The sequence below is a fragment of the Kitasatospora sp. NPDC059408 genome (assembly GCF_042751525.1).
GTDB lineage: Bacteria > Actinomycetota > Actinomycetes > Streptomycetales > Streptomycetaceae > Kitasatospora.
On the sequence record NZ_JBHYWI010000009.1, the window covers coordinates 1 to 92100 of the forward strand.

Annotated in this window: 88 protein-coding genes and 2 pseudogenes; 52 read left to right on the forward strand and 38 right to left on the reverse strand. The window is 74.5% G+C overall.

All coding sequences use genetic code 11. From position 1 onward, the window contains the following. Window positions 1–131 precede the first annotated feature (131 nt). A complete protein-coding gene (locus tag ACFXDE_RS08650) occupies window positions 132–407 on the forward strand; it encodes a hypothetical protein (protein ID WP_380447912.1) in 276 nt (91 codons plus the stop codon). Here ACFXDE_RS08650 and ACFXDE_RS08655 read toward each other — a convergent pair. Beyond that, on the reverse strand, window positions 404–1105 hold the full coding sequence (locus ACFXDE_RS08655; protein WP_380492189.1) for an ABC transporter ATP-binding protein: 702 nt from the start codon (window positions 1103–1105) through the stop codon (window positions 404–406). The two genes, ACFXDE_RS08650 and ACFXDE_RS08655, sit on opposite strands and share 4 nt — an antisense overlap. 242 nt (window positions 1106–1347) lie before the next feature. Between ACFXDE_RS08655 and ACFXDE_RS08660 the strand changes: the two genes are divergently transcribed. From ACFXDE_RS08660 to ACFXDE_RS08670, 3 genes are read left to right on the forward strand one after another with little or no spacing between them, the layout of a single operon-like run. After that, entirely contained in the window at window positions 1348–4599 is a 3252-nt protein-coding gene (locus tag ACFXDE_RS08660; protein WP_380492191.1) for an FtsX-like permease family protein, read from the forward strand. After that, window positions 4596–7388 (forward strand): hypothetical protein, encoded by a 2793-nt coding sequence (locus ACFXDE_RS08665; RefSeq protein WP_380492193.1) that lies wholly within the window; start codon window positions 4596–4598, stop codon window positions 7386–7388. Before ACFXDE_RS08660 ends, ACFXDE_RS08665 begins: the two co-directional genes overlap by 4 nt. A gap of 55 nt (window positions 7389–7443) precedes the next feature. Then, window positions 7444–8430, forward strand: coding sequence for an ABC transporter ATP-binding protein (locus tag ACFXDE_RS08670; protein WP_380492195.1), 987 nt, complete (start codon window positions 7444–7446; stop codon window positions 8428–8430). A gap of 20 nt (window positions 8431–8450) precedes the next feature. Here ACFXDE_RS08670 and ACFXDE_RS08675 read toward each other — a convergent pair whose 3' ends face one another. Then, the gene (locus ACFXDE_RS08675) at window positions 8451–8630 is read right to left on the reverse strand and encodes a hypothetical protein (RefSeq protein WP_380447904.1); all 180 of its coding nucleotides are present in this window, start codon (window positions 8628–8630) and stop codon (window positions 8451–8453) included. A 151-nt stretch (window positions 8631–8781) separates the two neighbouring features. Then, window positions 8782–10317, reverse strand: coding sequence for an AMP-binding protein (locus ACFXDE_RS08680; protein WP_380492198.1), 1536 nt, complete (start codon window positions 10315–10317; stop codon window positions 8782–8784). 152 nt (window positions 10318–10469) lie between these two features. On the opposite strand from ACFXDE_RS08680, the gene ACFXDE_RS08685 reads away from it, so the two are divergent. Both ACFXDE_RS08685 and ACFXDE_RS08690 read left to right on the forward strand, forming a co-directional pair. Further along, window positions 10470–11084, forward strand: a complete 615-nt coding sequence (locus tag ACFXDE_RS08685) for an AAA family ATPase (protein ID WP_380492200.1) — start codon at window positions 10470–10472, stop codon at window positions 11082–11084. Between the two features lie 161 nt (window positions 11085–11245). Next, window positions 11246–12469, forward strand: a complete 1224-nt coding sequence (locus ACFXDE_RS08690; protein ID WP_380492202.1) for a glycosyltransferase — start codon at window positions 11246–11248, stop codon at window positions 12467–12469. A 359-nt stretch (window positions 12470–12828) separates the two neighbouring features. On the opposite strand, the gene ACFXDE_RS08695 is transcribed toward ACFXDE_RS08690, so the two are convergent. After that, window positions 12829–13041: a hypothetical protein gene (locus ACFXDE_RS08695; protein WP_380492204.1), complete on the reverse strand. Its 213-nt coding sequence runs from the start codon at window positions 13039–13041 to the stop codon at window positions 12829–12831. Between the two features lie 338 nt (window positions 13042–13379). Here ACFXDE_RS08695 and ACFXDE_RS08700 point away from each other — a divergent pair, with 338 nt between their 5' ends. The 8 genes from ACFXDE_RS08700 (at window position 13380) to ACFXDE_RS08735 (ending at window position 21436) form a co-directional block, all read left to right on the forward strand. After that, window positions 13380–13916, forward strand: a complete 537-nt coding sequence (locus ACFXDE_RS08700) for a GNAT family N-acetyltransferase (RefSeq protein ID WP_380492206.1) — start codon at window positions 13380–13382, stop codon at window positions 13914–13916. Between the two features lie 128 nt (window positions 13917–14044). Then, window positions 14045–15280 carry a serpin family protein gene (locus ACFXDE_RS08705; protein WP_380492208.1) on the forward strand — a complete coding sequence of 412 codons (1236 nt, stop codon included), beginning with the start codon at window positions 14045–14047 and terminating at the stop codon, window positions 15278–15280. A gap of 74 nt (window positions 15281–15354) precedes the next feature. After that, window positions 15355–16125 (forward strand): thioesterase II family protein, encoded by a 771-nt coding sequence (locus ACFXDE_RS08710; RefSeq protein WP_380437149.1) that lies wholly within the window; start codon window positions 15355–15357, stop codon window positions 16123–16125. Window positions 16126–16193: 68 nt separating this feature from the next. After that, window positions 16194–17438 carry a styrene monooxygenase/indole monooxygenase family protein gene (locus ACFXDE_RS08715; RefSeq protein WP_380492211.1) on the forward strand — a complete coding sequence of 415 codons (1245 nt, stop codon included), beginning with the start codon at window positions 16194–16196 and terminating at the stop codon, window positions 17436–17438. A gap of 137 nt (window positions 17439–17575) precedes the next feature. Beyond that, window positions 17576–18013 (forward strand): archease, encoded by a 438-nt coding sequence (locus ACFXDE_RS08720; protein WP_380492214.1) that lies wholly within the window; start codon window positions 17576–17578, stop codon window positions 18011–18013. Window positions 18014–18025: 12 nt separating this feature from the next. Next, window positions 18026–19453 (forward strand): RtcB family protein, encoded by a 1428-nt coding sequence (locus tag ACFXDE_RS08725; protein WP_380492216.1) that lies wholly within the window; start codon window positions 18026–18028, stop codon window positions 19451–19453. 166 nt (window positions 19454–19619) lie between these two features. After that, on the forward strand, window positions 19620–20606 hold the full coding sequence (locus ACFXDE_RS08730; protein WP_380492219.1) for an ABC transporter ATP-binding protein: 987 nt from the start codon (window positions 19620–19622) through the stop codon (window positions 20604–20606). Further along, a complete protein-coding gene (locus tag ACFXDE_RS08735; RefSeq protein WP_380492221.1) occupies window positions 20603–21436 on the forward strand; it encodes an ABC transporter permease in 834 nt (277 codons plus the stop codon). Before ACFXDE_RS08730 ends, ACFXDE_RS08735 begins: the two co-directional genes overlap by 4 nt. Window positions 21437–21446: 10 nt before the next feature. Here the strand turns inward: ACFXDE_RS08735 and ACFXDE_RS08740 are convergent, their stop codons facing one another. Together ACFXDE_RS08740 and ACFXDE_RS08745 are read right to left on the reverse strand one after the other, a co-directional pair. Beyond that, window positions 21447–21869, reverse strand: coding sequence for a hypothetical protein (locus ACFXDE_RS08740; RefSeq protein ID WP_380492223.1), 423 nt, complete (start codon window positions 21867–21869; stop codon window positions 21447–21449). A 237-nt stretch (window positions 21870–22106) separates the two neighbouring features. Then, window positions 22107–23015 (reverse strand): LysR family transcriptional regulator, encoded by a 909-nt coding sequence (locus ACFXDE_RS08745; RefSeq protein ID WP_380492226.1) that lies wholly within the window; start codon window positions 23013–23015, stop codon window positions 22107–22109. 175 nt (window positions 23016–23190) lie between these two features. Here ACFXDE_RS08745 and ACFXDE_RS08750 point away from each other — a divergent pair, with 175 nt between their 5' ends. Further along, window positions 23191–23859 (forward strand): type 1 glutamine amidotransferase domain-containing protein, encoded by a 669-nt coding sequence (locus tag ACFXDE_RS08750; protein WP_380492228.1) that lies wholly within the window; start codon window positions 23191–23193, stop codon window positions 23857–23859. A gap of 148 nt (window positions 23860–24007) precedes the next feature. On the opposite strand, the gene ACFXDE_RS08755 is transcribed toward ACFXDE_RS08750, so the two are convergent. Then, window positions 24008–25192 (reverse strand): erythromycin esterase family protein, encoded by a 1185-nt coding sequence (locus ACFXDE_RS08755; protein WP_380492231.1) that lies wholly within the window; start codon window positions 25190–25192, stop codon window positions 24008–24010. A gap of 78 nt (window positions 25193–25270) precedes the next feature. On the opposite strand from ACFXDE_RS08755, the gene ACFXDE_RS08760 reads away from it, so the two are divergent. Beyond that, a complete protein-coding gene (locus ACFXDE_RS08760) occupies window positions 25271–26023 on the forward strand; it encodes a MerR family transcriptional regulator (RefSeq protein ID WP_380492233.1) in 753 nt (250 codons plus the stop codon). A 149-nt stretch (window positions 26024–26172) separates the two neighbouring features. Continuing rightward, a complete protein-coding gene (locus ACFXDE_RS08765; protein ID WP_380492235.1) occupies window positions 26173–27222 on the forward strand; it encodes a TIGR03617 family F420-dependent LLM class oxidoreductase in 1050 nt (349 codons plus the stop codon). Window positions 27223–27252: 30 nt separating this feature from the next. On the opposite strand, the gene ACFXDE_RS08770 is transcribed toward ACFXDE_RS08765, so the two are convergent. Then, window positions 27253–28935 (reverse strand): serine/threonine-protein kinase, encoded by a 1683-nt coding sequence (locus ACFXDE_RS08770; protein ID WP_380492237.1) that lies wholly within the window; start codon window positions 28933–28935, stop codon window positions 27253–27255. Between the two features lie 130 nt (window positions 28936–29065). Here ACFXDE_RS08770 and ACFXDE_RS08775 point away from each other — a divergent pair, with 130 nt between their 5' ends. Further along, the gene (locus tag ACFXDE_RS08775; RefSeq protein WP_380492240.1) at window positions 29066–29782 is read left to right on the forward strand and encodes a hypothetical protein; all 717 of its coding nucleotides are present in this window, start codon (window positions 29066–29068) and stop codon (window positions 29780–29782) included. Between the two features lies 1 nt (window position 29783). Here the strand turns inward: ACFXDE_RS08775 and ACFXDE_RS08780 are convergent, their stop codons facing one another. From ACFXDE_RS08780 to ACFXDE_RS08790, 3 genes are all read right to left on the reverse strand, one after another. Beyond that, complete coding sequence (locus tag ACFXDE_RS08780) at window positions 29784–31487, reverse strand: urease subunit alpha (protein ID WP_380492243.1); 1704 nt, start codon at window positions 31485–31487, stop codon at window positions 29784–29786. Continuing rightward, the gene (ureA, locus tag ACFXDE_RS08785; RefSeq protein ID WP_380492245.1) at window positions 31484–32197 is read right to left on the reverse strand and encodes an urease subunit gamma; all 714 of its coding nucleotides are present in this window, start codon (window positions 32195–32197) and stop codon (window positions 31484–31486) included. Before ureA ends, ACFXDE_RS08780 begins: the two co-directional genes overlap by 4 nt. A 71-nt stretch (window positions 32198–32268) precedes the next feature. Next, on the reverse strand, window positions 32269–33465 hold the full coding sequence (locus ACFXDE_RS08790; RefSeq protein ID WP_380492247.1) for an agmatine/peptidylarginine deiminase: 1197 nt from the start codon (window positions 33463–33465) through the stop codon (window positions 32269–32271). 288 nt (window positions 33466–33753) lie between these two features. Between ACFXDE_RS08790 and gcvH the strand changes: the two genes are divergently transcribed. Continuing rightward, a complete protein-coding gene (gene gcvH / locus ACFXDE_RS08795; RefSeq protein ID WP_380492249.1) occupies window positions 33754–34134 on the forward strand; it encodes a glycine cleavage system protein GcvH in 381 nt (126 codons plus the stop codon). 59 nt (window positions 34135–34193) lie between these two features. Here the strand turns inward: gcvH and ACFXDE_RS08800 are convergent, their stop codons facing one another. Beyond that, window positions 34194–35912 (reverse strand): protein kinase, encoded by a 1719-nt coding sequence (locus tag ACFXDE_RS08800; protein ID WP_380492251.1) that lies wholly within the window; start codon window positions 35910–35912, stop codon window positions 34194–34196. A 128-nt stretch (window positions 35913–36040) separates the two neighbouring features. Next, complete coding sequence (locus tag ACFXDE_RS08805) at window positions 36041–36631, reverse strand: TetR/AcrR family transcriptional regulator (RefSeq protein WP_380437111.1); 591 nt, start codon at window positions 36629–36631, stop codon at window positions 36041–36043. Window positions 36632–36791: 160 nt separating this feature from the next. Between ACFXDE_RS08805 and ACFXDE_RS08810 the strand changes: the two genes are divergently transcribed. The 9 genes from ACFXDE_RS08810 to ACFXDE_RS08850 all read left to right on the forward strand — a co-directional run bounded on the left by ACFXDE_RS08810 (window position 36792) and on the right by ACFXDE_RS08850 (window position 46790). Continuing rightward, window positions 36792–37988, forward strand: coding sequence for an agmatine deiminase family protein (locus tag ACFXDE_RS08810; RefSeq protein WP_380492254.1), 1197 nt, complete (start codon window positions 36792–36794; stop codon window positions 37986–37988). A 123-nt stretch (window positions 37989–38111) separates the two neighbouring features. Continuing rightward, a complete protein-coding gene (locus ACFXDE_RS08815; RefSeq protein WP_380492256.1) occupies window positions 38112–39116 on the forward strand; it encodes an agmatine/peptidylarginine deiminase in 1005 nt (334 codons plus the stop codon). A gap of 103 nt (window positions 39117–39219) precedes the next feature. Next, window positions 39220–40878 carry an ABC transporter substrate-binding protein gene (locus tag ACFXDE_RS08820; protein ID WP_380492259.1) on the forward strand — a complete coding sequence of 553 codons (1659 nt, stop codon included), beginning with the start codon at window positions 39220–39222 and terminating at the stop codon, window positions 40876–40878. Further along, window positions 40875–41888: an ABC transporter permease gene (locus ACFXDE_RS08825; protein ID WP_380492262.1), complete on the forward strand. Its 1014-nt coding sequence runs from the start codon at window positions 40875–40877 to the stop codon at window positions 41886–41888. The genes ACFXDE_RS08820 and ACFXDE_RS08825 overlap by 4 nt, the downstream gene beginning before the upstream one ends. Next, entirely contained in the window at window positions 41885–42757 is an 873-nt protein-coding gene (locus tag ACFXDE_RS08830; RefSeq protein ID WP_380492263.1) for an ABC transporter permease, read from the forward strand. The genes ACFXDE_RS08825 and ACFXDE_RS08830 overlap by 4 nt, the downstream gene beginning before the upstream one ends. After that, window positions 42754–43710 carry an ABC transporter ATP-binding protein gene (locus ACFXDE_RS08835; protein ID WP_380492265.1) on the forward strand — a complete coding sequence of 319 codons (957 nt, stop codon included), beginning with the start codon at window positions 42754–42756 and terminating at the stop codon, window positions 43708–43710. Before ACFXDE_RS08830 ends, ACFXDE_RS08835 begins: the two co-directional genes overlap by 4 nt. Beyond that, the gene (locus tag ACFXDE_RS08840) at window positions 43703–44500 is read left to right on the forward strand and encodes an ABC transporter ATP-binding protein (RefSeq protein ID WP_380492268.1); all 798 of its coding nucleotides are present in this window, start codon (window positions 43703–43705) and stop codon (window positions 44498–44500) included. The genes ACFXDE_RS08835 and ACFXDE_RS08840 overlap by 8 nt, the downstream gene beginning before the upstream one ends. A gap of 203 nt (window positions 44501–44703) precedes the next feature. Next, on the forward strand, window positions 44704–45903 hold the full coding sequence (locus ACFXDE_RS08845) for an agmatine deiminase family protein (RefSeq protein ID WP_380492271.1): 1200 nt from the start codon (window positions 44704–44706) through the stop codon (window positions 45901–45903). After that, window positions 45900–46790, forward strand: a complete 891-nt coding sequence (locus ACFXDE_RS08850; protein WP_380492273.1) for a DUF4436 family protein — start codon at window positions 45900–45902, stop codon at window positions 46788–46790. Before ACFXDE_RS08845 ends, ACFXDE_RS08850 begins: the two co-directional genes overlap by 4 nt. Window positions 46791–46823: 33 nt before the next feature. Here ACFXDE_RS08850 and ACFXDE_RS08855 read toward each other — a convergent pair whose 3' ends face one another. The 5 genes from ACFXDE_RS08855 to ACFXDE_RS08875 form a co-directional block, all read right to left on the reverse strand. Next, complete coding sequence (locus tag ACFXDE_RS08855; RefSeq protein WP_380492276.1) at window positions 46824–47297, reverse strand: hypothetical protein; 474 nt, start codon at window positions 47295–47297, stop codon at window positions 46824–46826. A gap of 8 nt (window positions 47298–47305) precedes the next feature. After that, window positions 47306–48508, reverse strand: a complete 1203-nt coding sequence (locus ACFXDE_RS08860; RefSeq protein WP_380492277.1) for an agmatine/peptidylarginine deiminase — start codon at window positions 48506–48508, stop codon at window positions 47306–47308. A 63-nt stretch (window positions 48509–48571) separates the two neighbouring features. Beyond that, window positions 48572–49609: an agmatine/peptidylarginine deiminase gene (locus ACFXDE_RS08865; protein WP_380492279.1), complete on the reverse strand. Its 1038-nt coding sequence runs from the start codon at window positions 49607–49609 to the stop codon at window positions 48572–48574. Window positions 49610–49853: 244 nt separating this feature from the next. Then, window positions 49854–50408 carry a TetR/AcrR family transcriptional regulator gene (locus ACFXDE_RS08870; protein ID WP_380437087.1) on the reverse strand — a complete coding sequence of 185 codons (555 nt, stop codon included), beginning with the start codon at window positions 50406–50408 and terminating at the stop codon, window positions 49854–49856. 79 nt (window positions 50409–50487) lie between these two features. Next, window positions 50488–50784, reverse strand: coding sequence for a hypothetical protein (locus ACFXDE_RS08875; RefSeq protein ID WP_380492282.1), 297 nt, complete (start codon window positions 50782–50784; stop codon window positions 50488–50490). 189 nt (window positions 50785–50973) lie between these two features. Here ACFXDE_RS08875 and ACFXDE_RS08880 point away from each other — a divergent pair, with 189 nt between their 5' ends. Both ACFXDE_RS08880 and ACFXDE_RS08885 read left to right on the forward strand, forming a co-directional pair. Then, window positions 50974–51432, forward strand: coding sequence for a DUF5709 domain-containing protein (locus ACFXDE_RS08880; RefSeq protein WP_380437083.1), 459 nt, complete (start codon window positions 50974–50976; stop codon window positions 51430–51432). A 129-nt stretch (window positions 51433–51561) separates the two neighbouring features. Beyond that, the gene (locus ACFXDE_RS08885) at window positions 51562–53262 is read left to right on the forward strand and encodes a DUF885 domain-containing protein (protein ID WP_380492285.1); all 1701 of its coding nucleotides are present in this window, start codon (window positions 51562–51564) and stop codon (window positions 53260–53262) included. A gap of 218 nt (window positions 53263–53480) precedes the next feature. On the opposite strand, the gene ACFXDE_RS08890 is transcribed toward ACFXDE_RS08885, so the two are convergent. After that, the gene (locus ACFXDE_RS08890) at window positions 53481–54449 is read right to left on the reverse strand and encodes an MBL fold metallo-hydrolase (protein ID WP_380492287.1); all 969 of its coding nucleotides are present in this window, start codon (window positions 54447–54449) and stop codon (window positions 53481–53483) included. 38 nt (window positions 54450–54487) lie between these two features. Continuing rightward, window positions 54488–55450 carry a class A beta-lactamase gene (gene bla / locus ACFXDE_RS08895; protein WP_380492290.1) on the reverse strand — a complete coding sequence of 321 codons (963 nt, stop codon included), beginning with the start codon at window positions 55448–55450 and terminating at the stop codon, window positions 54488–54490. Window positions 55451–55572: 122 nt separating this feature from the next. Between bla and ACFXDE_RS08900 the strand changes: the two genes are divergently transcribed. Continuing rightward, window positions 55573–56520, forward strand: a complete 948-nt coding sequence (locus ACFXDE_RS08900; RefSeq protein WP_380492292.1) for a LysR family transcriptional regulator — start codon at window positions 55573–55575, stop codon at window positions 56518–56520. Window positions 56521–56621: 101 nt separating this feature from the next. Then, window positions 56622–57479 carry a serine hydrolase gene (locus tag ACFXDE_RS08905; protein ID WP_380492442.1) on the forward strand — a complete coding sequence of 286 codons (858 nt, stop codon included), beginning with the start codon at window positions 56622–56624 and terminating at the stop codon, window positions 57477–57479. A gap of 10 nt (window positions 57480–57489) precedes the next feature. Here ACFXDE_RS08905 and ACFXDE_RS08910 read toward each other — a convergent pair whose 3' ends face one another. Then, complete coding sequence (locus ACFXDE_RS08910) at window positions 57490–58365, reverse strand: winged helix-turn-helix transcriptional regulator (RefSeq protein ID WP_380492295.1); 876 nt, start codon at window positions 58363–58365, stop codon at window positions 57490–57492. Between the two features lie 199 nt (window positions 58366–58564). On the opposite strand from ACFXDE_RS08910, the gene ACFXDE_RS08915 reads away from it, so the two are divergent. Further along, on the forward strand, window positions 58565–59704 hold the full coding sequence (locus ACFXDE_RS08915) for an MFS transporter (protein WP_380492444.1): 1140 nt from the start codon (window positions 58565–58567) through the stop codon (window positions 59702–59704). 12 nt (window positions 59705–59716) lie between these two features. Here the strand turns inward: ACFXDE_RS08915 and ACFXDE_RS08920 are convergent, their stop codons facing one another. Beyond that, window positions 59717–60019 (reverse strand): hypothetical protein, encoded by a 303-nt coding sequence (locus ACFXDE_RS08920; protein ID WP_380492297.1) that lies wholly within the window; start codon window positions 60017–60019, stop codon window positions 59717–59719. Between the two features lie 285 nt (window positions 60020–60304). Between ACFXDE_RS08920 and ACFXDE_RS08925 the strand changes: the two genes are divergently transcribed. The 3 genes from ACFXDE_RS08925 to ACFXDE_RS08935 all read left to right on the forward strand — a co-directional run bounded on the left by ACFXDE_RS08925 (window position 60305) and on the right by ACFXDE_RS08935 (window position 63073). After that, complete coding sequence (locus tag ACFXDE_RS08925) at window positions 60305–61657, forward strand: erythromycin esterase family protein (protein ID WP_380492300.1); 1353 nt, start codon at window positions 60305–60307, stop codon at window positions 61655–61657. An 86-nt stretch (window positions 61658–61743) separates the two neighbouring features. Continuing rightward, complete coding sequence (locus ACFXDE_RS08930; protein ID WP_380492303.1) at window positions 61744–61875, forward strand: hypothetical protein; 132 nt, start codon at window positions 61744–61746, stop codon at window positions 61873–61875. 253 nt (window positions 61876–62128) lie between these two features. Next, the gene (locus ACFXDE_RS08935; protein ID WP_380492305.1) at window positions 62129–63073 is read left to right on the forward strand and encodes a lipase family alpha/beta hydrolase; all 945 of its coding nucleotides are present in this window, start codon (window positions 62129–62131) and stop codon (window positions 63071–63073) included. Window positions 63074–63176: 103 nt separating this feature from the next. Here the strand turns inward: ACFXDE_RS08935 and ACFXDE_RS08940 are convergent, their stop codons facing one another. Continuing rightward, complete coding sequence (locus ACFXDE_RS08940; RefSeq protein WP_380492307.1) at window positions 63177–63935, reverse strand: G1 family glutamic endopeptidase; 759 nt, start codon at window positions 63933–63935, stop codon at window positions 63177–63179. A 322-nt stretch (window positions 63936–64257) separates the two neighbouring features. Between ACFXDE_RS08940 and ACFXDE_RS08945 the strand changes: the two genes are divergently transcribed. The 3 genes from ACFXDE_RS08945 to ACFXDE_RS08955 are packed head-to-tail and all read left to right on the forward strand — an operon-like array spanning window position 64258 to window position 67279. Next, entirely contained in the window at window positions 64258–64653 is a 396-nt protein-coding gene (locus tag ACFXDE_RS08945; RefSeq protein ID WP_380437056.1) for a hypothetical protein, read from the forward strand. Beyond that, on the forward strand, window positions 64650–66440 hold the full coding sequence (locus ACFXDE_RS08950; protein ID WP_380492310.1) for a GMC family oxidoreductase: 1791 nt from the start codon (window positions 64650–64652) through the stop codon (window positions 66438–66440). Before ACFXDE_RS08945 ends, ACFXDE_RS08950 begins: the two co-directional genes overlap by 4 nt. After that, window positions 66437–67279, forward strand: coding sequence for a hypothetical protein (locus ACFXDE_RS08955; protein WP_380437052.1), 843 nt, complete (start codon window positions 66437–66439; stop codon window positions 67277–67279). The genes ACFXDE_RS08950 and ACFXDE_RS08955 overlap by 4 nt, the downstream gene beginning before the upstream one ends. Here ACFXDE_RS08955 and ACFXDE_RS08960 read toward each other — a convergent pair. After that, a pseudogene (locus ACFXDE_RS08960) lies at window positions 67267–67845 on the reverse strand (oxidoreductase); the annotation flags it as partial. The gene ACFXDE_RS08955 and the pseudogene ACFXDE_RS08960 sit on opposite strands and share 13 nt — an antisense overlap. 2 nt (window positions 67846–67847) lie before the next feature. Here ACFXDE_RS08960 and ACFXDE_RS08965 point away from each other — a divergent pair. Then, window positions 67848–68495: pseudogene (locus tag ACFXDE_RS08965) on the forward strand (LysR family substrate-binding domain-containing protein); the annotation flags it as partial. 52 nt (window positions 68496–68547) lie between these two features. Here ACFXDE_RS08965 and ACFXDE_RS08970 read toward each other — a convergent pair. From ACFXDE_RS08970 to ACFXDE_RS08990, 5 genes are all read right to left on the reverse strand, one after another. Next, window positions 68548–69564, reverse strand: coding sequence for a bile acid:sodium symporter family protein (locus tag ACFXDE_RS08970; protein ID WP_380492313.1), 1017 nt, complete (start codon window positions 69562–69564; stop codon window positions 68548–68550). Further along, window positions 69561–69902, reverse strand: coding sequence for a hypothetical protein (locus tag ACFXDE_RS08975; protein ID WP_380492315.1), 342 nt, complete (start codon window positions 69900–69902; stop codon window positions 69561–69563). The genes ACFXDE_RS08970 and ACFXDE_RS08975 overlap by 4 nt, the downstream gene beginning before the upstream one ends. Next, the gene (locus tag ACFXDE_RS08980) at window positions 69899–70783 is read right to left on the reverse strand and encodes an oxaloacetate decarboxylase (protein WP_380492317.1); all 885 of its coding nucleotides are present in this window, start codon (window positions 70781–70783) and stop codon (window positions 69899–69901) included. Before ACFXDE_RS08980 ends, ACFXDE_RS08975 begins: the two co-directional genes overlap by 4 nt. 253 nt (window positions 70784–71036) lie before the next feature. Continuing rightward, entirely contained in the window at window positions 71037–71906 is an 870-nt protein-coding gene (locus ACFXDE_RS08985) for a class I SAM-dependent methyltransferase (RefSeq protein WP_380492319.1), read from the reverse strand. A gap of 224 nt (window positions 71907–72130) precedes the next feature. Further along, on the reverse strand, window positions 72131–72787 hold the full coding sequence (locus ACFXDE_RS08990; protein WP_380492321.1) for a PadR family transcriptional regulator: 657 nt from the start codon (window positions 72785–72787) through the stop codon (window positions 72131–72133). 99 nt (window positions 72788–72886) lie between these two features. On the opposite strand from ACFXDE_RS08990, the gene ACFXDE_RS08995 reads away from it, so the two are divergent. Beyond that, a complete protein-coding gene (locus tag ACFXDE_RS08995) occupies window positions 72887–74329 on the forward strand; it encodes an MATE family efflux transporter (protein ID WP_380492324.1) in 1443 nt (480 codons plus the stop codon). Window positions 74330–74359: 30 nt separating this feature from the next. On the opposite strand, the gene ACFXDE_RS09000 is transcribed toward ACFXDE_RS08995, so the two are convergent. The 4 genes from ACFXDE_RS09000 to ACFXDE_RS09015 form a co-directional block, all read right to left on the reverse strand. Next, the gene (locus ACFXDE_RS09000) at window positions 74360–75319 is read right to left on the reverse strand and encodes an MASE1 domain-containing protein (RefSeq protein ID WP_380492326.1); all 960 of its coding nucleotides are present in this window, start codon (window positions 75317–75319) and stop codon (window positions 74360–74362) included. 125 nt (window positions 75320–75444) lie between these two features. Then, a complete protein-coding gene (locus ACFXDE_RS09005; RefSeq protein ID WP_380436986.1) occupies window positions 75445–76260 on the reverse strand; it encodes a PP2C family protein-serine/threonine phosphatase in 816 nt (271 codons plus the stop codon). Window positions 76261–76408: 148 nt separating this feature from the next. After that, window positions 76409–77770, reverse strand: coding sequence for an MFS transporter (locus tag ACFXDE_RS09010; protein ID WP_380492328.1), 1362 nt, complete (start codon window positions 77768–77770; stop codon window positions 76409–76411). Then, window positions 77767–78357 carry a TetR/AcrR family transcriptional regulator gene (locus ACFXDE_RS09015; RefSeq protein WP_380492330.1) on the reverse strand — a complete coding sequence of 197 codons (591 nt, stop codon included), beginning with the start codon at window positions 78355–78357 and terminating at the stop codon, window positions 77767–77769. Before ACFXDE_RS09015 ends, ACFXDE_RS09010 begins: the two co-directional genes overlap by 4 nt. Window positions 78358–78431: 74 nt before the next feature. Here ACFXDE_RS09015 and ACFXDE_RS09020 point away from each other — a divergent pair, with 74 nt between their 5' ends. Then, complete coding sequence (locus ACFXDE_RS09020) at window positions 78432–78578, forward strand: hypothetical protein (protein ID WP_380492337.1); 147 nt, start codon at window positions 78432–78434, stop codon at window positions 78576–78578. A gap of 58 nt (window positions 78579–78636) precedes the next feature. Here ACFXDE_RS09020 and ACFXDE_RS09025 read toward each other — a convergent pair whose 3' ends face one another. Then, on the reverse strand, window positions 78637–78813 hold the full coding sequence (locus tag ACFXDE_RS09025; protein WP_380436978.1) for an antitoxin: 177 nt from the start codon (window positions 78811–78813) through the stop codon (window positions 78637–78639). Window positions 78814–78988: 175 nt separating this feature from the next. Between ACFXDE_RS09025 and ACFXDE_RS09030 the strand changes: the two genes are divergently transcribed. The 5 genes from ACFXDE_RS09030 (at window position 78989) to ACFXDE_RS09050 (ending at window position 86644) form a co-directional block, all read left to right on the forward strand. Beyond that, the gene (locus ACFXDE_RS09030) at window positions 78989–80551 is read left to right on the forward strand and encodes a M28 family peptidase (protein WP_380492446.1); all 1563 of its coding nucleotides are present in this window, start codon (window positions 78989–78991) and stop codon (window positions 80549–80551) included. Between the two features lie 119 nt (window positions 80552–80670). Further along, entirely contained in the window at window positions 80671–81849 is a 1179-nt protein-coding gene (locus ACFXDE_RS09035; RefSeq protein WP_380492340.1) for an alkene reductase, read from the forward strand. A 228-nt stretch (window positions 81850–82077) separates the two neighbouring features. Continuing rightward, complete coding sequence (lpdA, locus tag ACFXDE_RS09040; RefSeq protein ID WP_380492342.1) at window positions 82078–83484, forward strand: dihydrolipoyl dehydrogenase; 1407 nt, start codon at window positions 82078–82080, stop codon at window positions 83482–83484. Between the two features lie 326 nt (window positions 83485–83810). Then, window positions 83811–84977, forward strand: coding sequence for an alanine--tRNA ligase-related protein (locus ACFXDE_RS09045; RefSeq protein WP_380492344.1), 1167 nt, complete (start codon window positions 83811–83813; stop codon window positions 84975–84977). A gap of 161 nt (window positions 84978–85138) precedes the next feature. Next, window positions 85139–86644 carry a flavin-containing monooxygenase gene (locus ACFXDE_RS09050; RefSeq protein ID WP_380492346.1) on the forward strand — a complete coding sequence of 502 codons (1506 nt, stop codon included), beginning with the start codon at window positions 85139–85141 and terminating at the stop codon, window positions 86642–86644. 34 nt (window positions 86645–86678) lie between these two features. On the opposite strand, the gene ACFXDE_RS09055 is transcribed toward ACFXDE_RS09050, so the two are convergent. After that, window positions 86679–87530 (reverse strand): hypothetical protein, encoded by an 852-nt coding sequence (locus tag ACFXDE_RS09055; protein WP_380492348.1) that lies wholly within the window; start codon window positions 87528–87530, stop codon window positions 86679–86681. A 73-nt stretch (window positions 87531–87603) separates the two neighbouring features. Here ACFXDE_RS09055 and ACFXDE_RS09060 point away from each other — a divergent pair, with 73 nt between their 5' ends. Beyond that, on the forward strand, window positions 87604–88134 hold the full coding sequence (locus ACFXDE_RS09060; protein WP_380492350.1) for a hypothetical protein: 531 nt from the start codon (window positions 87604–87606) through the stop codon (window positions 88132–88134). A gap of 65 nt (window positions 88135–88199) precedes the next feature. On the opposite strand, the gene ACFXDE_RS09065 is transcribed toward ACFXDE_RS09060, so the two are convergent. Next, window positions 88200–88523, reverse strand: coding sequence for a putative quinol monooxygenase (locus ACFXDE_RS09065; protein ID WP_380492352.1), 324 nt, complete (start codon window positions 88521–88523; stop codon window positions 88200–88202). Between the two features lie 100 nt (window positions 88524–88623). Here ACFXDE_RS09065 and ACFXDE_RS09070 point away from each other — a divergent pair, with 100 nt between their 5' ends. Continuing rightward, window positions 88624–88959, forward strand: coding sequence for an ArsR/SmtB family transcription factor (locus ACFXDE_RS09070; RefSeq protein ID WP_380492354.1), 336 nt, complete (start codon window positions 88624–88626; stop codon window positions 88957–88959). Between the two features lie 10 nt (window positions 88960–88969). Beyond that, complete coding sequence (locus ACFXDE_RS09075) at window positions 88970–89344, forward strand: hypothetical protein (protein ID WP_380492356.1); 375 nt, start codon at window positions 88970–88972, stop codon at window positions 89342–89344. Between the two features lie 51 nt (window positions 89345–89395). Here ACFXDE_RS09075 and ACFXDE_RS09080 read toward each other — a convergent pair whose 3' ends face one another. Next, window positions 89396–90190: an alpha/beta fold hydrolase gene (locus ACFXDE_RS09080; RefSeq protein ID WP_380492358.1), complete on the reverse strand. Its 795-nt coding sequence runs from the start codon at window positions 90188–90190 to the stop codon at window positions 89396–89398. Window positions 90191–90333: 143 nt separating this feature from the next. Here ACFXDE_RS09080 and ACFXDE_RS09085 point away from each other — a divergent pair, with 143 nt between their 5' ends. Both ACFXDE_RS09085 and ACFXDE_RS09090 read left to right on the forward strand, forming a co-directional pair. After that, the gene (locus tag ACFXDE_RS09085) at window positions 90334–90789 is read left to right on the forward strand and encodes a MarR family winged helix-turn-helix transcriptional regulator (RefSeq protein ID WP_380492360.1); all 456 of its coding nucleotides are present in this window, start codon (window positions 90334–90336) and stop codon (window positions 90787–90789) included. 117 nt (window positions 90790–90906) lie between these two features. Next, the gene (locus ACFXDE_RS09090) at window positions 90907–91527 is read left to right on the forward strand and encodes a hypothetical protein (RefSeq protein ID WP_380492362.1); all 621 of its coding nucleotides are present in this window, start codon (window positions 90907–90909) and stop codon (window positions 91525–91527) included. A 45-nt stretch (window positions 91528–91572) separates the two neighbouring features. Here ACFXDE_RS09090 and ACFXDE_RS09095 read toward each other — a convergent pair whose 3' ends face one another. After that, window positions 91573–91998, reverse strand: coding sequence for an NUDIX domain-containing protein (locus tag ACFXDE_RS09095; RefSeq protein WP_380492364.1), 426 nt, complete (start codon window positions 91996–91998; stop codon window positions 91573–91575). Between the last annotated feature and the right edge of the window lie 102 nt (window positions 91999–92100).

Genomic DNA, 92100 nt, shown 5'->3' on the forward strand with positions numbered 1-92100 from the left:
GATGCCGGTCGATTCGTGGGGGGAATGAATTCGGGGGATTATTCCGGCGCGCGCAGTCGGCTTTCGTGCGCGGGGGTGACGGTCGGGCCACTGGGGGTGCGGGCGGCGGAGGTCTGGCGCAGGGTCGACGTATGACTGGTGTTGTGGTGATGCTGGAACTCGAACCGTCCACGGAGGTCCTGGACGCGGGCGAGGTCGACCTGAGTGCCCGGGTGCGGTTCGTGCACGCGGCGGCGGCCGACCCGGACGTGCCGGAGGACCCGGGTCCCGTCACCTTCTGCGGGCTCGACACGGCAGGCCTGGAGCGCGAGCCCTACCGGCCGTCCGGGCCCGGCGAGCCGTGGTATCCGCCGTCCCAGCGGACCCGGCGGTGCCGCGAGTGCGAGGCGGCGCTCCAGGCGGGTTAGTCGAGGATCCGGCCGTCGCTCAGCTCGATCACCCGGTCGGCGAGCTCCATCAGCGTCTGGTCGTGGGTCGCGACCAGGACCGTGACGCCCTCGCTGTGGACCACGGCGCGCAGCAGCTGCATGATCGCGCGGCCGGTCTCCGAGTCGAGCTGGCCGGTGGGCTCGTCGGCGATGATCAGGCCGGGTTCGTTGGCGAGGGCCCGGGCGATCGCGACGCGCTGCTGCTGTCCGCCGGAGAGCTCGCCGGGCCGCTGGTTGGCGTGCTCGGCGAGGCCGACGAGGGCGAGCAGGGCGCGGGCGCGCTCCTCGCGCTCGGCGGGGGCCGTCTTGCGCAGCCGCATCGGCACGCCGACGTTCTCGGCGGCGGTGAGCATGGGGATCAGGCCGAAGGACTGGAAGACGAAGCCGATCCGCTCCCGGCGCAGTGCCAGCCGGCCGTCCTCGTCTAGGCCGCCGAGGTCGGTGCCGTCGAGGGCGATGGTGCCGCCGGTCGGCGCGTCCAGGCCGCCGACGAGGTTGAGCAGGGTGGTCTTGCCCGAGCCCGAGCGGCCCTTGAGGGCGGTGAGTTCGCCCCGGCGGATCTCGAACGAGACGCCGCGCAGCGCGTGGACCGTCCGCTCGCCGCTGCCGAAGCTCCGCCGGAGGTCGGTCACGGCCACCATCGGTGCGGTGGCGGTGACGTCCGGTTGCTGCGTCATGTGACGTCTCCCTTCGTTATCCGATTGTCGAACCCGCGGTCGCGGTTTGTGCGTTGAGGTCCCCGCGCGGACCGAATTCCTGAACTGTGCATGGCGTACTGACGATGTGTGGAGTCGTGGTGCAAGGAATTTGCTCACTACTCACCTGATTCGCGCAAGTCCCTTCCGTTCGTTGAACGAATCTGACAGCATCGTCCGCTATCCGGCGATCATGCGCCGTGGACGTACGGGGGAGGAACTCGATGCTCGGCTTCGTCGTGCGCCGGCTGCGCGGACGGCTGCCGCTGGCCGCCGCCGTCCTGCTCACCGTGCTGATCACGACGGCCGTGCTGACGGCGCTGGTCGCGTTCAACCGGAGCGTCGGCGATGCCGGACTGCGCCGGACGCTCCAGGGCCCCGGGCACGCCCGGACCACCGTCCTGGTGACGGTCGAACACGGCCTCGACCGGCAGGCGAAGGACGACCCCGCGCTCGACGCCTACCGCTCCGCGCTCTTCGGCTCCCTGCCCGTTCAGACCCAGGGCGTGCTCCGCAGCCGCTCCTACGGCCTGCCGGGAACCGGCGAATCCGGCGGCACGGCCAAGGCCGACCTCACCGTCCTCGCCGACCTCGACCGCGGCCGGGTGCGCCTGCTCGCCGGGGCCTGGCCGGGCGCCGCCACCGGGCCGGTCCCGCAGGCGGCCGTCCCGCAGACCACGCTGACCCGCCTCGGCCTCGCCCCCGAAGCCCTGCCCGCCGACGTCAGGCTGGACGACCGCTCCTCGGGCGCCCCGCTCACCGTCCGCATCACCGGCGTCTACCGCGCCCTCGACCGGACCGACCCGTACTGGCGCCTCGACCCGCTCGGCGGCCGGGAGGTCGCCGCCGGCGGCTTCACCACCTACGGACCGATGCTCGTCGACCACAGCGCCTTCACCACGGGCGGACTCCCGCAGGACGGCCGCGGCTGGCTGCTCGACGCCGACTTCGCGGGCGCCGACGAGGCCGGCGCGAAGGCCGTCGGCGACCGCGCCCAGGGCCTCGCGGACCGCCTGCGGGACCGCGCCGGACTCCAGGCGACCACCGAACTCCCCGACGTGATGCACGAATTGGCCTCCGGCCTGCTGGTCGCCCGGTCCACCCTGCTGATCGGCGCCCTCCAACTGAGCGTCCTCGCCGCCGCGGCCCTGCTGCTCGTCGTCCACCTGATCGCCTCCCGCCAGGAACGCGAGAACGAACTGCTCGCCGCCCGCGGTGCGTCCGGCGGCCGGATCGGCGCCTTCACCGCCGTGGAATCGCTGCTGCTCGCCCTGCCCGCCGCCGCGCTCGCGCCGCTGCTCACCCCGTTCCTCGTCCGCGCCCTCGCCGGCCGGGTGACCCTCGACACCGGGATCAGCCGGGCGCTGTGGCCGATCGCCGCCGCCTGCGCGCTCGCCTGCGTCCTGCTCGCCGCCGTGCCCGGCCTGCTGCGCGGTGCCGGCGCCGCCCTGCGCGCCCGCACCGGCCGCCGCCAGGCGCTCGTCGCCGGCGTCGCCCGCAACGGCAGCGACCTCGCCGTACTGGCCCTGGCCGCCCTCGCCTACCAGCAACTCGCCCAGTACGGCGGCGGGTTGTCCACCGACTCCAGCGGCCGCCTCGGCGTCGACCTGCTGCTCGTCGCCACCCCGACCCTGGCGCTGTGCGCGGGCACCCTCGTGGTGCTGCGCCTGCTGCCGCTCGTCGCGCGCCTCGGCGCCCGGATCGCCGCGCGCGGCCGGGGCCTCGGCCCGGCCCTGGTCGGCTGGCAGCTCGCCCGCCGGCCCGGCCGGGCCACCGGGCCGGTCCTGCTGCTCGTGATGGCGGTGTCCACCGGTGTCCTGGCGCTCGGCCAGCACGCCACCTGGTCCGCCTCCCAGCGCGACCGGGCCGCCTTCGGCACGGCCGGCGGCCTGCGCATCGCCGACTCGCAGAACTCCCCGATGGGCCAGGCCGGCCGCTACGGCGCCCTGCCCGGCGGCGACCGGCTCGTCCCGGTGCTCCGCTCCGAGCAGCCGCTGCCGCAGGGCACCGGCCAGGTCGTCGCGGTGGACGGCGCCGCCCTCGCCGAGCGCGTCCCCGTCCGTGCCGACCTGCTCGCCGGGCACTCCCGCCAGGAGCTGTTCGGTGCCCTCGGGCAGCCCGCGCCGACCGGCGCGCAGGCCGGGATCCCGTTGCCCGGCAAGCCGCTGCGGATCGACGCCGACGTGTCGGTCACGCAGCAGGACGTGGCCGGCCGCCCCGACGGGCCGCGGGCCGAGCCGGTCCGCCCCGAGGCCCGGCTGCTCCTGCGCGACCGCTTCGGGATCACCTACAAGGCCGCGCTCTCCGTGCTCCCGTTCAGCGGCGACGTCCACGCGACGGCCGACCTGAGCACGCTCGTGGACGCCCCGCTCGGCTCACCCGCCGCGCCGCTGACGCTCGTCGGCGCGATCGTGTCCTTCGGCGACCGCGCCGACGGCGAGCTGACCGTCCACCGGATCGCCGTCTCCGACACCGCCGGCGGCCCGGCCGCGCCCGTCGCCGCCCCCGCCGGGTTCGGCTGGAGCGCGACCGCGCCGAACGTCGGCAAAGAGGTGGAGAAGCCCGGCCCGGCCGCCGAGCTCGCCGCCCAACCGGCCGACCCCGCAGCGCTGTTCACCCTCCGCTACCGCTTCGCCGACGGCCGCGGCGACACCCTGCGCGCCGTCCTCACCCCGGCCGGGACCACCGCCCCCACCGGGCTCAGCGGCGTCGCCACCCGCGGCTACCTGACCGCCGCCGGGGCCGCCGTCGGCGACACCCTGCGGGTCCAGACCGCCGGGACCGTCCTCCAGGTCAAGGTCACCGCAGCCGTCGACGCACTGCCGGTCGTCGGCGACAGCGCCCTCGTCGTCGACCTCGCCACCACCTCCCGCCTGCTCGCCGCCCAGGGCCGCGAACTGCCCGGCCGCGCCGAGTGGTGGCTGCCCGCCACCGGCCCCGGCGACCGCACCCCCGCCGAGGCCGCCGCCGCGCTGCGCGCCGCCCCCGGCGTCCAGACCGTCCAGCTCTCCGACGAGACCGCCGCCGCCCTGCTCGGCGACCCGGTCGGCGCCGCCCCGCAGAGCGCCCTCATGGCCATCGCCGTCGCCACCGCGATCCTCGCCGCGATCGGCTTCGGCGCCGCCGTGGCCGCCGCCGCCCGCGAACGCTCCCGCGACTCCGCCCTGCTGCTCGCCCTCGGCACCCCGCGCAAGCACGTGACGCGCACCGCGGCCGCCGAACAGACCCTCCTGGTCGCCCTCGGCGCCGCCGTCGGGCTCGGCCTCGGCACCCTGCTCGTCCACCTGATCGTGCCGCTCGTGGTGCTCACCCCCGCCGCCCGCCGCCCGATGCCCGAGGCGCTGATCGAGCTGCCGGCCGGCCAGACCCTCCTGCTCGCCGCCGCCATCGCCCTCGTGCCCCTGCTGTCGGCCTTCCTGACCGGACGCCGCCGTCGAGACGTGGCCGCCCGGCTGCGCCACGTGGAGGAGATGTGACCACCCAGGCCGGCACCACCGTGCCCCGCCCCCGCGCCGGCCGGCGCCCCGCGCCCTGGGTGCGGACCCGGCTGCGCTCGGCGCCGCTGGCCGCGCTGCTCATGGCCGCGCTCGCCTTCGCCACCGTCCTGCTGGCGGCGGCCTTCCCCCGCGCCGTCGACCGCGGCGCGGACGGCGCGCTGCGCGAGTTCCTGCGCGAGCGCGGCACCTCGAACACCAGGTTGCAGGCCACTTCCGGCCTGACGCGGGAGGAGACCGCGGCCCGTCTCGACCCCGTGGCGCGAAAGCTGGCCGAGCGGATCGGCCGCGACGTGCCGCCGGCGCCCTCCGGGCCGGTCTACGGCACCACGGTCCGCGGCCGCGAGCTGAGGAACCCGGGCCTGGTCCACCTCACGGAGTCCAACCCCGGGCTCGACCTGATGTACCTCCACGGCGTCGCCGACCACGCGACCCTCACCGACGGCGCCTGGCCCGGGCCAGCCACCCCCGGCCAGCCGCTGCCGATCGCGATCAGCAGGGCGGGCGCCGAGACCATCGGGATCAAGCTCGGCGACGTCCTCGACAACGGCGAGGAGTTCGGCGGACCGGTCCGGACCAAGGTCGTCGGCCTCTACCGGGCCGACGAGAACGACCCGTACTGGGACGACCTGGCCTGCCAGACCCGGGCCTGCGCGCCCGGCGGCGCCTGGACGACCGGCGGCGTCGTCGACGGTTCCACCCTCGACGCCCTCCTCGCGTGGGGCGGCAACCTCAAGGACGCCCGGAACTTCTGGTCGCTCCCCCTGGACACCGCGGTCGTGCGCGCCGACCGGCTGGGCGACCTGCGCACCGCCGTCAGCGGGTACATCACCGGGCGCGGCGCCACCGACCTCGCCGCCGAGACCGGCCGCCCGGACCTGCGCGTCAACTCCTCCCTGCCCGACGTCCTCGACCGCGCCACCGCCCGGTACGAGGCCGCCGCGCCCATCGCCGCGATCGGCCCGGCCGGCGTGGCGGGCGTCGCCACCGTGGTGCTCTGCCTGGCCGCCGCCCTCGTCACCGAACGGCGCACCGCCGAACTGCGCCTGCTCCAGGCCCGCGGCGGCTCCCGCGGCGGCGTGCTGCTGCGCCTGCTCGGCGAGGGCGCGGTCACCGTCCTGCCCGCCGCCGTGCTCGCCACGACGCTCGCGCTGGTGCTGCTGCCCACCCCGCGCTGGGGCGGGTCCGTCCTCGCCGCGGGCGTGGCCACGCTGCTCGCGCTGCTGGCCTTCCCGGCCCGGGCCGCGCTGCTGTGGGCCAGACCGAAGGCCCCCGGCGGCTGGCGCCGCGTCATCGGCGAACTCGTCGTCCTGGTGCTGACCGGCGCCGCCGTCGCGGAGGTCCGCCGGCGCGGCGTCGCCCCCGTCGGCACCGGCGTCGACCCGCTGCTGATCGCGGCCCCGCTGCTGCTCGCGGTCTCCGGCGGCGTGCTGCTCGCCCGGGTCCAGCCCGTCGTGGTCGGCTGGCTGGCCGCAGCCGCCGGGCGAGGGCGAGGCCTGGTCGGCTTCCTCGGCCTCGCCCGGGCCGCCCGCGACACCACCGGGCGCCGCCGCCCCTCGGTGCTGCCGCTGCTCGCCCTGCTGATCGCCGTCACCACGGCCGGGTTCGGCGCCACCGTCCTCGGCGACGTCGACGGCGTGCGGCTGCGCGCGGCCCGGCTCACCGTCGGCGGCGACGCCTCGCTCACCCTGCCGGTCGGGCCCACCCTGCCGGAGGAGTTCACCCGGGCGGCCGCGGCCCTGCCCGGCGTCCGGGCCGGCACCGGCGTCTGGACGGACACCGAGACCTTCCTCATGGGCACCAGGGACGGCTCCGCCCAGGTCACCCTCGTGGTCGCCGAGCCCGCGGCGTACGCCGAGATCGCGCGCACCCTCCGGTCCGGCGCCTTCGACCCGGCCGCGCTCGCAGCCGGCCCCGGCGGCCCGGACACCCCGGTGCCCGCCCTGTTCAGCAGCGCCCTCGTGCCCAAGGTCGGCGGCGGCCCCGTCCGGCTGCGGCTGCCCAGCGGCAACGAACTGCTCCTGACCGACGCGGGCGGCGTCGACGCCACCCCCGCCCTGCCGGGGGCCTTCAAGCCCTTCGTCGTCGTGCCGGTAGGCCCGGCCACCGCCCGGCTGCCCGAACTCGGCCGGGTCAACGCCTGGTTCGGCGTCGGTGCCATCGACGACGGGCAGTTCACCGCGCTGGTCCGCGACAAGGGGATCACCGCCGCCACCGGCCTCGTCAAGGTGGTCCGGGACACGGCCGAGGCCGCCGGACGCGACCCGCACGCCCTGCCCGGGGGCTACACCGTGCACACCAGCGCCGAGGTGGCCGCCCGGCTGGCCGCCGACCCGCTCCAGCGCTCGGCGCAGCGGCTCTTCTGGGCCGCCGTCGCCGCGGCCGCCGGCTTCGCCCTGCTCGCCGTCCTGCTCACGCTCCTCCGGGCCGCCCCCGAGCGCGGCGCGATGCTCGCCCGGCTGCGCACCCTGGGCCTGCGGCCGCGCCAGGGGCTCGCGCTGATCCTCGCCGAGGCCCTGCCCCAGACCCTGGTGGCGGCCCTCGGGGGCGCGCTCGTCGCGCTGGCGGCGGTCGGCCTGCTCGGGCCCGCCTTCGACCTGTCGGCCCTGGTCGGCGCGCCCGTCGGGGAGAAGCTGACGCCCGCCCTGCTGCCCGTGCTGCTGCCCACGGCCGGGCTGACGCTCGTGGTCTGCGCGGGCGTGGTGGCGGAGACCTTCGTCTCCGGGCGGCGCCAGCTCGCCGCCGAACTGCGGGCGGGGGACCAGCGTTGAACGGGCGTGCGCGTGACGTGACCGTCGAGACGACGAAGACGACAGGAGACCAGCGGTGAAGAGCACCCCCCAAGAGCGGACGGCCGTCGCGGTCCCCACCCTCCAGGAGCTCCAGCAGCGGGCCCTCGCCGCGGCCTCGCCCAAGGCGTACGGCGCGGGCGCGGCCATCGTGTGCGACCGGCTGGTCCGCATCTTCAGCGCCGAGGGGATCGAGGTCCAGGCCCTCCAGGGCCTCGAACTCACCATCGCCCAGGGCGATCTGGTGGCCCTCGTCGGCGCCTCCGGCAGCGGCAAGTCCACCCTGCTCACCATCCTGGCCGGCCTCGACGTGCCGACCGCCGGGACGGCCACCGTCGCCGGGTGCGACCTGCTGGAGATGTCCGCGCGCGAACGCCTGCGCTACCGGCGCGAGGTGGTCGGCTTCATCTGGCAGCAGACCGCCCGCAACCTGCTGCCCTTCCTCACCGCCGCCGAGAACATCGCCCTGCCGATGCAGCTGCGCGGCCGTCGCGGGGGCCGGAACTCCCGGCAACAGGCCGCCCGGGTGGCCGAGTTGATGGAGGCGCTGGAGATCGGCGACCTCGCCCACCGCCGCCCCGACGAGCTGTCCGGCGGCCAGCAGCAGCGCGTCGCCATCGCCGTCGCGATGGCCAACAACCCGCCCGTCCTGCTGGCCGACGAGCCCACCGGCGAGCTGGACTCCGAGACCGGCGCCGTCATCTTCGAGGCCTTCCGCACCGTCAACCGCGAACTCGGCGCCACCGTCGTGATCGTCACCCACGACCCGATGGTGGCCGGCGAGGTCCGCCGCACCGTCGCCATCCGCGACGGCCGGACCAGCAGCGAGGTGCTGCGCCGCACCGTCACGGACGAGCACGGCGAGGAGTCGGTCAACGAGCGCGAGTACGTGATGCTGGACCGCACCGGGCGGGTCCAGCTGCCCGTCAAGTTCCTGGAGGCGCTGGGCATGGAGCACCGGGTGGCGGTCGACCTCGCGGCCGACCACATCGAGGTCCGGCCGGACGACATCGCGGGGCACTGAGTCCTCGCGGGACGGAACAGCTAGGTCTCGCCGCCGCCCATGTGCTGGAAGAGTCCGCTCCGCTCGGCCTCCTCGCGGAGGTCGGGCGGCTCCCCGGCGCGTTCGCCCCGGGCGGCCGCGGTGCAGAGGGCGAAGACGAGCAGGGCACTGCCGGCCACGGCGAGGATGCCGAGCGCGGTCAGGACGCGGAGCCAGGTCACGGAGGTGCCTCCTGGGGACGGTGCGAGGGAACGCCGCCGGAGCTTTATCGGCACATCGGTCCGCACGGACGAGTGTCCACCTGCGGTTGTTCCCGCCGAGCACCGCGCGAGAGGTCGCCCGCGCGGGCGCTCGAAGCATCAAGGGGGCGCGTCACACCCCTTCGCGCGCCCCCAGGGCGGCGGACGCGTACCCCGGGGCGCCGTCCACCAGCGCCCGCAGCACCGCCAGGTCCGGCTTGCCCGTCCCCGTCAGCGGGATCTGCGGCAGGACCAGGATCGACGTCGGCGCGCTGAGCGGACCGCTCCGCTCCCGCACCCACCGGTGCAGCTGTTCCTTCGTCACCCGCGCGCCCGGCGCCGTCGTCACCGCCGCGTGCACGCGCTCCAGCAGGTCCGGCCCGGACGTCGCGAACATCACCGCCTCCCGGACCTCCGGGTGCGTGAGCAGCGGCCCCTCGACGTCCCGCGGGTACACGTTGTGCGCGTCCACGATCGCCATCGGCTCGCGCCGGCCGGCCACCGTCAGGTAGCCGGACGCGTCCAGGCCGCCGAGGTCCCCGGTGCGCAGCCAGCCGTCCCGCAGCACCTCGGCGGTGAGCTCCGGGTCCCGCCAGTAGCCCTCCATCACCGTCGGCGTGCGGACGTGGATCTCTCCGGTCCCGCCGGGCGGCAGCGGCGTGCCGTCCTCGTCCAGGATGCGCACCTCGGTGTCCGGGTACGGGCGGCCCGCCGTGCCGAGGAGCCGCGGGTCGAGGTGCTCGTCCGGCGTCAGCCGTGCCACCGGGCCGCACTCCGTCAGGCTGTAGGTCTGGTGCAGCACCCGCCCCAGGCGGCGCGTCGCCTCCGCGAGCCGCCGCGGGGCGGCCGGGCCGCCCGTATAGGTGACGCGGCGCAGGCTGCCGACGTCCGTCCGCGGCAGCATCGGGTGGTCCAGGACCCGGTACAGCAGGTGCGGCGGGAGGTGGACCCGGGAGACGGCGTGCTCCTCGACGGCGGCCAGGACCGCGTCCGCCGAGAAGCCGTCCTGGAGCACCACCGAACCGCCCGCCGCGAGCGCGAGGTCCGCCGACGTCCCGCCGCCGTGGCCCAGCGGCGTGCACAGCAGGAACACCGACGCGGCCGGCAGCTCGGGCCTCGGCGGGCGGGCGAACCGGCGCACCACGCCCTTCGGCCGTCCGGTCGTGCCGCTCGTGAACCGCACCGCCATGACGTCCTCCGGCCGGCCCCGGGGCGCGAGCGCGGCGGGGGACAGCGGCGCGGCGAGCTCCAGGAGGTCCGTCCCGAGGTCCGTCGGGCCGAGCGCGAACAGGCCGGCGGCGGGGAGGGCCCGGGCGATGTGCGCGGCGGCCGTCCCGAAGCGCGCCGGGTCGAACACCAGCGCGTCGGTGCCGGCGAACGCGGCCGTCGCGACCTGCTCGGCCACCGGCCGGTCCAGGTACAGCGCGGCCACCCGGCAGCCGAGCACGTTGGCGGCCAGCCGCACCAGCACCGTCTCCGGCCGGTTCCCGGCCAGCACCGTCACCCCGTCCCCGCGCCCCAGCCCGGCGCCCTCCAGCGCACGCGCCAGGCGGTGGACGGCGTCGAGGCACTCCTGCCCGGTCAGCGCGCGCTCCCCGCAGCGGATCGCCACCCGCCCCGGATCGCGCGCCAGCCCCGCCAGCACCAGCCCGGTGTACGTCGCGGTCACGTTCGGCCTTCCTGGTTGTCGACGACCAGCCGTCGACGACCAGCCGTCGATGACCGGCCGTCGATGAACTGACGCACCATCATGTCGGTAGGCGGCGCGGTGGTGGCGCGCGGGGCTGTTATGGTTCCCGGTCGAGTACGAACGGGGGCCGGATGGGCAGCACGACGGACGGGACGCGGGTGTCGCCGCTCGGGGTGGTCGACCTGCGGGGCGCGGACGGGCCGGGGTTCACGGTGCGGTACCCGGCGGGCGCGGTCGTGGTCGTCTCGGGGCTGCCCGGCGCGGGCAAGAGCACGCTGCTGCGGCGCTGGTCGGCGGCGGCTGCCGTCGCGGTGGTCGATCCGCGGGCCGTCCACGAGGCGTGCGAAGCCGTCATGCCCGCGTGGCTGCCGTACGCCGCCTACCGGCCGTGGGCCCGGTTGCGCCACGTGCTGCTCCTGCGGAGTTCCGTCCGGCGGGGCGGCCCGCTGCTCGTGCACGACTGCGGCAGCCGCGCGTGGATGCGGCGGTGGCTCGCGCGCGAAGCCGGCCGCCGGGGGCGCGAGTTGCACGTCGTCCTGCTCGACGTCGGCGCCGCCGCGGCCCTCGACGGCCAGCGTGCCCGGGGCCGGCACGCCGCCGCCCGGGTCTTCGCCCGCCACCGGGTCGGGCTGGCCCGGCTGTCGGCGGCGCTCGACCACGGCGATCCGGTGCCCGAGGCGGCGTCCGTGCTCCGGCTCGACACGGTCTCGCGCTCGCGCGCCACGGCGGTGCGGTTCGGCGGTTAGGGGCCGTTGCGGAAGTAGCCGGGTTTCACCGGGTTTTCACCGGCCGCTGGCACTGTCGTCCGGTAAATCCGGCCAGCCCTTTTCAAGACCGATGGCACCCGAAGAGCCCCAATCCTGACGGAGAGGTCGTTCAGTTGCTTCCGCGCGCCGAATCAGCCCCGATGACCGTAGCCTGGATCACCGCGAGCTTCCCGCCCGAGGTCAGCGGCATCGCGCTGGGAAACGTGGAGCGGGCCCAGTGGTTCGCCTCCCGGCAGGACGTACGTCTGTGCCTGCTGGTCCCCGGACCCACCGACGGCGGCGCCCTCGCCCTGGCGGGCACACCCGGCCTGGAGCTGTTCCCCTACGCCGCCAAGCCGTGGCTGCCCTATCCGATGCTGCGCGTCCCGCGCCGAGCCGCACTCGCGCAGATCGACGCCGCGCTGGAGAGGATCGCACCGGACCTGGTGGTCGTCATCGACCCCGAACGGTCCTTCGTCTTCGGTTCGTGGGGGATGCCGGGGTACGCGTACGCACGCCGGCACGGCGTGCCCTACGTGGCCCAGTACCAGGGCGACCACTTCAACTCCGCCCGCAGCTACCCGGTCTGGCGGCACCTGGCGACCGCGCTGTTCCCGCCCGTCATGCGGTACGTGTACCGCCACTTCGACACCGCCATCTGTGCGACCCCCCATGCCGCGGACACCCTGGGCGGCCTCAGCGACGTGCGGATCGAGCAGGTTCCCTTCGACAGCGTCGACGTCGAATCCTTCGGCGCCGACCGTGCCGACCCCGCCGTCCTCTCCAGGCTGGCGCCGCGGTACGACGGCCGCGGCAAACGCGTGCTCTACCTGGGCCGACTCGCCCGCGAGAAGCGCCTGGACCTCATCATCGAAGCCTTCCTCGGGCTGAGCGCCGTGCCCGGCAACGAGGACCTCTCGCTGTTCATCGCCGGCGACGGCCCGCGCGACATCACCGCCCGGATCACACGACTGGCCGCGGCCTCGCCCCGGATCCACCTCCTCGGTTTCGTCCGCGGCGCCGACCGCAGCGCCCTCTACGCCTCCTGCCACGCGTTCTGCACGGCCAGCCCCTACGAGACCTTCGGGTGCACCGTCGTCGAGGCGATGGCCTCCGGAATCCCCGTCGTCAACCCCTCCAGCGGAGGCATCACCGGCGTCCTCTCCCACGGCCACAACGCCTACCTCTTCCAGCCCGACAACCCGGACGCACTCCTCGACGCCCTCCGCGCGGCTCTCGACGACAACGGTCGCGTCACCGGCCAAGCACGGGCCGACGCCGCCCGGTTCACCGTGGAGAAGTACTGCACACATCTCCTGGCGGCCTACCAGCGCCTTGCGGGCAGGACCACACGCGAGCGCGAGAGGTCCGAACCGGCCGCCTGAACAGACCCTTCACGTCGGGGCGGTGCACGGGAAGTCGGCGGTGCCGACTTCCCGTGTGCGGCCGGAGGACGGCGGCCCAGCCTGCGGTGTCAGCGCTGGATCTCGGCCCGCGCCCTTTCGGCCGACGCCCTTTTGCCCGGCGTCCGCGGTGCCCACCGCGACGAATCCGCGGCTGCGGCCAACGAGGCGGCGAGGAACCTCTTGACCATCGTGTACCCACTGCTGCGTCCGTTGGTGACCATGGTGGATTCCCTTCGCGGTGACCTCGTGTGCGAACTCCCTCGACGCCATGACGTGCGAGTCGGTCGTTTCCAAGACCAATCGCGTTATCGCACCATGCTCCAGCGGGCATGATCGGCTCAGCCTTCGCTGCGCGCGCGGCGTTCGGCCTCGGCGTGCCACCACCCGGGCGGGGACGGCCCGTTGGCGGTCGCCGTCGGCTGGTCGGGGTGGAGGCCGAGCGGGCGCAGCGCGTCCGCGGGCAGGCGGACGTCGTACCAGCCGTGCCAGCGTCCGTCCGCGTCACGCCCGCAGACCAGGTTCACCAGGAAGTCCTTCGCCGGCCAGGGCATCCAGTCGACGCCCCGCTCGCGCAGTCAAGCGCGGACGGCCGCCATCGGGCGGGGGCTGCCCGGGAGGTTCTCGTAGGCGACGACGGTGATCCAGTCGGGATCGGCTGCGGTCATGTGGTCCAGGGTAGGCTCGTGGCCCTTCGCGGGGGAGGGGATTTCGTGATGGGCGACGGTGATCGACGGCGTTTGCCGGAGCGGGTGATGGCAGCGCGGCGCGGGGCTGCCGCGCACCCCGACCTGGAGGCGGCCGAAGTGCCGGCCACGCCCACGAGTTCGGTGCACCCGGCCACGCGGAAGGACGCTCGCATGGACCGGACGGACCGGAAGGAACGGACCTCATGGTGACGATCGAGACGCCCCGCCTGATCCTGCGCCGCTGGCGGGAGGAGGACGTGGCCCCGATGGCGGCCATCAACGCCGACCCCGAGGTGATGCGGTGGATCGCCGACGGCCGGCCGCTGGAGGAACCGGCCGCCCGTCGCTTCACCACGCTGGTCGAACAGCGGTGGGAGGAGGAGGGATTCGGCCTGTTCGCCGTCGAGGTGCGCGGGACCGGCGAGCTGGCGGGCTTCACCGGCCTCGCCGTCCCGCGCTTCCTGCCCGAGGTGCTCCCGGCCGTCGAGGTCGGCTGGCGCCTGGCCCGCACCTTCTGGGGCCGGGGCTTCGCCACCGAGGCGGCGCGGGAGGCCGTCCGCTTCGGCTTCGAGGACTGCGGCCTGGACCGGATCGTCAGCATCGCCCAGATCGGCAACACGGCGTCGGAGCGTGTGATGGACAAGCTGGGCATGCGCGTGGAACGCGAGACGACCACCCCGGCCACGGGCCGCCGTGTGCGCGTCCACGAGCTGACGCGGGAGCAGTACGACGCCCGCTGAGCGCGACCGCCGACCACGCCCGCTGACCACGACCGCTGACCACGCCTGCCGGGCGTGGCGAAAACCGCTCGCCGCGGGCGGCCGGGCACCCCTACGCTCCCGTGCGACGGCCGAGGACAGGGGACTTGATGAGCAGGGCCGGGATCGTACGCGGGGTCAACGAGCTGGGCGTGCGGTGGGCCGGGCACGCGCTGGCGGAGGGGCGGCAGACGCTGCTCATGCCCGCCGGCGTGTGGCCGCTGCTCGGGCTGGTGGCGCCGGCGGGCAGCCCGGCCGTCCGGCGGGACTTGGAGAACGCGCTCGGGCTGCCGGCCGACGCCGCCGCCGACCGGGCGCGCCAACTGCTCGGCCTGCTGGACGAGTTGCCGGGAATATCCGCCGCGCTGGGGCTGTGGACGGCCCAGGGGGTGCGGCCCCGGCCGGAGTGGCTTGCGGGCCTCCCGGCGGACGTGATCGGCCGCCTGACCGGGGACGGCGCGCAGGACCGCAAGGCGCTCGATGCCTGGGCGTCCCGCCGTACGGACGGGCTGATCGACGCCATGCCGGTGCAGGTCGACGACGACACCCGGTTCGTGCTGGCCGGCGCCCTGACCGTGCGGACCGAGTGGATCCGCCGCTTCGACGTCGGCGGCCGGGTGGACGGCGACGCGTGGGGCCGCGAGGTCGAGTACCTGTCGCGGTACACCTCCCTGCTCGACCGGGCGGCCGTCGCCGACACCCCGGCGGGGCCGGTCACCGAGGTGCGGGTGCTCGGCAGGAACGACATCGACGTCCACCTGCTCCTCGGAGAGGCGGACGCCCCGGCGGCCGACGTCCTCGCCGCCGGCTTCGGCATCCTGGCGCACCGCCACCCCCGGGTCACCGCCGACCGCCTGCCCACCGGCACGCCCGGCCCAGGACTCACGGTCGCCTGGCGGCGCAGCTACGAGCGCGAACCGGTCCTGGGCGTCTGCGTCCCGCAGTTCACCGTCGAGGCCGACCACGACCTGCTGGAACGCCCCGACCTCTTCGGCCTCACCACGGCGTGCCTCCCGTCCGTGACCGAGAGCCGCCTCCCGGGCCTCTCCCAGGACGACGAGCCGCTGTACGTCTCCAGCGCGCGCCAGACCGCCACCGCGTCCTTCGGTCCCCGCGGCTTCCGGGCCGCGGCCGTCACGGCGTTGGGCGTCGCGGCGGGGGGCGCTGCCGCCCTTCCGCCGTACAGCGTCCGCCACGTCCAGGCGGAATTCGGTCGTCCCTTCGGCTTCCTCGCCGTCCACCGCACGACGGGCCTCGTCCTCGCGGCGGGCTGGGTGACGGACCCCGACGCCTACAACGACCCGTGGGCCGACTTCCCGGACCCGGACGACGAGATGCCCGAGTGACCCCTGGGGTCGGCCGGGCGGTCCTGCGAGACTGGGGGTGGCAGAAGATCGTCCGCTGAGAGAGGTCGCCCCGCATGTTCGGTAGTGCTGCTGTCGAGAGTCCGTGGTTCCGGCGGTTCAGTCCGAGTGACTCGGCGCCCTCGCGCGTCGTGTTCTTCCCGCACGCGGGCGGTGCTGCGAGCTTCTTCGTCGACTACGCGACCGCGCTGGCACCGCACGCCGACGTGCTCGCGGTGCAGTACCCGGGGCGGCAGAACCGGTTCGCGGAGCCCGGGATCGACTCGGTGGCCGAGCTCGCGGAGTGCGTGTACCGGGAGCTGCGGGCCTGGGCGGACCGGCCGTTGACGTTCTTCGGGCACAGCCTGGGGTCGGCGGTGTGCTTCGAGGTCGCCCGGCGCTTCGCGCGGGACGGGGTGGCCGGGCCGGAGCACCTGTTCGTGTCGGCCGGGCGGGCGCCGTCGGAGCCGCGGGACACCGAGGTGCACCTGATGTCGGACGACGGGCTGCTCGCCGAGATCGGGCGGCTCGGCGGCACGGACCAGCGGCTGCTCGCCGATCCGGAGCTGCGCGCCCTGATCCTGCCGGCGCTGCGGGCCGACTACACCGCGATCGAGACGTACCGCTGCGCGCCGGGGGACACCGTGCCGCAGCCGATCACCGCGCTGGTCGGCGACGCCGACGACCGGGCGACGGTCGCGCAGGCGCGGCCGTGGGCCGGGCACACCACGGGCGGGTTCGACCTGCGGGTCTTCCCCGGCGGGCACTTCTACCTGACCGACCAGGCTCCGGCGGTGCTGGACCTGCTCGTCGCGCACCTGCGCGGCCGGTCCGGTTCGGGCTGGTGACGGCGCCCTACCGTTCGACTACCGTACGCATCTGACGTCCAGTCGGTCGAGCCGCCCGGGAGGCGTGCATGCGTCGGATCGCCGTCGTCGGAGCGGGCCAGGCCGGGCTGCAGCTCGCGCTCGGACTGGTCGCGGCCGGGTACGAGGTGACGCTGGTCGCCGAGCGCACGCCCGAGCAACTGGTCGGCGGGCGGGTGTTGTCCACGCAGGCGATGTTCGGCCCGGCGCGGCGCATCGAGGCCGCGGCCGGGCTGGACCTGTGGGCCGCCGACGCGCCCGCCGTCGACACGCTCACGATGGTGCTGGCCGTGCCGCCGGGCGTGCGGGCGCTGGAGATCACCGCGACGCTGGACGAGCCCGCGCAGTCCGTCGACCAGCGGCTCAAGCTGGCGCGCTGGCTGGAGCTGCTGGCCGAGCGCGGCGGCCGGGTCGAGTACCGCACGCTCGACCGGGACGGGCTGCGCGCGCTCGCCGAGCGGCACGAGCTGACGGTGGTCGCGGCCGGGCGCGGCGGCCCGGCCGGGGTCTTCGAACGCGACGCGGCCCGGTCGCCGTTCGACCGGCCGCAGCGGTCGCTGTCCTGCCTCTACGCGCACGGCGTCGGTGCCCCCGACCCGACCGTCGAGCCGCGGGCCCGGATGTACGCGCTGCCCGGCCTCGCGGACCTCTACCTCCAGCCGGCCCTGACGCTCTCCGGGCCGTGCGCGATCCTGCTGTGGGAGGCGGTGCCCGGCGGGCCGCTGGACGCGTTCACCGACGCGCCCGCGCCGGACGTCCAACTAGACCGGATCCGTGCTCTGTTGGCGGAGCACCTGCCCTGGGAGGCGGAGTTCTGGCGGCACGCGGAGCCGACGGACGCGGGGGCGGGCCTGTTCGGGGCGGTCACGCCGACGGTGCGGCGGCCGGTGGCCGCACTCGGCGGCGCGCGGGACGTGCACGTGCTCGGCATCGGCGACGCGGTCGTGGTCAACGACCCGATCACCGGCCAGGGAGCCAACAGCGCCGCCCGCGCGGCCGACGCATACCTGCGGGCGATCGTCGAGCACGGCGACGCCGCCTTCACGCCGGCCTGGATGGCGGCGACCGCCGAGGACTTCTGGCTGCAACACGCCCGGCACACCGTGGAGTTCACCGCCACCATGCTCACCGCGCCGGAGCACGTGCAGGGCGTGTTCGCGGCCGCCGCGCGGCACGAGGCGGTGGCCCGCAGGCTCGTCAACACCTACCCGGAGCCGAGCGACCACGCGGAGTGGCTGGCCACGCCGGAGCTGACGGCGGCGTACCTGGCGGCGGTGGGCGTGCACGGTCGGTGACCGCCCGGCGGCACTCGCCGCTGCCCGCCCGCCCGGCCGCACTCGCCGCTGTCTGCTCGGCGCTCTTGCCGCTCCCGCTCTTGCCGCCGCCCGCCCCACGGGTCGACGCTGGGAGGAGACGGCAGAGGAGGCAGGTCGTGGAGAGTGCCGCGAGCGGCCACCGGACCGTGCCGCACACGGCGGACCTCCAGGTGGAGGCGTGGTCGCCGACGGCCGAGGGCTGCATCGGCGAGCTGGTCCGCGGCGTCGTCGACAGCTTCGCCGACCTCACCGCCGCCGGCCCCGCCGGCGAGCGCGCCTGCACCCTCGTCGCGGCGAGCGACGCCGACCTGCTCGCGGGCGTCCTGGAGGAGGTCGTCTACCGGATGGACGCCGACGGCGAACTCCCGACGGCGCTCGCCCTCGGTGCCATCCACGACGCGGACGGCGGCCGGACCCTGGAGGTGCGCTTCGAGATGGCCGACACCGCCACGGCCGCGCTCGTCGGCGCCGTGCCGAAGGCCGTCTCACTGCACGGCCTGGACCTGCGGCCCGGCCCCGGCGGCTGGACCGGCCGGGTCACCGTCGACGTCTGAGAGGCACCGGCCGTGGAGATCACGCTCACCGAGGAGGCCCGCCACCGCTGGCGGATCGACCGGACCCCGCCGATGCGCGTGCCCGGCGTCGTGTTCGCGAGCCGCGAGCTGCTGCCGCAGGCCGCCGGGGACAAGGCCCTCGAACAGGTCGCGAACGTCGCCACGCTGCCGGGGATCGTCCGCGCCTCCTTCGCCATGCCCGACGTGCACTGGGGCTACGGCTTCCCGATCGGCGGCGTGGCGGCGACCGACGTCGAGCAGGGCGGCGTCGTCTCGCCGGGCGGGGTGGGCTTCGACATCTCGTGCGGCGTCCGGCTGCTGGCGGCCGGCGCCGGCCGGGACGAGCTCGACGCGGAGCGGCTGCGCCGGCTGATGGACCTGCTCGACCGGGCCGTCCCGCGCGGCCTCGGGCGCGGCGGCCTGTGGCGGCTGGACGGACCGCGGGAACTGGACGAGCTGCTCGTCGGCGGCGCCCGCTACGCCGTCGAGCACGGCCACGGCGTGCCGCGCGACCTGGAGCGCTGCGAGGACGGCGGGGTCCTGGCGGGCGCCGCGCCGGGCGAGGTGAGCACGCGGGCCGTCGAGCGCGGGCTGCAGCAGGTCGGCAGCCTCGGCTCGGCGAACCACTTCCTGGAGGTGCAGGCGGTGGACGCGGTGTGGGACGCGGAGACGGCGGCGGCCTTCGGGCTGCGGCCGGGGCAGGTCTGCGTCATGATCCACTGCGGGTCGCGCGGCCTCGGCCACCAGGTCTGCACCGACCACGTCCACGCCATGGAGCGCGAGCTGCACCGCTACCGGATCGACGTCCCGGACCGCCAGCTCGCCTGCACACCGGTCGACTCGCCGCGCGGCCGGGCGTACCTGGGCGCCATGATCGCCGCGGCCAACTACGGCCGGGCGAACCGGCAGCTGCTCTCCGAGGCGGCCCGCCGCGCCTTCGCGACGGCCCTCGGGGTCGGCCTGGAGCTCGTCTACGACGTCTCGCACAACCTCGCCAAGCTGGAGACGCACGACGTGGACGGCGTCGCCCGGCGGCTGTGCGTCCACCGCAAGGGCGCCACCCGCGCGCTCCCGCCCGGGGACCCGGACCTGCCCGCCGACCTCCTCCGGGCCGGCCAGCCGGTGCTCGTCCCCGGCACGATGGGCACCGCGTCGTACGTCATGGTCGGGCTGCCCGGCAACGACGCGTTCCACTCCGCCTGCCACGGGGCCGGGCGGGTGTGGAGCCGGCACCAGGCGCTGCGGACGGTGCGGGGCGAGACGCTGCACGGCGAGCTGGAGGCGCGCGGGATCGCCGTCCGGCCCGCCTCCTACCGGGCGCTCGCGGAGGAGACGCCGCAGGCGTACAAGGACGTGGACGCGGTGGCCGCCGTCACCGAGGAGGCCGGGCTGGCGCGCCGGGTGGCCCGGCTGGTGCCGCTGGGCGTCTGCAAGGGCTGAGCGCCGTTGCTGTGCGTGGCGCCGCCGGGCGTCTGCACGGGTTGAGCGCCGCGCCCGTCCGGCGGTGTTGCTCGACACCTTCCGCGGGGAAGGCTTTGATGTCCCGGGGTCGGGCCCGGGACCGGGCCCGTCGAGGGCCGCGGGGCCGCGAGCGGAGGTGCGGGCCATGCCCAGCAGCAGACCGGTGATCGAACTGCGCGAGCTCACCAAGCGGTACGGCGCCACCGTCGGCATCGACCGGCTGGACGTCGAGGTCGCCGCCGGGGAGGTCTTCGGCCTGCTCGGGCCGAACGGCGCGGGCAAGACGACCACGCTGCGCTGCCTGGTCGGGCTGCTCCAGCCCTCCGGCGGCCGGGTGCGGGTGCTCGGCCTCGACCCGGTGGCCGACCACCGCCGGCTCGCGCCGTCGATCGGCTACCTGCCCGGCGAACTGCGGCTCTACCCCGAGCTCACCGGGCAGCAGACGCTCGACCTCCTCGCCGCACTCCAGGGCGCCCCGGTGCCCCGCCGGCGCGAGCTGTGCGAGCGGCTCGCCCTCACCCGCGCCGACCTCGGGCGGGCCGTGGGGGAGTACTCGCGCGGGATGAAGCAGAAGCTGGGGCTCATCCAGGCGCTCCAGCACCGGCCCGGCGTCGTGGTGCTGGACGAACCGACCGAGGGCCTCGACCCGCTCGTCCAGGAGACGTTCTTCGAACTGCTCGCCGAGGAGACCGCCGCCGGGCGGACCGTCCTGCTCTCCAGCCACGTCCTGCCCGAGGTGCAGCGCACGTGCGAGCGGGTGGCGATCGTCCGGCGCGGGCGGCTGGTGACCGTCCGCTCGGTCGCCGAGCTGCGCCAGGCGCGGGCGCGGCGGGTGCGGCTCGTCCTCGCCGACGGGTGGGGCGCCCGGCCGCTCGGCGCCGCCGACCGGTGGTCCCCGCGGTGGGAGGGGCAGCGCGTGGAGTTGGTGGTACCACCGGACGAACTCGTCGAGACGGTCAGGGAGTTGCTCGGGGCGTTGCCGGTGGCGGACCTCACCGTCGAGGAGGCGGGACTGGACGAGGCGTTCCTCGACCTCTACCGCAACTCGGAAGAGCCGGAAGAGGAAGAGCCGGAAGAGGAAGAGTCGCAAGCGGACGAGCCGCCGGCGGAAGAGCCGGAGGAGCGGCCGTGATCGCGCGCACCGTCAACCGCCGCCTCCCGCTGGTCTGGCTCGCCCTGCACCGGCGGCGCCGGATGCTGCTCGGGCTGCTGTTCGGCATGGTCGTCTTCGAGACCCTGATCACCGTGATCACCAGCACCGTCCCGCACGGCGACCTGTTCGGCGCCCGCCGCACCCCGCCCGGCGCGTTCAAGGCCTTCAGCGGTTCCAACGGCGACGTCTCCATCGCCAGCTACCCGGGGCTGCTCGGCGCCGGACTCACCCACCCGTTCTGGATCGCGCTGCACCTGACCGTCATCGGCTCGCTCGGCGCCGCCGCCGTCGCGGCCGACGTCGAGTCCGGCACCATCGAGCTCCTGATGACCCGTCCGCTCTCGCGGCGCCGCCTGCTCGCCGAACGGGCCGGCGCCCTCGTGGCGGCGTCGGTCCTGCTCAACGCGGCGGCGACGCTGACCATCGCGCTCGGGGTCGCGTTCTCGCCGACGCTGCGCGCGGCCGTGTCCGAGGGCGGGGTGTTCGCGGCCGGACTGATGGGCTGCGCACTGGCGTTCAGCCTGACCGGTCCGGTGCTCGCGGTCTCGGCGTTCAGCCGCCGCCGCGCGTACGTGATCGGCGCGGCGGTGGCCCTCGGCGCGGTCGGCTTCGCGCTCAACTTCATCGCCCTGGCGTGGTCCCCCGCCGCGCCGCTGCGGTACCTGAGCCCGTTCCACTACTACGCGCCCGGCGACGTCCTGGCCCACGGGGGCGTGCCGTGGCACTCGTTGGGCGTCCTGGTGGGCGTCGGCGCGGTCGGGCTGCTCGCCGCGTTCCGGCTGCTGGAGCGGCGGGACCTGGCGATCTGACGCCCGGGCTTCATGCCTGTGGGATGGCGCGGGCAATGCCGGCGGTGCCGGGTGCTCCGGCGGCGCCGGGCGCACTGGCGCGGGCGGCATGCGCGGCGATGGCCTCGGCGGCGGTGAGCGGGAGACCGAGGTGCCGCGCGAGGCAGTCGGGGCCGTGGCCCTGGAGCGCGAACAGGTAGGCGGTCTGCACGCGGGCGTCGTACGCCACGTCGGGGGACGTGGTGGCGGCGAAGTCGCGGTGGTCGAGCAGGTACAGGCGCGGGGTGCCGTCCTGCAGGGTCAGCCGCAGCCTGCCGCGGACGATGGGGGCGTCGGCGGGCAGCGCGCCGAGCGGCGGCAGGTGCGGGGACGTGCGGCGCAGGCCGCGCAGCAGGCCGGTGCCGCGGGTGGGGGCGTGCGACGGGGAGAAGCGCGGGAAGGACAGGCGGGTCATGGCGAACCTCCGACGGCCGAGGGCCGGGGGGAGGGCGCGCGCGAGCGGACCGACTGGCGTCAGCGCGCGCCGGGGCGGGGTGCGGAAAGCGGGGAACAGGGCCGACTGTGGCCCGGACTACTACTGGAGTCCATTTCTCTCGCCTCCCTCCCGGTAGGTGCCGCTACGAACCACCAGTAGCGTAGCCCCCCTTTGTGAACTGACCGCCGATCTTGACGGAACCCTGGCGAAGGGGCCTCAGCAGGTGTGCGCGGCCGCGACGAGCCGCTCGCGGACCAGGGCGACGTGCGGATTGGCGGACGCGGCGGGACGCTGCACCAGGTACGCGGTGTTGATCGGCGGGTCCTCCGGCCGGTGCAGCAGGCGCAGCGCGCCCGAGGCGAGTTCGGCGCGGCACAGGTAGCTCGGCAGGACGCTCCAGCCGGCGCCCGCCGCCGTCGCGTTGACGACCGCCCGCAGGTCGGGGGCGGTGAGGGCGGCGCGGGCGTGCAGGCGCTCGCCGAACACGTGCCGCCAGTACCGGCGGGCGATCGGGAGGTCCGCGGCGTAGCTGAGCAGCGGGACTTCCGCGAGGGCGGCGGGCAGCTTCCGGCCGTCCAGGCGCTGCGCCCAGGCCGGTGCCGCGACGAGGACGAACTCCTCGTCGGCGAGCGGTTCCGCGTGCAGCGTCCGGCCGCGCGGGCGCCGGGTGGCGACGACCAGGTCGTGCCGCCCGGCGCGCAGCTCGGCGAGCAGGGGGTCGGTGAGGCCGGTGGTCACGCGCAACTGGACGCCGTCGGCGACGAGCGGTGCGAGCGCGGGGAGCAGGACGGTGCCCAGGTACTCGGCGGGCCCGGCGAGGTGCACGGGCTCGGGGGTGCCGCCCGCCCGCTCGCCGGTGGCGTCGGCGAGCCGGTCGAGGGGGTCGGCGAGGCGGGCGGCGAGGTCGTCCGCGTACGGCAGGGCGGCGACGCCGCGGGCGCCGCGCTCGAACAGCTCCCGGCCGAGCCGCTGCTCCAGCGCGCGGATCTGCGCGGTGACCGTCGACTGGGACAGTCCGAGCCGGTGGGCGGCGGCCGTGAACGAGCCGGCGCGGTGGACGGCGAGGAAGGTCCGCAGCTGGTTCAGGTCCAACGGGCCGGAGCCATGGATTTCCCGATCGCTCATGGCGCGAGCCTACGGGACGGCGATGGCCGGGGCGTGGTCCGGAGCCATCGGATTTCCAATACCGGACATCGTCCGGGCCATTGGTGGGCGATGGTGGAGCGCGTCTAGCGTCGGGCCGTGAGCACTCCGGCGGAGGACCGCCGGAGCGTCGGACCGCACCCCTGGAGACTGCACCATGGCCACCATCCTGTTCGTCGTGACCGGCGCCGACGTCTGGACGCTGAACGACGGCACCGCGCACCCGACCGGCTACTGGGCCGAGGAGGTCCTCGTGCCGTACCGCGCCTTCACCGAGGCCGGCCACCAGGTCACCGTGGCCACCCCGGGCGCCGTGGTGCCGGTCGCCGACCGGGCGAGCGTGCCCGACGAGGCGACGGCCGAGGCGATCGCCGCCGTCGCCGAGCTGCGGCGGCCGGTGAAGCTGGAGGACACCGACCCGGCCGACTACGACGCCGTGTTCTACCCGGGCGGCCACGGCCCGATGGAGGACCTGGCGGTCAGCCCCGAGTCCGGCCGGCTGCTGACCAGGGCGCTCGCCTCCGGCCGCCCGCTCGGCGTCGTGTGCCACGGCCCGGCGGCGCTGCTGGCCGCGCGGACGGAGGACGGCGGGTCGCCGTTCGCCGGCTACCGGATCACCGCCTTCACCAACGACGAGGAGCGCCAGGCGGGTCTCGCGGACAAGGCGCCGTGGCTGCTCCAGGACCGGCTGGTCGAGCTGGGCGTGGACTTCGCCGCGGGCGAGCCGTGGGCGCCGCACGTCGTCGTCGACCGCAACCTGGTGACGGGCCAGAACCCGGCGTCGTCGGCGGGGGCGGCCGAGGAGCTGCTGCGCCTGCTGGGCTGATCCGCCCGGCTGGTCGCCGGAGTTGGCCGGCGATGGGGAATCGCGGTACCGGCGGCGCCCGCCCCACAGCGGTCGGGCGCCGCCGGTCCGCTCCGGCCACCGTATCGAGCCTTCGCGGACGTCGGAGGCACCGACCCGCCGCCGGGGACTACCGGATGTCGCGGACGAAGACGATCGCGTCGGCCTGGCCGGTGGTGGCGGGATCGAGGGCGGCGTAGGTGTGGTCGGCCGGTACGCGCGGCGTCAGGTGCGGTGTGAATCGCGCGAGTTGGGCCGGTTCGAGGACGGACGTGTCGTGCGGGAGCGTCGACAGGAGCCCTTCGAGCGTGTCGGCCGGCGGGACGTCGGAGCCGCGGCTGCCGAAGGTGGTGGCCGCGTAGGCGTACCGGTCGCCGAGGCGGGTGCCGATGATCGCGCCCGCGCTCCACCACCGGGTGAGCCGGCCGGCGAAGCGCATGCTGCTCTCCTCCCGCTGGAGGTGGCCGTTGTGGGCGTAGGCGAGCGTCGGGCCGCGGTGCTCCTCGCGGCGGAGGACGGCGTCGAGGTTGTCGGCCATCATCGCGTCCCGCCGGGACAGGAGCATGGCGATGCGGGAGGGACCGGTGTCGGCCATGGCGGCGTGGTAGCGCAGGAGCCCGATGGTGGTGCGGGCGTGCAGCTCGGCGCGCCAGAAGGCGTCGGGGGAGGTCGCGGTCGTCAGGTGGGGAGCGTGTGCGGTGAGGAGTGCACTCAAGTCATCGGCGATCACGCGCAGTTCACGGGCCTGGGGGGTGCGGCCGATGGATTTGGCCGGGTCGTACATGATGGCCTCGTCCGTCCAGCGGCCGTCGTCGCCGAGGAGGGCGTCGAGGGTCGTGCGGTCGTACGGCGGGTCGAGGTGGGCGGCGACGTAGTCGTGCAGCGCGAGCAGGGACGGGCGCGGGCAGGCGGCGCCGGTGATCTCCAGCGGGCCGTCGAAGCCGTAGAAGCGGACCCGCTCGGCGTACGGGTGCTGCCGGTTGAACTCGCTGATCCAGCACAGGAGTTCACGATTGGCGGGCGAGGCGCCGAAGCCGTGGCTGAAGCCGTGGGCGACGGCGTCGTCGAGCGTGCCGACGCCGTCGGTGACGTACGCGTCGACGACGAGACCGGTGAGGCAGTCGCTCTCGATGGCGATCGAGCGGTAGCCCTCGTACTCGACGAGGTGGCGGAACAGCTCGTTGCGCAGCTCGGGAAAGGCCTCGACGCCGTGGGTGGGCTCGCCGAGGCCGAGGAGGCGGGTGGCGGGGGAGAGGAGCGCGGTGAGGGCGTGGCCAGAGAAGGGACGGGCCGCGTCCCGGATCGATGCGGTCATGGCTTCAACTGTATCGTTCAAGCTCTTGTGTAAACTTTGGTGCCATTTTGCGCGGTGAGAGGGGAGTGAAGTCTCAAAGTGACGCTGCGACCCGTCGATCTGGCGCGCGAGCACGGCCTGTCCACGCAGGCGGTGCGCAACTACGAGGAGGCGGGTTTCCTGCCGCCGGCCGGGCGCACGGCGAGCGGCTACCGCGTCTACGGCCCGCGCCACGCCGCGGCGCTCAGGGCGTTCCTGGCGCTGCTGCCCGGGCACGGCCACGCGACGGCGGGGGCCGTCATGCGGGCCGTGCACGCGGGCGAGGTCGACGAGGCGCTGCGGCTGATCGACGCCGGGCATGCGCAACTGGCCGGTGATCGCGCCACGTTGGACGCGGTGGAGGAGGCGCTGCACGACCTCGTGCCGCCAGTGGGCCCGGATCCGACACGCGCCCCCGAACCGACACCCGACCCCGAACCCGGCGGCACGTTCATCGGCCCGCTCGCGCACCGCCTCGGCCTGCGCCCGGCGACCCTGCGCACGTGGGAGCGCACGGGCCTGGTCGTGCCCCGGCGCGACGCGCGCACCGGCTACCGTGTGTACGCCCCCGCCGATGTGCGCGACGCCCTGCTGGCCCACCAGCTGCGCCGTGGTGGACACGGCCTGGAGCGCATCGCGCAGGTGCTGGAACGCGTCCGGACGGCGGGTGGGCCGGAGCCCCTCCGGGCGACGCTGGGCGAGTGGCGCGACCGTCTGACGGCGCGCGGCCTGGCCCTGCTGGCGGGCGCGGCGGCACTGCACGCCTACCTGGCCGAGTTCCCCGTGGGCGAGTTCCCCGAGGGCGGAGCCTGACCGGCGAGGTCGTACGGGTGGGCAAGCGCCCGGCCCGGCACACGGCCGACCCGGGAGCCGGGGAGCCGGGCCACCCGGCAGGTGAGGGCATGGCAGGCTGGCGGCGTACCACCGACGTACCGCCGAAGCCCGTGACCAGGAGCCCCGCCATGGACCGCCCGACCGCCGCCCTCCGCCTCGACGCCACCGCCTCCGGGCACCCGGCGGGCATCCTGGACGCCGCCGAGCAGGCCGAGCGCCGCGGCATGGACCGGCTGGTCGTCGCCGAGACCGCGTACGACCCGTTCCTCCAGCTCGCCCGCGCCGCCGACCGGACCGAGCGCATCGAGCTCGCCACCGGCATCGCGGTCGCCTTCGCCCGCACCCCGATGACGCTCGCCTACCAGGCGTGGGGCCTGCACGCGGCCTCCGGCGGACGTGCCGTCATCGGGCTGGGCTCGCAGGTCAAGACGCACATCGAGAAGCGCTTCGGGATGCCCTGGGACCGCCCCGCCACGCGCATGCGCGAGTACGTCCACGCCGTGCGCGCGATCTGGGACAGCTGGCAGACCGGCGCGCGGCTGCGCTTCCGCGGCGAGTTCTACACGCACACGACGATGACCCCGGTCTTCTCGCCGGACCCGGTGCCCGGCGGGGTGCCCCGGATCCTCCTGGCCGGCGTCGGCCCGCTCATGACCCGCACGGCCGGCGCCGTCGCGGACGGCTTCCTCGGCCACCCGTTCTCGTCCCCCGCCTACCTGGCCGAACAGGTGCTGCCCGGCCTGACCGAGGCCCGGACGGCCGCCGAGGCGGAGGGCGCCGCGTGGACGGCGCGCCCGTTCGAGATCGCCGGGAGCGTCCTCACCGCCACCGGGCGGACGGAGGAGGAACTGGCCGCCAACCGCGCCGCCGTCCGCGAGCGGCTCGCCTTCTACGCGTCGACGCCCGCCTACCGCCCGGTGCTCGCCCAGCACGGCTGGGAGGACCTCCAGGAGCGCCTGCACCCGCTCTCCGTGCGTGGGCGCTGGCAGGAGATGGCCGCCATGATCGACGACGAGGTCTTCGACGCCTTCGCGGTGTCCGGCCCGGTGGAGGACGTCGCCCGCGAGATCACCCGCCGCTACGCGGGCCTCTTCACCCGGCTGTCCGTCAGCCTCCCGGAGGACGCCGACCCGGCGCTGGGGCTGGACGTCCTGGCGGCGGTGCGGGCACAGGGGTGAGAGCGCGGGGGCGGGTGCAGGGGCCGGGGGTCAGCCGGTCTTCCGCAGCAGCGCGATCTGGGTCACGACGCCCGCCCGGCTGACTCCGTAGTGGATCGTGCCGTCCCGCTCGATGACGAGCGTGCGGCGGTCGATCGCGTCGCCGCCCGTGCACGCGCCGCCGGGCGTGCCCCGCACCAGCCGCGAGGTGTAGGTCAACGAGATCGACGAGACCTCGACGAGCGTCCACACGGCCTCGCAGCGGGTGGTTCCGTTGTCGAGGCGCGATCCCGTGCTCCGGTCGCCGATGCCGCCCGTGCCGACGGTGAGGGTGACGACGCCGGCCGGAGTGTTGTTCGAGTAGAGGGCCTGACCGCTCCAGGTCCCGAGGTAGGCGGCCGGCACGACGTTCCGTCCGGCGCCGCCGCCGGGCACCCCGGGCGCCGTCGCGCCGGTGACCGGCGCGGATCCGGAGGTGGACGTCTGCGCCTCCCGGTGCGTCAGCGCGTACCCCGCGGCGGCGATCAGCAGCACGACCAGCACGACGAGCACCAGGACCAGCCACCCGCGCCGCCGGCGCGGGGGCCGGTACCGCGGCGGGCCGTAGACCGGGATGGGCTGGGGCGGGAGGTGCCGCCAGTGTCTCGTCGGGCCAGGTCTCGTGGGGGCGGGGCGCGTCGGGGCGGTGGGGTGGCGGCGGGGCACGGTCGGGGCGGGGCCCGGTGGCGGCACCGTCGGCCTGCGCGGTGTGGGCGTCGGGCGGGGCGCCGGCTCCGGGCGGGGAGGTGCCGACGTCGGCCGGGGCGGCACGGCGTGGGTCGTCCCGGTCCCGTCCGCCTCCAGGTCGAGCAGCTGGGCGGCCGCCCGTCCGATCGCGGCGGCCACCGGCGCCGGCAGCCAGCTCCCCGTCGCCAGGTCCCTGGTGGCCTCGCGGTCGTCGTCCAGCCAGGCGCGCAGCAGCTGTGGCGACGGGCGCGCGGCCGGGTCCTTGGCGAGGCAGCCGAGGAGGTTCCGGCGCAGCGTCTCCTCCACCAGCAGGAGATCGGGCTGCTCGTACACCGCGCGGAAGAGCACCGCCGGAGCCACCCCCTCCCCGTACGGGAGCACACCCGTCGCCGCGTACGCGAGCACGGCGCCGAGCGAGAACACGTCACTCGCCGGCCCGACCTTGCTCCCCCGGGTCTGCTCCGGCGACATGAAGCCGGGCGAACCGACCGTGTAACCGGGCCTGGTGAGACTCGTGTTGGCGTCCAGGGCGCGGGTGATGCCGAAGTCGATCAGGCGCGGGCCGTCCGGGGCGAGCAGCACGTTGGACGGTTTGACGTCCCGGTGCACCAGCCCGAGCGCGTGCACGTGGGCGAGCGCCTCCGCGAGCCGGGCGCCGAGCGCCCGCACCGACGCCCCGGGCAGCGGCCCGAACTGCCGCACGGCGGCGCTCAGGGACGGTCCGGCGACGTACCCGGTGGCCACCCAGGGCCGGTCGCCCTCGGTGTCCGCGTCCAGCACCGGCGCCGTCCACTCCCCGCCGACCCGCCGGGCGGCGTCCACCTCCCGCCGGAACCGCGCCCGGAACTCCCGGTCCCCGGCCAGTTCCGGGCGCACCACCTTGACGGCCACCGTCCGCCCCCGCGCCGACCGCCCGAGGTACACCCGCCCCATCCCGCCCGCGCCGAGCCGGCCCAGCAGCCGGTACTCGCCCACCCGTCGCGGATCGTCATCCTCCAGCGACTGCATGCGCCACGCTCCCCTCGGCCCGCCCGGAGGCACACGGTACCGGTCCCAATATCCGGGTGTGGCAGGGTTGTTGTCACAGATCGGCGACCACGGCGGGTGCGCCTCCCGGACCTGCCGGTACGCTGGGCCGATGCTGCTCCCCACCGTCCCGCGCACACGCGTGCGGGCCGCCGCCAGGCCCGTCATGGACACACCCTTCGGCGCGGTGGCCTTCACGACGACGATCGGGGACACCGCACTCCCGCCGCTGCCCGACGAGCTGTTCGCCCTGCCGGGCGGGAGGACGGTCGCGCGCTGGAGGCACCACGCGGCGCGCGTCGAACTGCTGCTGACCCCGTACGACCCCGAGCTGGACCCCGAGGTGTGGGGCCCGCTGACCGACTGCCTCGCGGCGGTGTGGCGGATCGACGCCGGGTCGCCGCCGGGAAGGGTGACGTTCTCGGCGGGACTGCCCGCGCGGCTGCCGGACGGCGCCGACGCCGGCTGGGACGGCGGACAGGGCCTGGCCGCGGTCACGGTGGACGACGACACGACCCGCCTCACCCTCGGCGGCCCCGACGAGGAGGGGATCTGCCACGCCGCGGCCACGACGGCCGCGGCGCCCCGTCGCTGGGCGGGTCTGATCGGCGAGGTCTACCGGAACTCCTGCACCACGTGGGGCGTCGACTTCGCCGACCACCACGGCATGACCTGGACCCTCCCCCCGCTGGAGGCCGGCGACCACTGCGAACTGCCGGTCGTGGCCGCCTGGACCTCGGTGGAGGACGAGACGGAGAACACCTGGTACGCCGTCGGCTCGTCCTCGACCGTCCTGCTGCGTCAGGTGGTTGACTCGTGCATGCGCTGACTCAGAGGAAGTAGAGGCGGCTCAGCGGCACCTCCTCGGCCGGGTTGGAGTGGAGAGGGGTGCCGTCGAGGGTGACCAGGCCCGTGTGGGAGTGGACATCGACGGCGCCCAGGCGGGTGTTGTGGATGAGGTCGGCCGGTCCGATGCCCCGGGTGCCGCGGACTCCGACCCGGCGGCGGCGGGTGGTCATGGTGTCGTGGGGGCGGTCGAAGGTGCCGGATTCGGCGGCGGCCTGGCTGGTGAAGGCGACGGAGAGATCGGCCGGGGTGGCGCCGTGGGCGCCGAACAGGGGGCCCAGGACGAGGGGTTGGCAGGTCTCGGTGGCGGCGTTGGGGTCGCCGGTGACGCCGTAGGCGGGGAAGCCGGCCTTCAGCACCATCTGCGGCTTCGCGCCGAAGAACGCCGGCTGCCACAGCACGATGTCGGCGAGCTTGCCCACCTCGATCGAGCCGACCTCGTGCGAAAGCCCGTGCGCGATGGCCGGGTTGATGGTGAGCTTCGCGATGTAGCGCAGCACGCGGGCGTTGTCGTCGTCCGGGCCGTCGCCGGCCATCGGGCCGAGCTCGGCCTTCATCTTCCCCGCGACGGCGAAGGTGCGCCGGACGGTCTCGCCGGCCCGGCCCATGCCCTGGGCGTCGGAGGAGGTGATGCCGATGGCCCCGAGGTCGTGCAGGACGTCCTCGGCGCCCATGGTGCCGGCGCGGATGCGGTCGCGGGCCATGGCGGCGTCGCCGGGGAGGTCGGTCTTGAGGGCGTGGACGGAGACGATCATGCCGTAGTGCTCGGCGATCGCGTCCCGTCCGAAGGGGAGCGTCGGGTTGGTGGAGGAGCCGATGACGTTCGGCACGCCGGCCATCTTGAGGACGTTGGGGACGTGCCCTCCGCCGCAGCCCTCGATGTGGAAGGCGTGGATGGTGCGGCCCTCCAGCACGCTGAGGGTGTCCTCGACGGACAGGCACTCGTTCAAACCGTCGGTGTGCAGCGCCACTTGGACGTCATGGACCTCCGCGACACGCAGCGCGGTGTCGAGCGCGCGGGTGTGCGCGCCCATGTCCTCGTGCACCTTGAACCCGCACGCGCCGCCCTCGGTCAGCGCCTCCACGAGCGGTGCCGGGTGGGAGGACGAACCCCGCGCCAGGAAACCGATGTTGACCGGCCACGCGTCGAACGCGTTGAAGGCGTGCCGCAGCGCCCAGGGGGAGTTGACGCCGACGCCCCACGCCGGCCCGATCTCCTGGCCGATGATCGTGGTGACGCCCGAGGCGAGCGAAGCCTCCATGATCCGCGGGGACATGAGGTGCACATGGGTGTCGACCGCCCCGGCGGTGGCGATCAGGCCCTCGCCGGAGACGATCGTCGTGCCGGTGCCGACCACGACGTCCACGCCGTCGAGGGTGTCGGGGTTGCCGGCGCGGCCGATCGAGGCGATCCGGCCCTCCCGGATGCCGATCGAGGTCTTGCGGATGCCCTGGACCGCGTCGATGACGAGGACGTTGCTGATGACGACGTCGCAGGTGTCGCGGACGGCGGCGGCCTTGAGGTGCAGTCCGTCGCGCCCGGTCTTGCCGAAGCCGACGAGGAACTCGTCGCCCGGCCGCTGGGAGTCCGACTCCACCCGGACGACGAGGCCGCTGTCGCCGAGCCGCACCCGGTCCCCGGCGCGGGGGCCGTGCACGGCGGCGTACTCGGACGGTTCGATGCTCATCGCGCGTTCTCCTGGTCGTCCGTGGCCTCGGTGACCCCGAGGTAGCCCTGCTCGGCGGCCCGGCGCAGGGCCTCCCGCCGGACCCGGGGCGAGTCGAGCGGTCCGTCGACGAGCCCCGCGAACCCGATCGCGACGCGCTCGCCGCCGATCGGCACCAGGCCGGCCTCGACGACCGCGCCCGGGTCGAACCGGACCGACGACCCGGCCGGGACGGCCAGGTGCATGCCGTACGCGGCGGCCCGGTCGAAGTCGAGGCGCGGGTTGGCCTCGAAGAAGTGGAAGTGCGAGGTGACCGAGACCGGCACGTCGGCGGTGTTGCGCACGGAGACCGTGCACACCGGCTCGGGGTCGCCGGGGGCGTCGCCGGCGGGGAGCACGGCGCCGGGCGCGGCGTCGGCGAGGGTGGCGCCGTCGAACGGGTCGGCGACGACGGCCAGCCGGGTGCCGTCGTCGAACACCGCCTCGACGTGGATCTCGGTGACGAGGTCGGGCACGCCGGGCAGGACGTCGTCCGGGCCGAGGACGGAGCGCCCGCGCGCGACGGCCTCGGCGAGCCGCAGGCCGTCCCGGGCCGCCTCGCAGACGGTGTCGGCGATGAGCGCGGTGGCCTCGGGGACGTTGAGCCGCAGGCCGCGGGCGCGGCGGGCGCGGGCGAGCTCGGCGGCCGTGAAGATCAGCAGCCGGTCGCGTTCGGTGGGGGTCAGCCGCACGGTGGGTCGTTCTCCTCGGGCACGTGGGTGGGGGTGGGGCGCCCGGCTCCGCCGGGGGTGGGACGCCGGGCTCAGCCGGCGGGCTGGTCGTGGGTGGAGCAGTGGATGCCGCCGCCCCCGGAGGCGATGGTGTCGATCTGGAGCGGGACGATCTCGCGGCCGGGGAAGTGGTCCCGGAACACGTCCTGGGCGTGGTCGTCGGCCTTGGGGTCGCCGAAGAGCGGCAGGTAGACGCCCTTGTCGCCGATGTAGAAGTTCATGTACGACGAGACGAAGGCGTCGCCGCGCCCGGTGATCTTGTCCGGGTTGGGCTGGCTGATCTCGATGACCTTGAGCTTCTTCCCGGTGGCGTCGGTGGCGTCCGCGAGGACGGAACGCGCCTGGTCCGCCGCGCGGGACCACACGTCCGGCGGGGTGCCGGGGAAGGCCCGGTCGAGGAACACGACACCGGGTGCGGCGAAGCGGGCGAGGCAGTCGACGTGGGCGTCGGTGATGTCCTTGCCCTTGACGCCGGCCAGCCAGATCACCTTGGTGATGCCGAGGGCCTGCTTGAGCTCGGCCTCGACCTGGTCGCGGGTGCGGCCGGGGTTGCGGTTGTCGTTGACGACGGAGCTCTCGGTGATCAGCAGGGTGCCCTGGCCGTCGCTCTCGAAGGAGCCGCCCTCGGCGGTGATCGGGGTCTCGATCCGCTCGATGCCGTACCTGTCGAGCACCGCGCGGGCGAGGCGGGCGTCGTTGGTGTGCTCCTGCTTGCCGCCCCAGCCGCTGAAGTTGAAGTCGACGCCCTTGACCTTTCCGCCCTCCTCGACGAACACGGGCACGGTGTCGCGGGCCCACAGGTCGTCGACGGGGGCGGAGAGCAGTTCGACGGCCGACCCGCAGGCCTTGCGGGCGGAGGACTCCTGGCCGGGGCGCACGAGCAGGACCAGCGGCTCGCGCTCGGCGATCGCGTTGGCCACCTCGGCGATGTCCTTGCGGACGCCCCCGAGCTGCTCGCCCCACACGTTCTCGGAGGCGGGCCAGGCCATGAACGTCCGCTCGTGCTTCTCCCACTCGCCGCCGAGCCGGCGCCCGCGCGCGGCGGCCGGGGCGGTGGGCGACGGCTCGACGGGAGCCGCGCCGGTCGGCTGGTCGGCGGCCCCGGAGGACGGGGCGGCGGGCTCGTCCGGGTCACCCGTGGAGGCGCAGGCGGTGGCGCCGAGGGCGAGCAGACCCGCGCCGGCGAGGGAGCGCAGCACCGTGCGGCGCGCGAGGGGGGAGAAGGACACGGTGTACTCCGGTGGGGCTCTGGGCGGCGGATCGGCTTCGGCGGGGGAAGCGGCTCGCTGGGGCGGCTTCTCGACCTCGCCTGGCTCGAACTCTCGCACTGACTGAAAAATCAGTCAAGCCTGCTCGTAGGGCGTGCACGGGAGGCCGACGTCTGCCGGCCGAGACGTCGGCTGTGCGGGCGCGGCCGACTTTCGGGTGTGGTTTCCCCGGAAGTCGTCGCGCGCACACCGCCGACGTGGCATCCTGCCACCGGTCGATCACACTGCGTATCAGAGGAGTTGCTTGCCATGTCCAACGTCCCCGCGGAGCTCAAGTACACCGACGAGCACGAGTGGGTGCGTACGGAAGCCGACGGAACGTTGACGATCGGCATCACCGACCACGCCCAGTCGACGCTCGGGGACATCGTGTTCCTGGAGATGCCTCCGGTGGGCAAGCAGGTCAAGGCGGGTGACGCGATCGGCGTCGTGGAGTCGGTCAAGGCCGCCTCGGACTTCTACAGCCCGGTGAGCGGTGAGGTCGTCGCGGTGAACGCCGATGCCGTCGACACTCCCGAGGACGTGAACTCCGAGCCGTACGACGTCTGGCTGTTCAAGATCAAGCTGGCGAAGGGTGCCACGACGAACGGCCTCCTCGACGCCGCCGCGTACGCGAAGCTGGTCGGCTAGCGCTCCGGCACCGGCGCGGGTGACGGCCCGGCAGCGGCCTCGGCCGGTCGGGCCGTTGCTCAGCCGGTGCGGCGGTAGCGGTCGAGGGAGACGGTGACCGGGCCGTCCGGGCCCGCCGTGGACAGGACGCGGACGATGGCGAGGTCCTGGCCGTCGGCGGAGCGCAGGCAGAAGGCGCCGCGCGGGCCGAGGGCGCCGAAGGGGACGCGGGCGGCGGGGCGGCTGCCGAGGCCCTTGAGGCACTCGGCGAGGCCGAGGCCGGAGTCCCGCCCGATGTAGGAGTCGGCGGTGTCGGGGTAGAGGAACTCGCCGGCGCTGCGGGCGACGTACCAGGTCGCGCTGTCGGTCGGGACGACGGTGCCGGTGGCGAGGTCGAACTCGTAGCCGGAGTCCGCCGAGGTCAGCTCGACGCCGCGGTAGGCGGCGGTGTAGCCGGTGGGTGCGGCCGAGGTGCTGGACGCCGTGCCCGTCGGGGCCGGGGTCGGGGCGACGGAGGTCGGGGCCACCGAAGGCAGCGGCGCGGGCGGGGTGGACGGCGCGCCCGCCACCGGCGGCTCGGCCGGTGCCGCCTCCGTGTCGGGGATGTCGAGCAGGTAGAGCATCCCGGCGGCGCCGACGGCCAGGGCCACCGTGGCTGTGAGCGCCGTCCGTCCGAGCGCGCGTTTGCGGCCGCCCTTGGCCCTGGCCCTGCCCCTCGACTCGGGGGTGACGACAGGAGCGGGGGCGGGCGCGGGCGAGGGCAGGGGCATCGCGACGGCCGTGGGGTTCGGCGGTGTTGCTGGCCCCCGCACCGTTTCGGCCGCGTGCACGCCCGCGCGCGGCACCAGGGCCGTCGGCGCCTCCGCGGGCACCCGGGGCAGATCGGCGTGGCGGGTGATCTGCCCGGCGACCGGGTGCGGCAGCCAGTCCTCGCCGAAGGTGAGGTGCCCGCCCACGGCCGGGTGGCTGCGCGCGGCGGCGATCACCTCGGCGGTGGTCGGCCGGTCCTCGGGCCGTTTGGCGAGGCAGCGTCCGAGCAGCTCGCGCAGGCCCGGCGGGACGCGGCCGAGGTCGGGTTCCTCGTGGACCGTCCGGTACAGCGCGGCGAGGTCGGGCCCGTCGCCGAAGGGCGGGGTGCCGCCGGCCACGTGGACGGCGAGGGCGCCGAGGGCGTGGACGTCGGTGGCCGGGGTCGCGGTGCGGCCCATGGCCTGCTCGGGGGCCATGTAGGCGGGCGAGCCGATGCGCAGCCCGGTGCCGGTGAGGGCGCCGGCGTCGGCCGCGCGGGCGATGCCGAAGTCGATCACCCGGGGGCCGTCGGGGGCGATCAGGACGTTGCCCGGCTTGAGGTCGCGGTGGACGACGCCGCTGGCGTGGATCGCCTGGAGCGCCTCGGCGATGCCGGCCACGAGCAGCAGGACGGTCCGTTCCGGGAGCGGCCCGAAGCGCTGGACCACCTGCTGGAGCGAGGGGCCCGGCACGTACGTCGTGGCCAGCCACGGGGTGGCGGCCTCCACGCCCGCGTCGACGACCTGTGCGGTGTAGAGCCCGTGGATGCGCTGCGCGCTGGCGACCTCCTGGGCGAACCGGGCCCGGAACTCCGGGTCCTCGGCCAGCTCGGGCCGGACCACCTTGAGCGCGACGGGCCGGCCGCCCGGGGTGTACGAGAGGTAGACCCGGCCCATGCCGCCGGCGCCGAGCCGCGCGTACAGCCGGTAGCCGCCGACCTCGCGCGGGTCGTCGCCGGTCAGCTCCTGGAAGGCCGACGGCAGGGCGAAGGGGGATCGGTCAGCGGACATGCGGGCTGCCTCTCTCGGCGGACGGGGCGGACTGCGGCCCGACGGCGGCAAGGACAGCGCGGGTCGGCGCCGCAGAGTTTAGAGGTTCCCTCAGGATCGGCCGAATCCGGGTCCGCCGAAGACGCGCGCTACGGCCGGGAACGCTCCAGCTCCGCCTCGACGGCCCCCCGCAGCAGGCGCCGGGCCTGGTCGAGCGGCAGCGAGCCGCTCAGCCAGCGCACGCTGAGCCCCTCGACGAGGGCGGTGAGCCGCTCGGCGGCGGCCGCGTGGGCCGGGGCGGTGCCGAGCGGGTCGGCGCGGGCGAGGAGATCGGCGACGTCGTGCACCCAGCTGTGGGTGCTGCGTGCCAGCTCCTCGCGCAGGTCCGGCTCGAAGACCGCGGTGGCCCGCAGTTCGCCCCAGGCGATGCTGTTCTCCCGCACGTCGACGGTGTCCTGGAGCTCCAGGAGGAGGACCTGCTCCAGATCGGTGCGGGGGTCCGCGGCGCGCGGCGGTGCGTCCGGGCCACCGGCGTCGCCCGCGGTGTAGCGGTCGGCGCGGTCGCTGATGAACTCCAGCGTCTGCTGGAGGACACCGGCCCGGTCGGTGAAGTGGTAGTAGATCAGCGAGGTGGACACGCCGGCCTCGGCGGCCAGCTCGCCCATGCGCAGCCCGCGTACGCCGCGCCGGGCGATGACGCGGGTGGCGGCTTCGAGTATCCCAGTCCGGCGGTCCGACATGAGTGGTGACTCTACCCGCCCCGGGGCCCGCGTGCCGGAAATCCTGATCGTTTGTTCAGGTTCCCTGGTCCGAGTGCGCTCAGAGGGTTGACTGAATTTTCAGTGCGGTAGAGGATGCGGGGCAACCCCCACACCTCCCACCTCTTCCAGGGAGTGCTGCATGACCATCCCCACGCCCTCAAGACGCCGTCTGCTCCAGTACGGCGCGGCGGCCCTGCCCCTCGTCGCGCTCGGCGCGGCCCTACCGGCCGCGGCCCACGCGGCCGGGGCGGACTTCGATTCCGGTACCGCCCCCGACAGCACCGCCGCCGTCACCCCCAGGCTGCGGATGCCCGCGGAGACCGACCGGCACGACCGCACCTTCATGGCCTGGCCGGCCCTGTCGTCGATCTGGGGAAACCAGCTCTCGGCCGTCCGCGACAGCATCGCCCGCGTCGCCTACGCGATCTCCCGCTACGAACCGGTCGTGGTCGTCGCCCGGCCCGGTCAGGCCGCCGACGCGCGGTACTGGCTCGGCGGCGGCGCCTACTACCCCATCACCGTCCTGGAGATCGCCAACGACGACCTCTGGATCCGCGACTTCGGCCCCACCTTCGTCGTCGCGCCCGGGGCCGTCGCCGGCGTCGACACCAATTTCAACGGATGGGGCAAGACGGGCACGTCCTACTACCAGCGCTGGACGGAGGACGCCGCCGTCGCCGCCGCCCTGCTCGCCGAGTACGGCGTCGACCGCGTCCGCGCGCCCTTCGTCGGCGAGGGCGGCGCGCTGGAGACGGACGGCCAGGGCACCCTGCTGGCCACCGTCAGTTCGCTGGTCAACCTCAACCGCAACCCCGGCATGAGCCAGGACCAGGTCGAGCAGGCACTGAAGTCCTCGCTCGGACTGGACAAGGTGATCTGGCTCGCCGGCCTGGCCGGCCAGGACATCACCGACGACCACGTCGACTGCCTGGCCCGCTTCACCGCGCCCGGCCAGGTGATCCTCGACAAGCCGGGACCGGGTACGGACCGGATCTGGATCGACGTCTACCAGCAGGCCAAGCAGGTGCTGCAGAGCGCCACCGACGCCCAGGGCCGCGCGCTGACCGTCACCGAACTCCCCGGCCCTGACCGCACCCTGATCCGCGGCACCGGGAAGGACTTCCTCTCCAGCTACACCAACTTCTACACCGCCAACGGGGCCGTGTTCGTGCCCCAGTTCGGCGACTCCTACGCCGACGCGACCGCCTACGCGATCCTCCAGGCCGCGTTCCCCGGCCGCGACGTCGTGCAGCTGAACATCGACGCCATCGCCGCCGGCGGCGGCGGGATCCACTGCGCCACCCAGTCGCAGCCCACCCGGCCGCCCGCGGCCTGAGACCCCTGGCGGCCCGCCCACGACCCCACGGAGGGCGGGCCGCCAGGGCCCACCACCCGGCCATGCCGAACATGCCCGGCCATTCCCACCACCCCCAGCCATCCGACCGGAACGAGGTTCCCCGTGACGTACCGAATGCCCGCCGAGTGGACCGACCACGAGGGCTGCCTGATGGCCTGGCCCGTGCGCCTCGACCTCTGGGGCGACACGCTCGCCGAGGTGAAGCGCGAGTACGCCGAAGTCGCCCGCACCATCGCGCAGTTCGAGCCGGTGACGATGGCGGCCCCGCCCGGCCACGGCGACGAGGCGCGCGCGATGTGCGGCGAGGGCGTCACCGTCGTCGAACTGCCCATGGACGACTCGTGGTTCCGCGACTCGGCCCCGATCTTCGTCCTCGACGCCGCGGGCCGCCGCGCCGGCGTGGACTTCCGCTTCAACGCCTGGGGGCGCAAGCACCACCCCTGGGACGCGGACGACCGGGTCAGCGGCCTGCTGCTGGAGCACCTCGGCGTCCCCGCGGTCCGCTCCGAGATGATCCTCGAAGGCGGCGCGATCACCGTCGACGGCGAGGGCACGCTCATCACCACCGAGCAGTGCCTGCTGCACCCCAACCGCAACCCCGGCATGAGCCGCGAGGAGATCGAGGCGGAGCTCAAGGCGCGCCTCGGCGTCACCAAGGTGATCTGGCTGCCGTACGGCGGCCTGCTGGACACCGAGACCGACGGGCACGTGGACGGCGTCTGCGCGTTCGCCGCCCCCGGCCGGGTCGTCGTCCAGCTCCCGGCCGACCCGGAGCACCCCGACTACGCCCGGATGCGCGCCAACCGCGCCGTGCTGGAGCACTCGACCGACGCGCAGGGCCGGCCCTTCGAGATCGTCGACGTCCCGCAGGCCGCGTTCGTCGAGGTCGACGGCCGGGAGGTCGAGGTCGGCTACCTCAACTACTACCTGGCCAACGGCGCCGTCGTCGTGCCGGTCGCCGGCCACCCCGAGGACGAGGGCGCGCTCGCCGTCCTCGCCGCGGCGCACCCGGGCCGCAAGGTCGTCGGCGTCCGCTCGCGGGTGATCGCGTGGGGCGGCGGCGGCATCCACTGCATCACGCAGCAGGTGCCGGCCGCCCGCGCCTGACCGGTGCATCCCGCGCTTGACCGGTACATCCGGACACCGCGTACCCTTCCCGGATCCCACGGACCGCATCCCTCTCCCCGGACCGAACGGACGTAGAACCCTCATGACCCCCACACCCGCGAGACGAGCCGGCGCCACCCCGCGCGGCCGGCTCGCCCTCGCCGGCACCGCCCTGCTCTCGGCCGCGGCCCTCGTCGCCGCCTGCTCCGGCCCGCCCCGCGGCGGCACCTCCGACCAGGCGGGCTTCCAGCTGTCCGCCTCCACCCCGCCGGCCAAGGGCGAGATCCAGTCCTTCACCTGGGCGACCTACGCCGAGCCGCCCACGCTGGACTACGTCCAGGCCTTCGACTACCCGCAGAACACGATCCTGGCGAACGTCTGCGAGAGCCTGATGCGCTGGACGCCCCAGCTCACCCTGGCCCCCGGCCTGGCGGAGAAGGCGTCCAACCCCGACCCCACCACGTGGGTCTACGACCTGCGCTCCGGCGTGCACTTCCACGACGGCACGGTGATGACCGCCGACGACGTCGTCTACAGCCTGGGCCGCCAGACGAACCCGGACAACGCGTCGGCGTGGGCGCAGGTGTTCCAGAACGTCGACTCCGTCACGAAGACCGGGCCGCTCCAGGTCACCGTCAAGCTCAAGCAGCCGGACTCCCAGTTCCCCCAGTACATGGCCACGGCGGCGGGCGTCGTCGCGGCCAAGGCGGGCGTGGAGGCGGCGGGCAAGGACTACGGCACCACCGGCAGCCTGGACTGCACCGGCCCGTTCACGATGGGCACCTGGGCCAAGGGGCAGTCGATCGAGCTCCAGCGCTTCGACGGCTACTGGGGCACGAAGGCGAAGTCCGGGAAGGTGGTGTTCAGCTTCCTCACCGACCCCTCCGCCCGCACCAACGCGATGCTCAGCGGCGACGTCGACGGCGGCTACCTGATCCCCACCGAGAGCTACGACCGCCTGAAGAAGAGCGGCGCCGGCACGCTGTACTTCGGCGAGGGCCTGAGCACCGTCAACGTCAACGTCACGAGCATGCAGGGCGCCCTCGGCGACGTCCGCGTGCGCAAGGCGCTGTCCCTCGCGCTCGACCGCGGCGGCTTCGTCCGCACCGGCCTCGGCGGCTCCGGCAGCGTCACCGGCTCGCTCACCACCAGGGCGGCGTGGGCCACGGCCCCGGACGACGTCCGCAAGGCGGCCTTCGAGGGTCTCACGCCCACCGCCCAGGACATCGAGCAGGCCAAGTCCCTGGTCAAGGAGGCGGGTGCGAACGGCAAGACGCTCGTCATGGCCACCAGCACGATCGGCCAGGACGTCTCCCTGCTCGCCACCGCCGTCCAGGCCGCCGGCGCGCGGATCGGCCTGGACATCCAGCTGAAGACGATCGCCCCGAACGCCTTCACCGCGCTGTTCACCGACCCGAAGGCCCGCGAGGGCATCGACATGTTCCCCGAGACGTACTACGACTCGATCACCGACCCGCTCGACCTGCTCACCAACTTCAAGACCGGCGCGTACCAGAACTTCGCCGGCTACGGCGACAAGGCCTACGACGACCTGGTCGACCGCGCCACGGCCGAGTACGACCCGGCCAAGCGCGCCGCGATCGAGGCGCAGCTCCAGAAGACGGCCTCCGAGCAGCTCCTGTGGATCCCGGTCGCCGAGTGGCCGACCGCCGTCTTCCTCAACAAGCGGATCACCGGCGCCCCGACCACGATCTCGTACATGTACTACCCGTGGGCGGCCGACGTGGGGGCCGCCCAGTGAGCCCTTCCCGCTCGGAGAGCTCCTCCAGCACAGCACGACTCCCCGGTGCGGCGGCCTTCCTCAGGTTCGCCGCCCGGCGGCTGGTGGAGATGGCCCTCACCCTGCTCGGCGCCTCCTTCGTGGTCTTCGGCGCGATGTACCTGGCGCCGGGCAGCCCGGCCAGCTTCCTCCTGTCGGGCCGGTCCGCCTCGCCGGCCGCGCTCCAGGCGATCAACGAGCAGTACCACCTCGACGACCCCTTCATGGTGCGGTACTTCCGCTGGCTCGGCCAGGTGCTCCAGGGCGACTTCGGGCGCTCCATCACCTACCGCACGGACGTGTCGAAGCTGCTCGCCGACCGGCTGCCCGCGACGCTGCTGCTGGTCGCGATGGCCCTGCTGGTGGTCGCCGTCATCGGCGTGGCGCTCGGCTGGGCCGGCGCGGTGCGCGGCGGCGCGACGGACTCCGCGATCCTGGTGTCCACCACGCTCGCCGTCGGCACGCCGTCGTTCGTCGCGGCGGTCCTGCTGCAGGGCCTGTTCGCGGTGAAGCTGGGCTGGTTCCCCACCAGCGGCGCGGGGGACGGCATCGGCGACATGCTCTGGCACCTCACACTGCCCGCGATCGCCCTCGCGCTGTACCTCATCGGCATGCTCGCCCGGGTCACGCGCTCGGCGATGCTGGACGCCCTGGAGGGCGAGCACGTCAGCGTGGCCCGCAGCCGCGGCGTGCCCGAGCGCGAGGTGGTCCGCCGGCACGTGTTCCGCAACTCGCTCGGCACCGTGCTGACCACCGGCGGGCTGATCGTCTCCACCCTGCTGGTCTGCACGATCCTCGTGGAGTCCGCGTTCAGCATCGGCGGCATCGGGCAGCTCCTCGAACTGTCCACCACCACCAAGGACTTCCCGACCGTCCAGGCCATCTCGCTGATCATCGTCGCCCTGTTCATGGCCGTGAACCTGGTCGTCGACCTGCTCCACCCGCTGGTCGACCCCCGGGTCACGCTCGGTTCGAGGAGGTCCGACGCATGAGTACCGGTCTCACCCAACGGTCGGGCCTCACCCGCCGCCCCGGCCTCGGCCGGGTCAAGGCCGCCCGCGCGCCGCTGTACGCGGTGTGCCTCGGCTTCGTCGTCCTCGTGGTGCTCGCCGCGCTCCTGGCGCCCTGGCTCGCCCCGTACGACCCGAACGCCGTCGACCTGTCCGCCGCCCTCGCCGGACCCGCCCCGGACCACCTGCTCGGGGTCGACGCCGCCGGCCGCGACACCCTCGCCCGGCTCCTGCTCGGCGCCCGCACCTCGCTGCTCGGCCCGCTCGGCGTCGTGGTCTTCTCCACCGTCGCCGGCGTGGCGGTCGGCATCATCGCCGGCTGGCGCGGCGGCTGGCTCGACTCCGTCCTGTCCCGCAGCACCGAACTCGTCTTCGCCTTCCCCGGTATGCTGCTCGCGATCCTGATCGTCTCGGTCTACGGGGAGGGCCTGCTCGCCCCCGTCATCGCCCTCGCGATCGCCTACCTGCCGTACGTCTCCCGCCTCACCCGCTCACTGGTGCTGGCCGAGCGCGAACGCCCGTACGTCTCCGCGTACACGGTCCAGGGACACTCCGCGTGGCAGATCTGCCTGCGGCACGTCCTGCCCAACATCGCGCCGATCGTCCTCGCCCAGTCCACCATCAACTTCGGATACGCCCTCATGGACCTCGCCGGCCTCTCCTTCCTCGGACTCGGCGTCCCCGCCCTCACCCCCGACTGGGGCCGCATGGTCTTCGACGGCCAGACCGCGATCCAGCACGGCTACCCGCTCTCCGCGGTCCTGCCCTGCGCGTTCATCGTGCTCACCGTCGTCGCCTTCAACGTCGTCGGCGAGCGCTGGGCCGACCGGGTCGCCCGGAGGACCCCGTGAACGCCCTCGACATCCGCGGACTGCGGCTGCGACTGCCCGGCACCGCACGGCCCGTGCTCGACGGCGTCGACCTCACCGTCGGGCGCGGCGAGACCGTCGCCCTGGTCGGCGAGTCCGGCTCCGGCAAGACGCTCACCTCGCGCACCGCCCTCGGCCTGCTGCCGCCCGGCGCCGCCGCCGAGGGCGAGGTCCTCGTCGACGGCGAGGACGTCCTGACCATGGACGCCGCCCGGCTGCGCGCCCTGCGCACCGGCAAGGCCGCGATGATCTTCCAGGACCCCCGCACGGCCATCAATCCGCTGCGGCGCATCGGCGACTTCCTCACCGAGAGCGTCACCCTCACCGGCACGATGGGCCGGGCGGACGCGCGGCACCGGGCCGCCGAACTCCTCGACGCCGTCGGCCTCGGCCCCGAACTGCTGCGCCGCCACCCCGGCCAGCTCTCCGGCGGCATGCTCCAGCGCGTCATGATCGCCGCCGCCCTCATGGGCGACCCGATCCTGCTGCTCGCCGACGAGCCCACCACCGCGCTCGACGTCACCAGCCAGGCCGAGGTCATCGCCCTGCTCGGCCGGCTGCGCGAACGCTTCGGCACCGGCCTGCTGTTCGTCACCCACGACCTCGGGCTGGCCGCCGCGATCAGCGACCGGGTCTACGTCATGTACGCCGGGCGGATCGCCGAGACCGGGCCCGCCCGGGCCCTGTTCGACCACCCGCGCCACCCGTACACGGCCGCGCTCCTCGCCTCCACCCCGCGCCTGGACACCCCGCCGGGCCGCCTCGCCGCCATCGACGGCCAACCGCCGGACCTGCGGCAGGAGTTGACGGGTTGCGCGTTCGCCGCGCGCTGCCGGTACGCGACCGACGTGTGCCGGGAGCAGGTGCCCGAGGCGCACGGCGAGCAGTCCGCGGCCTGCCACCACCCGCTCGACAGGAGCCGCACCGATGCCTGAGCCCGTGCTGCACGTCACCGGCCTGTGCCGGACCTTCGGCAGCGTGAAGGCCGTCGACGACGTGTCGTTCACCCTCCCGGCCGGCGGATCGCTGGGCATCGTCGGCGAGTCCGGCTCCGGCAAGACCACCACCGCCCGCATCGTCGTCGGCCTCGAACGGGCCGACGGGGGCGAGGTGCTGGTGAACGGCCGGGCCCGGACCGGCCGCGTGCGGGGCAGGGCCGAACGGCTGGCGCGCGCCCGCGAGGTCCAGATGGTCTTCCAGGACCCGTACCTCTCCCTGGATCCCCGCACCAGCGTCGAGGCCGTCCTCCGGGAGACCCTGCGGTTGCACTTCCCGGGCACGGACCACGCGGCCCGGATCAGGGTACTGCTCGACCAGGTCGGCCTCGGCACGAGGGCGGCGGACGCGCTGCCGCGTCAGCTCTCCGGCGGCCAGCGCCAACGCGTCGCCATCGCACGGGCGCTGGCGGTCGAGCCGGCCGTCATGGTGCTGGACGAGGCGGTCGCTGCGCTGGACGTCTCGGTGCAGGCCCAGGTGCTCAACCTGCTCGCCGACATCCGCGAACGGACCGGCATCGGCTACCTGTTCATCACCCACGACCTCGGCGTGGTGCGGTGCGTCACCGACGACGTCGTCGTCATGCGGCACGGACGGATCGTCGAGGCCGGCCGCACCACCGAGGTGCTCGACGGGCCGCGGCACCCGTACACCCGGCTCCTGCTGGAGTCCGTGCCGCGGCCCGGCTGGGACCCGGACGGGATCGCCGCCGCCCGCCGGGCGCTGTAGGCCGGTCGCCGGTCGCCGGTCGCCGTGGGGCCGGGCGCCGGGCCCGCCGAAAGCGTGGCCGCTCCGGATCCCGCCGGGCCGGAGCGGCCACCGGCCGTTTCGCCCGGATGGCGGATGCCTGTCGGACCGGATCCTGACCGTTCCTTCAGTAGCGTGCTGGTCCGTACGCCAGGTACCCCAGGCACCTACCCGAACGAGGCCCCATGGCTCACCCCCGGCCGTCCCGTCGCTCGCTCCTGCGCTCGGGGGCGGCGCTCGCCGCACTGGCCCTCACCGACGCCTGCTCCTCCGGCGGCGGGGACGAACCGTCCGGCCCGGCGCCGTCCGGCGGCCCGTCGGGCGCCCCGGCCTCCGGTCCGGCGAGCGGTCCGGCGGCGTCGGGCAGCTGGGCGATGCCCGCCGAGTCGGGCCCGCACACCCGCACGTTCATGGCCTGGCCGGCCCTGGAGGAGGTGTGGGGCGACCAGCTCCCGGGCGTCCGCCAGGACATTGCCGGGCTGGCCCGGGCCATCGCGGGCTTCGAGCCGGTGGTGCTGATGGCCCGCCCCGACCAGGCCGACCAGGCCCGGCAGGCGTGCGGCTCCTCGGTCGAGGTGATCGAGCTGATGGTCGACGACCTGTGGGCGCGGGACACCGGCCCGACCTTCGTCACCGGCCCGCAGGGCCTGGCGGGGGTCGACTTCGACTTCAACGGCTGGGGGAACAAGCAGACGCACGCCAACGACGGCCAAGTCGCCCGCAACCTCCTCGCCCACTACGGCATCACCCGCGTCCAGGCCCCGATCACGGGGGAGGGCGGCGCCATCGAGGTGGACGGCGAGGGCACCCTGATGGCCACCGAGAGCTCGTGGGTCAACGACAACCGCAACCCCGGCAAGAGCCGCGACCAGATCGAGGCGAGCTTCAAGGACCTGCTCGGCGTGCAGAAGGTGCTGTGGTTCAAGGGCGTCGCGGGCCAGGACATCACCGACTGCCACGTCGACGCCCTCGCCCGCTTCGCCGAGCCCGGCACCGTCGTCCTGCACCGCCCGGCCGCCGACACCCCGCCGGACATCTGGAGCACGGCCTCCGACCAGGCCCTTCAGGTGCTCAAGTCCTCGACCGACGCCAAGGGACGGAGCCTGAAGGTGGTCGAACTCCCCGAGCCCAACTTCGACCTGATCCAGGGCGCGGGCAAGAACTTCCTCGCCACCTACATCAACTACTACGTGTGCAACGGCGGCGTGATCGTGCCGCGCTTCGGCGACCAGAGCGCCGACGACAACGCGGCCCGGATCATCGGCGAGCTCCACCCGGGGCGCAAGGTCACCCAGATCTCCATCAACCACATCGCGGGCGGCGGCGGGGGCATCCACTGCGCCACCCAGCAGCAGCCCGCCATCACCGGCGCCTCCCCGTCGTGAGGCTCCCGGCCCGGCTGCGCGGCAACCGCTTCGCCGTCGTCCTGCTGATCCTCGCCGTCCTGTGCTCGGTCGGCATCGCCCTCTACCTCAACGAGCGCAACACCCGTCAGCAGACCCACGAACTCGCCCTGCCCACCGCGGGCGACTGGGTCGAACTCGACGTCACCTCCCAGGACATCGACCCGGGCACCGGCCAACTCACCCTCTACGTCTCGCCCGTCCCGCACGGCGGCCTCGCGCAAGGACCGGAGTCGTCCGTCTTCAGCCGCCAGATCGACATCACCGTCCGCTCCACCACCAGGACCGACCTGCGGGCCACCCCCGGCGAGGAGGCGCCGCCCCAGCCCGTGCAGGCCAACCTGTACGACGGCACGGAGAGCGACTACCCGTTCGACCGGTACCACTTCTCGCTGGCCTTCTCGGCCTCGGACGGCACCGGCGCCGTGCCCGTCGGCGTCGTGTTCGTGGACGCCGACCCGTTCTTCTTCGTCCGCCCCACCAGCACCCCGTTCGGCGCCGGGGCGGCCGAGCTGGCGGGCCGGGTCAGCCGGGCGCGCAGCACCTTCATCCTCGCCTGGTTCATGATCGCCGCGATGTGGGCCCTCGCCCTGGCCGTCATGGCCGGGGCCGAGGTGCTCTACCGCGGCGGGCAGGGCCTGGTCTGGCCGTCGCTCGGCTGGATGGCGGCGACGCTCTTCGCCCTGATCGGCATGCGCAACGCCGCCCCCGGCTCCCCGCCGATCGGCTCGCTCATCGACTACGTCGCCTTCTTCTGGGCCGAGGGGATCATCGCGGCGAGCCTGACCGTCACCGTCGTCGCGGGCACCCGGGTCGAGCACCGCAAGCGCGCGGAGGCCGGGAGCACCGAGCCCGCCCCCGGGACGTGAGGGCGGGCCCGGGCGCTGTGCACGCCGACGGCGTCACCGGCGGGCCGCCGGCAGGGTGAGGACGAGGACCAGGCCGCCGGCGGGGTTGTCCTCGCAGGTGAGCCGGCCGCCGCAGGCCGGCGGCAGCCGCGAGACCAGCCGGTGCTTCGCCTCGCCGGCCACTGTCGGCCCCCGGTCCGCCACCGTCACGCGGACCGCGTCCGAGCCGCCCCGGCCGGGGACGGCGTCCGCCCGCACCAGTACGCGGGCCCCCGGCGGCGTGCGGCCGAGAGCCGTCCGCACCAGCGCCGTCAGCAGGTCGTCCAGCGGGCCCCGGGCGACGGCGACCGGCGGCAGCCGCTCGGGCAGCCGGACGGTCAGCGATCCCGCCGGAACGCCGGCCAGGGCCTGCCGGACGGCGGGGACGACGTCCGCGCGCGCGGACGTGTGCGCGGACGTGTGCGCGTACGTGTGAGAGGACGTGTGCGCGGCGCCGGCCCGCGGACGCCGATCGGTGGGGGAGGACACCGGTCGGGTCAGCCGACGGCGGGGATGTCGTGCGTGGCGCAGTGGATGCCGCCGCCGCCCGCGGCGATCGCGTCGATCTTCACGGGGACGATCTCGCGGCCGGGGAAGTACTGCTTCATGATCTGCTGGGCGCGGTCGTCGGCCCGGCCGTCGCCGAACCTGGGCAGGTAGACGCCCTTCGAGCCGACGTAGAAGTTCATGTACGAGGAGACGAAGGCGTCGCCGCGCCCGGTGATCTTGTCCGGGTCGGGCTGCTGGAGCTCCACGACGGTGAGCTTCTTCCCGGTCGCGTCGGTCGCCTGGGCGAGGACCGTGCGCGCCTGGTCGGCCGAGCGGGACCACACGTCCGGCGGGCTGCCGGGGAAGGCCTGGTCGAGCAGGACCACGCCCGGGGCGACGAACCGGGCCAGGCAGTCGACGTGGGCGTCGGTGATGTCCTTGCCCTTGACGCCGGCCAGCCAGATCACCTTCGTCACGCCGAGGACCTTCTTGAGCTCCGCCTCGACCTGGTCGCGGCTCATGCCCGGGTTGCGGTTGTCGTTGACGACCGAGCTCTCGGTGACGAGCAGCGTGCCCTGCCCGTCGGTCTCGAACGAGCCGCCCTCGGCCACCAGGCGGGTCTCGATCCGCTCGACGCCGTACTTGGCGAGGACGGTGCGGGCGACCTTGGAGTCGTTGCCGCGCTGCTGCTTGCCGCCCCAGCCGTTGAAGTTGAAGTCGACGCCCTTGACCTTGCCGCCCTCCTCGACGAACACCGGCAGGGTGTCGCGGGCCCACAGGTCGTCGACGGGGATCGGCACGACCTCGACGGCCGGGCCGCAGGCCTTCTGCGCGGCGTCCTTCTGCTCGGGGCGGGCCATCAGGACGACCGGCTCGCGGGCCGCGATCGCCTGGGCGAGACCGGCGACGTCCCGGCGGACGTCCGGGAGCTGGTCGCCCCACACGTTCTCGGACGCGGGCCAGGACATCACCGTGCGGACGTGCTTGTCCCACTCGGCGCCGAAGCGGCGGGCGCCGGTGCCGCCGCCCGGCTGCTGCGTGGGGGAGGAGCCGTCCCCGGGGTTGGCGCCGCCGCCGGTGCCACCGGAGCCACCGGAGCCACCGGTGCCGTCGGGGTCGTCGAGGTCCGAACAGGCGGTCAGGCCGAGGGCGAGGACGCCCGCACCGGCGAGGGAGCGCAGGAGGATGCGGCGGGACAGGTCGGTGGGCATGCGTGATCTCCGGCTGGGGTCGGTTCTTCCGTACGGGCGGTCGAGCGGGGCTGGGGCGGAGGGCTACGGCAGGGGCTCGTGCATGGTCGAGCAGTGGATGCCGCCGCCGCCGGTCATCAGGCGGTCGACGTCGATCTGCACCACCTCGCGGCCGGGGAACGCCGCGGCCAGCGCCTCGCGCGCGGCGGCGTCCTTGTAGGCGTCCCCGAACTGGGCGGTGATGACGCCGCCGTTGACGACGTGGAAGTTGAGGTAGGAGTCGACGAAGTTCGAGCTGCGCGAGCGGACGGTGTCCGGTCCGTGCACGGGGATCACCTGGAGGCGGCGGCCCCGGGCGTCGGTGGCCGAGGAGAGGATCGCGAACTGCTCGCGCGCGTCCTTGGCCCAGGCGTCGTTACGGTCCGCGGGCGGCAGCTGCACCATGACGACGCCGGGGCGCACGAAGCGCGAGGTGACGTCGACGTGGTCGTCGGTGATGTCCTTGCCCTTGATCCCCGGCAGCCAGATCATCGTGTCCGCGCCGTAGGCGTCCAGGACGGCGTCCTCGATCTCGTCCCGGCTCATGCCGCGGTTGCGGTTCTTGTTGACCAGGCTGCTCTCGGTCGCCATCACGGTGCCGTCGCCGTCCGTCTCCACGGCGCCGCCCTCGCCGACGAAGTCCGCGTAGGTGTGGCGCAGGCCGCGGCGCACGGCGATGCGTTCGGCGGCGAGGGCGTCGTCGTCGTGGATCTGCTTGTTGCCCCAGCCGTTGAAGTTGAGCACGACGGCGTCCAGGCCGCCGTAGCCGTCCCGGCGGAACACCGGGGCGATGTCGCGCATCCACAGGTCGTCGGTGGGGATGGCGGTGGTCACCTCGACGGCGGGGCCGCACTTCGCGCGGGCCTTGCCGGCCGTGTAGTCGTCGGGGGCGCACATGACCACGGGCTCGAACTCGGCGATCGTGCGGGCGATCAGCGCGATGTCGTCCTGCACCCCGCCCAGGCGCAGGCCCCACACGCCCCGGCGGGACGGCCAGGACATCCAGGTCCGCGCGTGCGGCACGTCGTCCGCGGGCACCCAGGGGAAGGTCCCGGTGGAACGGTCATCACGGTAGTGGCTCATGAGGGTCTCCAGATCGCGCGACGGTGCCGAGGGAGGGGGCGGGGGCCGCCGGGTCCACTCTTCGCGCCGCAACGCACCGGCGCACCGCGGAGCGGCCGGCGGCAGCACCCCTGCCTGCGGGTTCAGGCTCGCACTGACTGAAAAATCAGTCAAATCTTTGGGCAAATCCTGACGCAAAGGGACACGGTGGTGCACGCAGTGCGACGGCGGGCCCCGTCGCCGGGCCCTCGGCGCGGTCAGGACCTCAGGAACCGAGCCGGGCCACCTCGGCGTCGATCGCGTCGACCATGAGCGTGCGGGCGTGCGCCAGCGGGAGGCTCCCGCTGAGCCAGCGCACGCTCAGGCCCTCCAGCAGCGCGGTCAGCCGCTCGGCGGCGCCGGCCAGCGCCACCGCCGACGACATCGGCCGCACGGTGCCCAGCAGTTCGGCGATCTCCTGCACCCAGATCCGGGTGGCCCGCGCCAGGTCCTCGCGGAGCGTCTCGTCGAACACCGCGCTCGCCCGCAGCTCGCCCCACGCGGTGCTGTTCTCGCGCACCTCGACGGAGTCCTGGAGCTCCAGCAGCAGCGTCTGCTCCAGCTCCTCGCGCGGCGTCAGCGGCGGCGCGTCCGCGGCCCGTTCGGTCGTGTAGCGCTCGGCCCGGTCGTTGATGAACTCCAGGGTCTGGCGCAGGATCCCGGTGCGGTCCTTGAAGTGGTAGTAGATCAGCGCCGTGGACACCCCCGCCTCCGCGGCGAGCTCCTCCACGCGCAGTCCGCGCACCCCGCGCCGCGCGATCACCCGCGCGGCTGCTTCCATGATCGACGTTTTACGACTGGCCACGACCCACCACCTTACCCGGGCGCGGCCGCGCGGGACCCACCCCCTGAAAAGCGCGTCAGTCGGACCGCCTGCCGAGCGCCCGGTCCAGGATCCAGCAGCAGCGGCGCGCGACCCGGCACCACGTCCGGGCCAGGCCTCCGACGACGCGGTACCACCCGGTCCCGAAGGGGAGCGCGATGGCGAACCACGACGGCGGCGCCATCTCACCCGGCCGCCGCGCGCCCTCCCTGGCCCACGCGCGGCACCGCTCCACACCCCGGCGCGTCCAGGCGGCGCAGCGTTCGGCCCGGTCGGCCCAACGGGCGGAGGCGAGCAGGAGCCGGGCGTGCAGGTCGTCGCGGCGGCCGGTCATGCGGGCGGCTCCGGGTGCGGCTCGGGGACGTGTTCCTTGGGTGTCCTGGGGTGTCCTGGTTCCAGCCTGCCACCGCCTGGGCCGCCGTTCCCTGCGGGTCCGGCCGCCGCGTGGGACTCTGGGGGGAGTGACGACGGACGGGCGGTGACGGCTCGGCGCGGTGGTCGGTGGTCCGTGAAGGAGGACCTGATGTCGGACGAAGCGTTGATGGGCGACCAGGTGTACCAGCCCGACGGCTCGGAGGTGCAGGACGACGTCGGCCCCCTGGAGCCGGAGGACACCCTGATCGACCGCGGCCTCGAATCGGCGCTCGACGAAGGCTACGCGCCCCCCGAGCGCCCGCTCGCCGTGGAACGCCACGGCGTCACGGCGGCGGAGCAGCACACCCGCGAGAGCCTGGCGCAGCGCCTGGCGGAGGAGCTGCCGGACGTCGCCGCGCCCGACTGGGACGGCATCGGCGACGCCTACGGCATGGACGGCGAGCCGATCGACACCGAGGCGGGCGAGGTCCGCTCCGGCCGGCTGATCGCCTCCTCCGGCTCGCGCAGCGACATGATCGCCGAGGACGTGGGCATCTCCGGCGGCGCCGCGAGCGCCGAGGAGGCGGCCATGCACACCACCGACGACCCCGAGGCGCTCATCGACTGAGACGGCCGGGGGCGTCGTCCGCCGTCTCCCGCAGCGTTTCGCCGTCCTCCGCCGTGTTCCGCCGTGTTCCGCCGTCTTCGACCGAGTGCGCCGATGACAGCGCCGTGGCCCGTGCGCGAGCATGGGGCGATGCCCGAGACGTCGCACTCCCCTCGCCGGATCGCCGACGACCACGTCGCGCAGGTCGCGGCCCTCGACCCGTCCACCGCCACCCGATTGGGCCTCCACCCCGAGGACGACCGCCTGCCGGACCTCTCCCCGGAGGGCCACGAAGCGCTCGCCGAACTCTCGCGGCGGACGCTCGCCGTGCTCGACGCCGCCGAGAAGGAGGCCGCAGAGAAGGAGACGGGCGCGCAGGAGCCTGCCGACCGGGACTGCGCCCGCCTCCTGCGCGAGCGCCTGACCGCCGAACTCGCCGTGCACGACGCCGGCGACGGCTTCCTCCAACTGCGCAACGTCAACTCCCCCCTCCACCGCGTGCGGGGCGTCTTCACCCTGATGCCCACCGACACCGACGAGCACTGGGCCGCCGTCGCCGGCCGCCTGCGCAACCTGCTCGGCACGCTGGACGGTTACCGCGCCACCCTCACCGAGGGCATCACCCGCGGCCTGCTGTGCGCGCCCCGCCAGGCGCGCGCCGTCATCGGCCAGCTCGACGCCTGGACCGGCCGGTCCGACGGCGGGGCGGGCTGGTTCGCCGGCTTCGTCGCGGACGGCCCCGCCGGGCTGCGGGCCGAACTCGACACCGCCGCCGAGCGGGCGACCGCCGCCGTCGACGTCTTCCGCGACTGGCTCCGCACCACCTACCTGCCCGCCGCCGACGGCACCCCGGACGCCGTCGGCCCCGAGCGCTACCAGCGTTCCGCCCGCTGGGCCAACGGCGCCGACCTCGACCCGGCCGAGGCGTACGCGTGGGCGTGGGAGGAGTTCCACCGGACGGCCGCCGAGATGCGGGCCGAATCCGAGCGCGTCCTCCCCGGCGCGGGCGTCCGCGCCACCATGGACCACCTCAACGAACACGGCCACGCGATCGAGGGCGAGGAGAACATCCGCGCCTGGCTCCAGCAGATCATCGACGAGGCGATCGACGCGCTCGACGGCACCCACTTCGACATCCCGGGACCGATGCGGCGCGTCGAGGCCAGGATCGCGCCCCCGGGCAGCTCCGGCGCGCCCTACTACACGGGCCCGAGCCTCGACTTCACCCGCCCCGGCCGCACCTACCTGCCCACCCTCGGCCAACGGACCTTCCCCACCTGGGAGATCGTCAGCACCTGGTACCACGAGGGCGTCCCCGGCCACCACCTCCAGACGGCCCGCTGGACCGCCTCCGCCGACCGCCTGAGCACCTACCAGATCACCCTCGGCGCCGTCAGCGCCAACAAGGAGGGCTGGGCGCTCTACGCGGAGCGGCTGATGGACGAACTCGGCTTCCTCACCGACCCCGCGCGCCGCCTCGGCTACCTCGACAAGCAGATGCTCCGCATCATCCGGGTGATCGTCGACATCGGCATGCACCTCCGGCTGGCGATCCCCACCGACTCGGGCTTCAGCCCGGGGGAACGCTGGACCCCGGAACTGGCCGACGCGTTCATGGCCGCCCACCACGGCAGCGAGGCCCCGCGCCGCACCAGCGAGATCGACCGCTACCTGGGCTGGCCCGGCCAGGCCATCGGCTACAAACTCGGCGAACGCGCCTGGCTGGAAGGCCGCGAGGCCGCCCGCCACCGCCGGGGCCCCGCCTTCGACCTCCGCACCTGGCACATGCACGCCCTCTCCCAGGGCTCCCTGGGCCTGGACGACCTGACCGCCAACCTGGCCGCCCTGTAGGCGACTTCGCAGGCGACCTCGTAGGCGAGCGAGGAGTGGGAAGTCGGCAGGTCCGACTTCCCGCTCCTCCCCGGACCTCACGGCGCGTAGTCGTACCCGATGGTGAAGCGGGTCGGCAGGCAGCACTCGGTGTACTCGATGACGGTCGATCGGCGGTGATGGCGCGGTGATGGCGTTGGCGCGGTCGTCGACGAGTGCTCATCGACGACCGCGGGTACTCAGGGGGTGAACGACTCCAGGTGGTCGAGGCGGACGAACCGGGCCTCCGGGCTGGCCCGGTGGACGGCGGCTTCGAGGGCGTCGAGGCCGCCCCAGTCCACGGCGGGTTCGGTCAGGGGGTGGTCGAAGTCGTCCCAGTGCGTCGGTATGACGTACGGCGGGTGGTCGAGGACGTCGAGCAAGCGCGGCACGTAGTCCGGGACGGAGCCCCCGCCGGGCTGCATCAGCAGGACGTCCGGGGCGAGGCCGGTGAGGTGGCGGGCGTCGTAGTTGGCTCCGCCGCTGTCGAGGATGCGCAGCCGGTCGTCGCCGACGGTGATCAGGTAGGCGAGGGTGCCGCCCTCGACCAGGTCGGAGATCACGCGCGGGCGGGGCGGCGGCGAACCGGGCCGGGTGCCGGGGAAGGGCACCTTCGAGCGCGGGCCGGTCATCGAGTGCAGGGAGTCGACGACCCGGATCGTGTAGCCGTCGAACTGCAGGTACTCGCCGCCGCGCACCACCGACAGCTGGTCCTGCGGCGCGCCGAGCGCGGTCAGCAGGTTGGCGTGGCTCTCGGTGCCGAGCACGGTGGCGCCCGTGCGGGCGGCGAGGTGTGGGACGTCGGGCAGGTGGTCGTAGTGGCCGTGGGTCACCAGGATCTGGTCGGCGCGCAGTCCGAGGCGGTCGATGGCGGCGGTGTCGACGCTGAGCGGGGTGGCGGGGTCGGCGCCCTGCGGGGTGTAGGTGCCGGTGCGGAAGCGGGTGATCCACGGATCGATCAGGATCGTCGTGGGGGCGGCCGGGTCGCCGAAGGTGATCTCCCAGCCGTTGTTGCCCAGCCAGCGCAGGGTGACCCCCGAGGAACCGGGTGGTCCGGGGCGGCGGCGTCGGCGGTCGGACGGCCGGGCTTCAGCGGGGGGCGTGGCGGTGCCGAGTACGGCGGCGCTTGTCGCCGAGGCGGCCAGCAGGCGGCGGCGGGACAGGGGCATCGTCAACGGTCTCCTCTGGTCGGTGAATCGGGGGCGGGTCAGCCGAGCGTGCCGACGACCGCCTTCGTCGCCCGGGCGATCAGGGCGTCGTCGGAGGTGGCGCCGGCCTTGCCGCGGTCGGAGAGGACGACGATGACGATCGGGCTGCGACCGCCGGCCGGCCATGCGAGGGCGACGTCGTTGCGGGTGCCGTAGCCACCGTTGCCGGTCTTGTCGCCGATCTTCCAGTCGGAGGGCACGCCCGCGCGGATGTACGGCGCGCCGGTCGTGTTGCCGGCCAGCCAGTCGGTCAGGAGCCGGCGCCGGTCCTCGGTGAGGGTGTCGCCGAGTGCGTAGCGGCGCAGGTCGGCGGCGAAGGCGCGGGGCGTGCTGGTGTCGCGGGTGTCGCCGGGGGTGGCCTCGTTGAGGGTGGGCTCGGTGCGGTCGACGCTGGTGGTCGTGTCGCCGAGCTCGCGCAGGGACTGCTGGACGGCCGCCGGGCCGCCGAGTTCGGCGGTGACGAGGTTCGCCGCGGTGTTGTCGCTGTACTGGATGGCGGCGGCGGCCAGGTCCCGTACCTTCATGCCGGTGGCGACGTGCTGCGACGTGATCGGCGCCCACGCCAGCACGTCCTCCTGGCGGTACGCGACCACCTTGTCCAACTGCTCGTCGGAGGCCTTGCGCAGCAGGGCCCCGGCGGCGAGCGACTTGATCGTGGACGCGAACGCGAACCGCTCGTCGGCGCGGTAGGAGACCTCCCGGCCGCTGCCGGTGTCCAGCGCGTAGACGCCGAGGCGGGCGCCGAACTGCTGCTCAAGTCCCTTGAAGGACTCGTCGGTTGTGGCCGCGGCGGTGGCTGTGGCGGCGGCCGTCGGGGCTGCGGCGTACGCGCTGCCGCTCGTGCCGCTCGTGCCGCTCGCTGCGCTCGTGCCGCTGTGGCCGCACCCGCTCAGCAGGGCGACCGCGAGCAGGGCCACGGCGGGCAGGGCGGTGCGGGGGAGGCGTCGGATCGTCGGTGGCATGGGTGGTCTCCAGTGCGGGTGGGGCGGCGGGCCGTCGCCCTCAGCCAATCAGCCCGTCAGGTCTCCAGTCCAAGACCATGATGGTGAAGGGATCGATACGAAATTGCCTATGATTGCTGCCCATGGACCTTCTGGGGCACCTCCGCCACTTCCGCGCCGTCGCCGAGGAGCGGCACTTCGGCCGCGCCGCCGAGCGCCTGCGGATCGCCCAGCCCTCGCTCTCCCAGCGGATCCAGCGCCTCGAACGCGAACTCGGCGTGACCCTGTTCGACCGCGGTCCGCGCGGGGTCGACCTCACCCCGGCGGGCCGGCTGCTGCTCGCGGAGGCGGAGGAGGTGCTGGAGGGCTCCGCCCGTCTGCTCGCCGTCGCCGCCGACCTGCGCAGTGGCCGGGCGGGCACCCTGCGCGCGGCCGTGCCGCCCGAGCTCGGGTCGGCCGCCCTGGCCGCGCTGCTCACCGGTTTCGAGGGCGCGTCCCCGGGCACCCGGCTCGAACTGCGGGAACTGCCGGTCGCGGCCGTCGTGCGCGAACTCGCCCAGCACACGGTGGACGTCGCCGTCGTCCGTCACCCCTGCCCGGCCGACGGACTGGCCTTCGGGCCGGTCCTGCACCAGCCGCTCGGCGTCCTGCTCGCCGCCGGGAGCCCGTACGCCGACCGCCCCGAGCTGGCGGTGGCCGAACTGACCGGCCGGCGTCTGGTGCTCTTCCCCCGGGCCACGGCCCCGGCGCTGTACGACGAGGTGCTCACCACCCTGTCCCGGCACGGCTGCACCCCGGAGGCCGTCGTCGACCCGCCGGGACCGGACGTCGCCGGCGCGCTCGTGCTCACCGGCAGCGCCGTCGCCCTGGCGCCGCGCACCGCGCCGCCGGCGGGTACAGTCTGGCGTCCGCTGACCGGCACCCCACTGGCCTGGCGCACCTCCACGGCCTGGCCGGCCGGGCGCGGCGGGCCCGCCGTCCGGCTGTTCGCCGAGGCCGCCCACGCGGCGCTGACCGGACCCGGCGGCCTCCTGCCCCAGCCGCCCAACCGTCCGCTCCACCCCCGGCCCGCAATGGAGTTCACGCTGTGACCAGCGACCGCGTACCCAGCGACCGTACGAGAGCCGACCGCCCCGCCGGTGACCGCAGGGCCGACGACCGCCCCGCCGGCGCCCGTGCCGCGCGCGCCCGCATCGCCGCCGCCTTCGCCGACGCCGGCGTCAGCGGCCTGCTGCACGCGCGCGACCTCGACACCGGCGCCGAGATCGCCGTGGGCGCCGACACCGCGGTCAGCACCGCGAGCGTCCACAAGCTCTGCCTCCTGGTCACGCTGTTCCGCGAGGCCGCGGAAGGCCGGATCGACCTCACCCGCCAGGTGGACGTCCCCGCCGCCGGCCGCACCCCGGGACGGACGGGCCTCGCGGCCATGCTCGACGCCGCCCGCCTCTCCCTGCGCGACCTCGCCTACCTGACCGCCGCCGTCAGCGACAACGCCGCCGCCGACGTGCTGTGGGCCGAGGTCGGCCTGGACACCGTCAACCGCACCATGGCCGACCTGGGCCTCACCCGGACGGTGGCCGTCCACACGCTCGGCGGCATGACCGCCGCCCTCGTGGAGGACACCGGCCCCGACTCCCCGGTCGACCCGGCGGTGGTCGCCCGGCTCCGGGTCCTCGACCCCGCCTTCACCAACCACAGCACCCCGCGCGACATGACCGCCCTGCTCGCAGCCCTCTGGCACGGCGACGCCTGCCCCGGCGACCACGGCGCCGCCCTGCGCCGCCTCCTCGGCCTCCAGGTCTGGCCGCACCGCCTCGCCGCCGGCTTCCCCTTCGACGACGTCCGCGTCCACGGCAAGACCGGCACCCTCCCGACCCTGCGCCACGAGGTCGGCGTCGTCGAGTACCCCGACGGCGGCCGCTACGCCCTCGCGGTCTTCACCCGCGCCGCCGCCACCGCCATCACCCTCCCCGCCGCCGACGCCGCCATCGGCACCACGGCCCGCCTGGCCGTCGACGCCCTGCGGGCGACGGCACGCCCGGGGGAGTAACCCGGCCCGCCTACCCGAGCGCGCGGGCCGCGGCCAGGGCCGCCGTCACGCTCCCCGCGACATCGGTGACCGGGTAGAGGACCTCGCGGACGGTGCGGGTCCGGTCGACGACCAGGGTGAGGCGCTTCAGACGGGTGGTGCCGGCGGCGCGGAGGGTGGGGAGGCGGAGGGCACCGGTGAGGTCGAGGGCGAGGTCGGAGAGGAGGGGGAAGGCCAGGCCCTCGGCTTCGGCGAACGCGCGCTGCTCGTCCGGGCGTTGGGTGGAGATGCCGCGCACCGCCGCGCCGGCGGCGGTGAAGTCGGCGAGGTGGTCGCGGTAGGTGCGTGACTCCAGGGTGCAGCCGGACGCGCCCGGTACCGTCGACCAGCCGGGCGGGTAGGACTCGGCGCGGACGAAGGCGCCGGGGAAGCAGTACAGGACGGTGGTGGCGTCCGGGGCGACGGGATCGTGCGCCCGGCCGTCCGCGCCCGGGAGCAGCAGGTCGGGGATCCGGGTGCCGCGCAGCGCGTGGACGCGTTCCGCCTCCCGGGAGTGCTCGGTTGCGGTGGCCGTGGGGGTGCCGTCGCCCAGGACCCAGCTGTCGCCCCAGTCCTGGAGGGCGACCAGGACGGGCAGCAGGGCGCGCCCGCGCGGGGTGAGGCGGTACTCGTGGCGCGGCGGGCGGTCCTGGTACTGCTCGCGGGCGAGCACGCCGGAGTCGACGAGCAGGCGCAGGCGTTCGGCGAGCACCTTGCGGGAGAGGCCGAGCTCCTGCTGGAGCTGCTCGAAGCGGTGCAGCCCGCGGGCCGTGTCGCGGACTATCAGCAGGGTCCAGGTGTCCCCGACCACGTCGAGGGCCTGGGCGATCGCGCAGTTGTCGTCCGCCGGGCCGCCGCGCCGGACCATCGTGGCCTCCTTCCGGGGGTGATCACCAGCGTTGACCTTAGCCCCGTCAGCCTGACATAGTCCGTTCCGAAAAGGAACTGACTACGGGGGTGGCCGGGTGGCCGAGCGGAACGGGACCGGGGACGGCACGGGGAACAGGGGCGCGCTGCGGGCGCTGCCGAGGACCGTCTGGCTGCTGGCGGCCGGCGGCTTCGCCAACATGGTGGTGTCCTTCACCTTCGTCTACCTCTTCGTCTACCTGACCGGCCCGCGCGGGCTGAGCACGGCCGCCGCCGGCACCATCGCCGGCGCCGGCGGCCTCGGCCTGGTGGCGGGCAACTTCACCGGTGGCTGGTTCGGGGACCGCTTCGGCCACCGCCGGACGCTGCTCACCGGGTCCGCCGTCTCCGGCGCCGGACTGCTCGCCCTGCCGGTGCTGCCGACGTCCGTGCTGCTCCTGGTGCTGCCCGTCTTCCAGTACGCCGCCGGCACCGTGCGCGCCTCCAACTCGGCGCTCGTCGCGGTGGCCGTGCCGCCCGGCGACCGGCGGCAGGGCTTCGCGGTGATGCGCTTCGCGGGCAACGCGGGCTTCACCATCGGCCCGGTGCTCGGCGCGTTCATCGCGACCCACTGGTCGTACGCGTGGCTGTTCCGCATCGACGGGCTCGGGTCGCTGCTGTTCGCCGCGTACGCCGCCAAGGTGCTGACCGCCGACGGGCCGCGCAGCGGCCGGACCGTCACCCGCGGCGGCCTGTGGGCGACGCTGCGGGAGCGGCCCGCGGTGCTGGTGCTGCTGCCCGCGATCGTCGTCGTGGACACCGTCTACCGGCAGCAGTACTCGGTCCTGCCGGTGTTCCTCGCCGACCACGGCATCGGCACCGGCGTGTACGGCGCCGTGCTGGCGATCAACGGCGGCCTGATCCTCGCGCTGGAGGTGGTCGTCACCATGGCGCTGCGCGACCGGGCGCCGCTGCGCATCATCGGCACCGGCCTGCTGCTGGTCGGCGCGGGGTTCGCGGCGCTGGTCGCGGGCGCGTCGGTCGTCACCACGGTGGTGATGATGGTCGTGGTCACCGCGGGCGAGATCCTCTACAAGACCCCGGCGACGGCCTTCGTCGCGGACAGCGCACCGCCCGAGTACCAGGGCCGCTTCCAGAGCCTCTACGCCGGGGCCTCCACCAGTGGCACCGTCCTCGCACCCCCGCTCGGCGGCGCCCTCTACCAGTCCGCCCCGGGTCTGCTCTGGCCCGCCTGTGCCTGCCTGGCGGTCCTCGCCGGCCTGGCCGTCTTCGCCGCCGGCCCGCTGACCGCCCCGCGCTCGGCGAAGGGCTCACCCGTACCGGAGGCGGTCGGGGGCTGAAGGGGCCCGCTGTCACCGCCTGTTCGTCGCGGACGACGAGCGGACGGCCAGGTAGTCCTTGGCCGCCTGGGGGGCCTTGGCGTAGGAGCCGGCGTCGAACGGGGGTTGGGGGTCGTACTCGATGGCGAGTTGGAAGGCCTCGGCGGCGGTGCGGCCGGCGGTCAGTTCGGCGAGGCGCAGGGCCATGTCGATGCCCGACGAGACGCCGGCGGCGGTGAAGACGACGTCGGCTTCCGGGAGCATGCGGAGGACCTCGTACGGGCCGACGGCGTCGAGTGCGGTGAAGCCGTCGAAGATCGGGATGGCGATGCGCATGGGGTGCCTTCCGGGGAGGGGCGGTGTCGTCCCCGGTCCGGCGCCCGGCCCGGGCGAAGAGCTCGGGGAAGAGCTCGGGGAAGAGCTCGGGGGAACTGCTCACCCTTCCAGCGTGACCGGGCCCGGGTGCAGCGGCACGGACACGGATATGACGAGGTCCGTCATCGCGTGGGAGGGGGTTATCCCCAGGCGAGGTCGGAGGCCAGCCCCAGGGTGTCGCGGACGGATCGTGGGCGATCATCAACGGCAGGAGCAGGAAGCCGAGTCGGGGATGGGTGATCGTGCATGGGTGGGCTGATCGGGCGGCGTTCGTTGCTGCGGGCGGCGGCAGCGGCCGGGGCGGGGGCGCTGGCGGTGCCGGCCACGGCCACGGCCGCGCGTGCGGGGGAGGAGCAGGAGCCGGTCCGGGCCGCGCTGTTACGCGCCTCGCGGCCGCTGCGCTCCACGGTGCCGGGGGCGGACCCGTCCGACCTCCGGGCGTTCGGGGCGATGGTGGGGGACGCCCGGGTCGTCGGCCTGGGGGAGGCGACGCACGGGTCGCACGAGTTCTTCGCGATGAAGGAGCGCGTCTTCCGGTACCTCGTGGAGGAGAAGGGCTTCGGTGCCTTCGCCCTGGAGATGAGCTGGCCGGCCGGGCTGCTCGTCGACGAGTTCGTCCAGGGCGGACCCGGCGACGCGCGCCGGGTCGTGCGGGCCGCGCTGGGCGGATCGCCGTGGGAGCGTGAGGAGTTCCTGCACCTCGTCGAGTGGATGCGGGACCACAACCGGCGCAACCCCCGCCGCCGCGTCCACTTCATGGGCGACGACATCGGCGCCCCGCGCGTCGGGGACGCCTTCTTCGAACGGGTGACGGGCTACGTCCGGCGCCGGCACCCGGAGCTGCTGCCGCGCTTCACCGAGCTGTACACCGGCCTGCGCCCCCTCGACGACAGCTTCGCCTACCTGCGCCGCCCGCTCGCCGAGCGGCAGCGCCTCGCGGGCAACGCCGAAGCGGCTTTTAAACTGATGGAAAGTCAACATGGTCAGATCGGTGAGGAGTTCGAGTGGGCCGTGCAGCACGCCCGCTCCATCGCGCAGACCGCGGTGTTCCTCGGGGTCGACCTCCAGGACGAAGGCGCGCTGCGCGCCGCGATGCTCCACCGCGACCGGGTGATGGCCGACAACGTCGTCTGGTGGCACCGGCAGACCGGCCACCGCATGCTCGTGTCGGCGCACAACGGCCACGTCGCGTACGTCCCCGACGACCCCGACCAGCACCCGAAGGCGCAGGGCGGGTTCCTGCGCGAGGCGCTCGGCGGCGGGTACCTCCCGGTCGGGTTGACCTTCGGCCAGGGCTCCTTCCTCTCCCAGGATTCGCAAGCGTCGTCCGGGCTCCCCGACCGCGAGTGGACGAAGTTCACGGTGGGCCCGCCCGCGCCCGGCACCACCGAGGAGACCCTCGACCGGGTCCGCGGCGGCGACTTCTACCTCGACGTCCGCAGTGCCCCGCCCGCGGCCCGCGCCTGGCTGGACACCGCCCGACCGCTGCGCAGCATCGGCACCGGGTACCCCGTGCCGCTCAGCACCGTGCGGATCGCCGAGTCCTTCGACGTGCTCGTCCACCTCCACCGGGTCCGGGAGGCGGACAAGCTGGGCTGATCGGAACCCGGTCGGCGGCCGGGGCGTGTACGGCCGCTCCAGGGCGGCCGTCTCGTCCTCCGTCAGCCGCACGCCGAGCGCCGCTCGTGCGCGAGACCCTGGACCTCACGGCCGACGCACAGCAGTTCCTCGTGCTGCTCCCGGCCGACGCGGAGACCGCCGCGCACGTCGACCGGCTGACGCGGCCGACTCCGGGGCGGCTGCGGGTGGTCTCGTGACGTCCGGGCGCAGGGCCCGGACTCCCGTACCGGGCGTCACGGAATTTGGTGCGAGAATTCCGGAATGAAAGCCTGGAATTCCTGGGTCGCAATGCCGTCATGCCATATGAATATCTGACGAGGCTACTGATTACTCTCTGCTCGCAGCGGGAGTGCGGCCTGCCTTACTGGTGGCTTCTGACCTGCGTAATGCTTGTGCGGGTGATAGTTTTCGGTAAGTGCAGAAAGAATTCCTGACGGCAGGAAATACCTCATGAGAGCGAATCGAGGTCGGGCGCTCGTGGTCGCGGCGGTCACTGCGGGCGGCCTGCTGGCCACCGCCGTCCACCCGGCCGCAGCCGCCCCGGTGTACCCGGTCGAGTACCACTTCGCATTGGGCTTCCCGGCGGGCTTCCTCACCCCCGACGCCGCCCCGCCCGGCGCGAACGACTGGTCCTGCCGGCCCGGCGCAGCGCACCCGGAGCCGGTCGTCCTCGTGCACGGCACGGCCGAGAACATGAACGACAACTGGCGCGGCGCGGCCCCGCTGCTCGCGAACGCCGGGTACTGCGTCTACGCGTTCGACTACGGCGGCGCCCCCGGTGCGCCGATGCAGGGCCTCGGGCCGATCGAGGACTCCGCCCGGCAACTGTCCGCGTTCGTCGACCAGGTCCTCGCCGCCACCGGGGCGGCCAAGGCCGATCTCGTCGGACACTCCCAGGGCGGCGGCGTGCTGCCGCGCTACTACCTGAAGAACGACGGCGGCGCCGCGAAGGTGGCCAAGCTCGTCGGCATCACCCCCCTCAACGAGGGCACCACGTTGGACGGCCTCAGTGTGCTCGCGACCGAGTTGCACATCCTGGAGCCGGCGAACGCGGTGCTCGACACCGCGTGTCCGGCCTGCGTCGAGCAGGAGGCGGGTTCCCCGTTCATCGCCGCGCTCGACGCGGGCGGCGCGACCCTCCCGGGCGTCGAGTACACCGTCATCGCGTCGAGGTTCGACGAGGTCGTCACCCCGTACACCAACTCCTACCTGCCGGCCGGGCCGCACGTCACGAACCTGACCCTGCAGGACCAGTGCGTGGCCGACGCCGCCGACCACCTGGAGGGCCCGTACGACCCGGTCGCGCTGGCCGACGTCCGCAACGCGCTCGACCCGGCGCATCCCGTCCCCGTGCCGTGCAAGCCGGTGCTGCCCGTCCTCGGCCCACTGCTCTGAGGCCCGGCTCGTCCTGGGCCCGGCTCGTCGCAGGCATCGCCCGTCCGACGTATCGCCCGGCGCCCCGCCCGTGGTGGCGGCGCGCCGGACGACGGGCGCTACGTCAGCTGTGCTTCCACGTCACCGAGAAGGCACTGCCCCCGCTGAGCCCGGAGGTGGTGGCCTTGGTGGTGCTGCCCGAGGCCATCGTGATGCTCGACGCGCCCGCGGCGCTCAGGCTCTGGCCGTTGGCGGTCGCCCCGCTGAAGCCGACGGTGCCGAAGTTCGAGAGCGGCAGGACGCCGGTGGAGCTCGACGGCGCCTCCGCGATGACCTCGGCGGAGGCCAGGGCCGCGCTGCGCAGCGTCTTGTTGACGCTGCGCTTCCAGCCCTGGGTGGTGTCGGAGAGCGTGAGCGTGAACGACCCGGAGCCGTTGGTGGTGACGCTCGCGGTGAAGTGGTCGCCGGGCCGCACGGAGTTGGAGAAGTTCACCGGGTACGCCGGGTACATCTCGTACCAGGACGAGTACACCGGCGATCCGCCCGAGCAGTCCGCCTCGGTGCCGAGCTGCTCGACCGAGTTGCTGCCGTCCCCGTCGATCCCGACCCAGAAGCTGGACCAGGTGTCGGAGCCCGAGCAGGACACCGACGGCTGCACCCAACTGGCGCTGACGCTGGTGAACTTGCCGCCGGTCGCGGCGTACCCGGCCCAGTTGCTGCTGGTGCTGCGCAGCACGCCGCCGCCGTGGTGGCCGAGCGGGGCCTGGACGATGGCGGGGGCGGTGGCGGCGAGGGCCGGTGCCGCGCCGCCGAGGACGGTCAGCAGGGCGGCGGAGGAGGCGACGAGGGCGCGTCGAGACGTGCGTCGACGGGCTATGGACATGGCTACTCCTGTGTGAGGGGGTGGAGTTGACCAAGCGTCGACAACGGTACGGCCGGCGGTCGGCGGTGATGAGTCACCGGGCGGTAAAGAAATCCTGGGGATTCCTTGGGCGTTCCTGGACTTCCTCGTGGCGGCCGCATGGCCTACCCGGTCGCATCGTGGCCACGAGTCACGCTCGATCAGGCCACCGGCGATCAAGTTCGGCCAGTTTCAGACTGTTTCGGATATCGACGATTCGGTGGCGGGCGCAGGCGGGATGATCGCGGGCGGGTTCGGGTGTCATGGCCTGGCCACCTGCCGGTGACTGCATGGGGGTGCCCGCTTGAGCGTGGACAACGACTTCGACGACCTTGACGGGACCGAGGGCCGCCTCGACGACCTCGACGACCTCGACGACTTCGAGGAACTGGACGAGCTCGCCGACTTCGACGAGTTCCTCCGCGTCTGCGCCGGGCTGACCGGCTTCGACGAGCCGGAGCTGCGGGCCACCGGGATGGCGCACGAGCACCACCGGACCGTGCTGGCGCACCGGGTGCGGGACGAGCACGCGCTCGTCCACCTCTGGTACGTCGGGGCCTGGCCGGGGGAGTCGCCCGGGTCCGCGCGGGCCCACGACGGGGCGCTGGTGTGGCGGACGTTCCACGCCGACCCGCCCGGCGCCGCCGCACCGGGCCACGGGAGTTGGGGCGACACGCCCCGGGGAGGCGAGGAACTGTGAGCACGCGCTGGGACGCGGTCGTCGTGGGGGCGGGCATCGCCGGCTCGCTGGTCGCCCAGCGGCTGGGGGCGCAGGGCTGGCGCGTGCTGGTGCTCGAAGCCGGCCGCACCGTCCCCGGCGCGGCCGAGACCGCCGCCGCCCACCGTGCCGCCGGCGGCGGCCCGCCCACCTCGGCGTACCCGCACAACCCCGACGCGCCCTCACCCGACGTCGGCGACCTCGCCGGGCCCGGCGGCCACCTCGTCCAGCACGGCCCCCTGCCCTACGCCAGCGGCTACCTGCGCGCCAACGGCGGCACCGGGCTGCTCTGGACGGGCCTCACCCCGCGCATGCACCCCGAGGACTTCCGCACCGCCGACCTCGGGCACGGCCGCAACTGGCCGATCGGCTACGACGACCTGGAGCCCCACTACCGCGACGCCGAACGCGAACTCGGCGTCGCGGCCGACGCGGACGACCAGCGCACCGCCGTCGGACTGCCCCTCCCCGACGGCTACGAGTTCCCGATGCGCGCCATCCCGCCCTCCTACCTCGACCGCCGGCTCGCCCGCGACCTCGACGGCCGCACCGTCCGCGACCCGGCCGTGCCCGTGCCCGCCCGCCTCGCCGTCACCGCGACCCCGCACGCCCGCAACGGCCGGCCGACCCGGCCCGGCGACGCCACCGGACCGCTCTGCGTCGGCAGCGCCAGCTGCGTCCCGGCCTGCCCGACCGGTGCCAAGTACACGCCGCGGCGCACCCAGGCCCGCTGGTCCGCGAGCGTCGAGCTGCGCACCGGGGCCGTCGTCAGCCGCGTCCTCGCCGACCCGGCGACCGGCCGCGCCACCGGCGTGGAGTACCTGACGCACGGCGGCGAGGCGCACCGCGTGGACGCCGGCCTCGTCGTCCTCGCCGCGCACGCGATCGAGAACGCCCGGCTGCTGCTCCTGTCCGGTCTCGCCAACCGCAGCGACCAGGTCGGGCGCAACCTCATGGACCACCCCGCCCTACTCACCTGGGGCCTGATGCCGGGCCCGGTCGGGCCCTACCGGGGGCCGGGCTCCACCAGCGGGTTCGAGGCCTTCCGCTTCGGCGCCGGACGGGAGCGGCGGGCGCCGTTCCGCATCGAGATCGGCAACTGGGGCTGGTCCTGGGCCGGGGGAGACCCGCAGTCCGAGGCCCGGGCCGCGCTGGCGGCGGGACTGCGCGGCAAGGAGCTGCGCGAACGCCTCGGCGACCGCCTGGGCCGGCAGTTCTCGCTCCAGTTCGAGCTGGAGCAGCCCGCCGACCCGGCCAACCGCGTCACCCTCGACCCCGACCGGCGCGACCCGCTCGGCCTGCCGCGCCCGGCGATCCGCTACGACCTCACCGCGTACGTCCGCGACGGCATGGCCTCCGCCCGGGCCGTGTCCGACCAGCTGTTCGCGCTGCTCGGCGCCGAGGACCACACCGCCTACCCGGCCGGACCGGGCTGGCCGGGCCGGGTCGAGCACGGGGGAGTCGCGTACGGGTACCGGGGAGCGGGCCACGCCGGCGGCACCCACGTCATGGGCGACGCACCCGGCACGTCCGTCGTCGACCAGTGGCAGCGCAGCTGGGACCACCCCAACCTGTACGCCGTCGGCTGCGGCTCGATGCCCTCCCTCGGGACCTCCAACCCGACGCTCAGCATGGCCGCGCTCGCGCTGCGCAGTGCCGAGCGGATGCACCTCGACCTGCTGGACCTGCGCCGCCCGCTCGCGGTGGGCGCCGAACGCGCCGGACCGTCCTCCCCCCTCCTCCCCGCATCGAACCCGGAGACGCCATGACCGGCCTTCCGCTCCCGCCCGTGCCGGAGCCGTACTACCTCCCCTTCCACTACGGCGCCCTGCACAACATCGGCGTCGATTACCTGGTCGGGCCCGAGCGGGCGCGCGAGCTGCTGCGCAAGCGCCACCCCGGGCTCGTGCCCGCGCTGTTCGACGGGCGGGCCTGCGTGTCGCTCAACTACCAGCTGTACTTCGCGCAGTACCCGGGCGGCGGCGGGATCACCCAGGAGGTGGAGATCAACCTCGTCGCCCACCCGGAGTTCGCCGAGGAGCGCCTGCCCGAGCTGAACTACGGGCAGTACGCCCGGGGTTACGACCAGACCAAGCTGCTCGGCATCGCCCGGCTGCACGTGCTGTGCGACAACCCGCTCGCCATCGACGCCGGGCGCCTCCTCTACGCCGAGCCCAAGCGGGCGGGCTGGTTCGAGACGTTGATGCCCTCCCTCAACGCGCCCTCCGTGAACGAGCGTTGGTCCGTCTCCTGCCGCCGGGCCACCGTCGACGACGGCGGGCTCCAGCGTCACGAGGAGGAATTGCTGTCGCTGGAGGCGGACTTGGCCGGCCTCGCGTCCGAGCCGGTCAACAACACGCCGATCACCGGCTACGGCACCGACGACGAGGGGCGGCTGCTCGCCGGGCCGCTCAACGTCTACCAGCCGTACCGCTTCTTCGCCCTGGACGACCGCTCGGCCGACCGCGTCCGCCTCGACGTCGGCAACCCGGCCGAGGAGCCCGCCCGCGACCTCGCCCACCTCGTCGCCGACGCGCCGGCGGCGGGCGTGTGGACCTACCAGTCCGCACCGGTCGCCGCCCACAACCGGCCGTACTACATCCGCTGACCCGCCCCTGCGAGGTCGTCGGCGAGCAGCTGCTCCGAAAGGTCCCACAGCCGCCGGGCGTTGTCCGCGTCGAGGGCGTAGCGGGCGACGCCCTGCAGCGGGGCGCCGCGGCGGTCCAGGACCTCGGCCTCGTTGCAGTCGGCGAAGTAGCGGCCGCCGACGCCCTCCAGGAGGGGTGAGACGGCGAGCAGGACGGAGGTGGCGGCGCCCTGCTCGACCGTCTTCACGAGCTCGGGCGGGACGGAGCCGCTGCCGCGGCCCTCGGTGTGGCGCCGGAGGTTGGTGAAGATCGCGCCGGGCATGACGGCGTTGGCCGTGATGTTGTCGCCCGCCCAGCGGCGGTCGGCCTCCACGGAGAAGAGGACGTTCGCGGTCTTCGACTGGCCGTAGGCGAGCCAGGGGTCGTACGGACGGAAGGCGAAGTGGACGTCGTCCCACACCACCGGGGACAGCTGGTGCCCGCTGGAGCTGACGGTGACGACGCGCGCGGCGCCGTCGGCGGCGAGTGCGCCGTGCAGGCCGGTGGTGAGGGCGTAGTGGCCGAGGTGGTTGGTGGCGAACTGCCACCGGCACCGTGCGGCTCGGGTGGGTCGCCACCGCCGGGACGACGCTGGTGCCGCAGGCGCTGGCCGCCCTGCGGCGCGGCGACCCGGGGGTGCACGTCGTCAGTCGTGAGGGCGGCACCCCGGCACTGGTCCGGGCGCTGTGGGCGGGCAGCATCGACCTCGCGCTGCTGTCGTCGGCGCCGCCGTTCCGCGCGCCGGACGCGGAGTCGCCGGCGCTGGTGGTGCAGACGCTCACGGAACGCCCGCTCTGCTTGGCCGTGCCGGCGAACCACCCGCTGGCGCGCGGTGCGTACGTCGACGCGGCCGACCTGCGCGGGCAGCGGTGGATCGCCGGATCGGCCTCCGGTGCGGACCGGCTCATGGGGGTGTGGCCGGGCCTGGACGAACGACCGGAGATCGTGCACACCGCCCGCGACTGGCTGGCGAAGCTGCACCTCGTGGCCGCGGGCTGCGGCCTGACCACCGTGTCCCCCGCGATGGCCGCCGCCGCGCCGCCGGGGGTGCGCGTCCTGCCCGTTCGCGGCGGGCCGCAGGAACTGCGGCGCCTCCTGCTGGCCCGCCTCCCCGGCCGCCCGAGCGAGCCCCTCGTTCGCCTGGCCGCCGCCCTGCGGTCGGCCGCACTGGGCACCGGCGCCGTCCCGGAGCCGTGAGCGCGGGCAGGCCCGGCCACCGGAGCGGTACCACGCGGTGCCGCCCCGGCGCTCAGCCCCGCGCCGCCGACGTGGTCGGCTCCGGGGCACGGGGTGCCGGTGCCCGCTCCGGGGCGCGGGACCACCGGCCCGCCAGGATCGTGCCGACCACCAACTGGAGCTGGTGGTAGAGCATCAGCGGCAGCACCATCAGCCCGGCCTCGGAGCCGAACAGCACCGTGGCCATCGGGAGGCCGTTGGCCAGGCTCTTCTGCGAGCCGCACAGCACGGCCGCGACGACGGCCGGGCGGCCGAGCCCCAGGGCGCGGGCGCCGAGCCGGGCGGCGGCCAGCGAGGCGGCGAGCAGGGCGAGCAGCACCGCGGCCAGGCCGAGCAGGGCGCCGGGCGTGGCGAGGTGCCAGATGCCCTGGGCCGTCGCCGCGCTGAAGGCCGTGTAGACGACGAGCAGGATCGAGCCGCGGTCGACCGGCGCCAGCACCCGTTTGTGCCGCCCGAGGAACCCGCCGATCCGCGGCCGCAGCACCTGCCCGAGCACGAAGGGCGCGAGCAACTGGGCCGCGATGCGCAGCAGTCCTTCGGCCGAGAGCTCGGCGTGCGAGCCCAGTAGCCAGGCGGCGAGCAGCGGTGTCAGCACCAACCCGGCCAGGCTGGAGTACGTGCCCGCGCAGATCGCCGCCGGGACGTCGCCCCGCGCCGCGCCGGTCAGCGCGACCGAGGACTGAACCGTCGACGGCACCAGGCACAGGAACAGCACGCCGGTGCGCAGTTGGTCGGTGAGCGGGACGGGCGTCAGCACGGCCGTGGCCAGCCCGAGCAGCGGGAACAGGACGAAGGTGCAGGCGAGCACCAGCCCGTGCAGCCGCACGTGGCGCAGCCCGGCCAGGGTCTCGCGGGTGGACAGCCGCGCGCCGTACAGGAAGAAGAGCAGCGCCACCGCGACGTCACAGGCCACCGCGGCCGAGCGGGCCGCGGTGCCCGTCGCCGGGAACAGGGCGGCGAGCCCGACGGTGCCGGCCAGCGCCGCCATGTAGGGATCCACGCCGCGCCGCCGCAGCCACTGCGGGCTCATCCATCACCTTCCTTCGTTCCGGGCCCCACCAGCGCGCCCACTCCGTCGACCACCGACCCGCCTCCCAGTGCCCCGCCGACCACCGACCCGCCGACCACCGACCCGGCACCGTCGTGGTCGCTGCCGGCCGAGCCGCCGCCCTGCTGGACGTTGGCCGTGCGGTCGACCTCCACCCAGGAGTCGGCGTGCGAGTTGTCGATGACGGTGATCAGCCCGCCCGCCGCCGCGGGCGGCGCACCGCCCGCGAGCAGCGCGCACGCCCCGGCGAGTCCGGCGGCGCCGGCCCGCCACCGGGCGGATGCCCGATGGCGGACCGGACCGGGTGACCCCGACGTCACGCCGTGACCTCCACGAGCCCCCGGGCGCGGGCGATGTTCCGCTCCAGCAGCTCGGTGGACTCCTGCACGCCCACCGGCCGGCTGTTCGCCGGGGCGGCCGGGAGCCGCCCGTCGTCGACCTTCAGCCCCGCGAGCGCCTCGTCCATCGCCCGGTGCGCGGCGAAGAGGCACGGCGTGCTGTAGATCGCGACGTCCACCCCGAGGTCGCCGAGCTCCGACAGCGACAGCCGGGGCGACTTGCCGCCCGCGATCTGGTTGAACAGCAGCGGCTTGTCGCCGACCACGCGGCGGATCCGCCGGATCCAGTCCTCGCTGCGCACCCCGTCGACGAGGACGACGTCGGCGTCCGTCTCGGCCAGGGCGCGGGCGCGGCGCAGGATGTCCTGCTCCTCCGTGGCGTCGGTGCGGGCGACGACCACGAGGTCGGTGCGGTTCTCCAGGACGAGGTTCAGCTTCTCCAGGTACTCGTCGAGCGGCAGGACGAGCTTGCCGTCCGCGTGGCCGCAGCGGCGCGGGCGCTTCTGGTCCTCCAGGATCACGCCGGAGGCGCCGGTGCGTTCGAGCCGGCGCACGACGTGGCAGGCGACCTCGGGATCGACGTAGCCGTCGTCGATGTCGACCAGGAGGTGGTGCTGCGGGAAGGCGCCGCGCAGCCGTTCGACGAAGGAGAGCATGTCCGGCCAGGCGATGAAGCCGATGTCGGGCAGGCCGTAGTAGGAGGCGGCGAACCCGAATCCGGAGACGAACATTCCGTCGTAGTGTTCGGCCGCGATCGACGCCGAGTACATGTCGTACACCCCGATGAGCGGCGTGGTGCCCGTCCGCGCGATGTCCTCGCGCAGGCGCTGACCGTATCCAGCCGCCGTGATTCCGTGGAACAAGGCCTTCTCCTTACTCACGATTCACTCACGATTCACCCAAGATTTTGCCTGGACTTGGCTACCCCTAGACCAAATCGAGGCGCCCTCACTATGTGCTCTTTAACGTTCCTTGGGCAAACCTTTTAAGGTGATTCACTCGTGTGGGTGATGCAGAATCAGCCAATACGAAAATATGACCACGTAAGGTGGCGCACGCGAACGGGGCCGGACGCCGCTGCGTCCGGCCCCGTGGGGGCGCTTTCCCGTCCGGCCGTCAGACGGCGCGCACCGGCTGGACGGCGCGGCGCTCGCGCAGCGTCCGGAGCACGCGCCGGGTCGCGCGGGTGGCGACCGGGGGCAGGAGGTCCAGGGCGAGCCGGCGCGGCGTGGAGCGCTGGACCGGCGCCTTGACCTGGTAGTTGAGCCGCAGGACGCGCGACCCGCCGATGGTGTCCTCGTCCACCGTGTAGCCCTCGGCCCGCCAGTCACGGCCGAGCAGGACCTCTCGCGCGGCCGCCGCGTCGCCCCACGTCCCGTAGAACTTCATCGGGGTCAGCAGCACCGGCCGGAGCCCGCCCGTGAACACCGCCTCCCAGACCGCCGCGGAGACGCCGGGGGTGTGCTCGGAGCGGTAGTCGTCGAGGGCGACGAGGCCGTCGGCGGCGAGCGCCGCGCGGGCGACGGCGATGTCCCCGGCGACGTGCTCGTACAGGTGCGAGGCGTCGACGTGGACGAACCGGCAGCTGTCCGCCGGGATCCGGCCGTCGGCCAGCGCGGACGTGGGGGCCTGGACGATCTCCGGCAGGGCGTCGTGGAAGGCGAGGTAGTTGGCCTCGAACGCGCTGCGGGTGAGGGTCCTGCGGTAGGACATCGCCATCTCGGCGGCGTTGTCGGCGTCGCCCGCGTCGGAGTCGAACAGGTCGCAGACGGTGAGCCGTTCGCCGGGCCGGAGGTGGTCGCCGAGCAGGACGGCGCTGCGGCCGAGGTAGCTGCCGAGTTCGAGGATGTCGCCGGCGACCCCGGCCGCGCTCTGGGTGGCGAGCAGGTGCCCGAAGGCCGCCCGGTCGAGACTGAAGAACCAGCCGGGGATGTCGTCCCGCCGCAGCGGGGCGGATTGGACGGCAGCGGTCTCGCACGTGGTCACGGCGGCCTCCAGGGGAGCGGGCGGGGCCCGGTGGCGGGTTCACGCCGCACCGGTGCCCCGCGGGCCCGTCGGACGTGAGGCGGATCATCATAGCGACGGGTGGGCCCGGAGGGACCAGGTGTCGATCGGGGTAATTCCGCTTCCCCACCCTGCCGTTCGGTCCCGTTCGGTCCGGTTTCGGTGCTGTTTCTGTGCTGTTCGGCAGGGGAGCGGGGCAGCCCGGCCTACGCCCCCGAAGCTCCTGTGTCCCCCGAAGCCCCTGTGTCCCCCGATGTCCCCGAGCCCCCCGCGTCCCCGGCTCCGGCGGCTCCCGCCCCCGTCAGCTGCGCGATCGTCTCCGCGAGCCACGCCCGCTCCGCCGCCCCGGAGGCCCGGGCGACCAGCAGCATGCCCCGGCGGAACGGGTTCGGCTCGCGCTCGGCGGTGACCGGCCGGCCCTGCCCGTCGTAGAAGAAGCTGCTCGGCGCCTCCAGGAAGTCGAGCCTGTGGCGCAGCACGGCGGCCTGGCGGGCCGGGTCGGCCAGGTGGTGGAGGAAGGCGGCCAGGGCGAAGAAACGGATCTGGTCGGTGATCTCCGCCTGCTCCGGGTCGCCGAGCCGGCGCCGGAGTTCGGCCCGGCCGGCGGCGGTCAGCTCCAGCGTCTGGCGGGGGACGGCGCCGCTGCCCGGCTCGGTCCTGCGGTGCAGCAGGCCGGCCTTCTCCAGCCGGGTGATGGCGGGGTAGAGCGCGCCGTCGCTGACCGGCCGGACGTGTCCGGTGAGGCCGGTGATCCGGGACTTGAGCTCGTAGCCGTGCAGCGGCTGGTCGTAGAGGAACCCCAGGATCGCGAGCGTCAGCACGATGAAGCCCTTTCGTCGGAGTGCGCCCGGTGCGCGCGCCACTTTACCTCTTGTCGATGTGCCTCGATCCGATGTATCTCTATTCGAGGCAGACGGGGGGCGGCTCAAGGGAGCGGCCGTGGCGCTGCCGGGAGAGGGAACATGCGCACACACCTGGCACGACTGGCCGCACTGGCCGGACCGGTCTACGCCGAACTCCTGTCCGGCGTCGTGGCCTCCGTCATCGGCGCCTACTGGGTGGCCGGGCTCGGCGGCGCGGCCGTCGCCGCCGTCACCCTCGCGGGCACCGTCGAGAACCTGCTGCTCGGTCTCGTCCTCGTGGTCGCCTCCGGTACGAGCCTGCGGCTCTCGCGCGCCCTCGGGGCCGGGGACGCCGCCGGGGCCGCCCGCACCACGCGCGCGGCGTGGCGGCTCTGCGCGCTGGTGACCGTCGCGCTCGCCGTACCCGGCTTCCTGCTGCGCGAGCACCTCGCGGCAGGGTTCCTCGACGGCCCCGCGGCCGGGCTCGCCGCGGGCTACTTCGCCGTCGTGTTCCCGGCGTTCGGGCTGTTCTCCGGCCAGCGCGTCGCCGACGAACTGTTCAAGGGCGCCGGCGACACCCGGACCCCGATGCGGATCGCGCTGCTCTCCAACGCGCTGCTCCTCGCGCTCGACCCGCTGCTCGTCCTCGGCGCCGGACCCGTCCCGGGCCTCGGCGTGACGGGTGCCGCGCTCGCGCTCACCGCCTCCCGGGCGGTCGCGTTCGTCCTCACACTGCGGCTGCTGGCCAAGCGCCGGACGGGCGGGCCCGCCGGAGGAGCCGGCCCGGAGCTCGGCCCGGAGCTGCGGCGGATCGTCCGCGCCGGGGCACCGTTCGGCCTCGACTTCACCGCCCGGATGGCCGTCGGGACAGCCCAACTCGCGCTCGTCGCGGGCTTCGGCGTCGCCGCCGTGGCCGGGTACGGCGTCGGCTACCGCGTGCTGCTCGTCGTCACCATGGCGTTCTACGCGCTGCGCCAGGCCGCCGCGATCGGGGCCGCCCGTCTCGCCGGGGCCGGGGAGGAGGCCGAGCTCCGTCGATTCGCCCGCGCCACCGGCTGGTTCGCCGCCCTCCTGGGAGCGGTCGCAGCCGTGCTGTGCGCGGCGCTCGGCGGACCGGTGACCGGCCTGTTCACCGACGACCCGGCGGTGGCCGGGCAGTCCGCCGGCTTCCTGCACCTGGCGGCGCCCTACCTGCTGCCGTACGCCTTCGTCGTCGCGGTCGGCGGCGTGCACCAGGCCGTGGGCGCGGGGCGGGCGCTGGTCGTCTCCGTCACGGCCGGTCTCGGCGCCCAACTCGGTTCCGCCACCGTGCTGTCGGGCCCGCTCGGCGTGAACGGCGTGTGGGCCGGGCTCACCGTGGGTGCGGTCGTCCAGCTCGCGCTCCTGGTGGCGCTCACCCGGCCCAAGCCGGCCGGGCCGCCCGTCGGGTCGCCCGTCGAGCAGGTCGCCGAGCAGGTTGCCGACCAGTCCGACGATCAGCCCATCGAGCAGGACGTCGAGCAGGTCGTCGAGCAGCCCGTCGATGCTCGGCGGCCGTCCCGTCCCGTCGCCACCGGCAGCTGAACGGCCCGCCCACGCTCCGGGCGGGCGCGGCTACCGGCCGCCGTCGTCGGGGGGCAGCCACTGGCTGGTGTCCGCCTCGCCCGGGGCCAGCCGGTTCACCACCTCGGCGAGTTCGACGCAGGCCTGCTCGATGCGGCGGTAGGTGTTGCGCTGCTCGGCGATGATCGCGGACAGCAGCAGGCCCGTCAGCGCCGCGCACGCGTTGAGGGCCTGGAGCACCACCATGTCGGCGACGAGTCCGTGGCGGGCGAACGGTCCGCTGCGGTCGGTGGCCGCGACGATCGCGAGCACCGAGATCAGGAGCACGCAGGGCGCCGCGCCGATCAGCCGGAAGCGCAGGGCCGCCCAGATCAGGAAGGGGAAGACCAGGAAGAGCAGGTTCACCGTGGTCGAGGTGGCGATCAGGGTGGCGGCGGCGGTCCCGGCCAGCAGCAGGACCGGCTCCACCCAGTCGAACGGGCCCGGATCGACGGGCGGCCGGGCGGTGCGCAGCGCCAGCAGCAGCGGGGTGACCACCAGGACGCCCATCGCGTCGCCGGTCCACCAGGCCGACCAGGTGGACCAGAATCCGTCCGCCGGCAGCGAGCCGTTCAGGACCAGCACGGTGGTGCCGATGGTGGAGCTGACCAGCATGCCGGCGAACGCGCCGAGGAAGACGAGGGCCACCCCGTCGCGGAGCCGGTCCAGCTCGATCCGGAAGCCGACCCGGCGCAGCATGAGGTACGCGGCGACCGGCGCGAGCGTGTTGCCGGCGACGATGCCGAGCGAGCTCCAGTGCGCCGGCCCGATGGTGACGACCACCAGGTAGGCGCCCAGCGCGACGGCCGGCCAGATGCCGAGCCCGAGGAGCAGCAGGCAGGTCAGCGCGATCCCGGTCGGCGGCCACAGCGGGGTGACCTTGGCCCCGGCGATCACCACCTGGCGCAGCAGGCCGAGCCGGCCGGCGGCGAGGTAGACGGCGGTGACCGCGAGCAGTCGTATGGCGGTCACCGCCAGGTCACGGGGGGAACGGGGGCGGAACGGCGTAGTCAGCGGCACGGCAGCATCTCACTACGCCCGGTCGGCGATGCGGGGTGTGACACGCGTGGCCTGCCCCGGGGCCCGGCCGGGAGCCGCTAGCGGTCGTGGCGCAGGACCAGCACGGCGGCGTCGTCGGCGTGTCCGGTGAGGTCGGCCACCCGGAGCACGGCGGCGGCCAGTTCGTCCGGGTCGGCCCCGACCCGCTCCCGCAGGACGGCCGCGACCTCGTCCAGCCCGGCCTCGATGGGGAACGCGGGGCCCTCGACCACGCCGTCGGTGACCAGCGCCATGACCCCGCTCCCGGTGAGCCTGTGGTGCGTCACGGGGTACGTCGCGCCGGGCAGGACGCCCAGCGGGGGCCCGCCCTCGTCGGCGCAGTGGCCCCAGCGGCCGTCGCGGTTGGCCCACACGGGCGGGACGTGGCCGGCGCGGGCGTGCGACAGGTCCCCGGTGACCGGGTCGTAGCGCAGGAAGCTGCAGGTGGCGAAGCGGCGGCTGTCCAGGGATATCAGCAGGTCGTTGGCCCGGGCGAGGACCTCGCCGGGGTCGGCGGCGGTGGCCGCCACCGCGCGCAGGCCGACCCGGACCTGGCCCATGAGCGCCGCCGCCTCCACGTCGTGGCCCTGGACGTCGCCGAGCGAGAAGGCCAGGGAGCCGTCGGGCAGGGGGAAACCGTCGTACCAGTCGCCGCCGACGCTCAGGCCGTGCCGGGCCGGCGCGTACCGGGCCGCGGCCCGCAGCTCCGGCCGCTGCGGCAGGGCGGCCGGCAGCAGCTCCCGCTGGAGCGCCTCGGCCAGCTCCACCTGGGCCCGCTGGAGCTCGGCGTGCGCCAGGGCGCGCGCCGTGAGTCCTTCGAGCTGGGTCAGCAGGGCGTCGGCGCTCGGATGGCTGGCGGGGCGGCGTCGGCTCATCGGCCCTCCGGCCGTCGGGGCGGTGGTGGTCAGGGCCAGCCTATGTCGGCCGAACGGGTGAGGGCCGGTCGAGCGCGGTGCCCCGGGCGAGCGCTCGGCGCGGCCCGGGCAGGCGCGCGGGCGGTTCGACGGGGCTCGTCGAGGCCGCTCAGCGCCCCTCCGGCACGACCGCGCCCCGTTCTGCGCCGGGGATGCGGGTGGCCAGCAGCGCGCCGCCCGTGGCGACGGCGGCCAGGGCGAGGCCCGCGGGGCCGAGCGCCGTGCCGACGGCGGCGGGTCCGGCGACGGTGGCCGCCAGCGCCACCCCGAGGGCGGGGCCGACGTTCATGGCGGTCTGCTGGAGGCCGCCCGCGACCCCGGCCCGGGAGGCGGCCGTGCCGCGCACGACGATGGCCGTGGCGGTGGCCATCACCGCGCCGAACCCGGCGCCGAGCAGGAGGAAGCCGGCCCCCGTCCCGACCGGCCCGGACGACCGGTCGAGCCGGGAGATCAGCAGTACGCCCAGGGCGACCAGCAGCATGCCCGACACGACGGTCTCCCTGGCACCGTGACGGTTCGCCAGCCAGGTGGAGGCGGGCGCCGCGAGCACTATCGTCACGGCGAGCGGAAGCGCCCGCAGTGCACTCTGCAACGGGTCGAGGGCGAGGACGTCCTGCAGGAAGTAGGTGGCGAGGAAGAGCGTCCCGGAGAGCGCCGCCGACGCCGCGAGCAGGGCGCCCAGCACGGGCGTCACCCCGGCGGAGCGCAGTACGGCCGGGGGCAGCAGCGGACGGGCGGTGCGCCGCTCGTGCCGGGCGAACGCGAGGCCGAGGACGGTGGCGGCGGCCAGGCCGAGCGTGCTGCCCCGGGAGGGCAGGCCGACCAGGGACTGGACGAGGCAGCCGAGAGTGAGCGCGAGCAGCGCCGCGCCCGGCAGGTCGAGCCCGCCGGTGTCCCCGCCGCGCACGGGCCCCGGCATCGGGACGGCGAGGGCGAGCAGTCCGGCGGCAGCGGCGGGCAGGAGGGTGAGGAAGAAGACCGCCCGCCAGCCGAGGTGTGCGGTGAACGCGCCGCCGAGGAGCGGTCCGACGGCGGCCGCGAGCCCGATCGCGCTGGTGCGCAGGGCGATCGGCCCGGCGAGCCGCTCGCCGGGGAAGACCGCGCGCAGCATGCCGAGGGTCGCGGGTTGCAGCAGGGCCCCCGCGACGCCCTGCGCGACCCTGAGGGCGATCACCCAGCCGATGCCCGGCGCCAGGGCGATCCCGGCCGAGGCGGCGGCGAAGCCCGCCACTCCGGCGCCGAACACGCGCCGGTGCCCGTACCGGTCGCCCAGGCGGCCCGCGAAGACCAGCAGGGCGGCGACGGCGACGAGGTAGCCGGTGCTGGTCCACTGGACGGCCGCGGCGGTGGTGTGGAGGTCGCGCTGGAGGCTGGGCTGGACGACGGACAGCACGGTGCCGTCCAGGGCCACGACGACGGCGCCGGTGATGCTCGCGGCGAGCGTGAGCCGCTCGCGCCGGGCGGCGCTCACCGCTGCGCCGGGGCGCCGAGGTGGGCGTCGACGATCGCCGTCAGGAGCGGCTCCACGTCGTCGTCGCCGGTGAGCAGCCGCAGGCTGCCCCAGGCGCGCAGCTGGGCGAGGCCGTGCAGGTTCGCGAGCAGGGCGACGGCCGTGGTGCCGCTGTCGCGCTCGGGGCAGGCCTCGCCGACCAGGCGGGCGAAGGTGCGGAAGAGCGGCAGCGAGGTCGAGCGGAGGTCGGCCCCGCTGCCCTCCAGCAGGTCGTGGCGGAACATCAGCTCGAACATGCCGGGGTTGGCGGCGGCGAAGCGCAGGTGGGCGCGGGCGAGCCCGGTGAGCCGGTCGCGGGGCGGGAGGCCGTCGGTGGCGGCGAGGGTGTCGGCCGCGGCGAGGGTGTCGGTGAGCTTGCCGAAGCCGTGCCGGGCGATGGCGGCGAGCAGTTCGCGGTGGGTGGGGAAGTAGCGGCGCGGCGCGCCGTGCGAGACGCCGGCCCGGCGGGCGATCTCCCGCAGGCCGAGCGCCTGGACGCCGTCCCGGGCCAGCAGTTCGACTCCGGCGGCCACCAGGCGGGTGCGGAGGTCCTTCTCCTCTTCGGTCATGGACACTGTCTACCAGGGCCGAGTAGACAGTGTCTACTCGCCGTGGCGCAGCACCCGGCGGCACAATCGGCGGCATGGACGAAGGCGGAGAGGCGGCCTGCTGGCTGGACCGGGTCTGCCCGGAGTGCGGACGGCTGCGCGAGCGGCCCGGGGCCGAATCGTGCGAGAACTGCGGCGCGGTGCCGGAGCCCGAGGGAGCCGCCGCCGACGGGCACGACTGAGCCCCGGCGCGGCACGGCGGCCGGACCGGGGCGTCAGCTTCAGGGGACAGCGGCGGGCCTACTGCGGCGGCTGGTCGCGGAACTGTTCCTTGAGCTTGTCCTGGGCGGTGTCCACCTGGCTGCCGTACTTGCCCTCGGTGCGTTCGTCGAAGGCGTCGCCCGCCTTGTCGACGCCCTTCTCGGCCTGGTCCTCGTGGCCCTTGAGCAGGCTCTTGAGCTTATCCATCATGGACATGGTCACACTCCTGGAAGAGAGTCCCCCACCTCTCCAGCATCACCGAGCGGTGACCGGTCCGCATCCCGTCGCGCCGCGGCGCCCTCCCCCCGGACGGACGCGGCGGTCTTGGCAGGCCTGGTGACGGTCATGTCAAATCGGAGTCCACGGACCGTCGGAAGGACTCGCCTTGACGCTGCGCACCCGCCGCCCGCGCACCCGCCGTACGAGAACCCCGCTCGCCCACCCCGTCGGAGCCGCGGTGACGGCGACCGCCCTGGCCGTGCCGCTGCTGCTCGCCGGGGCAGGCACCGCGGGCGCCGACCCGGACCCGGCCCGCCGGGGCGCGCAGCTCGCGGCCCGGCTGGTCGACCGGAGCAGCGCCGACGACGCCCTCGACACGCTCCGGGCCCTCCAGCGGATCGCCGACCGCAACGGCGGCACCAGGGCGGCCGGCTCGCCGGGCCACGAGGAGTCCGCCCGCTACGTCTACGAGCAGGCCCGCCGGGCCGGGCTCAAGGTCTCGCGGCAGGAGTTCTCCTACACGTTCTTCGAGGCGCGCACCCAGCGCCTCGACGTCGTGTCACCACAGGCCGAGCAGGTGCCGGTGATCGCCATGACGTACTCGCCGAGCGGCCCGGAGGCGGGCGTGAAGGGCGAGTTGGCGGTCGTGCCGGTCGGCGCGGCCACCGGCTGCGCGGCCGCCGACTACCCGGAGGGGGAGTTCACCGGCCGGATCGCGCTGATCCGGCGCGGGGGCTGCGGCTTCGCCGTCAAGCAGGCCGCGGCGGCAGCGGCGGGCGCGGCCGGCGCGATCGTCTACAACAGCGCGGACGGCGACCTGAACGGGACGCTCGGCGAGCCGAACGCGGTGCGGATCCCCGTCGGCGGCGTCTCGAAGGCGGCGGGGGAGGCGCTGGCGGCGAAGGCGGCGGCCGGACCGGTCGAAGTGAGCCTCGACATCCGCACGTTCACGGAGCCGCGCACCACGTGGAACGTCCTCGCCGAGACCCGCGGCGGCGATGAGAACAACACCGTCTTCGTCGGCGCCCACCTCGACTCCGTCCCGGCCGGCCCGGGTGTCAACGACAACGGCTCCGGCTCGGCGGGCATCCTGGAGGTCGCCCGCAACCTCGGTGTCCGGCCGGTGCGGAACAAGGTCAGGTTCGCCTGGTGGTCCGCCGAGGAGTTCGGGCTCAAGGGCTCGGAGGCGTACGTCAAGTCGCTGGCGGAGGCGGACCGGAAGAAGATCCGGCTCTACCTCAACTTCGACATGATCGCCTCCCCGAACCACGCCCAGTTCGTCTACGACGGCTCCGGCAGCACCGGCGGCGGCGCCGGTCCCGCGGGCTCGGCGCAGATCCAGCGGCACATCTCCGACTTCCTCGACCGCCGCGGCCTGCCGCACGAGCCGGTGGCCTTCAACGGGCGTTCCGACTACGGCCCGTTCATCGACGCGGGCATCCCGGCGGGCGGCACCGACACCGGCGCCGAGGTCGTCAAGTCGGCGGCGCAGCAGGCCCGTTACGGCGGCACGGCGGGCGTCGCCTTCGATCCCTGCTACCACAAGGCCTGCGACGGCCTGGACAACCTCGACCGGGACGCGTTCGACACGAACATCGCCGTGATCGCCCACGCCGTCGGCACGTTCGCGTGGGACCTCGGCGAACTCGACCGGCCCGCGACCGTGTCGCCCCAGGCGGGCGGCGGCGCCGGGGGCGGCCTCGGCGAGGACCACGCCCACGAGGTGGCGGCCTGACGACCGGGTGGGCCCGCTGCCGTCCTCGGGCGGCGGGCCCACCCGGCCGTCAGCCCGGCCCCCGGCCCCCGGCCACCGCACTTGAAGCTGACACCGGTGTGAGCTTCTACGGTTCCGGCATGACGACGAAGACGACGAGGACGACGAAGACGGCGCACAAGAACGTTACGAACACGGCGAACACGACGGCGACGAACGCGAACACGGCGAACACCCGCACCCCCGGCCTCTTCCAGCCCGCCGACCTCGGCCCGCTGCACCTCCCCAACCGCCTCGTGATGGCTCCGATGACCCGCACCCGGGCCGGCGCCGACGGCGTCCCGCAGCCGATCATGGCCACCTACTACGCCCAGCGCGCCACCGCCGGGCTGATCATCGCCGAGGCCGCCACCCCGAACCGGGTCGGCCGCACCTACGCCGACATCCCGGCGATCCACGCCGACGAGCACGTCACCGGCTGGCGCACGGTGACCGACGCCGTGGCCGCGGCGGGCGGACGGATGTTCCTCCAGCTCCAGCACGGCGGCCGGATCGGCCACCCCGAGAACAGCGGACTGCACCCCGTCGCCCCCTCACCGGTCGCGCTGCCCGAGACGATCCACACCCCGGGCGGCCACCGCGAGTCCGTCGTGCCGCGCGAGCTGACCGTCGCCGAGATCGGCCGGACGGTCGCCGACTTCGCCGCCGCCGCCCGCAGGGCCGTCGAGGCCGGGTTCGCCGGCGTCGAGGTGCACGGCGCCAACGGCTACCTGCTGCACCAGTTCCTCGCCCGGAACACCAATCGCCGCACCGACGGCTACGGCGGCCCGGTGGCGAACCGGATCCGCTTCGTCGTCGAGGTGGTCCGCGCCGTCGCCGCCGAGATCGGCCCGGAGCGCGTCGGCCTGCGGGTGTCGCCCGGCTTCACCGGCCAGGGCATGGCGGAGGGCGACACCGCGGCGATCTACCGCGCCCTGACCGGCGAACTCGCCGGTGACGGCCTCGCCTACCTGCACGTCGTCTTCGCCGACCCCGAGGACGCCGTCTTCCAGGAGCTCCGCAAGGCCTGGCCCGGCACCCTCATCGCCAACCCCGTGCTCGGCTGGGGGCAGCCGCTGCCCGAGGACGGCGGCCTGGCCGCCGCCGGGCGCCTGCTCGCGGCCGGTGCCGACCTGATCTCCTTCGGCCGCGGCTTCCTCGCCAACCCCGACCTGGTCGAGCGCCTGCGCACCGGAGCGCCGCTCAACCCCCTGCGCGACGGCCTGATGTACACGGGAGGCGCCGAGGGGTACACCGACTACCCGGCGCTCGCCGGGTGACCCGCCGGCGGCGGGCCCGGCGTCGAACGCGCGAGGCCGTCCGCCGGCCCACCCCGGTGACCTGCGACATCGATCACGGAGGCGGACACCACTGACAATTGCGCCCCCGGACGGGTACGGTGCCGCGCGGAGCGTGCCCGCCGAGACCCGGTGGGTGCGCCGGGCCCGGTCCTGCCACCATGGGACCGAGATCAGGACCACCGTGACACCCTCGGAGGAGTCAGCACCATGAGCACGCACTACGACGTCGTCGTCCTCGGCGCGGGCCCCGGCGGTTACACCGCCGCCGTCCGCTCCGCCCAGCTGGGCCTGAAGACCGCGATCATCGAGGCCAAGTACTGGGGCGGCGTCTGCCTCAACGTCGGCTGCATCCCCTCCAAGGCCCTGCTGCGCAACGCCGAGCTGGCGCACATCTTCACCAAGGAGGCCAAGACCTTCGGCATCAAGGTCGAGGGCCGGGTGAGCTTCGACTTCGGCGAGGCCTTCCGCCGCAGCCGCGCCGTCGCCGACGGCCGGGTCAAGGGCGTCCACTACCTGATGAAGAAGAACGGCATCACCGAGTACGACGGCTGGGGCACGTTCGTCGACGACCACACCCTCCAGGTCGCGCTCAGCGGCGGCGGCTTCGACGTCGTCACGTTCGACCACTGCATCATCGCGGCCGGTGCCACCACCCGCCTGCTGCCCGGCACCAGCCTGAGCGAGCGCGTGGTCACCTACGAGGAGCAGATCCTCACCGAGCAGCTGCCCGAGAGCATCATCATCGCGGGCGCCGGCGCGATCGGCGTCGAGTTCGCCTACGTGCTGCACAACTACGGCGTGAAGGTCACCATCGTCGAGTTCCTGGACCGCGTGGTGCCGCTGGAGGACGTCGAGGTCTCCACCGAACTCGCCAAGCAGTACCGCAAGCTGGGCATCGAGGTGCTGACCTCGACCCGCGTCGAGTCGATCGACGACAGCGACCCGAACGCCAAGGTGCGCGTCACCGTCACCAAGGACGGGCAGCAGCAGGTGCTGGAGGCCGACAAGGTGCTCCAGGCGATCGGCTTCGCGCCGCGCGTCAACGGCTACGGCCTGGAGAACGCCGGCGTCAAGCTCACCGACCGCGGCGCCATCGCGGTCGACGGCCGCGGCCGCACCAGCGCCGGGCACATCTTCGCGATCGGCGACGTGACCGCCAAGCTGATGCTGGCCCACGCCGCCGAGACGATGGCCGTGATCGCCGCCGAGACCATCGGCGGGGCGGAGACCATGGAGGTCGACTTCGCCATGATCCCGCGCGCCACCTACTGCCAGCCGCAGATCGCCTCCTTCGGCTACACCGAGGCCCAGGCCCGCGAGCTCGGCTACGACGTCAAGGTCGCCAAGTTCCCCTTCACCGCCAACGGCAAGGCGCACGGCCTCGGCCACCCGATCGGCTTCGTCAAGGTGATCTGCGACGACACCCACGGCGAACTGCTCGGCGCCCACCTGATCGGCCCCGAGGTCACCGAGCTGCTCCCCGAGCTGACGCTCGCCCAGCAGTGGGACCTCACCGTCCACGAGGTCGCCCGCAACGTCCACGCGCACCCGACGCTCGGCGAGGCGGTCAAGGAGGCCATCCACGGCCTGGCCGGCCACATGATCAACATGTGACGTCCGCCGCGTGAGGACGGCTCCCGGGGTCCGAAGGCGGCCCCGGGAGCCGTCGTGCGGGTGAGCGGGGCGCGCACGGAAAACGGTTGGCACGTGCTGTGCCCGGGGCGTTAACCTCGGTGGCATGGACGTCATGGACCGAAGCACCACCGCAGCCGCGCGAGCGACCAGCTCGCCGGTTGCCGCCGCCTGACGTACCCCCTCCCCCCGGCGACCGGAAACGGTCCGCCGGTGGTGCCTTCGAGGTGTTCCCTCCTCGGTTCCGACGATCGCGTGGACTCGTTGTCCGGTGCCTCCGCCCGGCCCGCACGCGAAGGAGCCACCCCATGAACACCGACCAGCTCGTCCGTACCTTCATCGAGTACTACGAGGACCGCGGCCACCACCGCATCACCGGCTCGACCCTGCTGCCCCCGCCCGGCGACCCGGTGCTGTTCACCACCTCCGGCATGCACCCCCTCACGCCCCACCTGGAAGGGCGCCCGCACCCGCTCGGCCGGCGCCTGGTCAACGTGCAGCGCTGCCTGCGCACCACGGACCTCGACGAGGTCGGCGACCGCACCCACCTGACCGTCTTCGAGATGCTCGGCACCTGGTCCCTCGGCGACTACGAGGGCCCGCAGAGCCTCGACTGGGGCTACGGGCTGCTCACCGACGGCCTCGGCGTCGACCCCGGCCTGCTCCACGTCACCGTCTTCGGCGGCGACGACCGGGTCGGCCCCGACACCGGCTCGCTGGAGCTCTGGCAGGACCGCGGCGTCCCGGTCGAGCTCACCGTCGAGGACAACTGGTGGTCCAACGGGCCGACCGGGCCCTGCGGCCCCGACTCCGAGATCTTCCTGTGGACCGGCGACACCCCGCCGCGGTCGACGCCCACGCGGGACGACCGCTGGGTGGAGGTGTGGAACCACGTCATGATGCGCCACCGCCGCCTCGACGACGGCTCGCTCGTCCCGCTCCCGCAGCGCAACGTCGACACCGGCCTCGGCCTGGAACGGCTCTCCTCGCTGCTCCAGGGCCGCGGGTCGGTCTTCGAGTGCGACGTCTTCGACCCCTGGCGCCGCCTCCTCCCGACCCTCTGGCACCTCGACGAACCGTCCCTGCGCCTCGTCTGCGACCACCTGCGCTCGGGCATCGTCGTCATCGGCGACGGCGTCCTCCCGTCCAACACCGGCCGCGGCTACGTCCTGCGCCGCCTGGTGCGCCGGGTGCTCACCGTGCTGCGCCGCGACGACCCGCAGCGCGGACTCGGCGACCTGCCGGACGAGTTGATCCGCCACACCCTGGACCGCTTCCGCCAGGACGTGGACCCGGACGTCGTCCGCCGGATCCTCCTCGACGAGGAGCACCGCTTCGGCCGGCTCCTGGACCGCGGCCGCCGGGTGCTGTCCCGCCTCCGCTTCCGCGGCCCGCTCACCGAGGACGACCTCCACTACCTCCACGACACCCACGGCCTGCCCCGCGAGCTCGTCCTGGACCTCCGGCCGCGGTGACCCGGCCGGGACGGTGGATCCCCGTGCCGGGCTGCGGGGATCCACCACCCGGCGCCCGGCGGGTGGCGGGCGGCCACGGAGGCGGGGTGGAACGTTTCGGCGTCCTCGGGAGATGCTCGTCACCGACATGTCCCGAGCACCGCGACGGCCAGGAGGCACGAGTGACGACCAGGACCACCAGCGAGGCGCCCGGCACGGACGTCGACGTGCTGATCATCGGTGCCGGCATCTCGGGCATCGGCGCCGCCTGTCACCTCAAGGCGCGCCGCCCCGGCACGTCCTTCGCCGTCCTGGAGGCGCACGACGCGATCGGCGGCACGTGGCGCCAGTTCCGCTACCCCGGGATCCGGTCCGACTCGGACATGCCGACCTTCGGCTTCGGCTTCCGGCCGTGGACGAGCCGGAAGTTCCTCGCGGACGGCGACAGCATCCTGGACTACCTGCGGGAGACCGTCACCCGGTTCGGGATCGCCGGGCGGATCCGCTTCGGACACCGGGTGACCGGCGCGGAGTTCTCGTCGGAGACGGGACGCTGGACGGTGACCGCCGAGACGGCCGGGAGCGCGGCGCCGGTGACGTTCACCGCCCGCTTCCTCTTCCTCGGCACCGGCTACTTCGACCACGAGGCGGGCTACGCACCGGAGTTCACCGGCCTCGACGACTTCGAGGGCCGGGTCGTCCACCCGCAGCACTGGCCGCAGGACCTCGACCACGAGGGCAAGCGCGTCGTCGTGATCGGCAGCGGCGCCACCGCCGTCACGCTCGTCCCGGCGCTGGCCGTCCGCGCCGGGCACGTCACGATGCTCCAGCGCTCTCCCGGCTACGTGCTCTCGGCCCGGGCCGAGGACGGCATCGCCGCCGTGCTGCTGCGGCTGCTCGGCCCCCGGCTCGCCCACCGGATCGTGCGCCGCAAGAACATCCTGCTCGGCCGCGGCCTCTACCGGGCCTGCATGCGCGCGCCGAAGCTGATGCGCCGCGTGCTGATCGCCGACGTCCGCCGCCGGCTGCCGAAGGACTTCGACGTCGACACGCACTTCACGCCGCGCTACGACCCGTGGGAGCAGCGGCTGTGCATCGTGCCCGACGGCGACCTGTTCAAGGCGATCTCGGCCCGGCGGGCCTCGGTGGTCACCGACCGGATCGAGCGGTTCACCAGGACGGGCGTCCTGCTCGCCTCCGGCCGGGAGCTCGCCGCCGACCTGGTGGTGACGGCCACCGGGCTGGCCCTGTCGCCGTTCGGCAAGGTGCGGCTGAGCGTCGACGGCCGGCCGGTCGACCCGGCGGACACGACGGTCTACAAGGCGATGATGCTCTCCGGCGTGCCCAACCTCGCGTTCGCCTTCGGCTACACCAACCTCTCCTGGACGCTCAAGGTCGACCTCGTCTGCCGGCACTTCTGCCGCCTGCTCGACCACATGGACGCCCACGGGCACGGCATCGTCGAACCCGTCCTGGACGATCCGCTCGTGGAGCGGGTGCCGTTCCTGGACCTGAGCTCCGGCTACGTCCAGCGCGGGATCGCGGCCTTCCCGCGCGCGGGCACGCGCGGGCCGTGGACGGTCGAGATGGCGTACGAGAAGGACGTCGAGCGGCTGGTCGAGGGGCCGGTGACGGACCGGGCGCTGCGGTTCACGGCCGTCAAGTCGCCCTCGGCGGAGGCCCGCTGAGCCAGGGCGTGTCCAACGGATCGAAGGTCACGCCCTACGCGGACCAGCCGGGCGCGTCCGCCGCGGCGAGCGCGTCCCACGCGGGCGCGCCGCCGGGGAGGGGCCAGGCGACGGTGGGCGCGCTCTCCAGCTCGGCTCGGGCGGCGGCCTCGCCGAGCGCGTGCAGCGCGGCCCGGCGGGCGCGGTCGCCGTGGCGTTCGAGGCGCGGCACGCGCGCCGCGGCCTCGTCGGCCCGGCGGGTCCGCCGCGCAGCGTCCAGGCCGCGGGTGAGCACCACGTACGGCGGTCGGACGCCCTCGGTGCGGGCGGCCAGCAGTCGGTCGTGGCCGTCGAGGAGGACGTAGCCGTCCAGGGCGCTGACCCGCCAGAGCAGGACGGGGGCGAGGGTCCCGTCGCGGACGTGCTTGCGGTGCGCCCGGACCCTGGCGTCGGCCGGGTCGCCCGGCGGGCGCAGCGGGACGACGCCGTTCCAGCCGGGGCAGTCCCAACCGACCTGGGCGGCGGGCCAGTCGGTGACGAGTTCCGCCGGGCGGGCGTCCGGCGGCAGGTCCCCGCTGCGCAGGAGCCACCGGCCGGCGTGCAGGGGCCCGTGCGCCGCCCGTTCGAGGTGGTCGGCGAACTGGTGCAGCCAGTCGGGCCGCCGGCGCATGCAGGCCGCGCTGATGGGCGGGACCGGCGACCGGTACCGGCCGGTGCGGTGCACCGCGACGCCCCAGTGGCCGGGCTCGACCCGGCCGAGGAGCAGCGTCGTGACGCCCTGCCGGAGCACCAGTCGGCCACCGTCGGCGCACTCGACCCGCAACCCTGGCTCACGCGGCCCGGCGGCGTCGAGCGAGAGCGCGGGGCTGTGGGTGTCGTACGAGAGGTCGTTTCGTCGCGCGCGCATGGCGGCGCTCACCCTACTACCGGTGACGGGTTGTCCGTTGGCGCGGTGGGAAGCGAAACTGGGGCCCGTGGACATGGGGATCTCAGGTTTCAGCCCGACCTTTCTCGTCGGGATCGACGCGGTTCGGCAGCAGCACGCGGCACGCCTGGCGGGGCTCGTCGGGCGGCGGCTGACGGGGTTCGCCGTGGTGCGCTTCGCCGAGGACGGGGACTGGTTCGCCGACTGCCCGGTGGTGCTGGACTTCGACGGCGCCCGGGTGGAGGTCTGCCACTCGAAGCTCCACGACCTCTCGATCGGCTGGGACACGATCGACACGTCCGCGGCCGTCTCCGGGTGGGAGTGGTTCGAGCTCACGCCGGAGTGGTCCCACCGGGACGACCGCCTCGAACCGTTCGTCGGCCGGGAACTGCGCGGGGTCGCGCTCGTCGAACGGCGACCGCAATCGGGACGCTGCTACCTGGACGTCGGCACGGTCGGGGTGGAGTTCGACTTCGGCGACGGTCACGAGGCGCGCCGCCTGCGGATCGTCAACGGCCTCGACGAGAACGGGATCGAGCTCGGGGACCCGGAGCCGGGCTCCGTCCGGCACGAGCTCGGCGGCTGAGCCGGCCGGGCGCCCTGGCCGCCTGAACGCCGGGCCCGGGCCGGAGCGGCGGGTCCGGTCCGGGGTCAGCCGCGTGCGGCCCGCTCTTCGTAGGGGCTGTGCATCGTGAGGTAGCGGATCTCCAGGTCCTCGGCCAGGTAGTCCATCCGGCGCTCCCAGAAGTCCCGCAGGTGCGGCAGGGCAAGGTGGGCGTTCAGGTCCTCCTCGCTGCGCCAGGCCTCGTAGAAGACGAAGACGCCCGGCGCGTCGCGGTCCTCGTGGAAGTGGTACTCCAGGCAGCCGGGCTCCTGCCGGGTCGGCTCGACGAACGACAGCAGCAACTGCCGCAGTTCCTCGACGCGTTCGGGCTTGGGGCGGGCGGTGCCGACGAGGGTGAAGGGCTGGGTCACGGCGCGTCTCCATGGACAGTAGAGGTAAGACAGTTTTCGTACCTCGGGACGCTAGCGATCGAACAGGTACGATGCAAGTCATACCTTGGAGGTGGTGGCGATGCCCGACGACGAGGGGCACCCCGCGACGGCGGAGATCGAACTCGGCCGCGTCCTGGCGGCCCTCGCCGACCCGCTTCGGCGGCGCGTCGTGCGGGAGCTTGCGGCCGGGCCCGCCGGTGACGCGCGGACCTGCAGCTCGTTCGCGCTGCCCGTCAGCAAGGCGACCGTCACCCACCACTTCCGCACGCTGCGCGAGGCCGGGCTGATCCGCCAGGTCGACCGGGGCAACAGCCGGATGGCCACGCTGCGCCGTTCCGACATCGAGCACCGCTTCCCCGGCCTGCTGGCCCTCGTGGTCGCGGAGTCGTCCAGCGCCGCCACCACTGCCGAGTGAGGGGCGGTCCATGGCGGAGGGCATGAAGGGGATCACCTTCCGCGCCTGGCAGGAGGGCCACTACGTGACGCCGGCCGAACTGCTGGTGCGGCTCGGCAGCTTCGGCCTGGGGCTCACGTGGTTCGTCGAGCTCGACGAACGGGTGGATCCGCGCTGCGCCGAGTTGGAGCGCCGCTCCGCCGGCACCGGAATGGACATCTTGACGCTGCTGTCCCTGACGACGCCGGGCCTCCAGCTGATCGACGCTGAGGCCCGAGGCTTCGCCGACGGCGTCCCGGTGGTCGTCCTGGAGGAGGTGGACAGCTCCTTCTGGGACGTCCGTGCCGCCGATGAGGCAGTGCTCGACGAAATCCGGCGCCACTACCGGGGCGTCGAGGATCTCTGACGCCACGGTCCCTCGCCGCCGCCAGGCGCAGGAGCCGGCAGGCCGGCGGACCTACCGCGCCGGCTCCAGTGCCTGGCGGCGGTCCACGTAGTCGGCGAGGAGGGTGAAGAGCAGGGCCGGGTCCTCGAACGGGAGGCCGTGTCCGCCGGGGAGCTCGACGTATTCGGCTCCCTCGACGGCGGCGGCCAACTCGCGCTGGTGGTGGGTCGGGACGATCCGGTCGTCCGCGCTCGCCACCACGAGGGTGGGGGCGGTGACGCGGCCCGCCGCCTCGCGCAGGTCGACGCGGGAGTCCAGTTCGATCTGGCCGAGCACGCGGTCGTCGAGCATGGCCGTGAAGCCGGCGGCCATCTCGGCGAACTGCTCCTCGTCGAGGGCGCCGAGCAGGCCGGGCCCCATCGCGGCGAGGATCAACTCGCGGGCCAGGAGGCCCGGGTCGGTGCGCAGCAGGCGCGCCCACAGGTCGAACATGAACGCCTCGCGCGGCGTCGTCCGGAGCCAGCCGGCGTGCAGGGCGAGCGAGGTGACGGCCTCGGGGTGCCGGGCGGCGACGGCCGTGGCGACGACGGCGCCGATCGAGTGGCCGGCCAGGTGGAAGCGGTCGAGGCCGGCCGCGCGGGCGGTGGCGGCGACCCGGTCGGCGAGGTCGTCCAGGTCGAGCGGTGCGGGGTCCGTGGCGGTGGCGCCCGCGCCGGGCAGGTTCGGGGCGACGACGGTGTACCGGTCGCGCAGGAGGTCGATGAGACCGCCCCAGTTGGAGGTGGCGTCGGCGCCGGTGCCGTGGATCAGGACGAGGCCCGGTCCGGACCCGGCGACGACGTGGTCGAGCGGTGCGCGGCTGGACATGGGGTGCCTCCAGGAGTGGTGGAGAGTGGGAATGACAGAGACCTTACATGTAACAGAGCCCTGATAGTCAACAGGGTTCTTATGAGTATCAGGGTTCTGTCATGAGCCAGGGTGCGATGAGCCGGTGGCGTAGGATCGCCCCCATGGAGATGCCGCTCACCGAACGCCTCGGCCTGCACATCAAGCGGGTCGAACAGGAGCTGATGGCGGCCAAGCACGCGGCACTCCGGCCCCTCGGGCTGACGGTGCCGCAGTACGTCGCGCTGTACACGCTCGACGAGCACCCGGGCCTGTCCGCCGCCGCGCTCGCCCGCGCCTGCCTGGTCACGCCGCAGACCATCGCCACCGTGCTCGCCAACCTCGAAGCCAAGGCCCTGATCACCCGGCAGCCGCACCCCTGGCACCGCAAGGTGACGGAGCTGCGCCTCACCGAGGAGGGAAAGGCCCTGCTGGTGCGCGCCGACGCGGAGGCCGTCGCCATCGAACGCCGGATCGCCGACGGCTTCAGCGCCGAGGAACGCGCCCTGCTCGTCGGCCTCCTGGCCCGCGCGTCGAACCGCCTGAGCGCCGAGCCGTCGCCGGCGGCGCCCGGCGACTGACCCGGTGGCCGGCCCGGTGCCCGGCGACCGGCCCCGCCGTCAGGGCCCTTCGCATGCGGCGCAGTCCGGGGCGGCGCCCGGCTGTACGATGCGCGCCGAGCGAGTGGAGGAGCCGGGGTGTACTGGGCCGGACTGTTGTTGTGCGTCCTGCTGGGCGGGGAGATCGGCGCGATCGTGGCGGGCATCGCCGCCGACGACGTCGGGACGACCGTCACGCTGACGGTGGTCGGCGCGAACCTGGTGCCGTGGACGGCGTTGGGGGCCATCGCCCTGCTCGTCGCCGGCTCCCGGCGGCGCGCGGCGGCGGGCACGGAGCCGCCCCGGCTGGAGCCGGCGATGGCGCGGATCGAGGCGTCCCGGGCGACCGGCGAGGGCCCGGACATCCCGCTGCGCCTGGACCTGACGGTCGCGCCGACGGGCGGCCGCGCGTACCGGGCCGACGCGACGGTGGTCGTGAACCTGATGGACCTGGACGACTTCCGGGTCGGGCGCACCGTCGTGGTGGAGCACGATCCGGCGCGGCCGTGGGACGTCCGGGTGCGCCGGCGGCCGGGGGCGGAGTTCGCCGGGCGGGTCGCGCTCACCAAGATCGACACCGCGCCGCCGGAGAGCCGGCAGAGCGCACCGCGGGTGTCCGCCGCCGCGGGCGGCCGGGGCGCCCGGGCGGCGCGCTTCGGGCTGATGGCGACCGGGGTGGGGGCGCTGCTCTCGCTGGTGCCGTTCCACGGCCTCTACTGATCCACTGCCGGGCGCGTGGCCGGCCGTTCACGGCCGACCGGTCGCCTACCAGCGCAGGAGCAGGCCGGTGGCGGCGAGGTGGTCGAGGACCTGCCGGGCGGCGGGGCTGGCGCGCGGGTGGTCGCCGTGGGTGAGGTGGGCGATCTCGGCGATCTCGCCGTGCGGTGCGGGGACGCCGGTGTGGTCGGCGGTGTAGCAGGCGGTGCGGACGACGGTTCCGGCGGGCTTGCCGTCCGCCGGGGCCCGCGTGATCAGCAGCGGCGTGACGGTCGCCGGGTCGAGGGCGACGCCGAGTTCCTCGCGGACCTCCCGGACGAGGGCCTGTTCGTCGGTCTCGCCGGGCTCGGGTTTGCCGCCGGGCAGGTAGTACAGCTCGCGGCCCCGGGTGCGGGCGGCGAGGAGACGGCCGTCCTCGACCCGGATCCAGGCGACCTTGTCGATGACCGTGTTCGTGCGCGGGCCGAAGTCCATGGCGGGTTCCTCAGAAAAAGAGGGGGGGGGGGCCCGGGGGGCCCCCCCCCCGCGGGGGGAGGAGCGCGTTGTGGGGGGGGGAGTGGGCGGCCGGGGGGTGTG

Bases quoted from the DNA above. Each gene is read 5' to 3' on its own strand.
- ACFXDE_RS08650 (WP_380447912.1), top strand. From the start codon at position 132: ATGACTGGTGTTGTGGTGATGCTGGAACTCGAACCGTCCACGGAGGTC.
- ACFXDE_RS08655 (WP_380492189.1), bottom strand. From the start codon at position 1,105: ATGACGCAGCAACCGGACGTCACCGCCACCGCACCGATGGTGGCCGTG.
- ACFXDE_RS08660 (WP_380492191.1), top strand. From the start codon at position 1,348: ATGCTCGGCTTCGTCGTGCGCCGGCTGCGCGGACGGCTGCCGCTGGCC.
- ACFXDE_RS08685 (WP_380492200.1), top strand. From the start codon at position 10,470: ATGGGCAGCACGACGGACGGGACGCGGGTGTCGCCGCTCGGGGTGGTC.
- ACFXDE_RS08690 (WP_380492202.1), top strand. From the start codon at position 11,246: ATGACCGTAGCCTGGATCACCGCGAGCTTCCCGCCCGAGGTCAGCGGC.
- ACFXDE_RS08695 (WP_380492204.1), bottom strand. From the start codon at position 13,041: ATGCCCTGGCCGGCGAAGGACTTCCTGGTGAACCTGGTCTGCGGGCGT.
- ACFXDE_RS08700 (WP_380492206.1), top strand. From the start codon at position 13,380: ATGGTGACGATCGAGACGCCCCGCCTGATCCTGCGCCGCTGGCGGGAG.
- ACFXDE_RS08705 (WP_380492208.1), top strand. From the start codon at position 14,045: ATGAGCAGGGCCGGGATCGTACGCGGGGTCAACGAGCTGGGCGTGCGG.
- ACFXDE_RS08710 (WP_380437149.1), top strand. From the start codon at position 15,355: ATGTTCGGTAGTGCTGCTGTCGAGAGTCCGTGGTTCCGGCGGTTCAGT.
- ACFXDE_RS08715 (WP_380492211.1), top strand. From the start codon at position 16,194: ATGCGTCGGATCGCCGTCGTCGGAGCGGGCCAGGCCGGGCTGCAGCTC.
- ACFXDE_RS08730 (WP_380492219.1), top strand. From the start codon at position 19,620: ATGCCCAGCAGCAGACCGGTGATCGAACTGCGCGAGCTCACCAAGCGG.
- ACFXDE_RS08740 (WP_380492223.1), bottom strand. From the start codon at position 21,869: ATGACCCGCCTGTCCTTCCCGCGCTTCTCCCCGTCGCACGCCCCCACC.
- ACFXDE_RS08745 (WP_380492226.1), bottom strand. From the start codon at position 23,015: ATGAGCGATCGGGAAATCCATGGCTCCGGCCCGTTGGACCTGAACCAG.
- ACFXDE_RS08750 (WP_380492228.1), top strand. From the start codon at position 23,191: ATGGCCACCATCCTGTTCGTCGTGACCGGCGCCGACGTCTGGACGCTG.
- ACFXDE_RS08755 (WP_380492231.1), bottom strand. From the start codon at position 25,192: ATGACCGCATCGATCCGGGACGCGGCCCGTCCCTTCTCTGGCCACGCC.
- ACFXDE_RS08765 (WP_380492235.1), top strand. From the start codon at position 26,173: ATGGACCGCCCGACCGCCGCCCTCCGCCTCGACGCCACCGCCTCCGGG.
- ACFXDE_RS08770 (WP_380492237.1), bottom strand. From the start codon at position 28,935: ATGCAGTCGCTGGAGGATGACGATCCGCGACGGGTGGGCGAGTACCGG.
- ACFXDE_RS08775 (WP_380492240.1), top strand. From the start codon at position 29,066: ATGCTGCTCCCCACCGTCCCGCGCACACGCGTGCGGGCCGCCGCCAGG.
- ACFXDE_RS08780 (WP_380492243.1), bottom strand. From the start codon at position 31,487: ATGAGCATCGAACCGTCCGAGTACGCCGCCGTGCACGGCCCCCGCGCC.
- gcvH (WP_380492249.1), top strand. From the start codon at position 33,754: ATGTCCAACGTCCCCGCGGAGCTCAAGTACACCGACGAGCACGAGTGG.
- ACFXDE_RS08800 (WP_380492251.1), bottom strand. From the start codon at position 35,912: ATGTCCGCTGACCGATCCCCCTTCGCCCTGCCGTCGGCCTTCCAGGAG.
- ACFXDE_RS08805 (WP_380437111.1), bottom strand. From the start codon at position 36,631: ATGTCGGACCGCCGGACTGGGATACTCGAAGCCGCCACCCGCGTCATC.
- ACFXDE_RS08810 (WP_380492254.1), top strand. From the start codon at position 36,792: ATGACCATCCCCACGCCCTCAAGACGCCGTCTGCTCCAGTACGGCGCG.
- ACFXDE_RS08820 (WP_380492259.1), top strand. From the start codon at position 39,220: ATGACCCCCACACCCGCGAGACGAGCCGGCGCCACCCCGCGCGGCCGG.
- ACFXDE_RS08830 (WP_380492263.1), top strand. From the start codon at position 41,885: ATGAGTACCGGTCTCACCCAACGGTCGGGCCTCACCCGCCGCCCCGGC.
- ACFXDE_RS08840 (WP_380492268.1), top strand. From the start codon at position 43,703: ATGCCTGAGCCCGTGCTGCACGTCACCGGCCTGTGCCGGACCTTCGGC.
- ACFXDE_RS08845 (WP_380492271.1), top strand. From the start codon at position 44,704: ATGGCTCACCCCCGGCCGTCCCGTCGCTCGCTCCTGCGCTCGGGGGCG.
- ACFXDE_RS08860 (WP_380492277.1), bottom strand. From the start codon at position 48,508: ATGCCCACCGACCTGTCCCGCCGCATCCTCCTGCGCTCCCTCGCCGGT.
- ACFXDE_RS08865 (WP_380492279.1), bottom strand. From the start codon at position 49,609: ATGAGCCACTACCGTGATGACCGTTCCACCGGGACCTTCCCCTGGGTG.
- ACFXDE_RS08870 (WP_380437087.1), bottom strand. From the start codon at position 50,408: ATGGAAGCAGCCGCGCGGGTGATCGCGCGGCGCGGGGTGCGCGGACTG.
- ACFXDE_RS08875 (WP_380492282.1), bottom strand. From the start codon at position 50,784: ATGACCGGCCGCCGCGACGACCTGCACGCCCGGCTCCTGCTCGCCTCC.
- ACFXDE_RS08880 (WP_380437083.1), top strand. From the start codon at position 50,974: ATGTCGGACGAAGCGTTGATGGGCGACCAGGTGTACCAGCCCGACGGC.
- ACFXDE_RS08885 (WP_380492285.1), top strand. From the start codon at position 51,562: ATGCCCGAGACGTCGCACTCCCCTCGCCGGATCGCCGACGACCACGTC.
- ACFXDE_RS08890 (WP_380492287.1), bottom strand. From the start codon at position 54,449: ATGCCCCTGTCCCGCCGCCGCCTGCTGGCCGCCTCGGCGACAAGCGCC.
- bla (WP_380492290.1), bottom strand. From the start codon at position 55,450: ATGCCACCGACGATCCGACGCCTCCCCCGCACCGCCCTGCCCGCCGTG.
- ACFXDE_RS08900 (WP_380492292.1), top strand. From the start codon at position 55,573: ATGGACCTTCTGGGGCACCTCCGCCACTTCCGCGCCGTCGCCGAGGAG.
- ACFXDE_RS08910 (WP_380492295.1), bottom strand. From the start codon at position 58,365: ATGGTCCGGCGCGGCGGCCCGGCGGACGACAACTGCGCGATCGCCCAG.
- ACFXDE_RS08915 (WP_380492444.1), top strand. From the start codon at position 58,565: ATGGTGGTGTCCTTCACCTTCGTCTACCTCTTCGTCTACCTGACCGGC.
- ACFXDE_RS08920 (WP_380492297.1), bottom strand. From the start codon at position 60,019: ATGCGCATCGCCATCCCGATCTTCGACGGCTTCACCGCACTCGACGCC.
- ACFXDE_RS08925 (WP_380492300.1), top strand. From the start codon at position 60,305: ATGGGTGGGCTGATCGGGCGGCGTTCGTTGCTGCGGGCGGCGGCAGCG.
- ACFXDE_RS08935 (WP_380492305.1), top strand. From the start codon at position 62,129: ATGAGAGCGAATCGAGGTCGGGCGCTCGTGGTCGCGGCGGTCACTGCG.
- ACFXDE_RS08940 (WP_380492307.1), bottom strand. From the start codon at position 63,935: ATGTCCATAGCCCGTCGACGCACGTCTCGACGCGCCCTCGTCGCCTCC.
- ACFXDE_RS08955 (WP_380437052.1), top strand. From the start codon at position 66,437: ATGACCGGCCTTCCGCTCCCGCCCGTGCCGGAGCCGTACTACCTCCCC.
- ACFXDE_RS08970 (WP_380492313.1), bottom strand. From the start codon at position 69,564: ATGAGCCCGCAGTGGCTGCGGCGGCGCGGCGTGGATCCCTACATGGCG.
- ACFXDE_RS08995 (WP_380492324.1), top strand. From the start codon at position 72,887: ATGCGCACACACCTGGCACGACTGGCCGCACTGGCCGGACCGGTCTAC.
- ACFXDE_RS09005 (WP_380436986.1), bottom strand. From the start codon at position 76,260: ATGAGCCGACGCCGCCCCGCCAGCCATCCGAGCGCCGACGCCCTGCTG.
- ACFXDE_RS09015 (WP_380492330.1), bottom strand. From the start codon at position 78,357: ATGACCGAAGAGGAGAAGGACCTCCGCACCCGCCTGGTGGCCGCCGGA.
- ACFXDE_RS09020 (WP_380492337.1), top strand. From the start codon at position 78,432: ATGGACGAAGGCGGAGAGGCGGCCTGCTGGCTGGACCGGGTCTGCCCG.
- ACFXDE_RS09025 (WP_380436978.1), bottom strand. From the start codon at position 78,813: ATGTCCATGATGGATAAGCTCAAGAGCCTGCTCAAGGGCCACGAGGAC.
- ACFXDE_RS09035 (WP_380492340.1), top strand. From the start codon at position 80,671: ATGACGACGAAGACGACGAGGACGACGAAGACGGCGCACAAGAACGTT.
- lpdA (WP_380492342.1), top strand. From the start codon at position 82,078: ATGAGCACGCACTACGACGTCGTCGTCCTCGGCGCGGGCCCCGGCGGT.
- ACFXDE_RS09045 (WP_380492344.1), top strand. From the start codon at position 83,811: ATGAACACCGACCAGCTCGTCCGTACCTTCATCGAGTACTACGAGGAC.
- ACFXDE_RS09055 (WP_380492348.1), bottom strand. From the start codon at position 87,530: ATGCGCGCGCGACGAAACGACCTCTCGTACGACACCCACAGCCCCGCG.
- ACFXDE_RS09060 (WP_380492350.1), top strand. From the start codon at position 87,604: ATGGGGATCTCAGGTTTCAGCCCGACCTTTCTCGTCGGGATCGACGCG.
- ACFXDE_RS09070 (WP_380492354.1), top strand. From the start codon at position 88,624: ATGCCCGACGACGAGGGGCACCCCGCGACGGCGGAGATCGAACTCGGC.
- ACFXDE_RS09075 (WP_380492356.1), top strand. From the start codon at position 88,970: ATGGCGGAGGGCATGAAGGGGATCACCTTCCGCGCCTGGCAGGAGGGC.
- ACFXDE_RS09080 (WP_380492358.1), bottom strand. From the start codon at position 90,190: ATGTCCAGCCGCGCACCGCTCGACCACGTCGTCGCCGGGTCCGGACCG.
- ACFXDE_RS09085 (WP_380492360.1), top strand. From the start codon at position 90,334: ATGGAGATGCCGCTCACCGAACGCCTCGGCCTGCACATCAAGCGGGTC.
- ACFXDE_RS09095 (WP_380492364.1), bottom strand. From the start codon at position 91,998: ATGGACTTCGGCCCGCGCACGAACACGGTCATCGACAAGGTCGCCTGG.